General features: G+C 66.9%; 103 protein-coding genes, 2 tRNA genes and 3 pseudogenes (2 of these 108 cut by a window edge). 41 read left to right on the forward strand and 67 right to left on the reverse strand.

Features of this window, described 5'->3' with window-relative positions; translation table 11 throughout:
* From BN1313_RS13445 to BN1313_RS13455, 3 genes are all read left to right on the forward strand, one after another.
* Positions 1-24, forward strand: the 3' portion of a protein-coding gene (locus tag BN1313_RS13445; RefSeq protein WP_425415022.1) for a DUF924 family protein. 522 nt of this gene lie to the left of the window's left edge; only the last 24 of its 546 coding nucleotides appear in the window; its start codon lies off the left edge, out of view; its stop codon occupies positions 22-24.
* 73 nt (positions 25-97) lie between these two features.
* Positions 98-940 (forward strand): thymidylate synthase, encoded by an 843-nt coding sequence (locus tag BN1313_RS13450; protein ID WP_091741697.1) that lies wholly within the window; start codon positions 98-100, stop codon positions 938-940.
* A 3-nt stretch (positions 941-943) separates the two neighbouring features.
* A complete protein-coding gene (locus BN1313_RS13455) occupies positions 944-1,459 on the forward strand; it encodes a dihydrofolate reductase (protein ID WP_091741700.1) in 516 nt (171 codons plus the stop codon).
* On the opposite strand, the gene BN1313_RS13460 is transcribed toward BN1313_RS13455, so the two are convergent.
* On the reverse strand, positions 1,456-1,737 hold the full coding sequence (locus BN1313_RS13460; RefSeq protein ID WP_091742726.1) for a hypothetical protein: 282 nt from the start codon (positions 1,735-1,737) through the stop codon (positions 1,456-1,458). The two genes, BN1313_RS13455 and BN1313_RS13460, sit on opposite strands and share 4 nt — an antisense overlap.
* A 127-nt stretch (positions 1,738-1,864) precedes the next feature.
* Positions 1,865-2,560, reverse strand: a complete 696-nt coding sequence (locus BN1313_RS13465) for a J domain-containing protein (RefSeq protein ID WP_091741703.1) — start codon at positions 2,558-2,560, stop codon at positions 1,865-1,867.
* A 93-nt stretch (positions 2,561-2,653) separates the two neighbouring features.
* Between BN1313_RS13465 and BN1313_RS13470 the strand changes: the two genes are divergently transcribed.
* The 4 genes from BN1313_RS13470 to BN1313_RS13485 all read left to right on the forward strand — a co-directional run bounded on the left by BN1313_RS13470 (position 2,654) and on the right by BN1313_RS13485 (position 8,190).
* A complete protein-coding gene (locus tag BN1313_RS13470; RefSeq protein WP_091741706.1) occupies positions 2,654-6,235 on the forward strand; it encodes a hydantoinase B/oxoprolinase family protein in 3,582 nt (1,193 codons plus the stop codon).
* A gap of 8 nt (positions 6,236-6,243) precedes the next feature.
* Positions 6,244-7,026 (forward strand): hypothetical protein, encoded by a 783-nt coding sequence (locus tag BN1313_RS16630; RefSeq protein ID WP_091741708.1) that lies wholly within the window; start codon positions 6,244-6,246, stop codon positions 7,024-7,026.
* Between the two features lie 68 nt (positions 7,027-7,094).
* Positions 7,095-7,379 carry a hypothetical protein gene (locus BN1313_RS13480; RefSeq protein WP_091741711.1) on the forward strand — a complete coding sequence of 95 codons (285 nt, stop codon included), beginning with the start codon at positions 7,095-7,097 and terminating at the stop codon, positions 7,377-7,379.
* Between the two features lie 112 nt (positions 7,380-7,491).
* Positions 7,492-8,190 carry a pirin family protein gene (locus BN1313_RS13485; protein WP_091741714.1) on the forward strand — a complete coding sequence of 233 codons (699 nt, stop codon included), beginning with the start codon at positions 7,492-7,494 and terminating at the stop codon, positions 8,188-8,190.
* Here BN1313_RS13485 and BN1313_RS13490 read toward each other — a convergent pair.
* The gene (locus BN1313_RS13490; protein ID WP_091742728.1) at positions 8,187-8,432 is read right to left on the reverse strand and encodes a DUF3297 family protein; all 246 of its coding nucleotides are present in this window, start codon (positions 8,430-8,432) and stop codon (positions 8,187-8,189) included. The two genes, BN1313_RS13485 and BN1313_RS13490, sit on opposite strands and share 4 nt — an antisense overlap.
* Before the next feature lie 109 nt (positions 8,433-8,541).
* Positions 8,542-8,874: a UrcA family protein gene (locus BN1313_RS13495; protein WP_091741717.1), complete on the reverse strand. Its 333-nt coding sequence runs from the start codon at positions 8,872-8,874 to the stop codon at positions 8,542-8,544.
* Positions 8,875-9,115: 241 nt separating this feature from the next.
* On the opposite strand from BN1313_RS13495, the gene BN1313_RS13500 reads away from it, so the two are divergent.
* The 3 genes from BN1313_RS13500 to BN1313_RS13510 all read left to right on the forward strand — a co-directional run bounded on the left by BN1313_RS13500 (position 9,116) and on the right by BN1313_RS13510 (position 10,415).
* Positions 9,116-9,592 (forward strand): VOC family protein, encoded by a 477-nt coding sequence (locus BN1313_RS13500; RefSeq protein WP_091741721.1) that lies wholly within the window; start codon positions 9,116-9,118, stop codon positions 9,590-9,592.
* Positions 9,593-9,680: 88 nt separating this feature from the next.
* On the forward strand, positions 9,681-10,043 hold the full coding sequence (locus BN1313_RS13505) for a GFA family protein (RefSeq protein ID WP_141653147.1): 363 nt from the start codon (positions 9,681-9,683) through the stop codon (positions 10,041-10,043).
* A gap of 15 nt (positions 10,044-10,058) precedes the next feature.
* Complete coding sequence (locus tag BN1313_RS13510) at positions 10,059-10,415, forward strand: GIY-YIG nuclease family protein (RefSeq protein ID WP_091741727.1); 357 nt, start codon at positions 10,059-10,061, stop codon at positions 10,413-10,415.
* 55 nt (positions 10,416-10,470) lie between these two features.
* On the opposite strand, the gene ettA is transcribed toward BN1313_RS13510, so the two are convergent.
* Positions 10,471-12,138 carry an energy-dependent translational throttle protein EttA gene (gene ettA, locus BN1313_RS13515; protein WP_091741730.1) on the reverse strand — a complete coding sequence of 556 codons (1,668 nt, stop codon included), beginning with the start codon at positions 12,136-12,138 and terminating at the stop codon, positions 10,471-10,473.
* Between the two features lie 171 nt (positions 12,139-12,309).
* On the opposite strand from ettA, the gene BN1313_RS13520 reads away from it, so the two are divergent.
* Positions 12,310-12,492 carry a CsbD family protein gene (locus BN1313_RS13520; protein WP_091741732.1) on the forward strand — a complete coding sequence of 61 codons (183 nt, stop codon included), beginning with the start codon at positions 12,310-12,312 and terminating at the stop codon, positions 12,490-12,492.
* A 21-nt stretch (positions 12,493-12,513) separates the two neighbouring features.
* Here BN1313_RS13520 and BN1313_RS13525 read toward each other — a convergent pair whose 3' ends face one another.
* The 4 genes from BN1313_RS13525 to BN1313_RS13540 all read right to left on the reverse strand — a co-directional run bounded on the left by BN1313_RS13525 (position 12,514) and on the right by BN1313_RS13540 (position 17,560).
* Positions 12,514-13,899: an amino acid permease gene (locus BN1313_RS13525; RefSeq protein ID WP_091741735.1), complete on the reverse strand. Its 1,386-nt coding sequence runs from the start codon at positions 13,897-13,899 to the stop codon at positions 12,514-12,516.
* Between the two features lie 63 nt (positions 13,900-13,962).
* The gene (aptA, locus tag BN1313_RS13530) at positions 13,963-15,288 is read right to left on the reverse strand and encodes an omega-aminotransferase AptA (protein WP_091741738.1); all 1,326 of its coding nucleotides are present in this window, start codon (positions 15,286-15,288) and stop codon (positions 13,963-13,965) included.
* Positions 15,289-15,307: 19 nt separating this feature from the next.
* Positions 15,308-15,856, reverse strand: a complete 549-nt coding sequence (locus tag BN1313_RS13535) for a cupin domain-containing protein (RefSeq protein ID WP_091741741.1) — start codon at positions 15,854-15,856, stop codon at positions 15,308-15,310.
* Between the two features lie 3 nt (positions 15,857-15,859).
* Complete coding sequence (locus BN1313_RS13540; protein ID WP_091741745.1) at positions 15,860-17,560, reverse strand: amidohydrolase; 1,701 nt, start codon at positions 17,558-17,560, stop codon at positions 15,860-15,862.
* Between the two features lie 224 nt (positions 17,561-17,784).
* On the opposite strand from BN1313_RS13540, the gene BN1313_RS13545 reads away from it, so the two are divergent.
* The 4 genes and pseudogenes from BN1313_RS13545 to pepN all read left to right on the forward strand — a co-directional run bounded on the left by BN1313_RS13545 (position 17,785) and on the right by pepN (position 25,023).
* The gene (locus BN1313_RS13545) at positions 17,785-19,272 is read left to right on the forward strand and encodes a CoA-acylating methylmalonate-semialdehyde dehydrogenase (protein ID WP_091741748.1); all 1,488 of its coding nucleotides are present in this window, start codon (positions 17,785-17,787) and stop codon (positions 19,270-19,272) included.
* Positions 19,273-19,308: 36 nt separating this feature from the next.
* A pseudogene (locus BN1313_RS13550) lies at positions 19,309-20,859 on the forward strand (amidase).
* 186 nt (positions 20,860-21,045) lie between these two features.
* Positions 21,046-22,350 (forward strand): glycosyltransferase, encoded by a 1,305-nt coding sequence (locus BN1313_RS13555; RefSeq protein ID WP_245620199.1) that lies wholly within the window; start codon positions 21,046-21,048, stop codon positions 22,348-22,350.
* A gap of 54 nt (positions 22,351-22,404) precedes the next feature.
* A complete protein-coding gene (gene pepN / locus BN1313_RS13560) occupies positions 22,405-25,023 on the forward strand; it encodes an aminopeptidase N (protein WP_091741752.1) in 2,619 nt (872 codons plus the stop codon).
* 4 nt (positions 25,024-25,027) lie between these two features.
* On the opposite strand, the gene BN1313_RS13565 is transcribed toward pepN, so the two are convergent.
* A complete protein-coding gene (locus BN1313_RS13565; protein ID WP_176696024.1) occupies positions 25,028-25,432 on the reverse strand; it encodes an EF-hand domain-containing protein in 405 nt (134 codons plus the stop codon).
* A 131-nt stretch (positions 25,433-25,563) separates the two neighbouring features.
* On the opposite strand from BN1313_RS13565, the gene BN1313_RS13570 reads away from it, so the two are divergent.
* The 4 genes and pseudogenes from BN1313_RS13570 (at position 25,564) to metH (ending at position 31,237) form a co-directional block, all read left to right on the forward strand.
* Entirely contained in the window at positions 25,564-26,517 is a 954-nt protein-coding gene (locus tag BN1313_RS13570) for an ArsR/SmtB family transcription factor (protein ID WP_091741758.1), read from the forward strand.
* Entirely contained in the window at positions 26,514-27,449 is a 936-nt protein-coding gene (metF, locus tag BN1313_RS13575) for a methylenetetrahydrofolate reductase [NAD(P)H] (protein WP_091741761.1), read from the forward strand. Before BN1313_RS13570 ends, metF begins: the two co-directional genes overlap by 4 nt.
* Positions 27,446-28,510, forward strand: a complete 1,065-nt coding sequence (locus BN1313_RS13580) for a homocysteine S-methyltransferase family protein (RefSeq protein ID WP_091741764.1) — start codon at positions 27,446-27,448, stop codon at positions 28,508-28,510. The genes metF and BN1313_RS13580 overlap by 4 nt, the downstream gene beginning before the upstream one ends.
* Positions 28,507-31,237: pseudogene (metH, locus tag BN1313_RS13585) on the forward strand (methionine synthase). Before BN1313_RS13580 ends, metH begins: the two are co-directional and overlap by 4 nt.
* Here metH and BN1313_RS13590 read toward each other — a convergent pair.
* A complete protein-coding gene (locus BN1313_RS13590; RefSeq protein WP_091741769.1) occupies positions 31,164-31,601 on the reverse strand; it encodes a pyridoxamine 5'-phosphate oxidase family protein in 438 nt (145 codons plus the stop codon). The pseudogene metH and the gene BN1313_RS13590 overlap by 74 nt on opposite strands.
* 501 nt (positions 31,602-32,102) lie before the next feature.
* Here BN1313_RS13590 and BN1313_RS16900 point away from each other — a divergent pair.
* Positions 32,103-32,219 carry a hypothetical protein gene (locus BN1313_RS16900; RefSeq protein ID WP_091741795.1) on the forward strand — a complete coding sequence of 39 codons (117 nt, stop codon included), beginning with the start codon at positions 32,103-32,105 and terminating at the stop codon, positions 32,217-32,219.
* A 181-nt stretch (positions 32,220-32,400) separates the two neighbouring features.
* On the opposite strand, the gene BN1313_RS13605 is transcribed toward BN1313_RS16900, so the two are convergent.
* The 15 genes from BN1313_RS13605 to BN1313_RS13675 all read right to left on the reverse strand — a co-directional run bounded on the left by BN1313_RS13605 (position 32,401) and on the right by BN1313_RS13675 (position 48,733).
* Positions 32,401-32,766, reverse strand: coding sequence for a hypothetical protein (locus tag BN1313_RS13605; RefSeq protein ID WP_091741799.1), 366 nt, complete (start codon positions 32,764-32,766; stop codon positions 32,401-32,403).
* Between the two features lie 51 nt (positions 32,767-32,817).
* On the reverse strand, positions 32,818-35,691 hold the full coding sequence (locus BN1313_RS13610; protein WP_091741802.1) for a bifunctional [glutamine synthetase] adenylyltransferase/[glutamine synthetase]-adenylyl-L-tyrosine phosphorylase: 2,874 nt from the start codon (positions 35,689-35,691) through the stop codon (positions 32,818-32,820).
* Positions 35,692-35,861: 170 nt separating this feature from the next.
* Entirely contained in the window at positions 35,862-37,262 is a 1,401-nt protein-coding gene (locus tag BN1313_RS13615; RefSeq protein WP_091741805.1) for a sensor histidine kinase, read from the reverse strand.
* Between the two features lie 6 nt (positions 37,263-37,268).
* Entirely contained in the window at positions 37,269-37,940 is a 672-nt protein-coding gene (locus BN1313_RS13620) for a response regulator transcription factor (RefSeq protein WP_091741807.1), read from the reverse strand.
* 31 nt (positions 37,941-37,971) lie between these two features.
* Positions 37,972-39,546: a Do family serine endopeptidase gene (locus tag BN1313_RS13625; RefSeq protein ID WP_091741810.1), complete on the reverse strand. Its 1,575-nt coding sequence runs from the start codon at positions 39,544-39,546 to the stop codon at positions 37,972-37,974.
* A gap of 141 nt (positions 39,547-39,687) precedes the next feature.
* Positions 39,688-40,140 carry a cytochrome c-type biogenesis protein gene (locus BN1313_RS13630; protein WP_091741813.1) on the reverse strand — a complete coding sequence of 151 codons (453 nt, stop codon included), beginning with the start codon at positions 40,138-40,140 and terminating at the stop codon, positions 39,688-39,690.
* The gene (locus BN1313_RS13635; RefSeq protein ID WP_091741816.1) at positions 40,137-42,107 is read right to left on the reverse strand and encodes a heme lyase CcmF/NrfE family subunit; all 1,971 of its coding nucleotides are present in this window, start codon (positions 42,105-42,107) and stop codon (positions 40,137-40,139) included. Before BN1313_RS13635 ends, BN1313_RS13630 begins: the two co-directional genes overlap by 4 nt.
* On the reverse strand, positions 42,104-42,586 hold the full coding sequence (gene ccmE, locus BN1313_RS13640; RefSeq protein ID WP_091741819.1) for a cytochrome c maturation protein CcmE: 483 nt from the start codon (positions 42,584-42,586) through the stop codon (positions 42,104-42,106). Before ccmE ends, BN1313_RS13635 begins: the two co-directional genes overlap by 4 nt.
* Positions 42,583-43,650 carry a c-type cytochrome biogenesis protein CcmI gene (gene ccmI, locus BN1313_RS13645; RefSeq protein ID WP_091741822.1) on the reverse strand — a complete coding sequence of 356 codons (1,068 nt, stop codon included), beginning with the start codon at positions 43,648-43,650 and terminating at the stop codon, positions 42,583-42,585. The genes ccmE and ccmI overlap by 4 nt, the downstream gene beginning before the upstream one ends.
* A 50-nt stretch (positions 43,651-43,700) precedes the next feature.
* The gene (locus BN1313_RS13650) at positions 43,701-45,083 is read right to left on the reverse strand and encodes an ATP-binding protein (protein WP_245620200.1); all 1,383 of its coding nucleotides are present in this window, start codon (positions 45,081-45,083) and stop codon (positions 43,701-43,703) included.
* A gap of 2 nt (positions 45,084-45,085) precedes the next feature.
* Entirely contained in the window at positions 45,086-45,778 is a 693-nt protein-coding gene (locus BN1313_RS13655; RefSeq protein WP_091741825.1) for a response regulator transcription factor, read from the reverse strand.
* Complete coding sequence (locus tag BN1313_RS13660) at positions 45,739-46,677, reverse strand: IS481 family transposase (RefSeq protein WP_091736751.1); 939 nt, start codon at positions 46,675-46,677, stop codon at positions 45,739-45,741. Before BN1313_RS13660 ends, BN1313_RS13655 begins: the two co-directional genes overlap by 40 nt.
* Before the next feature lie 154 nt (positions 46,678-46,831).
* Positions 46,832-47,176: a PepSY domain-containing protein gene (locus tag BN1313_RS13665; protein WP_091742734.1), complete on the reverse strand. Its 345-nt coding sequence runs from the start codon at positions 47,174-47,176 to the stop codon at positions 46,832-46,834.
* Positions 47,177-47,241: 65 nt separating this feature from the next.
* Positions 47,242-48,180, reverse strand: a complete 939-nt coding sequence (locus BN1313_RS13670) for a DnaJ C-terminal domain-containing protein (RefSeq protein WP_091741828.1) — start codon at positions 48,178-48,180, stop codon at positions 47,242-47,244.
* An 88-nt stretch (positions 48,181-48,268) separates the two neighbouring features.
* On the reverse strand, positions 48,269-48,733 hold the full coding sequence (locus BN1313_RS13675) for a YcgN family cysteine cluster protein (protein WP_091741831.1): 465 nt from the start codon (positions 48,731-48,733) through the stop codon (positions 48,269-48,271).
* Positions 48,734-48,797: 64 nt separating this feature from the next.
* Between BN1313_RS13675 and BN1313_RS13680 the strand changes: the two genes are divergently transcribed.
* The 4 genes from BN1313_RS13680 (at position 48,798) to BN1313_RS13695 (ending at position 53,623) form a co-directional block, all read left to right on the forward strand.
* Complete coding sequence (locus tag BN1313_RS13680; protein WP_091741833.1) at positions 48,798-50,606, forward strand: ABC-F family ATP-binding cassette domain-containing protein; 1,809 nt, start codon at positions 48,798-48,800, stop codon at positions 50,604-50,606.
* 532 nt (positions 50,607-51,138) lie between these two features.
* Positions 51,139-52,137 carry an ABC transporter substrate-binding protein gene (locus BN1313_RS13685; protein ID WP_091741836.1) on the forward strand — a complete coding sequence of 333 codons (999 nt, stop codon included), beginning with the start codon at positions 51,139-51,141 and terminating at the stop codon, positions 52,135-52,137.
* Positions 52,134-52,859 (forward strand): ABC transporter ATP-binding protein, encoded by a 726-nt coding sequence (locus BN1313_RS13690; RefSeq protein ID WP_091741839.1) that lies wholly within the window; start codon positions 52,134-52,136, stop codon positions 52,857-52,859. The genes BN1313_RS13685 and BN1313_RS13690 overlap by 4 nt, the downstream gene beginning before the upstream one ends.
* Positions 52,856-53,623, forward strand: a complete 768-nt coding sequence (locus BN1313_RS13695; protein WP_091741842.1) for an ABC transporter permease — start codon at positions 52,856-52,858, stop codon at positions 53,621-53,623. Before BN1313_RS13690 ends, BN1313_RS13695 begins: the two co-directional genes overlap by 4 nt.
* Position 53,624: 1 nt before the next feature.
* On the opposite strand, the gene BN1313_RS13700 is transcribed toward BN1313_RS13695, so the two are convergent.
* The 7 genes and pseudogenes from BN1313_RS13700 to BN1313_RS13725 all read right to left on the reverse strand — a co-directional run bounded on the left by BN1313_RS13700 (position 53,625) and on the right by BN1313_RS13725 (position 59,285).
* Positions 53,625-54,617, reverse strand: coding sequence for an energy transducer TonB (locus tag BN1313_RS13700; RefSeq protein WP_091741845.1), 993 nt, complete (start codon positions 54,615-54,617; stop codon positions 53,625-53,627).
* Between the two features lie 44 nt (positions 54,618-54,661).
* Positions 54,662-55,324, reverse strand: coding sequence for a hypothetical protein (locus BN1313_RS16635; protein WP_091741847.1), 663 nt, complete (start codon positions 55,322-55,324; stop codon positions 54,662-54,664).
* Between the two features lie 139 nt (positions 55,325-55,463).
* Positions 55,464-55,883 carry a P-loop NTPase family protein gene (locus tag BN1313_RS13710; RefSeq protein ID WP_218054401.1) on the reverse strand — a complete coding sequence of 140 codons (420 nt, stop codon included), beginning with the start codon at positions 55,881-55,883 and terminating at the stop codon, positions 55,464-55,466.
* Between the two features lie 41 nt (positions 55,884-55,924).
* Positions 55,925-55,990: pseudogene (locus BN1313_RS17140) on the reverse strand (hypothetical protein); the annotation flags it as partial.
* 45 nt (positions 55,991-56,035) lie between these two features.
* The gene (locus BN1313_RS13715) at positions 56,036-56,758 is read right to left on the reverse strand and encodes a pseudouridine synthase (RefSeq protein ID WP_091742736.1); all 723 of its coding nucleotides are present in this window, start codon (positions 56,756-56,758) and stop codon (positions 56,036-56,038) included.
* Between the two features lie 23 nt (positions 56,759-56,781).
* Positions 56,782-57,693: a class I SAM-dependent methyltransferase gene (locus BN1313_RS13720; protein ID WP_091741849.1), complete on the reverse strand. Its 912-nt coding sequence runs from the start codon at positions 57,691-57,693 to the stop codon at positions 56,782-56,784.
* A complete protein-coding gene (locus BN1313_RS13725; protein WP_091741852.1) occupies positions 57,690-59,285 on the reverse strand; it encodes a peptide chain release factor 3 in 1,596 nt (531 codons plus the stop codon). The genes BN1313_RS13720 and BN1313_RS13725 overlap by 4 nt, the downstream gene beginning before the upstream one ends.
* Before the next feature lie 144 nt (positions 59,286-59,429).
* Between BN1313_RS13725 and BN1313_RS13730 the strand changes: the two genes are divergently transcribed.
* The 3 genes from BN1313_RS13730 to BN1313_RS13735 all read left to right on the forward strand — a co-directional run bounded on the left by BN1313_RS13730 (position 59,430) and on the right by BN1313_RS13735 (position 60,675).
* Entirely contained in the window at positions 59,430-59,843 is a 414-nt protein-coding gene (locus BN1313_RS13730) for a DUF427 domain-containing protein (RefSeq protein WP_091742738.1), read from the forward strand.
* Positions 59,843-59,968 (forward strand): GFA family protein, encoded by a 126-nt coding sequence (locus BN1313_RS17160; protein ID WP_483823943.1) that lies wholly within the window; start codon positions 59,843-59,845, stop codon positions 59,966-59,968. The genes BN1313_RS13730 and BN1313_RS17160 overlap by 1 nt, the downstream gene beginning before the upstream one ends.
* 170 nt (positions 59,969-60,138) lie before the next feature.
* Positions 60,139-60,675 (forward strand): DUF6886 family protein, encoded by a 537-nt coding sequence (locus BN1313_RS13735; RefSeq protein ID WP_091741854.1) that lies wholly within the window; start codon positions 60,139-60,141, stop codon positions 60,673-60,675.
* Positions 60,676-60,680: 5 nt separating this feature from the next.
* Here the strand turns inward: BN1313_RS13735 and BN1313_RS13740 are convergent, their stop codons facing one another.
* The 4 genes from BN1313_RS13740 to BN1313_RS13755 form a co-directional block, all read right to left on the reverse strand.
* A complete protein-coding gene (locus tag BN1313_RS13740; RefSeq protein WP_091741856.1) occupies positions 60,681-61,130 on the reverse strand; it encodes a globin domain-containing protein in 450 nt (149 codons plus the stop codon).
* A gap of 234 nt (positions 61,131-61,364) precedes the next feature.
* The gene (locus BN1313_RS13745; protein ID WP_176696025.1) at positions 61,365-62,210 is read right to left on the reverse strand and encodes an SDR family NAD(P)-dependent oxidoreductase; all 846 of its coding nucleotides are present in this window, start codon (positions 62,208-62,210) and stop codon (positions 61,365-61,367) included.
* 100 nt (positions 62,211-62,310) lie between these two features.
* Complete coding sequence (locus BN1313_RS13750; RefSeq protein ID WP_091741861.1) at positions 62,311-63,318, reverse strand: aldo/keto reductase; 1,008 nt, start codon at positions 63,316-63,318, stop codon at positions 62,311-62,313.
* A gap of 202 nt (positions 63,319-63,520) precedes the next feature.
* A complete protein-coding gene (locus BN1313_RS13755; protein WP_091741864.1) occupies positions 63,521-64,291 on the reverse strand; it encodes a glutaredoxin family protein in 771 nt (256 codons plus the stop codon).
* Positions 64,292-64,373: 82 nt separating this feature from the next.
* Here BN1313_RS13755 and BN1313_RS13760 point away from each other — a divergent pair, with 82 nt between their 5' ends.
* Positions 64,374-64,784 carry a MerR family transcriptional regulator gene (locus BN1313_RS13760; RefSeq protein ID WP_091741866.1) on the forward strand — a complete coding sequence of 137 codons (411 nt, stop codon included), beginning with the start codon at positions 64,374-64,376 and terminating at the stop codon, positions 64,782-64,784.
* Here BN1313_RS13760 and BN1313_RS13765 read toward each other — a convergent pair.
* The 3 genes from BN1313_RS13765 to BN1313_RS13775 all read right to left on the reverse strand — a co-directional run bounded on the left by BN1313_RS13765 (position 64,769) and on the right by BN1313_RS13775 (position 66,779).
* A complete protein-coding gene (locus BN1313_RS13765; protein ID WP_091742739.1) occupies positions 64,769-65,776 on the reverse strand; it encodes an ATP-dependent DNA ligase in 1,008 nt (335 codons plus the stop codon). The genes BN1313_RS13760 and BN1313_RS13765 overlap by 16 nt on opposite strands.
* Positions 65,777-65,895: 119 nt before the next feature.
* Positions 65,896-66,432: a hypothetical protein gene (locus BN1313_RS13770; protein WP_141653148.1), complete on the reverse strand. Its 537-nt coding sequence runs from the start codon at positions 66,430-66,432 to the stop codon at positions 65,896-65,898.
* An 11-nt stretch (positions 66,433-66,443) separates the two neighbouring features.
* The gene (locus tag BN1313_RS13775) at positions 66,444-66,779 is read right to left on the reverse strand and encodes a DUF1491 family protein (protein ID WP_091741871.1); all 336 of its coding nucleotides are present in this window, start codon (positions 66,777-66,779) and stop codon (positions 66,444-66,446) included.
* A 75-nt stretch (positions 66,780-66,854) separates the two neighbouring features.
* Here BN1313_RS13775 and BN1313_RS13780 point away from each other — a divergent pair, with 75 nt between their 5' ends.
* Entirely contained in the window at positions 66,855-67,274 is a 420-nt protein-coding gene (locus BN1313_RS13780) for a SufE family protein (protein ID WP_091741873.1), read from the forward strand.
* Between the two features lie 51 nt (positions 67,275-67,325).
* On the opposite strand, the gene BN1313_RS13785 is transcribed toward BN1313_RS13780, so the two are convergent.
* Together BN1313_RS13785 and BN1313_RS13790 are read right to left on the reverse strand one after the other, a co-directional pair.
* Positions 67,326-67,748, reverse strand: a complete 423-nt coding sequence (locus tag BN1313_RS13785) for a Ros/MucR family transcriptional regulator (RefSeq protein ID WP_091741875.1) — start codon at positions 67,746-67,748, stop codon at positions 67,326-67,328.
* A 214-nt stretch (positions 67,749-67,962) separates the two neighbouring features.
* Entirely contained in the window at positions 67,963-68,790 is an 828-nt protein-coding gene (locus tag BN1313_RS13790) for a trypsin-like serine peptidase (protein WP_091741877.1), read from the reverse strand.
* A 201-nt stretch (positions 68,791-68,991) separates the two neighbouring features.
* Here BN1313_RS13790 and BN1313_RS13795 point away from each other — a divergent pair, with 201 nt between their 5' ends.
* Together BN1313_RS13795 and BN1313_RS13800 are read left to right on the forward strand one after the other, a co-directional pair.
* Complete coding sequence (locus BN1313_RS13795; protein ID WP_091741879.1) at positions 68,992-71,091, forward strand: S9 family peptidase; 2,100 nt, start codon at positions 68,992-68,994, stop codon at positions 71,089-71,091.
* Entirely contained in the window at positions 71,076-71,627 is a 552-nt protein-coding gene (locus BN1313_RS13800) for a GNAT family N-acetyltransferase (protein ID WP_091741881.1), read from the forward strand. Before BN1313_RS13795 ends, BN1313_RS13800 begins: the two co-directional genes overlap by 16 nt.
* Before the next feature lie 59 nt (positions 71,628-71,686).
* On the opposite strand, the gene BN1313_RS13805 is transcribed toward BN1313_RS13800, so the two are convergent.
* Together BN1313_RS13805 and BN1313_RS13810 are read right to left on the reverse strand one after the other, a co-directional pair.
* Entirely contained in the window at positions 71,687-72,226 is a 540-nt protein-coding gene (locus tag BN1313_RS13805) for a porin family protein (RefSeq protein WP_091741884.1), read from the reverse strand.
* Between the two features lie 392 nt (positions 72,227-72,618).
* A tRNA-Gln gene (locus BN1313_RS13810) sits at positions 72,619-72,692 on the reverse strand.
* A gap of 122 nt (positions 72,693-72,814) precedes the next feature.
* Between BN1313_RS13810 and BN1313_RS13815 the strand changes: the two genes are divergently transcribed.
* Positions 72,815-72,891 (forward strand) — tRNA-Pro (locus BN1313_RS13815).
* Positions 72,892-73,167: 276 nt separating this feature from the next.
* On the opposite strand, the gene BN1313_RS13820 is transcribed toward BN1313_RS13815, so the two are convergent.
* The 3 genes from BN1313_RS13820 to BN1313_RS13830 are packed head-to-tail and all read right to left on the reverse strand — an operon-like array spanning position 73,168 to position 75,451.
* Positions 73,168-74,751 carry a recombinase family protein gene (locus tag BN1313_RS13820; RefSeq protein WP_091741887.1) on the reverse strand — a complete coding sequence of 528 codons (1,584 nt, stop codon included), beginning with the start codon at positions 74,749-74,751 and terminating at the stop codon, positions 73,168-73,170.
* Entirely contained in the window at positions 74,748-75,179 is a 432-nt protein-coding gene (locus tag BN1313_RS13825) for a DUF2924 domain-containing protein (RefSeq protein ID WP_091741889.1), read from the reverse strand. The genes BN1313_RS13820 and BN1313_RS13825 overlap by 4 nt, the downstream gene beginning before the upstream one ends.
* On the reverse strand, positions 75,176-75,451 hold the full coding sequence (locus tag BN1313_RS13830; protein ID WP_245620201.1) for a DUF3489 domain-containing protein: 276 nt from the start codon (positions 75,449-75,451) through the stop codon (positions 75,176-75,178). Before BN1313_RS13830 ends, BN1313_RS13825 begins: the two co-directional genes overlap by 4 nt.
* 374 nt (positions 75,452-75,825) lie before the next feature.
* Between BN1313_RS13830 and BN1313_RS13835 the strand changes: the two genes are divergently transcribed.
* Genes BN1313_RS13835 through terL form a run of 3 tightly spaced genes read left to right on the forward strand, consistent with a single transcriptional unit; the run spans position 75,826 to position 79,061 of the window.
* Positions 75,826-77,205, forward strand: coding sequence for a DNA modification methylase (locus BN1313_RS13835; protein ID WP_091741892.1), 1,380 nt, complete (start codon positions 75,826-75,828; stop codon positions 77,203-77,205).
* A gap of 10 nt (positions 77,206-77,215) precedes the next feature.
* Complete coding sequence (locus BN1313_RS16640; RefSeq protein WP_245620202.1) at positions 77,216-77,632, forward strand: DUF5681 domain-containing protein; 417 nt, start codon at positions 77,216-77,218, stop codon at positions 77,630-77,632.
* Complete coding sequence (terL, locus tag BN1313_RS13840) at positions 77,625-79,061, forward strand: phage terminase large subunit (protein ID WP_176696027.1); 1,437 nt, start codon at positions 77,625-77,627, stop codon at positions 79,059-79,061. The genes BN1313_RS16640 and terL overlap by 8 nt, the downstream gene beginning before the upstream one ends.
* Here the strand turns inward: terL and BN1313_RS13845 are convergent.
* Complete coding sequence (locus tag BN1313_RS13845; protein ID WP_176695841.1) at positions 79,058-79,603, reverse strand: hypothetical protein; 546 nt, start codon at positions 79,601-79,603, stop codon at positions 79,058-79,060. The two genes, terL and BN1313_RS13845, sit on opposite strands and share 4 nt — an antisense overlap.
* Before the next feature lie 19 nt (positions 79,604-79,622).
* On the opposite strand from BN1313_RS13845, the gene BN1313_RS13850 reads away from it, so the two are divergent.
* Positions 79,623-80,021 (forward strand): DUF2779 domain-containing protein, encoded by a 399-nt coding sequence (locus BN1313_RS13850; protein WP_218054377.1) that lies wholly within the window; start codon positions 79,623-79,625, stop codon positions 80,019-80,021.
* 19 nt (positions 80,022-80,040) lie between these two features.
* Here the strand turns inward: BN1313_RS13850 and BN1313_RS13855 are convergent, their stop codons facing one another.
* The 13 genes from BN1313_RS13855 to BN1313_RS13915 all read right to left on the reverse strand — a co-directional run bounded on the left by BN1313_RS13855 (position 80,041) and on the right by BN1313_RS13915 (position 100,024).
* Positions 80,041-82,503, reverse strand: coding sequence for an ABC-three component system protein (locus BN1313_RS13855; protein WP_091741902.1), 2,463 nt, complete (start codon positions 82,501-82,503; stop codon positions 80,041-80,043).
* 466 nt (positions 82,504-82,969) lie between these two features.
* The gene (locus BN1313_RS13860) at positions 82,970-85,933 is read right to left on the reverse strand and encodes a type I restriction endonuclease subunit R (RefSeq protein ID WP_091741905.1); all 2,964 of its coding nucleotides are present in this window, start codon (positions 85,931-85,933) and stop codon (positions 82,970-82,972) included.
* Entirely contained in the window at positions 85,930-87,144 is a 1,215-nt protein-coding gene (locus BN1313_RS13865; protein ID WP_091741908.1) for a restriction endonuclease subunit S, read from the reverse strand. Before BN1313_RS13865 ends, BN1313_RS13860 begins: the two co-directional genes overlap by 4 nt.
* A complete protein-coding gene (locus BN1313_RS13870) occupies positions 87,137-88,639 on the reverse strand; it encodes a type I restriction-modification system subunit M (RefSeq protein ID WP_091742743.1) in 1,503 nt (500 codons plus the stop codon). Before BN1313_RS13870 ends, BN1313_RS13865 begins: the two co-directional genes overlap by 8 nt.
* Positions 88,640-89,097: 458 nt before the next feature.
* Entirely contained in the window at positions 89,098-90,483 is a 1,386-nt protein-coding gene (locus tag BN1313_RS13875; RefSeq protein ID WP_091741911.1) for a Fic family protein, read from the reverse strand.
* Positions 90,484-90,663: 180 nt separating this feature from the next.
* On the reverse strand, positions 90,664-92,007 hold the full coding sequence (locus tag BN1313_RS13880; protein WP_141653152.1) for a hypothetical protein: 1,344 nt from the start codon (positions 92,005-92,007) through the stop codon (positions 90,664-90,666).
* A 307-nt stretch (positions 92,008-92,314) separates the two neighbouring features.
* The gene (locus BN1313_RS13885; protein WP_218054378.1) at positions 92,315-93,184 is read right to left on the reverse strand and encodes a plasmid partitioning protein RepB C-terminal domain-containing protein; all 870 of its coding nucleotides are present in this window, start codon (positions 93,182-93,184) and stop codon (positions 92,315-92,317) included.
* Positions 93,185-93,240: 56 nt separating this feature from the next.
* Complete coding sequence (locus BN1313_RS13890; RefSeq protein WP_091741920.1) at positions 93,241-94,134, reverse strand: plasmid partitioning protein RepB C-terminal domain-containing protein; 894 nt, start codon at positions 94,132-94,134, stop codon at positions 93,241-93,243.
* Positions 94,134-95,705 (reverse strand): recombinase family protein, encoded by a 1,572-nt coding sequence (locus tag BN1313_RS13895; RefSeq protein ID WP_245620203.1) that lies wholly within the window; start codon positions 95,703-95,705, stop codon positions 94,134-94,136. Before BN1313_RS13895 ends, BN1313_RS13890 begins: the two co-directional genes overlap by 1 nt.
* Positions 95,706-95,801: 96 nt before the next feature.
* A complete protein-coding gene (locus BN1313_RS13900; RefSeq protein ID WP_091741923.1) occupies positions 95,802-96,131 on the reverse strand; it encodes a helix-turn-helix domain-containing protein in 330 nt (109 codons plus the stop codon).
* 265 nt (positions 96,132-96,396) lie between these two features.
* Complete coding sequence (locus BN1313_RS13905; protein ID WP_091741926.1) at positions 96,397-97,980, reverse strand: alkaline phosphatase D family protein; 1,584 nt, start codon at positions 97,978-97,980, stop codon at positions 96,397-96,399.
* Between the two features lie 78 nt (positions 97,981-98,058).
* The gene (locus tag BN1313_RS13910; protein ID WP_091741929.1) at positions 98,059-98,658 is read right to left on the reverse strand and encodes a MarR family winged helix-turn-helix transcriptional regulator; all 600 of its coding nucleotides are present in this window, start codon (positions 98,656-98,658) and stop codon (positions 98,059-98,061) included.
* A 37-nt stretch (positions 98,659-98,695) separates the two neighbouring features.
* Entirely contained in the window at positions 98,696-100,024 is a 1,329-nt protein-coding gene (locus tag BN1313_RS13915) for an MFS transporter (RefSeq protein WP_245620204.1), read from the reverse strand.
* Positions 100,025-100,175: 151 nt separating this feature from the next.
* On the opposite strand from BN1313_RS13915, the gene BN1313_RS13920 reads away from it, so the two are divergent.
* On the forward strand, positions 100,176-101,543 hold the full coding sequence (locus BN1313_RS13920) for an aromatic ring-hydroxylating oxygenase subunit alpha (RefSeq protein WP_091741932.1): 1,368 nt from the start codon (positions 100,176-100,178) through the stop codon (positions 101,541-101,543).
* A gap of 88 nt (positions 101,544-101,631) precedes the next feature.
* Here the strand turns inward: BN1313_RS13920 and BN1313_RS13925 are convergent, their stop codons facing one another.
* The 3 genes from BN1313_RS13925 to BN1313_RS13935 all read right to left on the reverse strand — a co-directional run bounded on the left by BN1313_RS13925 (position 101,632) and on the right by BN1313_RS13935 (position 104,734).
* Complete coding sequence (locus BN1313_RS13925; RefSeq protein WP_091741935.1) at positions 101,632-101,964, reverse strand: tautomerase family protein; 333 nt, start codon at positions 101,962-101,964, stop codon at positions 101,632-101,634.
* A 60-nt stretch (positions 101,965-102,024) separates the two neighbouring features.
* Positions 102,025-104,280: a sensor domain-containing protein gene (locus tag BN1313_RS13930; RefSeq protein ID WP_091741938.1), complete on the reverse strand. Its 2,256-nt coding sequence runs from the start codon at positions 104,278-104,280 to the stop codon at positions 102,025-102,027.
* A 208-nt stretch (positions 104,281-104,488) separates the two neighbouring features.
* Positions 104,489-104,734 carry a hypothetical protein gene (locus BN1313_RS13935; protein ID WP_091742749.1) on the reverse strand — a complete coding sequence of 82 codons (246 nt, stop codon included), beginning with the start codon at positions 104,732-104,734 and terminating at the stop codon, positions 104,489-104,491.
* Between the two features lie 137 nt (positions 104,735-104,871).
* Between BN1313_RS13935 and BN1313_RS13940 the strand changes: the two genes are divergently transcribed.
* Entirely contained in the window at positions 104,872-105,597 is a 726-nt protein-coding gene (locus BN1313_RS13940) for a response regulator (RefSeq protein ID WP_091741941.1), read from the forward strand.
* Complete coding sequence (locus BN1313_RS13945) at positions 105,597-106,907, forward strand: sensor histidine kinase (RefSeq protein WP_091741944.1); 1,311 nt, start codon at positions 105,597-105,599, stop codon at positions 106,905-106,907. Before BN1313_RS13940 ends, BN1313_RS13945 begins: the two co-directional genes overlap by 1 nt.
* Positions 106,908-106,919: 12 nt before the next feature.
* Here BN1313_RS13945 and BN1313_RS13950 read toward each other — a convergent pair whose 3' ends face one another.
* Positions 106,920-107,168, reverse strand: a complete 249-nt coding sequence (locus BN1313_RS13950) for a GlsB/YeaQ/YmgE family stress response membrane protein (protein ID WP_091741946.1) — start codon at positions 107,166-107,168, stop codon at positions 106,920-106,922.
* Between the two features lie 429 nt (positions 107,169-107,597).
* On the opposite strand from BN1313_RS13950, the gene BN1313_RS13960 reads away from it, so the two are divergent.
* Both BN1313_RS13960 and sppA read left to right on the forward strand, forming a co-directional pair.
* Positions 107,598-108,335 (forward strand): Crp/Fnr family transcriptional regulator, encoded by a 738-nt coding sequence (locus BN1313_RS13960; RefSeq protein ID WP_091741949.1) that lies wholly within the window; start codon positions 107,598-107,600, stop codon positions 108,333-108,335.
* Between the two features lie 105 nt (positions 108,336-108,440).
* Complete coding sequence (gene sppA, locus BN1313_RS13965; RefSeq protein WP_091741952.1) at positions 108,441-110,222, forward strand: signal peptide peptidase SppA; 1,782 nt, start codon at positions 108,441-108,443, stop codon at positions 110,220-110,222.
* 4 nt (positions 110,223-110,226) lie between these two features.
* On the opposite strand, the gene BN1313_RS13970 is transcribed toward sppA, so the two are convergent.
* Both BN1313_RS13970 and BN1313_RS13975 read right to left on the reverse strand, forming a co-directional pair.
* Entirely contained in the window at positions 110,227-111,252 is a 1,026-nt protein-coding gene (locus BN1313_RS13970) for an aspartyl protease family protein (protein WP_091741955.1), read from the reverse strand.
* 106 nt (positions 111,253-111,358) lie between these two features.
* Positions 111,359-113,494, reverse strand: partial view of a TonB-dependent receptor domain-containing protein gene (locus BN1313_RS13975; RefSeq protein WP_141653153.1) — the 3' portion only. Its footprint extends 798 nt past the window's final position; 2,136 of the gene's 2,934 nt are visible here — the last part of the coding sequence; the start codon falls outside the window, past its right edge; the stop codon is at positions 111,359-111,361.

The raw sequence follows: 113,494 nt of genomic DNA on the forward strand, positions 1-113,494 counted from the left end.
GATGAGGGCGGCTTCGCCGGCTGAATTGTGGATGGGTTGGAGTTCAAACTCCGCCGCAAGCGCGAATCGGTTGAGCGTGCCGGTTGGAGACTTCGCGATGAACGCCCACGTTGAGATCAAGGTCGAAGCTGTCGATGCGCCTGCGCTCGAGCAGCCCTATCTCGACCTGCTTGCCGACATCCTGGTCAATGGCGTCGAACGCGGCGACCGCACGGGCGTTGGCACGCTCGGCGTCTTCGGCCGGCAGATGCGCTTTGATCTGGCCCGCGGCTTTCCGTTGCTGACCACCAAGAAAGTCCATCGCAAGTCGGTCGTCCTCGAGCTCCTCTGGTTCCTGCGGGGCGACACCAATGTCCGCTGGCTGCAGGAGCGAGGCGTCTCGATCTGGGATGAGTGGGCCGACGCCGAAGGCGAACTTGGCCCCGTCTACGGCCGCCAGTGGCGATCCTGGACCGCCCCGGACGGCAGGGTGATCGACCAGATCGCCAATGTCGTCGAGGCGATCCGCAAGAGCCCCTACAGCCGCCGGCATGTGGTCAGCGCCTGGAACCCGGCCGACGTGGACGACATGGCCCTTCCCCCCTGCCACTGCCTGTTCCAGTTCTTCGTGGCGGAAGGCAGACTGTCCTGCCAGCTCTACCAGCGTTCGGCCGATGTCTTCCTCGGCGTGCCCTTCAACATTGCCAGCTACGCCCTGCTGACGGCGATGATGGCCAAGGCGACGGGCCTTCTGCCTGGTGAGTTCATCCACACACTGGGCGACGCGCACCTCTATCTGAACCACGTCGAGCAAGCGAAGCTGCAACTGACCCGCGCGCCCATGGCCGCCCCGGTGCTGACCCTGGCCGACAAGACCGAGCTCTTCGACTTCACCTTTGAAGACGTGACGCTCAGCGGCTACCGCGCCCATCCGGCGATATCCGCGCCGATCGCCGTCTAGCGCATGCCCGTCATCCTCTCGGCGGGGCCGATCGCGCGCGACCGCAACGGCGTCATCGGCAAGGGCGGCGCCCTGCCCTGGCGACTGAAATCCGACATGGCGATCTTCCGCGCCGTCACCATGGGCAAGCCGGTCATCATGGGCCGCAAGACCTGGGACAGCCTGCCCAAGAAGCCGCTGGTGGGTCGCACCAACATCGTCCTTTCGCGCGACGGCTCATTCGAACCGCAGGGCGCGATTGTCTGCGAGACCTTTTCGGAGGCTTTCGGCATCGGCCGCGACCAGGCCGAGGATGACAGCCGCGACGAGGTCTGCGTGATCGGCGGCGCGTCGATCTTCGAACTGGCTCTGGCCCGCGCCCGGCGGCTTTACCTCACCGAGGTCGACGCCGAGGTCGAAGGCGACGTGCGCCTGTCACCGATCGACGAGACCGGATGGCGCGAGGTCCGCACGCAGCATTACCCAGCTTCGGACGACGACCAATACGCCTTCACGTTCAGAGTGCTTGAGCGGGGTTAGCGCCGTTCTTCCCAGCCGGTGGCCACCCAGTTGTGGCCGCCGATATGGCGCGCTTCGATCACGCCGTCGGTGCGGGCCTTGGAGGTTCGGCGCGCCCGCAGCGACAGGCTGGTGAGCGCGAGCAGCGCGCTGGAGATCACCGCGAGGACCGCCACGGTGGCGGCGAAGAAGACGGCCAGAAGGACGCCCACGACCACGAAGGCCGCCATGGCCAGCGCCGCGCCAGCAGCGGACAGGCTGCGCAGGGCCGAGCCCTGACCGACGATGAAACTCTTCATCATGCTCTTCGACGTCCCTGAAGCTCCGCGGCGTCGCCAACGGGCCTGTAAACAATCCATGACAGTATGTCGGCGCCGGACCGCCCTGCGTCAACTGCGACCAGGGCTGGCGGGTTCAATCGCCGCATTATGCAGCGCCAACCAGGCCCTGAGCCCGGCGTTCGCGCATCGCTGCGTCGAAGGCGGCGTTGATCGCGGCCGCCTTGGCCTCGGCCACCTGGATGAACTCGTCGGGCAGGCCCCGCGCCCGGGCTCGGTCAGGATGGGCCTCCGACAGCTGGGCCTTCCAGGCGGCGCGCAGTTCGGCGTCCGGCGCATCATGAGGTACGCCCAGAATGACATAGGGATCGTTGGCGTCCGCGCCGAGGTGCGTGGCGCGGATGCGCCGGAACGTCAGCTCCGACTGACCGAACAGTTCTGACACTCGCTGCAGATAGGTCATCTCCTCGGCGGTCACGGCGCCGTCGGAGGTGGCGACAAAGAACAGGCCGTCGAGGACATCCTCAAGGATTTGCGGGCAACCGCGATAGCGCTTGGCCAGGCGCCGCGCATAGCTTTCGAAGCCGCGGGTCGTCTGGCGGGCCAGCTGGTACAGCCGCCGCACGTTGCCCTCGCTCTCCGGCTCGGCCTGGAAGATCTCTGAGAAGGCCAGATACTCGCCCGCGTCGGCGCGCCCATCGGCCTTGGCGAGCTTCGCGCCGAGCGCCGTCACCGCCGTTGAAAAGGCGGGGTCCTGGCCGGGGAGACCAGCCGGGCATTCGGCGCATTCCGCCTCGTCAAGATTGCGGACGGCAAGACCGGCGATGTTGCGCCAGAAGCTCATAGATGTTCGAAGGCCTCAAGAGTGTGGCCGCGGCAAGGCGATCTGCGGCGATGTCGGATCATAGGCCCAAACGCGCGGGCGCGGGGTTAAGTTTTGGACAGGCGGTGGCGCTTCTTCATCGATCGTGGCGGAACCTTCACCGACGTGATCGGCGTGGGCCCGGACAACGTCGAGACGACGCTCAAACTGCCATCCGCCTCACCGGCCTATGCGGACGCCGCCGTTGAGGCCATGCGCCGGATCCTGGGCGTCGCGCCGGCCGCGCCCTTCCCGGCCGAGCGGGTCGCGGCGGTCAAGATGGCCACCACCGTGGCCACCAACGCCCTGCTGGAACGCACCGGCGCCAAGACCCTGTTCGTCACCACCGAAGGCTTCGGCGACGTCCTGGCCATCGGCGATCAGATGCGGCCGGATCTCTTCGCCATCGACATCCAGCGCCCCGCGCCGCTCTACGCCGGCGTCGTCGAGGCGCGCGAACGACTGACCGCTGACGGCTCGGTCCAGCTGGCCCTGGATGAAGCCGACCTGGCCGCTCAATTCACCGCCGCGATCAGTGAAGGCTACGAGGCCTGCGCGATCGCCTTCCTGCACGCTGACCTCAATCCCACCCACGAACGGCTCGCCGCATCCCTGGCCCGGGCCGCTGGCTTCGCCTTTGTGGTCACTGGCGCGGAGGTCTCACCCCTGCCGCGATTCATTCCCCGGGCCGAGACCGCCGTCGCCGACGGCTATCTGACGCCGGCGCTGCAGGCCTATGTCCGGCGCGTGGCCGAGGCGATCGGCGATGCGCCCCTCTATTTCATGACCTCGGCCGGCGGTCTGGTGTCGGCCGAGGGTTTCCGCGGCCGCGACGCGGTTGTGTCCGGCCCGGCCGGCGGGGTGGTCGGCGTCGGCCGCACGGCGCTGGCGGCGGGCGGGGCGGCCACCCTCGGCTTCGACATGGGCGGCACCTCCACTGACGTCAGCCGCTTCGCCGGAACACTGGAGCGTCGCGACCGGGCCAAGGTCGCCGGCGTGAGGCTTCGAAGCCCGATGCTCGACGTCGAGACGGTCGCAGCGGGCGGCGGCTCCATCCTGTTGTTCGACGGCCTGCGCGCCCGCGTCGGCCCCGCAAGCGCCGGGGCCCGCCCAGGCCCCGCCTGCTACGGGCTAGGGGGGCCGGCGACGGTCACCGACGCCAATCTGGTTCTTGGCCGGCTTGATCCCGCGGCCTTTCCGGCGGTGTTCGGCGCCGGCGGCGACCAACAGCTGGACGTCGAGGCGGCGCGCGAGGCGCTGACCGACCTGGCTCTCGCCATGGGCCTGTCCGTCGAAGCCGCCGCCGAGGGCTTCCTCGCGGTGGCTGTCGAACAGATGGCCCAGGCGGTCGGTCGCATCTCCACCGAGCGCGGCTTTGACCCCCGCGACCATACCCTCACCGCATTCGGCGGCGCGGCCGGCCAGGTCGCCTGCCAGATGGCCGAGGCGCTGGGCGTCCGCGAAGTCCTTTGCCCACGCTACGCGAGTGTCCTGTCGGCCTGGGGTGTCGGACAGGCGCAGGTCACAGCCTTGCGGCAGGCGGGCGTCGAGCAGCCGCTCAGTCCGGGCGGGCTCGCCGCCGCCGACGCCGCCTTCAAGGCGCTCGAGGGCGAAGCTCACGCCGATCTCGCCCGCCAAGGGGCGCGGGCCGGCGAAACGCGTCGGAGGCTGAGGCTGCGTTACGACGGGGCCGACGCGGAGCTATCGGTCCCGCCCGGGACCGAGGCGGAGGTTCGCGCAGCCTTCGAAACCGCGCACCGCCGGCTCTTCGGCTTCGCCGAGCCCGACCGAACGATCCTGATCGCCGCTGTAGAGGCCGAGGCCACCTCCCAGAGTGACGCCGTCGAAGTCACGACCGTCTCGACGCCGGCGCGCCCTGGAGAGCCGAAAGCCGACACGAGGCTCTATGTCGACGGCGCCTGGCGGGACGCGCCGATTGTCGACGCCGACGACCTTTCGACCCTCGACGGGCCCGCGCTGATCCTGCGCCACGACACCCAGATCGCGCTGCTGGCGGGTTGGCGAGCGACAGCGCGGGACGGAGGCCTGATCCGGCTCTCGCGCCTGGCTGATGCGCCGCGCGCCGCGCCAACTGACCAGGACGTCGCCGATCCGGTGACCCTGGAGCTGTTCAACCGCCGCTTCATGGGCGTCGCCGAAGCCATGGGCGCGGCCCTCGAGCGCACGGCCCAGTCCGTGAACATCAAGGAGCGCCTGGATTTCTCCTGCGCGCTTTTTGACCCGCAGGGCGGTCTGGTGGCCAATGCGCCGCACATGCCGGTCCACCTGGGCAGCATGGGGGCCTCTGTCCGCGCCGTGCGCGCGCGCCATCCGACCCTGCGGCCGGGCGAGGCCTTCGCACTGAACAATCCCTACGCCGGCGGCACCCACCTGCCGGACATCACCGTCGTAGCCCCGATATTCCTCGATCCCGCAGACGCTGAGCCCGCCTTCTATGTCGCCGCGCGCGGGCATCACGCCGACGTGGGCGGCGTTCAGCCGGGCTCAATGCCGCCCTTCTCGACAGATATCGGCCAGGAAGGGGTGATGCTGGACGCCCTGCCGATCATGCGCGACGGCGCCTTCCTGACCGACGCGGTGCGGGCGGCCCTGACAGCGGGGGCCTGGCCGGCGCGTCTGCCGGAGCGCAATATCGCAGACCTCAAGGCCCAGATCGCCGCCTGCGAGGCCGGCGCTGCGGCTGTCCTGGCGATGATCGCGGCCCACGGCGCGGCGACCGTCACGCGCTATATGGGCTTCGTACAGCGCAACGCCGCCCAGGCGGTCCGCCGCGCGCTCGGCCGCCTGCACGATGGCGAATCCCGCGTGCCCATGGACGGCGGCGGCGAAATCGCTGTCACCGTGCGCGTCGAAGGCGATCACGCCATCCTCGATTTCACGGCGAGCAGCGACCAGCTCGGCTCGAACTTCAATGCGCCCGCGGCGATCGTGGATGCAGCGGTCCTCTACGTGTTCCGCACGCTGGTGAATGACGACATCCCGCTGAACGCCGGCTGCCTGGAGCCACTGGAAGTGCGCACCCGGCCAGGCTCCCTGCTCGACCCCCGCCCGCCGGCCGCCGTCGTCGCCGGCAATGTCGAGACCAGCCAGCACGTGGTCGACGCCCTCTATGCGGCGCTGGGCGTGATGGCCAACGCCCAGGGCTCGATGAACAATTTCACGTTCGGCGACGCGACCCGGCAATATTACGAGACCCTGTGCGGCGGCGCCGGGGCAAGCGCCCGCGCCGATGGCGAGAGCGCCGTCCACACGCACATGACGAACTCGCGCCTCACCGATCCTGAGATCCTGGAGCGGCGGTTCCCCGTGCGCCTCGAGCGCTTCGCCATTCGCCGCGGGTCCGGCGGAACGGGCGTCCATCGCGGCGGCGACGGGGCGCTCCGTCGTCTGCGGTTCCTAAGTCCTATACAGGCGGCCCTCCTCTCCACCCGGCGCATCCACGCGCCGCAGGGCCTCGCAGGCGGCGGCGCGGGCGCGACCGGCGCTCAGCGTTTGCTCCGGGCCGATGGCGCCGTTACAGAACTCGGCGGCTGCTTCGCGCTGGAGTTGCACGCTGGCGACGCCATCGAGATCGAGACCCCGGGGGGCGGGGGTTTCGGGTCGGCGGCGAACGTTGAAAATCAAAACACCTCGTGAGGCGTCCGATGTCCGCTCTACTTTTCGCCCTCGCCCTGCTCGCTCAGGACGCAACCCTGACCACCGCCGCGTCAGAGACGCCCGCCGCCGCGCCCGGCCTGCCGCGTGGCGCGCCGCGGGACGATTATCAACTGGTCGCCTGGTGCTATGGGGCGTTGCGCGGCTACGTCGATCTCTATGACGAAGTGATGCCGGAGGTCACGCGGATCGAGACCACCTACCGCGCGCCAGGTTCCTCTCTCGCCGCCGACCTCAAGGTTTACGCCGACCAGCGCAGTCAGGGACGCAAGGACCTCGTGCGGTTCCAGGCGGCGCTGACCGCGGCCGAGAAGGCCTCCATGCGGCCGCTGAACGCCCAGGGCGGCGAGGCCGTCCGCCGCGGTCGCAATGTCTGGTCGTCCGGCCCCGATGTCAGCAAGGCGCGCAAGGCCCAGGAGTGGATGAGTTGGTCTCTGCCCGCGGTCTGCGGCACGACCGCGGATGCGCTGCAGACGCGTTCGGCGCTGATGGCGCCGGCGCTGCGGGCCAATACAGACGCCCCGCCGGCGACCGAGCCGCCGCCGGCCAACATCGAGACCGCCGCTGCGCCTGTCGAGCCAGTGCCCGCCTCCCCTGCGTCGGAAGCCGCGACGCCTTCAGCCGCGTCCGCGGAACCTGCGTCCGGGCCCGTCGTCATCGAGGACGCTCCGGCGGCGGGCGCGTCTGAAGCGCCGTCCGAAGGCCAAGAGCGGCCTTGGACGCGTCGGATGAAAAGGCGGCAGGAGGCGCTCGGCCGGCCAGCGGCGGAATAACCCCGTTGGCGGATCGAAAACCCGGCTTGGCCGTTAGGTAAGGCGACCCTCCATCTTAAGGATCGCCCATGGCCTACGCCCGCAAGAAGCTGCCTGTATTCCCCGGCGAAGGCCAAATCCGCTTTCGGGGATTCCAGGGGCCGACGGCCTATGAGATCACGGGCGATCCCTCGACTCTGCGCCTGGGCCCGCTACGCCTGCGCGGCTGGGCCAGCCTCGACGCGGAACTGGCTCAGGAAGCCTTCCGCGCCGGCGAAGCCGAGCTGACCCTGGAGAACGGGGCCCACTACCGCTTGACCGTGATTGGCCACACGACCGGCAGCGATGTCGTCTACTTCGAGATGCGCATCTAGCGTTTCCGTTTAGGAAGCAATCTGCTTCCTGCCCCGATCTTTATCTCTTCATCGGCGAGATTATGTTGTCCTCAACAGAGGCGCTGGCCGACGCCGGCGCGGAGGATGACCGATGATTGAACGCCGTAACTTCAGCGACCTGGGCGGCGCCGACCATGGCTGGCTCAAGGCCCGCCATCACTTCTCGTTCGCCGACTATCATGACGCCGACCGGATGAGCTGGGGGCCGATCCGCGTCTGGAACGACGACGAGATCGCGCCGAACTCAGGCTTCCCGCCGCACCCTCACGCCGACATGGAAATCATCACCTATGTCCGCGACGGGGCGATCACCCATCAGGACAGCCTGGGCAACAAGGGCCGCACTGAAGCCGGCGACGTTCAGGTGATGAGCGCGGGCTCCGGCATCCGCCATGCCGAATATAACCTTGAGCCCGACGTCACCCGCCTGTTTCAGATTTGGATCATTCCGACCCAGCGCGGCGGCGAGCCGACGTGGGGCGCCCGGCCCTTCCCCAAGGGCGTGCGCGCCGGCCAGTTCGTGGCGCTCGCCAGCGGCGTCGAGGGCGACGACGACGCCCTGCCGATCCGCACAGACGCTCGCGTCCTGGGCGCGACCCTGAAGGCCGGTGAAACCACGGAGTATCCGATCGGCGCGTCCCGCTTCGGCTACCTGGTCCCGGCGGTCGGGCGCATCAGCGTCAACGGGATCGAACTGGGCGCCCGCGACGGGGCCGCCATTCGTGATGAGGCGGTGCTCAAGGTCACGGCGCTCGAAGACGCCGAGATCGTCCTGGTGGACGCGGCCTAGCCTTCGCCCTTGATGTAGGGCTCGACCGATCCGTTGAGCTTCATCGTCAAGGGATTGCCCTTGCGGTCGCGCGCCGCAAGGGCGACGCGGATCCAGCCTTCGCTGACGCAATACTCGTCCACGTTGGTCTTTTCTTCGCCCTTGAAGCGAATGCCGACGCCCTGCTGCAACAGGGCCTCGTCGTAATAGGGGCTGCCGGGGTTAGTCGACAGACGGTCGGGCAAGGCCGGCAGGGCGGGCATGTCTTCGCTCATGGCCGGCGAGGTCGCACGAGCCGCGGTTTCGATCAAGCCCGCAGCAAAAAGCCCGCCTCCCGTTATCGGGGGCGGGCTTTCCGCATCCTGCCATGTCTCAGCGAGCGGCGAGGGTCACCGACCGGGCGGCCTTGGAAGCCAGTTGCTGGTCGCGGGCGAGGCTCGCCTGGTCGGCGATCTCTTCGCGGACGGCGCCTTCGCAGGCTGCCATTTGCGACATGCTGCGGTTGAAGCAGAGCTTACGGACGGCGCCGTCGGCGCGGGTCTTGAGGACCAGCTGGCCGTCGATGCTGTTCAGGTCGATGTCGGAGACGCGGATGCGAGCGGCGGGTTGCTCGGCGGCTGCGGCGTGGGTCGCGACGGCGGCGATCGGCACAAAGGCCAGGGCCAGGGCGGCGACGGTGGCGATGCGGGTGGTCAGCGTGTTCATGGTGTTCAGTCCCTCGTTTGAATGTCTTGGCGGGGCGTGTCCCGCCGCTGAGGAAATGAATACTTCCACGGCTTCTGAAAGTCCCGTGAATAGGTCGTAATGACTTCGATTTAAGAATATTACTCTGCATTCATTACATGCGATTTAGTTTGTTACTTGGCGTTCACTTTTGTGCGCCCCCGCGTCGGAACGCGGGACCGCCGACCGTCCTTGAAGGACGAACGACCCAAAGGAGCTCGCGATGCAGAAGATCCGCACCTGCCTGTGGTTCAACGGAAACGCCCCCGAGGCCATGGCCTTTTACCAGTCGGTATTTCCCGGCCCCGCCGGCAAGCTGACCTACTTCACCACCGACACCGACCATGGCGAGAAGGGCAAGGTGCTCACCGCCGAGTGGGAGATGGCCGGCGTCGAATTCATGGCGATCAACGGCGATATCGATTTCCCCTTCAGCGAGGCGGTCTCGCTGTCTGTGGACTGCGCCGACCAGGCCGAGGTCGACCGGCTGTGGGCGGCCCTGCTGGCTGACGGCGGGACGGAGTCGGTCTGCGGCTGGCTGAAGGACCGGTTCGGGATGTCCTGGCAGGTCGTGCCCCGGCGCCTGCCGGAACTGCTGGCCGACCCCGACCAGGCCAAGGCCGGGCGCGTCCTGCAGGCCATGATGCAGATGGTGAAGATCGACGTCGCCCAGCTGGAAGCGGCCGCAGCGGCCGGCTGATTGTCGAAGGCATGACAGGGGCGGACTGGACAAGTCCGCCCTTCCCGCGCTCTCCTGTCACAAACCAGAAACGCGAATGGGAGAGCGCGTGCCGGAAGTCAGCTGCCACTGCGGTCAGGCGAAGCTCACGGCGCCGCGCCCGCCGGCCGAGGTCGTGGAGTGCAACTGCTCCATCTGCCGAAGGTTGGGCGCACGCTGGGCCCATTACCAGCAGTCCGAGATCACTCTGCCTAAGCCTGGCACGACCCAGCCCTATGTCTGGGGCGACCGGATGCTGGCCTTCCACCGCTGCCGTAGCTGCGGCTGCGTCACCCACTGGCAGTCGCTCAGCGGCGCCCAGCAGCGCATGGCCGTCAACGCCCGCCTGATCGACGGCCTCGACTGGGACCACATCCGCATCCGCCAGTTCGACGGCGCCTCGACGTGGACCTTCCAGGACGACGAGACGTAGGAGCGTTTCCTGCCGGTGGAGCGTAGCTTCTACGTTTACGTCCTCGCCAGCCAGCCGAACGGCACGCTCTACACCCGGGTAACCGGGGACCTTTCGCACCGTGTGTGGACGCATAAGCAGCGCGAGAGTGGCGGATTCACCGCTCAATACGGCGTCACTCAGCTCGTCTGGTACAAAGCGTTTCCAACGGCCGACGGAGCCGTTACGGCGGAGAAGCGCATCAAACGCTGTCGACGCGCTTGGAAGCTACAACTCATCGAGAAGTCGAACCCGCAGGGGCGCGACCTCTATGAGACGTTCAACCAACAACCCCGTCAGCCCGGCCGCAGTGAAGCGGAGAGCCGGGACCCAGGGCCGGTGCACAGCCCATGACCCTGGGTCCCGGATCGACCTTGCAGGCCGTCCGGGATGACGGAATAGGGTAAAGTTAGCGGCCGAACTTCTGGAACTTGATCCGGTGGGGGATCAGACTGTCGACGCCCAGGCGACGCTTCTTGTCTTCCTCGTAGGCCTCGAAGTTGCCTTCGAACCATTCGACGTGGCTGTCGCCCTCGAAGGCCAGGATGTGGGTGGCCAGGCGGTCCAGGAACCAGCGATCGTGGCTGATGACCACGGCGCAGCCGGCGAACTCCTCCAGGGCCTCCTCGAGGTTCTGCAAGGTCTCGATGTCCAGGTCGTTGGTCGGTTCATCGAGCAGGATGACGTTGCCGCCAGTCGTGAGCGTCTTGGCCAGGTGGACGCGGTTGCGCTCACCGCCCGACAGCAGGCCGACCTTCTTCTGCTGGTCGCCGCCGCGGAAGTTGAACGAGCCCACATAGGAGCGCGTGTTGATCTCGCGCTTGCCCACCGCCATCACGTCCAGGCCGCTGGAAATTTCCTGCCAGACCGTCTTGGCGTCATCCAGCGCGTCACGGCTCTGGTCGACATAGGCCAGTTTCACCGTCTCGCCGACCTTGAAGGTCCCGCTGTCGGGCTGCTCCTGGCCGGTGATGATCTTGAACAGGGTCGACTTGCCGGCGCCGTTCGGGCCGATCACGCCGACGATGCCGTTGGGCGGCAGGCGGAACGACAGATTCTCGAACAGCACCTTGTCGCCATAGGACTTCGACAGGTTCTCGGCTTCAAGCACCAGGTTGCCGAGGCGCGGACCCGGCGGGATCTGAATGGTGGCGAAGCTCTGCGACTCGCGGCTGTTCTCCTGGTCGGTGACCATCTGGTCATAGGCCGCCAGGCGGGCCTTGGACTTGGACTGCCGGGCCTTGGCGCCGGAGCGCACCCATTCCAGTTCGCGGGTCATGGCCCGCTGGCGCGCCTCGCTCTCGGACTTCTCCTGCACGATGCGCTTGGTCTTCTGCTCCAGCCAGCCGGAGTAGTTGCCTTCGTAGGGGATGCCCTTGCCGCGATCGAGCTCCAGCGTCCACTTGGTCACCTGGTCCAGGAAGTAGCGATCGTGGGTCACCAGGATAACGCAGCCCGGGAACTCCTCCAGGTGGTGCTGCAGCCAGGCGACGCTCTCGGCGTCGAGGTGGTTGGTGGGTTCGTCGAGCAGCAGCATGTCCGGCTTCGACAGCAGGAGCCGCGCCAGGGCGATCCGGCGCTTCTCGCCGCCCGACAGCTTGTCCACCGGCCAGTCGTTGGGCGGGCAGCGCAGGGCGTCCATCGCCATCTCGATCTTGGAATCGATGTCCCACAGGTCGCCGGCGTCGATCTTTTCCTGGAGAGTGGTCATCTCCTCCATGAGCTCGTCGGTGTAGTTCTCGCCCAGCTCGGCGGCGATCTCGTTGTAGCGGTCGAAGATCTTCTTCTCTTCGCACCAGGAGATCACATTGCCCCAGACGTTCAGCGCTTCGTCGAGGTGCGGCTCCTGCTGCAGATAGCCCATCTTGACGCCGTCAGCAGCCTTGGCCTCGCCGTTGAACTCCTTGTCCACGCCCGCGATGATCTTCAGCAGGGTCGATTTACCCGAGCCGTTCACCCCGACGACGCCGATCTTGGCGTCCGAGTAGAACGACAGCCAGATGTTCTCGAACACCTTCTTGCCGCCGGGGTAGGCCTTGGTCAGGCCCTGCATCTGAAAGATATATTGCTGCGCCATGGGGCGTGAGCTCGCTCGCGATCGAGGAAAATGGGGGTCGCGCAGGCAGATAGCCCCCGCCCGGCCACTTCGCAACGGCGCGCCTATGTCGCGGGAACGATCCTCCCCGCTCAGCGCTTCCAAGAGCGATGGACCCGCCGGGTCCTAAGTCACTGACGAAGGAGAACTTCGATGCACAAGGACGAGATCAAGGGCGCCGCCAAGGACGCCGCGGGCTCCATCAAGGAAGCCGCCGGCAAGGCCACCGGCAATGAGCGTCTCGAAGCTGAAGGCGTGGCGGATCGCGCGTCGGGCAAGCTTCAAAAGGGCGTCGGCTCCATCAAGGACGCCGCCCGCGAAGCCCTGAAGAAGTAAGACGACAGGCCGCGGCGGTCGTCAGGCCGCCGCGCCTTTCTTCCCTTTCCGGAAGACGAAGAAGCAGCCTGCTACCAGGGCGGCCAGCAGTCCGCTCACCCAGAATTGGCTGGCCAGGCTCGGCGTCAGCGTCATCGCCGCCAAGACCCCCACGATCGCCGCGACTGTCACGTAGCTGAGCCAGGGGAACAGCCACACTTTGAACTGCAGCCGGCCCGGATCGGTCCGCTCGAATTCGCGCCTGAGCCGGATCTGCGCCAGCGCCGACAGCAGGTAGATCACCAGCATGGTCGCGCCTGAAGCATTCACCAGGAAGGCGAAGACTCCGTCCGGCGAGATCACCGCCGCCAGGATCGCCAGCCAACCGAAGCTCGACGCAATCAGGATCGAGCGCGCCGGCACCTTTCGCCTGTTGACCGCCACCGCCCACTGCGGCGCGTCGCCCCGGCTGGCCAGGGTGAACAGAATTCGCGACGCCACATAGAGCCCTGAGTTCAGGCACGAGAGCACCGCCGTCAGCACGATGACATTGGTGATGGCGCCGGCCGCCGGCACATTGATCCGCTCCATGGCGAGCACGAAGGGCGATTGGCCCGGCGTGATCTCGTTCCACGGCACGATGGCCAGGATCAGGAACAGCGCGCCCACATAGAACAGGATGATCCGAAGGATCACCGAGCTGGTCAGCTTGGCGATGGTTTGGGCCGGCTCCGGCGACTCCGCTGCGGCGATGGTCGATATCTCCGCGCCGCACAGCGAGAAGATCACCGTGGTCACGCCGGCCAGCACCGAAGCCGGTCCCATGGGCGCAAAACCGCCATGAGCGACGAGGTTGGAGATGTCTGGCCCGCGCCCCGAGGTCAGGCCCAGCACATAGGCGCCGGCGACAACGATGAAGGCGACGATCGCGCCCACCTTCAGCGAGGCGAACCAGAACTCCGTCTCGCCATAGGTCCGCGTCGAGGTGAGGTTCGAGCCCGTCAGCACCGCCAGAAGCGCCCAGCCGACCAGCCAGAGCGGCAGGTCGATCCAGTGCTGGATCAGGGTCGCCCCGGCGATGGCCTCGATCGCTACGACCACGACCCAGAAATACCAGTAGAGCCAGCCGGAGGTGAAACCCGCCCAGTTCCCCAGGCCCACACGGGCGAATTCGGTGAAGGCGGTGATCCCCGGCAGCGCCAGGGCCATCTCGCCCAGCATCCGCATGACCATCAGGACGATCAACCCGGCCAGGGCGTAGCTGACCAGGATCGCCGGCCCCACCGCATGGATCGAGGCGCTGGACCCGACGAACAGCCCCGCCCCGATGATGCCGCCGATGGAAATCATGGCCACGTGCCGCGACAACAGGGTCCGGCCCAGCGGCGAGTCCACCGCCTCTTCAGGCTCGAGCGCGGGAATTTTCATTGGAAGTCTCCTCAAGCTCGACCTTGGAGCCAGACAGCCCACCGGGAAAGCCGCGCTTCGGCCTCAGGCGGTGCGCTCCAGCACATCGGCGATCTTGTCGACCATCTCGTCGATCTGGGAGTCCGAGACAATCAGCGGCGGCGAAAGCGCGATAATGTCGCCCGTAACCCGGATCAGCAGGCCTTCATCAAAACAGGCATGGAACACCTCGGTCGCCCGCGCGCCGGGCGCGTCCACCCGTGGCTTAAGCTCGATACCCGCAACCAGCCCCAGGTTGCGCACGTCGATGACGTTCGGCGCTTCCGCCAGGCGATGCACCGCGGCCTGCCAGTAGGGCTCCAGGGCCGCGGCCCGTTCGAACAGCTGCTCCTCAGCGTAGACGTCGAGCGTCGCCAGCGCCGCGGCCACCGCTAGCGGATGGCCGGAATAGGTGTTGCCGTGGAAGAACTCGATGCCCGCCGGCGCGCCGTTCACGATGCGGTCGTAGATGAACTCCTGCGCCAGCACCGCGCCCATCGGCACGGCGGCGTTGGTGATGCCCTTGGCCAGCGTCATCAGGTCCGGCGTCACGCCCAGCCGCTGCGCCGCCGAGGCCGCGCCCAGGCGGCCGAAGCCTGAGATGACCTCGTCGAAGATCAACAGGATGCCGTGCTTGGCCGTGATCTCGCGCAGACGCTCCAGATAGCCCACGGGCGGAACCAGCACGCCGGTGGAGCCGGCCAGCGGCTCGACGATCACGGCGGCGATGGTCTCGGCCCCATGCAGGGCGACCAGGGCCTCCAGCTCATCGGCGAGATGCGCGCCCCAGGCGGGCTGGCCTTGGGTGAAGGCCGTCTCGGCCATGTTCAGGGTGTGGGTCAGGTGGTCGACGCCGGGCAGGGTCACGAAGGCGCGGCGGTTGTTGACCAGGCCGCCCACCGAAATCCCGCCGAACCCCACCCCATGGTAGCCGCGCTGGCGGCCGATCAGGCGGGTGCGCGTCCCTTCGCCGTTCGCCCGGTGATAGGCCAGCGCCATCTTCAGGGCCGTATCCACCGCTTCCGAACCGGAGTTGACGAAGAACACCCGCGTCAGCTCGGCCGGGAAGACTTGGGTCAGGCGCGACGCCAGCTCGAAGGCGCGCGGGTGGCCGAGGTTGAAGGTCGGCGCGAAATCGAGGTTCGCCGCCTCCGCCTGGATCGCCGCCACGATCGGCGCCCGGCAGTGGCCGGCGTTCGAGCACCAGAGTCCTGCCGTGCCGTCCAGCACCGCCCGGCCTTCCGGCGTGAAATAGTGCATGTCCTTGGCGCGCGAGAACAGCCGCGGCTCAGCCTTGAAGGCGCGGTTCGCGGTGAACGGCATCCAGAAGGCGTCGAGGTCGTTCGGCAGCGTCGGGGTCACGGCGTTCATCGAAAGGTCCGTTCAAGAACTAGAAGGTGGGGGGCGTGCAGGCGGTGATCAGCACGCAAGGCGCCTCAGCGATGTTGCGGAACCGGTGCGGCACCTCGCTGCGGAACAGGTAGGCGTCGCCCGGGCCCAGCAGGCGCTTCTCCTCGCCTACCGTCACCTCCAGCTGGCCGGAGATGACGACGCCGCCCTCCTCGCCCTCGTGGGAGAGGCGCACCCGGCCGCTGTCGGCGCCCGGCTGGTAGGTTTCGCACAGGATCTGCAGCAGCGAGCGCGACAGGTCGTGGCCCACCTGGCGATAGCTTACCGCGCCTTGCGCGATCGGCAGCAGTTCGTCGGCGCGGAAGAAGATCTGGTCGTGCTGCGGCGCCTCGAAGCTGAAGAACTCCGCCAGCGACATGCCCATGGCGTCGACCAGCCGCTTCAGCGAGCCGACCGAGGGGCTCACCTTGCCCCCCTCGATCAGCGACACCGAACTCGACGGCACCCCGGCCCGCTTGGCCAGCGCCCGCTGGCTGAGGCCGAAGTGCAGGCGAACGGCCCTCAGCCTCGATTTGACATCGTCTGACACCCGTCAGGCCGCGTAAACCACCCGGCCGCCGGTTACGGTCTGGACGATCTGGATGTCCTTGACCTTGTCGGGGTCGACCGTGTGCGGGTCGTCAGCCAGGACCACGAAGTCGGCGAGCTTGCCGGTGGTGATCGAGCCTTTGATCCCCTCTTCGTGGCTGTTGTAGGCGCTGTTCAGGGTGTGGACCTTGATGGCCTCATCCATGGTGATGCGCTGGGCCGGACCCCAGACCTCGTTGTTCCAGCCCCTGCGGGTCACCATGCCCTGCAACGCCATCAGGGGCGCACACGGGCCGGGGCCAAAGTCCGACCCCGCCGCCACATGGATGCCGGCGTCGATCATCGTCCTGTAGGCCATCATGTGGTTCATCATGTCCTGGCCGTAGAAGTGGAACTTGTCGCCGTTGTAGTAGGCGTAGGTGGTGAAGAGCGCCGGCACGGCGTTGATCGCCTTCATGCGGGCGATCAGGTCGTCGTTGATCAGGCTGCAGTGGGTGATCTTTGGTCGCGCGTCGGCGACGGGGAAGGCTTTCAGCGCCCGCTCATAGGCTGTCAGCGTCATGTCGATCGCGACGTCGCCATTGGCGTGGCAGTTCATTTGGATGCCGGCGCGGTGCACCTTCAGGCACCAGGCGTCCAGGGTCGCTTGAGTCTCGGTGACGTTACCCTTGTAAGGCGGCGTAACCCCCGGGTAAGGCGTCGAGAGCGCCATGGTCCGCTCAGAGAACGAGTCGTCCACCGTGTGCTCTGACGTTGCGCCCAGGCGGATCCATTCGTCGCCGAAACCGGTGCGCAGGCCCTGGGCGATCATGGCGTCGAGGAACTGGTCGGTCGCCTCATAGGAGACGCGGTGCAGCAGGTCGCCGTTCTCGCGCACCTGTTGCAGCGTGAAGAAGTCACCGGATGAGTGGTGCACGCCCGTCAGGCCATATTTCACGAACTGCTTGGACATGAAGGCCGCCGCGTCGCGCTCGCGCGTCTCGGTCTCGGCCGGGGTGTAGGTCACCATCTTGCCGACGCCGTTGAAGACATCGCGCGCCTTGTCCGTGACCCGGCCGTTCAGCTCGCCGCTGGAATCCTTGTCGAAGGTCCCGCCGAACCGGGTGGTCGCCTTGGTGACGCCGGCCATCTCCAGGGCCTTGGTGTTGTAGTAGGACGTGTGACCGCCGCGGTGGGTGACGATCACCGGATGGGTCGTCGAGACCTTGTCCAGATCGTGCCGATTGAGCTCGCGGCCGTCCTTCACCTTCACGTCGTCGTAGAAATAACCCTGGACCCAATAGTCCGGCGGCGTCTGGGCGGCGCGGGTCCGCAGCTTGCCGATAATCACGTCGATGGTGGTGAACTCCACCTCGAAGGGGTTCTGGATCACCACGTCATAGAGGATGCGCCCGCCGCGCGGGTGGTTGTGGGTGTCGATGAAGCCCGGGACGATGGTCATCCCCTTGGCGTCGTAAATCTGCGTCTTCTTGCCGGCCAGGCCGCGGATCTCGTCGCTGGCGCCCACGGCGTAGAACCGGCCCTGCTTGACCGCAAAGGCCTGGGCCCGCGGCTGGCTCTCGTCGACCGTGAAGACCTTGGCGTTCACGACGATCAGGTCGATGTCGTCCGGACCGGCGGCGAAAGCCGAGCCGGCGAAGGCGGCGCCCGCGGCGCCAAGACCCGCGGCCTTGATGAAGCCCCGGCGGTGTTGTCCCTGCATCATCGTGGCGCGCCTTGCTAGAGATTTGAGACCGGCATGGTCGGCCAAGCAGCGGGCGCGGCAAGTCTATTATTTTGCGTCCGCCCCGCCGTTGAATTCAAACGCAAAGCCGCGCGCATGATCAAGATAATGATCGTTTGTCGCGCCGGCGCATCACCACCCCGGCCACGGCGGTTGACGGCCCCCCCGCCGGATCGTGCAGATAGGCGCCAGAAGGACCCTCCTTAATGCGCATGATCGACCACTTCATGGACGGCCGCTCCCTCCATCTCGACGGGCGGCTGGGTGATGTCTTCGACCCCAACCTGGGACGCGTCCAGGCTCAGGTCGGGCTGGGCGACGCAGCCCTGGTCGATCGCATGGCAGCCAACGCCAAGGCCGCCCAGCCCGCGTGGGCCGCCCTCAATCCCCAGCGCCGCGCGCGGGTGATGTTCGAGTTCAAGCGACTGATCGAGGCGAACATGCAGTCCTTGGCCGAACTTCTGGCCAGCGAGCACGGCAAGGTGGTCGCCGACGCCAAGGGCGACATCCAGCGCGGCCTGGAGGTCGTCGAGTTCGTCTGCGGGATCCCCCACCTGCTGAAGGGCGGCTACACCCAGGGCGCGGGGACCGACATCGACGTTTACGACATCCACCAGCCGCTGGGCGTCACGGCTGGGATCACGCCCTTCAACTTCCCGGCGATGATCCCGCTCTGGATGGCGGCGCCGGCCATCGCGACGGGCAACGCCTTCATCCTCAAGCCCTCAGAGCGCGACCCCTCCGTGTCGGTCCGTCTGGCGGAGTTGGCCATGGAGGCCGGCCTGCCGGCGGGAATTTTCAACGTCCTGCACGGCGACAAGACCGTGGTCGACGCCCTGGTCGAGCACCCCGACGTCAAGGCGATCAGCTTCGTGGGCTCGTCTGATATCGCGCAAGCCGTCTACGCCCGCGGCGCGTCCGCCGGTAAGCGCATGCAATGCATGGGCGGCGCCAAGAACCATGGGATCGTCATGCCCGACGCCGACCTCGACCGCGTCGTCGCCGACGTCATGGGCGCAGCCTTCGGCTCGGCCGGCGAACGCTGCATGGCCATGCCGGTGATCGCCCCCGTCGGCGAGCGCACCGCCGAGCGCCTGCGTCAGAAGCTGATCCCGGCGATCGCCTCCTTGCGTGTCGGCGTCTCCACCGACCCCGACGCCGACTACGGCCCCGTGGTCAGCGCCCAGCACAAGGCGCGCATCGAAGGCTACATCCAGATGGGCGTCGACGAGGGCGCCGAGTTGGTCATCGACGGCCGCGGCTTCAGCCTGCAGGGCCATGAGGAAGGCTACTTCCTGGCGCCCACCCTATTCGACCATGTCACGCCCGCCATGAAGACCTATCAGGACGAGATCTTCGGCCCAGTCCTGCAGATGGTCCGGGCCGACAGTCTCGACGCGGCGATCAAGCTGGCGTCAGACCATCCCTATGGCAACGGCGTGGCCATCTTCACCCGCGACGGGGCTGCGGCCCGCGCCTTCGTCGATCAGGTCGAGGTTGGCATGGTCGGCATCAATGTGCCGATCCCGGTGCCGGTCGCCTACCATAGCTTCGGCGGCTGGAAGCGCTCGGCCTTCGGCGACCTCAACCAGTACGGCATGGACTCGATCCGCTTCTTCACGCGGACCAAGACCGTGACCCAGCGCTGGTCTGAGACGGCCGCCGGTCGTAACTTCTCGATCCCGACACTGTAGCTCGACAATCGGGCGGCGCGGGCGCCTGATGGCGCCATGCGCACCGCCCTCTTCGCCGCCGCTTTCGTCGTCCTTTCGGCGCCCGCCCTCGCCCAGCCCGCGCCAGGGCCGGTGGAGGCCAAGGTCCGGGCCGACCTGGACCGGATCGCCGCCCTCGACCGGGCAGGGCCGAGGCTGAACAGCGTGCTGTCGATCGACCCGAACGCTGCGCTGGCCGCCCGCGCCATCGACCGGCGCCGCAGCTTTGCGCCCGAACCCCTGCGCGGCTTCACCCTGCTGCTCAAGGACAGCATCGAGACCGCGGAACTGCCGACCACCGCCGGTTCGCTGGCGCTGAAGGACAACCGCACCGGCCGCACGGCGCCGGCCGTGCGCGGGCTGATCAACGCCGGCGCAGTGGTCCTGGGGAAGGCGAACCTTTCCGAATGGTCGAACTTTCGCTCCAGCAACTCGATCAGCGGGTGGAGCGCCATCGGCGGGCTCACCCGCAATCCCTACGCCCTCGACCGCACGCCCTGCGGGTCCAGCTCCGGCTCCGCCGTGGCGGTGGCCGCTGGCCTAGTCACCGCCGCCATCGGCGCGGAGACCGACGGCTCGATCACCTGTCCCGCCTCGATGAACGGCGTGGTCTGACTGAAGCCCACCGTGGGCCTGGTCTCGCGCACCCACGTCATCCCGATCTCACCCGAGCAGGACACCCTGGGCCCCATCGCCCGCACCGTGGCCGACGCCGCCGTCATTCTGACAGCGCTGGCGGGAAGCGACCAGGACGATCCGGCGACGGCCGAGGCGGATCGGCGCAAGAGCGACTACGCCCGGCTGCGCCCTGACGCCCTGAAAGGCGCGCGTCTGGGCGTGTGGCGGATCAACAAGGGCCGCTCGGCGGGGACGGACGCCGTCTTCGAGACGGCGCTGGCGACCCTGAAGGCGCAAGGCGCGATCCTGGTTGAGCTTACCGGGCCGGAGCGTCCCCAGCTTGTGGCGATCGGCACGGACGAGGAAGCCGCCCTGAAGGTCGAATTTCGCGCCGCCTTGAACGCCTATCTGGCGAACGCCGCGCCGGCGGTCCGCATCCGCAGCCTGGCCGACCTGATCGCCTTCAACGCCGCGACGCCGCGGGAGACGACCCTCTTCGGCCAGGACATTCTGGAAGGCGCCCTGAAGGCGGCCGCCCTCAATGATCCGACCTATCGGGCCCAGCGCAATCGCGCCCGGGCCGACGCGCGGGCCCTGCTGGATGCGCTGCTGGCGCAATCGGGGGGGATGGACGCGGTGATCGCACCCACCAATGGTCCGGCCGGCGTGATCGACCCGGTCAACGGCGAGGTCTGGCTGGGCTCGGTCTCCACCTTGCCGGCGGTCTCGGGCTATCCGCACCTCACCGTGCCCATGGGCGCGGTCAGCGGCCTGCCGGTCGGCCTGTCGTTCATAGGGCCGGCGTGGTCAGAGGCGCGTCTACTCGGCCTCGGAAACGGCTTCGAGCAGGCCTCACGCGCCCGGTTTGAGCCGACGTTCCCGGCCGCCGCCATGATGGCGACGACGGCCGCGGCCTACGATCGCGCGCGCGCCATGCAACTCGATCCGTAGTCGGCGGTTTTCCAGGGCTGTCAGTTCGGGGATCTCCATTGTCGACGCGCACCAGGGATATCTTGACCAAGCTCCGTGATCAGCGGCATCAAAAGCAGATCGCAATAGTGAAGCTGGCGGACACGCTTGGACAGCGGAGGAACCGGGCCACTGAGCAGGCTGTGGACCAATGGCGGCGGAGGCATCGTGTCTAGCGCCCGTTCCCGCCGTGATCGTACGAGCCGCGGCGGCCTTTTCCTGGCCGCGTCGGAGGCTGGGCTGGATCGACCGGTCCGGCGGACCTGGCGCGTCGCCGCCGATTTCGACAACCTGATCCGGCTGGAGCCCGCGGCGAAACGCTCTGAAGGCGGCTTCCATCTCGTCGACACCACCATGATGTACGCGCCGAAGTCCGGCGGCGTGAAACGCTACCTGAACGCCAAGCGCGCCTGGTTGCAGGCCCGCCGGCCGGAAGTGCGCCACACCTTGGTGGTGCCAGGCGCGCGCACGCGCAGCGAGGGCCGCGGGCTGGTCACGGTCGCCGCCGCCCGCCTGCCGTTCGGCGACGGCTACCGCCTCCCGGCCAGCCTGACCAAGTGGGAGACGGTGATCCGCCTGCTGCAGCCCGACGTGATCGAGGCCGGCGACGTGTTCGTGCCCGGCCACGCAGCGCTTGAGGCCGGCCAGGCGCTGGGCGCGCCGGTCGTCGGGTTCTGCCACACCGACGCCGCGGCGCTCGCGGCTTTGCATCTGGGCGAATGGGCTGAGGCCCCGGCTTTCAACTTCTGGGCCCAGACCTTCCAGCGCTTCGATCACGTGATCGCGCCCAGCCGGCACATGGCCCAGCGCCTGTCGGACGCCGGCATCTCGCGGGTCACGGTCAATGCGCTGGGCACGGACACCCAGCTGTTTGATCCCGTCCATGCCGACCGCGCGGGACTTCTGCGTCGTCTCGACCTGCCCGATAAGACAAGGCTGATGGTCTTCGCGGGTCGCCCCGCGCGCGAGAAGAACGTCGAGGCGATGATCACGGCGGTAGAGCGCTTGGGCGACCCCTACCACCTGCTGCTGATCGGCGCGGGCAAGGATGCGCGCTACGCGCCGAACCTGACCTGCCTCGACTATGAGCGCGACCCGCATGCCTTGGCCGCCACCCTGGCCAGCTGCGACGCCTTCTTGCACGCCAACGAGCACGAGATCTTCGGCCTGGTCTTGCTGGAGGCCATGGCCGCCGGCCTACCGGTCGTCGGCCCTCGCCAGGGCGGCGTCGGCGAACTGGTGGACGGTGAGGTCGGCCGCTTGGCCCAATCCTCCGACCCCTACCATTTGGCCGAGGCGATCGAGGCCCTGTTCGCGGCCGACCGCGACGCCCTGGCCCGCGCCGCGCGCCAGCGCGCCGTCGAGCGGCACTCCTGGGACGCGGTGTTCGAACGCCTGACCAGCATTTACGCCGGCCTTGCCCAGGGGCGGTCGGGCGGGGTGGTCGGCGAACCTCTGGCGCTCAGCGCCTAAAAGCCGCCGCGCTTAGGTCTTGGCGAGGCTCGCTTGGGCGACCAAGATAGGGCCATGCGCACAGACGTCCCCCAGCCGATCCGCCTCTCAGACTACGCCCCTCCGGCTTTCCTGATCGACGAAGTTCACCTGACCTTCCTCCTCGCGCCTAACGCGACCCGCGTGAAGGCCACGCTGTCGGTTCGCCGCAACGGCGATCATGGCGACCCCCTGAAGTTCAACGGCGAGCGCCTGACTTTTATTTCCGCCGCCATTGATGGCCAGACCCTGGGCGCCGACGCCTACGTGGTCGACGATGAGTGGCTGACGATCGCCAACGCGCCCGACGCCTTCACCCTGGAGACCGAGGTCGAGATCGACCCCGAGGGCAACAAGGCGCTCGAAGGCCTCTACATGTCCGGCGGCCGCTTCTGCACTCAGTGCGAGGCCGAAGGCTTCCGCAAGATCACCTACTGGCCCGACCGGCCCGACGTGCTGTCGCGCTACACGGTCCGCATCGAGGCGGACAGGGCCTTCCACCACCTGTTGTCCAACGGCAATCTGATGGAATCGGGCGAGCTCGCTGGTGGCCGCCACTATGCGGTTTGGAACGACCCCTTCCCCAAGCCATGCTACCTCTTCGCCCTCGTCGCCGGCGAGCTCGACGTGCTGGAGGACAGCCTTGTCACCATGAGCGGCCGCACGGTCGCTCTGAAGATCTATGTCGATCCCGGCATGGCCGACCGCGCCGCCTACGCCATGGACTCGCTGAAGCGCGCGATGAAGTGGGACGAGGAGGTGTTCAGCGCCGAATACGACCTCGACCTCTTCATGATCGTCGCGGTGCGCGACTTCAACTTCGGGGCGATGGAGAACAAGGGGTTGAACATCTTCAACTCCTCCCTCCTGTTGGCGGACCCGGCGACCGCCACGGACGCCGACTATGAGCGTATCGAAAGCGTCGTCGCCCACGAGTATTTCCACAATTGGACCGGCGACCGCATCACCTGCCGCGACTGGTTCCAGCTGTGCCTCAAGGAGGGCCTAACCGTCTTCCGTGACCAGAGCTTCTCTGCCGATATGCGCGGCGAGGCGGTCCAGCGGATCAAGGACGTGAAGGCTTTGCGCGCCCGGCAATTCGCCGAGGACCAGGGCCCGCTCGCCCATCCCGTGCGGCCGTCGAGCTATCTGAAGATCGACAATTTCTACACAGCGACCATTTACGAGAAGGGCGCGGAGGTCATCCGCATGCTGAAGACCCTCCTAGGCGCCGAGACCTTCCGTGCGGGCATGGAGCTCTATTTCGAGCGTTGGGACGGCCACGCGACGACGGTCGAGGAGTTCATCCGCTGCTTCGCCGACGCCTCAGCTCAGGATCTCTCCGCCTTCTTCGCCTGGTACGAACAAGCCGGCACGCCGACGGTGACGCTCGACAGCCATTATAATGGAACCGCTAAGACCCTGACCCTTGACCTGACCCAATCGACCCCGGCCACGCCAGGTCAGCCGAACAAGAAGCCCCTGCCCGTCCCGGTCACCGTCGGCCTCCTGGACCAGGATGGCCGCACCCTGGCGTTCGCCCGCGATGGCCAGGCGGCCGACGAGACCGTCGTCGTCCTCGACCAGGCGAAGACGCGGGTGACCCTGACCGGCGTCGACCGGCCGCCGGTGATCTCCGCGCTGCGCCGCTTCTCGGCGCCCGTGATGCTGAAGACCGACGCCGAGCCTAAGGACCTTTACGTCCTGCTCGCCGGCGATCCGGATCTCTTCAACCGCTGGGAGGCTGGCCAGACCCTGGCGCGCGCCCTGATCCTCAGCCGCGCCGCCGGCCATCCCGACGATGTCGGCGAAGAGCGCTACGCCGAGGCGATCGGCCGGGGTCTCGACGACCAGGCCGCCGAGCCCGCCTTCAAGGCCCTGATGCTGGCCGCGCCCTCAGAGGGCGACCTCGCGTTGGCCACCCCAGCGGCTGACCCCAAGGCCATACGGGCCGCCCGCGAGGCGCTTCGCCAGCGCCTGGCGCTTCACCTGGGCGACAACCTCAAGCGGTTGCACCTGGGTCTGCAGGAGCTGGGCGACTTCTCCGCCGACGCCCAGGCCGCAGGCCGCCGCGCGTTGCGCAACGCTTGCCTGGACCTGCTCGCCGCCAACCCCTCCAGCGAGGTCGCCGAACTGGCGCTCGGCCACTACCGCGCGGCAGGCAACATGACCGACTCCATGGGTGGCCTCTCGGCCCTCATGCAGATCGGCGGCCAGCCCTTCGAGGACGCGCTGGATGACTTCTACGCCCGCTGGAAAGACGAGCCGCTGGTGGTCGACAAGTGGTTCGCCATCCAGGCCCGCGATCCGTCGGAAGGCGCGTTGGGGCGTGTCTTGGGGCTGACCGCCCATCCCGCCTTCGACCTGAAAATCCCCAATCGCATGCGGGCGCTGATCTCGACCTTCGCCAATTTCAACCCCGCCCGCTTCCACGATGAAACCGGCGCGGGCTATCGCTTCCTGGCCGACCAGATCCTGGCGGTGGACGGATTCAATCCCATGACCGCGGCCAGGCTGGTCGACGCGCTGGGCAGCTGGCGGCGCTATAGGCCAGCGCTCGGCGACCTGATGCGAGCCGAACTCCAGCGCGTCCACGATACGCCCGGCATCTCCAAGAACGTCTTCGAGCTGGCGAGCCGGGCGCTGGCGAACTAGGCCCCTAGCGCGGGCCGCCCGGCCCGCGCATGCCCATCCGGACACTCTCGATCTCGTCACGCGATAGCGCGCCGTCGTCGTCGGTGTCGGCGCGGCCGAACATGGCGGCGGCGGCGGCATCGGCTTCGGCGCGGATGACGAAGCCGTCCTTGTCAGCGTCAAGCGCGGCGAAGGCCGCGTCCGCGCCTTGCGGCGCGCGATCCAGCATCATCTGCAGCTCGGCCTTGGAGAGCTTGCCGTCGCTGTCGACGTCCATGCGCTTGAACATGCGGTCGCCGCGGGAGGCCTGGAATTCCTGAAGGGTGATCTTGCCGTCGCCGTTGGCGTCGAGGCCTGGACCGCGTTGCTGAGCCTCGGCGGCGCCGGCCGCGGCGAGAAGCGCGAGCGCGCCGAGAATGATGGGTTTCATGCGAATATCCTGGAAGTCTGTCCCTGACACCCTGCATGCACGCGCGTCATGTCTGCCAAATGGCGCCAAGGTTTCAGCTCCGCCACATGGCGTCTCTTGACATAAAGGCATAAGGATTTCTTTATGTCCCTATGTCCCTCGCCTCAAAACAGGTCGTCGATGCTCTGCGCGCCGCGGGTGAGCCGACGCGCCTGCGAATCCTGGCGCTCCTGGCTCGTGAGGAACTGGCGGTCCTCGAACTCTGCCGCGTCCTCGATCAGAGCCAGCCGCGGGTGTCTCGGCATCTGAAGCTCCTGGCGGAAGCCGGGCTGGTCGAACGTTTTCCTGATGGAGCCTGGGTATTTTACCGGCTGGTCAGCATGGGGCAAGCCGCCGAACTGATCAGCGAGGTGCTTAGCCGGCTGGATGCGTCCGATGCTGTCCTCAGCCGCGATTCCGATCGATTGACCGCGGTCCGCGCGGAACGGGCCACCGAGGCCGGGGAGTATTTCGCCCGCAACGCCGCGCGTTGGGACGAGATCCGCTCGCTCTACGTCTCCGAGGCTGACGTCGAGGCCAAGATCCTCGACGCCGCGGGGCCCGGCCCGTTCCGCCGGCTGGTCGACCTGGGCTCGGGCACAGGGCGCATGCTGACCTTGCTTGGGCCGCGTTCGGAGACGGCGCTGGGGCTCGACCTGTCGCAGCAGATGCTTAATGTCGCGCGTAGCCATGTGGCCGATGCCGGTCTGGCGCGCTGCGAGCTGCGCCACGGCGACATCTTCGGCACGCGCCTGCCCGACGCCAGCGCCGACCTGGTGGTGATCCACCAGGTGCTGCATTACCTGTCCGACCCGGCCGCCGCCGTAGGCGAGGCCGCCCGCGTCGTGGCGCCCGGCGGACGGTTGATCATCGTCGACTTCGCGCCCCACCGGCTTGAGTTCCTGCGCGAACAGCACAACCACCGCCGCCTTGGTTTCACCGAGCTGGAAATGACCCGCTGGCTGGCCGACGCCGGCCTCGCGACCACCGCCGCCCAGGCCCTGCCGTCCGCCGACGGCCAGGGCCTGACGGTGAAGATCTGGACCGCCGAAAGGAGCGCGGCATGAGTACGCCGCTTGCGTTCGATTCATCCGCCAACTCCGCCTTGGGGCCCGTCGCCCGCGCAGGCGTTGGCGGGACACCACGCCCGAACGTCTCCTTCGAGTTCTCTCCGCCGAAGACGCCTGAGGCCGAGGAGGACCTTTGGGCGGCGATCGGCAAGCTGGCGCCGCTGAATCCATCCTTCGTCTCGGTGACCTATGGCGCCGGAGGGTCCACCCGCGACCGCACGCACCGCACGGTGCTGCGGATGCTGACGGATACCGACCTCAGACCCGCCGCGCACCTGACCTGCGTCGAGGCCTCCCGGGCTGAGGTCGATGAGGTGGTCCATGACTACTGGGACGCAGGCGTGCGCCACATCGTGGCTCTGCGCGGCGATCCGCCCGGCAAGATCGGCGGGGTCTATGAGCCCAGGGCCGACGGCTATCGCAACGCGACCGAGCTGACGGCCGGGATCAAGGCCATCGCCCCCTTCGAGGTGAGCGTCGGCTTCTATCCGCACATCCACCCGGAAAGTCCGTCCCTGGACCACGACATTGACGTGCTGAAGGCCAAGATCGACGCAGGCGCGACCCGGGCGATCACCCAGTTCTTCTTCGATCTCGACGGCTTCCTGCGGACCATGGACAAGGTCCGGGCGGCCGGGGTCACCATCCCGATCCTGCCGGGCATCATGCCGGTGACCAACTATCGCGGCCTGCAGAAGATGGCCGGGCCGATCGGCATTCCCTTGCCGCAATGGCTGGAGAACCTGTTCGTCGGCCTGGAGAAGGACGCCGAAACCCGGCGGCTGATCTCGGCGTCCCTGGCCACCGAGCTCTGCGCCCGGCTGGCCGAGGAAGGCTTCGAAGACTTCCACTTCTACACGCTCAACCGCGCCGAGCTGGTCTATGCGATCTGCCGCGTGCTGGGCGTTCGCGAGGAGACGCACGCATGACCCGAGCTGAACGCATCGCGGCCCTGAAGGCGGCCGCCAAGGAACGCCTCCTGATCCTCGACGGCTCCTGGGGGGTGATGATCCAGAAGCGCGGCCTGGTCGAAGCCGACTATCGCGGCGAGGTCTACAAGGACATCCGCGGAGAACTGCGCGGCGACAACGACGTCCTGTGCGTGACGCGGCCGGACATTATCAGCGACCTGCACGACGCCTATTTCGCCGCCGGCGCCGACATCAGCGAGACCAACACCTTCTCCGCCACCACCATCGGCCAGGCCGAGTACGGCATGGAGGCGGCGGTGCGCGAGATCAACCTGGCCGGCGCACGGCTGGCGAGGGAATCCGCCGACCGCTGGACCGCGAAAGAGCCGCACAAGCCGCGGTTCGCCGCCGGCTCGATCGGCCCCCTGCCGGTGATGCTGTCGATGAGCTCGGACGTGAACGATCCGGGCGCCCGCAAGGTGACCTTCGACCAGGTCTATGAGGCCTACAAGGAGCAGATCCGCGCCCTGCACGACGGCGGGGTCGACCTGTTCCTGATCGAGACGATCACCGACACGCTCAACTGCAAGGCCTGCATCAAGGCGATCCTCGACCTCGTCGACGACGGCTATGAGGAGCTGCCGATCTGGATTTCGGGCACCATCACCGATCGCTCGGGCCGGACGCTGTCGGGCCAGACGGTCGAGGCCTTCTGGAACTCGGTGCGCCACGCCAAGCCCTTCGCCATCGGCCTGAACTGCGCGTTGGGCGCCGACCTGATGCGGCCGCACATCGCCGAGCTGGCGCGGATCGCCGACACCCTGGTCAGCGCCTATCCCAACGCCGGCCTGCCCAACGCCATGGGCGAGTATGACGAGACGCCGGACCAGACGAGCCACGAGCTGCATGAGTGGGCGCAAAGCGGCCTGGTCAATATCCTGGGCGGCTGCTGCGGCACGACGCCGGACCACATCCGCCACGTGGCCGACGAGGTGCGGGGCATGACGCCGCGCGCGATCCCCGAGCGGCCGACCGCCATGCGCCTGGCCGGCCTCGAGCCCTTCGAGATCGCGCAGTGAGGAGCACCGCCGTCTTCATCAATGTCGGTGAGCGGACCAACGTCACCGGCTCAGCGAAATTCCGGAAGCTGATCGAGGACGCTCGCTATCCGGAGGCTCTGTCGGTCGCCCGCCAGCAGGTGGAGGCGGGCGCCCAGGTCATCGACGTCAATATGGATGCGGGCCTGCTGGATTCGGAGGCCGCCATGCGGACCTTCCTGAACCTGGTCGCCGCCGAGCCGGACATCGCCCGCGTGCCGGTGATGATCGACAGCTCCAAGTGGGAGGTGATCGAAGCGGGGCTGAAGTGCGTCCAGGGCAAGTCGATCGTCAACTCGATCTCCATGAAGGAGGGCGAGGCGAAGTTCATCGAACAAGCCAAGGCCTGCCTGCGCTACGGCGCGGCCGTCGTGGTCATGGCCTTCGACGAGGTCGGCCAGGCCGACACGCAGGCCCGCAAGGTCGAGATTTGCACGCGGGCCTACAAGATCCTGACCGAGCAGGTCGGCTTCCCCGCCGAAGACATCATCTTTGACCCCAACATCTTCGCCGTGGCGACGGGGATCGAGGAGCACGACAACTACGCCGTCGACTTCATCGAGGCGACGCGGACGATCAAACAGACCCTGCCGGGCGCGCGAGTGTCGGGCGGGGTTTCGAACGTTTCGTTCAGCTTCCGCGGCAATGAGCCCGTCCGCCGGGCGATCCACTCGGTGTTCCTCTACCATGCGATCGCCGCAGGAATGGACATGGGCATCGTCAACGCCGGCGACCTGCCGGTCTATGACGACATCGCGCCTGAACTGCGTGAGGCCGTTGAGGACGTGATCCTGAACCGGCCGCAGCGGCGAGCCGACAAGACCAACACCGAATGGCTGGTGGACATCGCGCCGACCTATAAGGGCGGCCCCTCTGAGGCCAAGGGACCGGATCTCGCCTGGCGCGACCTGCCGGTGGCCAAGCGGCTGGAGCACGCCCTGGTCAAGGGCGTCACCGACTTTATCGAGGTCGATACCGAAGAGGCCCGGCTGGCGGCCGCGCGGCCGTTGCACGTCATCGAAGGCCCGCTGATGGACGGGATGAACGTGGTCGGCGACCTGTTCGGCTCGGGCAAGATGTTCCTGCCGCAGGTGGTGAAGTCAGCCCGGGTCATGAAGCAGGCGGTGGCCTGGCTGATGCCGTTCATGGAGGCCGAGAAGGAAGGCCAGCCGCGCTCCAGCGCCGGCAAGATCCTGATGGCCACCGTGAAGGGCGACGTCCACGACATCGGCAAGAACATCGTGGGCGTGGTCCTGCAGTGTAACAACTACGAGGTCTTCGACCTGGGGGTCATGGTCCCAGCCGACCGGATCCTGGACGAGGCGATCAAGGTGAACGCCGACATCGTCGGTCTTTCCGGTCTGATCACGCCCAGTCTGGACGAGATGGCCTTCGTCGCCGCCGAAATGGAACGACGGGGCTTCAAGGTCCCCTTGCTGATCGGCGGGGCGACAACCTCGAAGACCCACACGGCGGAGAAAATCGCGCCACGCTATCAGGGGGGCTCGACCACCTATGTACTCGACGCCAGCCGCGCGGTGGGGGTGGTGTCGCAGCTGCTGTCGCCGACCGACAAGGCGAAGTTCGAGGCGGACACGGCGGCTGAGTATGCGCGGGTGCGCGAGCAGTTCGCGCGCGGCCAGGGAAATCGCGAGCGGCTGAGCCTGGAGACGGCGCGGGCCAACGCCTTCGCCATCGACTGGTCGGTCTATGAGGCCCCGAAGCCGAGCTTCCTGGGGACCCGGGCCTTCGTCGCCTATGACCTGGCCGAGCTGGTCGCCCACATCGACTGGAGCCCGTTCTTCGCCAGCTGGGAGCTGGTGGGCCGGTTCCCCGACATCCTGAGCGACGACGTCGTTGGCGAGGCGGCGACCAGCCTCTACGCCGACGCCCAGGCCATGCTGCAGCGGATCGTGGGCGAGAATTGGTTCGAGGCGCGCGGCGTCGTAGGCTTCTGGCCGGCCAACGCCGATGGCGACGACATCGTGGTCTACGCCGACGAGAGCCGGTCGCAGGAGATCGGCCGTCTGCACACCCTGCGCCAGCAGATGCCCAAGACCGGCGACGACCGCGGCAATGTCGCGCTCGCCGACTTCGTGGCGCCGGAAGGCGTGAGCCCCGACTACATCGGCGGCTTCGCGGTGACCGCCGGGCTGGGCGAACTGGACGTGGCCAAGCGCTTCAAGGACGCCGGCGACGACTATTCGGCGATCCTGGCGACATCCCTGGCCGACCGCCTGGCCGAGGCCTTCGCCGAGGCCATGCACCGCAAGGTGCGCACCGAGCTCTGGGGCTATGCGCCCGATGAGGTCTTCGACATCAACGCCCTGATCGCCGAGACCTATCGCGGCATCCGGCCGGCGCCCGGCTATCCGTCGCAGCCCGACCACACCGAGAAGGCGACGCTGTTCCGCCTGCTGGACGCGGAAGCCGCCACCAGCATGCAGCTGACCGAGAGCTTCGCGATGAACCCGCCGGCCTCGGTCAGCGGGCTCTACTTCGCCCACCCTGAGGCGCACTATTTCGGAGTGGGGCGCATCGAGAAGGACCAGGTGGCCGACTACGCCAGGCGCAAGGGCTGGGACCTGAGCGAGGCGGAACGCTGGCTGGCGCCGATCCTGAACTACGAGCCGCGCTAGAGCGAGATCCGGCGCGGCTTGCCCTCGGCGTCCATGCCCAGCATGCCGGCGAGCGCGTCGAGGTCGATGACGACGGCGACGCCCTTTTTCTCGGCGTCGGCCTTGCGTTCAGGTTCGGGCGCCTGGTCGTAGACCTTGTCGCGGTCAGCGCCAGTGACGATGTGGGCCTTGCCTTCGAACTGCAGGAACACCCGTTGGGCTGGACTGCGGTACATCAAGGCGACCTGCGGGTTGACCTTGATCGCCTCCATGGTCGCGCCTTCGGCGTTACGGGCCCAGAAGCCGAGTTGGTGCTCGGAGAACACCTGGACGGAGCCGCGGAAGGACAGGCGCGGCTTGCCGGTGGCGTCGGCGGTGGCCAGCAACAGCGGATTGCCCGCGGCGCCCGCGCCATTGACGTGCTCGATGATTTCGTCGGTCAGTTCTACGGCCACGGGGTTGCTCCTGGAGAGTCCGCTCTCGGCCTAACAAATATCGTGAGTCCCCAGGAGGCGACAGGCCACGCCGGCGCGGCCGCACGGCTGCTCCGCGGCGCGCCTGGGGCGCACACGGTTGATCGACAATCTGGCGGTGTAGCGGCGGTTCAGCTTGGGTCCTGACTTTCGTCGGTGATGAGCGGAAACCTAGGACGGCGTCGGTCTTCGCTCAGGGAAGTCCAGGCTCAGGTGTTCGGGGAGGCCGAACTTCCGGCGCAGCAGGCCGGCCCATTCGGCCACGGAGCGCTGCTTAAAGCTGTCTGTGATGGCGAATTCTTCGAGGGCGAGTTCGAGGGCGGCCTCGAAGCCCTCGGCATCCTCGCCTTCGCATTCCGAGGGGCGGACGACATGAGAACAAATATCGAACAGAGAGCGCTATGGGTCAAGCGCCTCGCTATCAGCGCCCATGGGGTCCAAGGATAGGCCAGAGGCGCGGGCGGCGCGCTCACAGGAGCCGACATGGCCAAGGGTCAGAAGAAGTCCAACAAGGAAGTCCGCAAGCCCAAGGCCGAAAAGCCCAAGACAGAAGTGGTGAAGGTGTCCTCCGTCCTGCATCCTGAGCACAAGAAGCGGTAGCCGGACGGCGCCAGGACGATGGCGCGGGCCGGATGAGAGCCTTTTCGCCGATCAGCGGCGCCGCTTTTGCGGCGGGGATCGGAGCAAGACCCTCCTCCGTCGACCTGCGGTCGCCACCTTCTCCCGCAAGGGGCGAAGCACGCGCCAGTTTGGGCTCCACCAGGAGAGTGACGTCCGAGATTTAGACCGGCGGTTCGGTTTCGCCGGGCGGGAACGAGTTCATCGGGCCAGCGGAGGCGCCGGTGGCGGAGCTGGCCGCGGCGCGGTCGCGGGAGAGGCGAGTGCGCCGGTTCACGCCGGAGCCCGCCGTGGGCTTTGGGTCGGCGGCCGTCGCGGCGGTGTCGGCGGCGACGCCGGTGCGGGCGCGACTTTCGGCGGCCTGCCAGTCGCGGCTGGCGCGCTGGGCGGGCGAGGCATTCGAATAGGCCTTCAACTGGCTGTAGGGGATAGGCTGCTTCGGGCCGACGGGTTCGGCCTTGGCGCTCTCGGCCAAGACCGGGGTGCCGATGACGGCGGCGGCCATGAAGGCCAGGGTGGCGGATCTCATGGGAGGAACTCCTCTTTGAGCCCTCTCAACTGACGAACAGCGAACATTGTTCTAGGCGGACACGACCTCCAGATAGGCCGCGCGCGCCGCGGCCTTGGCCTTGGCCAGGCGGGTCTGCAGGTTACGGAAGTCGCGGGCGCCGCCCGCTCGCGCCAAAAGGGCGCGGAAGGGCTTGGGCTCGTTCGCGGGGTCCGGATTATCCTCCAGAGCGACCTTGAGCATCTGCGTCAGAGCCTGCTGCAGGGCCCAGGCCTCTTCCAGAGCGCTGATCGCCTTCCCCGCGACGCCGGCCTCGCGGAAGGCGGCGAGCGCGCGGGCGGTGCTGGGCGACAAGGGGCCGCCCTCGCCGGCCTGGGCGAGCTGGAGAAACTGGGCGGCGAACTCGATGTCGACCAGGCCGCCCGGCGAGAGCTTGAGGTCCCAGGGACCCTCAGGCGGGCGCTCCTCCTCCATAAGGCGACGCATGTCGCGGACCTCCTTGACGAGGACAGCGCGGTCGCGGGGCTGGCGCAGGGCCGTCTCGATGGCGGCGGTCGCCTCGCGTGCGAAGGCGTCGGAGGTGGCCCAGACGATGCGGGCGCGGGTCAGGGCCTGATGCTCCCACGTCTCGGCCTCGCCGCGGTAGTAGTCCTCGAAGGCGGTCATGGAGACGGCGACAGGGCCGGCGGTGCCGGTGGGGCGCAGGCGCATGTCGACCTCGTAGAGGCCGCCCTCAGCGGTTGGCGTCGAGAGCGCCGCGATCAGCCGCTGAGTGAAGCGGCCGTAGAAGGTCTCCGCTCCCCATCCCTTGGTCTCGCTCATCTCGCCGGGCGCCGCGCGATAGAGGGTCATGAGGTCGAGATCGGAGGTCGCGCTCATCTCGCGCGAGCCGCACTTGCCGAGGGCCACCACGGCGGCCTCGCCGCTGAACGCGCCGCCGAGCCGCACAGCTTCGGCCAGGGCGGCGGGCGCGAGGGCTGCGATACAGAGGTCGGCGAGATCGGCGAAGGCCTTGCCGGCGGTCTCCGCGGTGGCCGAGCCGCTCATCACCTGGACGCCGATGCGGAAGGCCTGTTCGCGATGGGCGCGGCGGGCCTCGTCCATCGCGGTTTCGAAACTGCCGACGGCCTCGACGGCGGCCAGGAGGGCCTCCCGTTCGCCGGTGAGATCGATCTCGGCGAAGAAGCTCTGGTCCAGCATCGCGTCGATGGCCGCAGGACGCCGGGCCAGGATGGTGGCGAGACGCGGGGCGAAGGCCATGACCTCGACCACCAGCTCGAAGAGGCGCGGCTGGGCCAGGAACAGCGACTGCATCTGCACGCCCGACGACAGTCGTGAGAAGAACTCCGTGAAGCGGACGAAGGCGATATCCGGCGCGCCGGTGTCGGCCAGGGTTTCCAAAAGGCGTGGCGCAAGCTCAGTGAAGAGCTCACGGCCGCGTTCGGTCCGGGTGGCGGGGATCCGGCCATGGTGCCAGGCGCGGATCGTCTGGGCGACGCGAGGGCCCTGGGTGAAGCCCATGCGGGCCAGCGTCGCCAAGGTCTCCGGATCGTCGTCGACGCCGGTGAAAACCAGGCTGCCGAAGCGTGACGACAGCGGCTTGGCCTCGCGGAAAAGTTCGCCATAGCGGGCGTTGACGGTCTTGGCGGTGCGCGAGACGGCGGCGTCGAAGCTGGGCAGCCGGGTGTGGCCCATCAGGGCGGCGACGCGTTTGCGGTCGGCCTCGCTTTCGGGCAGCCGGTGGGTCTGCTCGTCGGCCAGCATCTGGATGCGGTGCTCAATGGCGCGCAGCGTCGTATAGGCGGCGGTGAGTTCGCCCGCCGTCTTGGGCTCGACGTGGCCGGCGCTGGCCAGCGCCGCCAGGGCCTCCAGGGTGCGATTGGAGCGGAGCGCGCGGTTGCGGCCGCCCAGGATCAGCTGCTGGGTCTGGACGTAGAACTCGATCTCGCGGATGCCGCCGCGCCCCAGTTTCACGTCGAAGCCGGCGGCGGAGATGCGCTCATCGACCTTGTGAGCGTGGATCTGGCGCTTGATGGAGTGGATGTCGGCGATGGCGGCGAAGTCGAGGTTGCGGCGCCAGACGAAGGCCTGGAGCTCGCCCAGGAAGTCGGCGGCGCAGACCAGGTCGCCGGCGCAGGCGCGGGCCTTGATGAAGGCGGCCCGCTCCCAGTTCTGACCAACGCTCTCATAGTATTCGAGGGCTGCGGCCACCGGCACGGCGTGGGGGGTCGACGACGGGTCGGGTCGCAGGCGCAGGTCGATGCGGAAGACGTAGCCGTCGGCGTCGCGCTTCTGCATCAGGTCGGCGACGGTCTGGGTGAGGCGCACGGCAAAGCCCTGCGGCTCGACGCCCTCGGCGAGGGGCAGTTTCTCGGGCTCATAGAAGACCGAGATGTCGATGTCGGAGGAGTAGTTCAGCTCGAAGGCGCCGTGCTTGCCCATGGCGATGCAGAACCAGCCGGGGACGGGGCCTTCCGTCCCCTCCCCCAGCCAGGTCAGGCGGCCGGCGGCAAGCTCGGCGCGGGCGGCGCAGGCGAGCGCTGCGCCCACCGCGGCGTCGGCGAAGCGGGCGAGCGCGCCGGTGACGGCGTCGAGGTCCCAGACCCCGCCCAAGTCGCACAGGGCGGTGAGCAGATGCAGTTCGGCCTTCAGCAGACGCAGGGCCTTGGCGACAGCGGGGGGGGCGCCGTCGGTCGCGGTGGTGCGAGCCAGGATGTCTTCGAGCTGGGCGGCAGGATCGGCGGCCAGCAGGCGGGCCAGCCTGCCGGCGTCGCGGACCGCCAGGCTGGTCAGGTAGGCCGAGGCGGCGAAGACCGGGGCCAGCGCCGGCCAGGCGGCCTCGATCGCCGGGTGGCCGCTCAGCCGGCCCTCCGCCCGTGCGGCGGCCTTGGCGTCGATCACGGGACCGGGCGGGGCGAGGCGCGGTCCGAGGGCGAGGTCAGTCATGCGGGCTCAGGGAAATGGCGAAGGCGGACGTGGGTTGATGCGTCATGCTGGATCATACCGGATTTGTCGTCACCGACCTCGCCAAGGCGCGCCGCTTCGACGACGCGGTCGCCGGCGCGCTGGCGGAAGGGCCGGCGCTGAACCCTTCCCGCCCCGCTTGCGGGGAGAGGCTAGGCTCGCGGAAGCACGAACGCGACGCGTAGGCCGGGGCCCATCTCGCCGACCTTGCCGGGGCCCTCGTCGAGTTCGAGGCGGCCGCCATGGGCCTGGGCCACGGCTTGGACGAGAGAGAGGCCCAGGCCTGCGCCAGGCTGGTTGCGGCTGTTCTCCAGGCGCACGAAACGGCCGACGACGCGGGCCCGGTCTTCCTCGGGGACGCCTGGGCCTGTGTCGGTGACGGAATATTCGACTTCGCCGGAGGATCTGCGGCGCACCCGCAGCATGACGGCGCCGCCGGTCGGCGTGTATTTCACCGCGTTGTCGAGGAGGTTCGCCAGCGCCTGCGCCAGGAATTCGCGGTTGCCGCGGATGGCCAGTCCCCGGGCGAATTCGGCGTCGAAGTCGAGCCCCTTGTCCTCGCAGACCGGTCCATAGAGCTCGGCGATATCCTCGGCGAGATCGGCCGGGTCGAAGGGAGCTGCTTCCAGGGCCGCGCCGGCGGCCTGCAGGCGGGCGATGGCGAGGACCGCGCCGAAGGTTTTCAGCACCCCGTCTGTGTCCTCCAAGGCCTGAGCCAGCGCCTGGGTGGGATCGCCGCGGCCGGCGTCTACTTCAAGGAAGGCCGCCTCCAAGCGGGCGCGGAGGCGCGTGAGCGGCGAGCGTAGGTCGTGGGCGATGGCGTCGCCGGCGTGCTTGTGGCCCTCCATCGATTTCTCGAGACGATCGAGCATCTCGTTGAGGCCGGCGGCCAGTTCGTCGAACTCATCGCGGGCGCCGCGCACCTTGGCCCGGGCGCCCAGGTCGCCGTTGCGCACGGCGTCGACCACCTCGGTGAGCGCGGCCATGGAGCGGTTGACGTTGCGGCTGACCAGGACCCCGCCGGCCAGCCCCAGGATCACCACCAGGCCGCCGGCGCCCCAGAGCGCGCGGACCACCTTGACCACGTAGGCCTCGTCCTCGCCGACGTCGGCGCCGACGAAGAGGATCTCGCCCCCGGCCAGACGCTGTTGCAGTCCACGGGCCGGGCGCTTGGCTTCGCGGCCCTGGGCGTCCGCCTCGGTGGTCGAGAAGCTCATCCAGACCGGGCGGCCGTTGAAGTTCTCGGCGGGCGAGGTCTCGATGGAGCCGGAGATGCGTTTGCCGCCGCCGTCGGTCAGCAGGTAGAGGAACGGGCGCTCGCTGGCGGCGCGCTCGATCAGGGACTGGTTGACGGCCGATAGACCGGCGCGATCGTAGGCCGCCGTAAGCGTCGCCATCTCGCGGGTGATCTCGCGGTCGGTGCGGCGCGTCGCCTCGCCGGCGGTGGCGACGTAGATGTAGGCCAGGAAGGCGCTGGCGGCGCTGGCGAAGAGCGCCAGGAACAGCAACGTCAGCCGGAACGGCGTCGTGCGGAAGATGCGCGGCAGGCGCATCCGGCGTCAGGCTTCGAGGCGGTAGCCCGCCCCGCGGACGGTCTGCAGCATGGCCCGGTCGAAGCCCTTGTCGATCTTCGAGCGCAGGCGCGAGATATGAACGTCGATGACGTTGGTCTGGGGGTCGAAGTGGTATTCCCAGACCTTCTCCAGCAGCATGGTGCGGGTCACCGACTGGCCGGCGTGACGCATCATGAACTCCAGCAGCTGGAACTCGCGGGGCTGCAGGTCGATCTCCCTGCCCTGGCGATGCACGGAGCGGCCGATCAGGTCCATCTCCAGGTCGCCGACCCGCAGCAGGGTCTGGACCGAGCCCGTCTCGCGGCGGCGGGCGAGCGCCTCGACGCGGGCGGAGAGCTCGGCCAAGGCATAGGGCTTGACCAGATAGTCGTCGCCGCCGGCCTGGAGGCCCGCGACGCGGTCGCCCACCTCCCCCAGCGCCGAGAGGAACAGGACCGGGGTTTGGTCGCCCTCGCGGCGCAGGGTCTGGACGAGGCTGACACCGTCCATCCTGGGCATCATGCGGTCGACGATCATCACATCGAACTGGCCGGCGCGGGCGGCGGTGAGGCCGTCCTCGCCGTCCGCGGCGCGGACGCAGGCGTGGCCGGCTTCGGAGAGGCTGCGCTCCATGGCCTCGGCCGCCTCCAGGTCGTCCTCGACGATCAGAATCTGCATGACGCCCCCGCGTGCTGAAGTTGGTCTGAGCTTACTCCGAAATCTTCAACGGCAACCACAGGGTCCGGCCGCCGCGATAGACGCCGATCAGGACGCTAGGCCGGCCGGCTTTCCTGGCGGCGTCGACGCCGGCCGCCAGATCCGCCGCCGAGGTTACGGCGCGGTCAGCGACCTTGACCACCACGTCGCCGCGGCGGAGGCCCTTGGTCGCCGCGTCCGAGCCGGTGTCGAGGCTGAGGATCGCCGCGCCCTTGAAGTCGGCCGGCAAGTTCAGCTGGCGACGCAGCTCCGGCGTCAACGGGCTGAGCTTCATGCCGAGCACGCTCGGCGCCTGCACGCCCGAGGAATCGCCGCCGGCGCCTGGACCACCGCGGCCATTGTCGTTGGCGGCCAGTTCGCGTTCCGAGGGGCGCGTGCCGGCGCGGACGTCGACGAAGCGCTTGCGGCCGTCGCGCAGGACTTCCAGGCGCAGGTTGTCGCCCGGACGTGAGCCGGCGACCTCGCGGGTCAGGCCCGAGGAGGTCTTGATGGGCTTGCCGTTGATCGAGATCACCACGTCGCCGGCTTGCAGGCCGGCCTTCTGCGAAGGGCCGCCCGGCGTCAGGTCGGCGACAATGGCGCCGCGCTGTTCCGGCGTGCCCTGGGCCTCGGCCATCTCAGCGGTGAAATTCTGGATGGTGGCGCCGATGTAGCCGCGGCTGATCTTGCCGCCATTGATCAGCTGCTTGGTCACCTGGTCGGCGACTTCCGCAGGGATGGCGAAGCCGATGCCGACCGAGCCGCCCGAGGGCGAGAAAATCGCCGTGTTCACGCCGATGACCCGACCATAGATGTCGAACGTCGGGCCGCCGGAGTTGCCGCGGTTGATGGGCGCGTCGATCTGAATGTAGTCGACGAAGGTCTCGCCGATGTCGCGGCCATAGGCCGAGATGATGCCTGCGGTGGCCGTGCCGCCAAGGCCGAAGGGATTGCCGACCGCGATCACCCAGTCACCGACACGCGGGCGCGCCGAGTTCTCGAAATTGACGAAGGGATAATTCCCTTCCTGCTTGACCTTGAGCACGGCGAGATCGGTGCCCTCGTCGCGACCGACGACGGTGGCGTCCAGCTCGCGTTCGTCCTTCAGCACGACCTTGATGGTCTCGGCGTTCTCGACGACGTGGTTGTTGGTGACGATGTAGCCATCGGCCGAGATGAAGAAGCCCGAGCCGGAGGATTGCTGGGTCGGCAGTTTCGGCTGGCCCTTCTCGGTCTTGCCGCCCTGGGAAGGCGCGCCTTCGCCATCGTCCTGCTCGTCATCGGGCTGGCCGGGGAATATGCCGAACGGCAGGGCGCCGAGGCCTGGGATCTGACGCAGCGCCGACTGGTCGACGCGGCTGGTGACGTTGATCGAAACGACGGCCGGCGAGACGCGGTCGAAGATGTCGGCGAAGGACAGCGGCGCGCCAGGCGGCGGCGCGAAGATCGGCGCGGTCGAAGCCCTGATGAGCTGGGGCTGCTGGTCGGCGCGCGCGTCCGGCAGTCGCATCCCAGCGCCCGCCACAGCCGCGGCCATCACGCCTGCGCCGGCGATGGCGCCCAACAGGTAGGTCTTCTTGGAGGTCATGCCTTGCTTTTTCCCTGTGCGCGCCGGCGACCGCGCCGCGCGCACCTAACTTAGGTTCGATGCCCGAGAGCGCCAACGCCCTCAAGTTACGTATTGGTCACCCTTGGACAGGCTTAGCGACCGATGTTTGTCGCAATCGTGTCAGGCTTTGCGTTCGACGCTAAGCGCTTTCAGACGCTGGAGTTCCTCTTCCGTCAGCGCCGCTTCCTCCGGCCGCGCGGCCACGCGCCGGCGCCACAGGAGAACGCCCAGGCCGACGACGAGGAACGGCCCGATCCACAGCGCGAGATTGGCGGGCCCGAAGGCCGGGCGCATCAGGACGAACTCGCCGTACCGGTCGGTGAGGAAGGCCTTGATCTCAGCGTCCGTGCGGCCCGCGGCCACCTGCTGGCGGACGATGCGGCGGAGATCGGCGGCGAGCTCGGCGTCGGAGTCGTCGATGGATTCGTTCTGGCAGACGAGGCAGCGGACGCCGGCGAAGAGCGCTCGGGCGCGCGCTTCCTGCACGGGGTCGGCCAGGCGTTCGGCCGGATCCGACGCGGCCGCCAGGCAGAGCGCGCCAAGGACGGCGGCGGCCAAGAGCTTCAACCTCATGCGGCGGCCTTGCGGCGCGCGCCGACGCCGAGCCGAAGCGAGCGGTCGCTGAGAGAGATCGCGCCGCCGATGGCCATGATCAGGGGGCCGATGAAGATCAGGCTGGCCCAGGGGTTCCAGTAGCCTCGCACGAGCCAGACGGGTTTGTTGGCCGCGCCGCGGCGTTCGCCCAGGACTAGGTAGAGGTGCGAGGCGCCGCGATAACAGATCGCCACTTCGGAGGTCGTCTGACCGCCGACGGTGAAGGTTCGGCGTTCCGGGGCGGCGTCGCAGATCTTAGCGCCGTTGCGGGTGATGGTGAGGATGGCGCGTTCGGCGTCGTAGTTGGGTCCGGTGACCTCGGCGATCGCGTCCAGGCGGGCCTCGTAGGCGCCGATGTGGAGTGTCCCGCCGACGGGCAAGGCCTCGGCGGCCTCGACCTTCCAGCTGATCTCGAAACAGGCGCCGAGGACGAAGACGCCGAGGCCGAGGTGCGCCAGGCTCATCCCCCAGGCGCCGCGCGGCAGACGGACCAGACGCCGCAGAGTCTCAAACGCAGGCGCGCGGAAGGCCCGTACGCGCTCGGCGAGCTCGACCAGGACGCCAGCGATCAGCCAGACTCCCAATGCCACGCCGACGGCGCCAAGGGCGTGGCGCGGCTGGGCGAGCGCAAAGACGGCGAGACCCAGGGCGGCGGCGATGAGGATGGCGGCCCACAGGCGCTGGACGACGCCCCTCAGGTCGCCGCGTTTCCAGGCCAACAGCGGGCCGGCGGGCACGAGGACCAGGAGCGCCGCCATCAGGGGCGCGAAGGTCAGGTTGAAGTAGGGCGGGCCGACCGAGATCGCCTCGCCCGTCGCCGCCTCGCGGATCAGAGGGTAGAGGGTCCCCAGCAGCACCGTCGCCGTAGCGGCGGCCAGCAGGATGTTGTTGAGAACGAGCGCGCTCTCGCGGCTGACGGGGGCGAAGACGCCGCCGGGCTCGAGGCTGGGCGCGCGCCAGGCGAAGAGGGCGAAGCCGGAGCCCGCCGCCGCGCCCAGGATCATCAGCAAAAGGACGCCGCGCGTCGGATCGACGGCGAAGGCGTGGACCGAGGTCAGGACGCCGGAGCGGACGAGGAAGGCGCCCAGCATCGAGAAGGTGAAGGCCGCCAGCGCCAGGAACACAGTCCAGCCGGCGAGCGCGCCGCGCTTTTCGGTGACGATGGCCGAGTGGATCAGGGCGGTGGCGGCGAGCCACGGCATGAAGCTGGCGTTCTCCACCGGGTCCCAGAACCACCAGCCGCCCCAGCCCAGCTCGTAGTAGGCCCAGAAGGCGCCGAGCGTGATCCCGATGGTGAGGAAGCTCCAGGCGGCGAGCGCCCAAGGCCGGACCCAGCGCGCCCAGGCGGCGTCGACGCGCCCCTCGATCAGCGCGGCGATGGCCAAAGAGAAGACCACCGACATGCCGACATAACCCAGGTAGAGGAATGGCGGGTGGGCGGCCAGCGCCGGGTCCTGCAGGAGCGGGTTGAGCGAGCGGCCCTCGACAGGCGCCGCCGTCAGCCGCGCCAGCGGGTTCGAGGCGAAGACGGTGTAGGCCAGGAAGACGACGCCCAGCGATCCCTGCGCGGCGACCGCCACGGCCTTCAGTGCGTGCGGCAGGCCGCGGCCGAGGGCGATGGCCGCGCCGAAGCCGGTGAGCGCCAGGCACCACAACAGCATGGAGCCCTCGTGGCTGCCCCAGGCGCCGGCCACACGATAGAGCAGCGGCTTTTCGCTGTGGGAGTTGGCCGCGACGTTGGCCACGGAGAAGTCCGAAGCGACGAAGGCGGTGATCAGAGCGGCGAAGGCGATGGCGACGCCAGCGAAGGCGGCGATGGCGGCGCCCTCCCCGGCCGCCGCCATGAGGGCTGAGCGCCGCATGCGCGCCGAAACGCTGAGGGCGACCTGGGCCAATGAGAGCAGGAAGGCCAGGATCAGGGCGAAGCTGCCGATCTCGACGATCATGGCTGGGTCTCGTAAGCGGGCTTGGCGCCGTCCCCGCGCCATTCGCCCTGTTCCTTCAAGGCCTTGGATATCTCGCGCGGCATGTAGCGCTCGTCGTGCTTGGCCAGGACCCGCTTCGCTTCGAAGGCGCCGTCGGCGGTGAAGGATCCCGTAGCGACGATGCCCTGACCCTCGCGGAAAAGGTCCGGCAGGTCTCCCTGGAAGACGACGCGGTCGCTGGCGGTCTGGTCGGAGACGACGAACTCCACACGGCCGTCGGGGTGCTTGGTCAGGCTGCCCGGCTGGACCAGGCCGCCCAGCTGGACGCTGCGGCCGACCGGCGGCTTGGCGGCGTCGGCCTGTGACGGCGTGTAGAAGAAGGAGATGGAGTCGTTGAGGCCCCAGAGCGTCAGGCCGACGGCAAGCGCCAAGACCGGGGCGATGGCCGCCAGCAGGGTCAACCGGCGGCGGGCCTTGGGGGATTTCGGCAGGAAACTCACTTCAAGGCCTCCGCCTTGGACGCGGCGACCAGGTCGGCTTCGACCTCGGGCTGGCCGGGGAAGAGCGCGCGAGCGCGCTTGAGGGCCGCGTCGCGCTTGGCGGTCTCGCCCAGGACCGCATAGGCGCGGACCAGTCGGACCCAGCCGTCAGCGTTGCGGGGCTCCGCCGCCAGACGGCCTTCCAGGCTGGCGACCATGCCGCGGACGAGGTCCAGAGTGGCGCCGTCCAGCGGCGCAGGCCCTGCCTCAACCTCGGCCAGGGCGGCCTGGACGGTGGCGCGGCGCGGATCGTCGGCGGGCAGGTCGCGGAGGAGGCCTTGGAAACCGGCCGTGGCGGCGGCCTTGTCGCCAGCCGCCGCGCGGCCACGAGCCAGGTGGAAGCGGGCCGCCGGCAAGGCAGGGTCGCGCTTGAGGGCCTGTTGGAAGACGACTTCGGTCGGCGGCGTCATCTCGCCGCCTGCCTGCATCAACATGGCCTCGCCCAGCATCTCCCAGAGGTCGGCGCGGGCGGGCGCGGCCTGGACAGCGCGGCGCATGGCGCGAACGGCGGCGGGCGCATCGCCTTGTGCGCCTTCGGCGATCGCCAGGATGCGCAGGGCCTCCGGGTCGTTCGGTCGGCCGCGCACGACCTGACGCATGACGGCGGCAAGCGCATCGGGGGCGAGGGTCTCCGGCGCGCTGGCCGCCCAGCCGGCGAGGCGCTTGGCGAAGGGTTGGTCGGAAACGCCAGGGGCGCCGACGAGGAGATAGAGACCGAGCGCCAAGGCCGGCGCCAGCGCCGCGACCACGACGACGCCCCCACGGCCCCCAGTGGTCCAGGCCGCCTCATGGCGATCGCTTTCACGCAGCAGGCGGCGGCCAGCTTCGGCCTGGGCGATGGTGCGTTCCGCCGGCGGGATCAGGCCGCGCTCTGCCAGATCGTCAATCTCAGCGATCTGGCGCTGGTAAAGACCCGTGGCCGGATCAGCGGCTTCGCCCACGGCGAGGACGCGTCCAGCCCGAAACAGGATGAGGCCGGCCGCGCCAGCGGCCAAAAGCCCCGCGACGGCCCAGAAGAGCAACATGGGCGCGCTTTAGCGGAAAGCGGGGAGCGGCGCGAGGGCCGCCTTGCGCCTCATCCTTCCGCGCGGGGCAGAGTGATCTCAACGCGCAGGCCGCCCAAGTTGGAGTCGGCGAGCTTGAAGGCGCCGCCGTAGGCGCGGCACAGTTCATCGATGATGGAGAGGCCGAGCCCGGAGCCCGGCGCGCTTTCGTCGAGCCGAACCCCGCGGCGGACCATATCGGCCTTCTGCGCCTCGGTGAGGCCTGGACCGTCGTCGTCGAAGGTCATGCGGAACTTGTCGGGGCCTAAATCGACGGCGCGCACGCGGACCCGCGCGCGACCAAACTTGCAGGCGTTCTCCAGCGCATTGCCGGCGATTTCGAGAAAATCCTGCCGCTCGCCCTGGAAGAACAGTTCCTCGTCGGCGTCCCAGTCGATCGCGACGCCCTTCTCGGCGAAAATCCGCCCCAGCGTACGCGACAACTCGTCCAGCACCTCGGCGACCGAGGTCCGCTCGCCCGTTCCCTGGGTGCGGGCCGCGGCGCGGGCGCGACGCAGGTGGTGATCGACCTGCCGGCGCATGGCTTCGGCCTGGGCCGAGACGACATCGGCGAGCGGCCCTGGCCGCTGGCCAGCTTCGGTGACCATGACCGAGATCGGGGTCTTCAAGGCGTGGGCGAGATTGCCGACATGGGTGCGCTGGCGCTCCACTACCTCTTGGTTGTGCGACACCAAGGCGTTCAACTCTTCCGCGAGAGGGTGCAGCTCCCGTGGGTACTGGCGCGCCAGGCGTTCGGCCTTGCCACGGCGGACCTCGGCGACCTCGCGGATCAAGTCGTGGACAGGCCTGAGGCCCAGCCGAACCTGCAGGATCACAGCCCCGATCAGGCCGGCGCCCAAAAGCGCGAAAGCCACGGCGGTGGCGGTGATGAAGGCGCGGACGTCGCGGTCGATGGGTGTGCGGTCCTCGGCGGCGATGAAGATCACCGGCCGTTCGCGTCCCGGCAACTCCGCCTGGGAGGCGAGCGCGCGCAGGGGCTCGCCAAGCGGGCCGGTGGTGTCATAGGCGACCGGCGCACCAGGCTTGGCGGCGAGTTTGGCGCGCATGTCCTCAGGACTGCGTAGTTCGAAGTCCCAGAGCGACCGCGAGCGCACGATAGCCCGCAAGCTCCCGTCCTGAGTGAGCTCGGCCACCTCCCAGTAGCGGCCGGAATAGGCCCGCAGCGCGCGCAGGTCGGTGAGCGCCGGGGCCACCACTTCACCCTTCTCCACCGTCGTGCCGGCCAGGAGGTTGTCGGTGAGTTCCGCCAGGGTCTGGTCGAACCGCCTGAGCGCCGCCTGCTGGAAGAGCAGCGCCAACACCACGGCGGCGACGCCAAGGGCCGTCAAGCTCCAGCCCAGGGCCAGCAGCACCAGCCGGCGCGCCAGCGACGCGCGGAAGCGCGGGAATTTCACGATCAGGCGGCGGGAGGCTCGGCCGCCCGCGCCTCGTCCTGGAGTTCTTCGGGCGGGCAGGTCAGACGGTAGCCGAGGCCGCGCACCGTCTCGATGCGGTCAGCGCCGATCTTCTTGCGGACCCGGCCGATGAACACTTCAATCGTATTGGAATCCCGGTCGAAATCCTGGTCGTAGAGGTGCTCGACCAGTTCGGTGCGGCTGATCACCCGGCCCTGGTGCATGATCATGTAGTGCAGCAGGCGGTACTCCAGCGAAGTGAGCCGCAGAGGCTCGCCATTGACGCTGGCCCGCGCCGCGCGCGGATCCAGCCGCAGGCCGCCGCAGGAGAGGTTCGGCGCCGAGTGGCCGGCCGAGCGGCGCAGCAGGGCGCGCAAGCGGGCGAGCAGTTCCTCGGTATGGAAGGGCTTGGTCAGATAGTCGTCGGCCCCGGCGTCGAAGCCCGCGACCTTCTCGCTCCAGGCGCCGCGAGCGGTGAGAATCAACACTGGCGCCGCCATGTTCCCACGCCGCCAGCGCTCCAGGACCGAGACTCCGTCGACCTTCGGCAGGCCCAGGTCCAGGACGACCGCGTCATAGGGCTCAGTCTCGCCGAGGAACTGGGCTTCCTCGCCGTCCGGCGCGTGGTCGACGGCGTAGCCGGCGTCGCCGAGGGCTAGCTGTCGTTTCCAAGAAGGTTGTTCACCCTTGTCCAGGGTGAGAGTCCGCCGATGCCGGCGTGAGGTCGGCTGAGGTTGTAGGCGTCGATCCAGGGTCCGATGGCTTGGGCGCGTTCAGCCGATGAGCTGTAGGGCTTGGCGTAGGCCCACTCCCTGAGGCTGGTCTGGATGAAGCGCTCGGCCTTGCCGTTGGTCCTGGGCGTGTACGGCCGGGTGCGGACGTGGCGGGCGCCGGCGGCCTGCAGGGCGTTGGCGAAGAGCTTGGAACGGTAGGCCGAGCCGTTGTCGGTCATCACCCGCTCGACGCGGACGCCGCAACGGCCGAGCCAGGCCAGGGCGCGTTCGAGGAAGCCGGTGGTGTCGAGTTGGCCTTCCGAAGACAGGATCTCGGTGTAGGCCAGGCGCGAAGCGTCATCGACGCAGACGTGCAGGAAGTCCCAGCCAGCGCGGCGCGAGCGGCCGAGCTGGCGGTCGCCGGTGACGCGGTGGCCGGCGACGTCGAAGCGGCCGAGCTTCTTGATATCCAGATGGATCATCGCGCCCGGTCGGCTGTGCTCGTAGCGGATCACCGGCGGCTTCGGATCGAGCGCGGCCAGCTTGCCCAGCCCCTGCCGGCGCAGGATAGCCCCCACCGTCGAGCGGGCCATGCCCAGCGTCCGGGCGATCGCCGGACCGGTCATCCGCTGACGCCGCAGTTGCTCGATCTCAGCCACACGAGCCGCAGCCACCTTGCGCGGACATCGTCGCGGCGCCGAGCTGCGGTCGTGATGCCTTCGCTCGCCGCCGCGACGATGCCGGGCGATCCATTTGCGCGCTGTCCGCAGCGACACCCCTGCCGCCTCCGCCGCCGCCTTCGCCGTCCAGCCTTGCGACACGCGCCGCGCCAGCAGCGCTCGACCCCCAGGCGTCAGACGGGCATTCTGGTGGACGTTCATCCGGGACCTTCCGGGTTAGGAGTTGGAGCTTTGCAACCCCAGCCTCTCAGCCCTGTCCCGGGTGAACAACCTTCATAGCTTCGACAGCTAGCTTCAGCTGACGCGACAGATCGGGATCGTCTTCCACGAGGAGAATGCGCATCGGGTCTCTCTCCTAGCCGCCTTGGCGGCCGATCATCTGACCGCTGCCCGCGTCGACGACGAACACCGTCACCCGGCCGTCAGGCATCTGCCATTGAATGAAGTAGGCGGGGCGGCCGCCGGCGTCGCCCAACGTCGTGTTGAGGTGACGACCGGGCGTGCGCTGGCCGATCATCTGCAATACGCGCGACAACGGCGCCTGGCGGCCCGCCTGGACGGCGGCGCGCGCCTGGTCCTGCTCGCCCATGCCGGCGCCCAGGGCCGGCCGCCCATAGTCCTGGGCGGCGGCCGCCAGCGGGCTTAACGCGCCCAGCATGAGCGGCGCGGCGAAGACGACCATGGTGAAAAGCGGCTTCATACGCATGATCCTGCGCAGGTTCGACTGAACCAACGCTGAACGGCGCGCAAGGCCCAGCAGTTTCCTCAAGATTTCCGGCGCGGCTGGTACGGATGCTCTTCGCGCCACCGCTGGGCGAAGGCTTCGATCTCTGGATCGGGCTTGTCGGGCATGGCGATCAACAGCCGCGCGAAGAGGTCGCCGCGATGGCCCTTGGCGTCGGAAAGGCCGCGGCCCTTCAGGCGCATCCGCATGCCGCTGGTGGCGCCCTTGGGAACGGTCAGTGTCACCGGGCCATCGGGGGTCGCCACCTCGACCTTGCCGCCCAGGACAGCGTCATAGACGGTGATCGGCGCCTCCATGACGAGAGACTCGCCCTCGCGCTTGAAGATAGGGTGCGGCGCAATGGCGATCTCGATCAGGGCGTCGCCTGGGCCGGCGCGCCCACCCTCGCCCTGGCCTTTCAGCCTGAGCGTCTGGCCTTCCTGGGCGCCCTTGGGGATCGTCACTTCGATGGTTCGGCCGTCGGAAAAGGCGATGCGCTTCTTGGCGCCGCGGATGGCGTCCTCGAGGTCGATCTCGACGCGGGCGCGCACGTCGGCGCCCTTCTGGGAGAAGCCGCCGAACCCGCCTCCGGGCCCGCCGCCCATTCCGCCGCCTGAACCGCCCCGGCGGCCGAACATGTCGCCCAGGATGTCGTTGAGATCGACGCCATCAAACTGCGCCTCGCGTCCGCCCCCACGCTGACCCCAGGGGCCTTGGCCGCCACCCGCGCCACCGCCGAAGCCTTGCGCGCGCTCGCGCCCATCGGCGTCGATCTCGCCGGCGTCAAACTTCTTACGCTTCTCGGCGTCGCCGACGATGTCGAAGGCCGCGCTGATCTGCTTGAAGCGTTCCTCCGAAGCCTTGTCGCCAGGATTGGCGTCGGGATGGAACTGCTTGGCGAGCTTGCGGAACGCCTTGCGCACCTCATCCGCGCTGGCGGTGCGGGAGACTCCGAGTTCCTGATAGGGATCGCGCGCCAAGAGTTTGAGACCTCACCGAAATTGCCGTCGCCGTCTAAGTGAGGGCGTTGTCGCCATCACGCAAGACCGACTGTTGCATAAAAGTCACTTAGTCGCGACCGCGTTCCTCGAGAAGATCGTAGGCGGCGAATTCGAAGGCGTCTTCAAGGTCGATCAAGACGTCCTCGCTGACGGTCTGACCGCGGACCGAGACGCCGGCGCGGTGCACGCTTTCCGGATCGCCGGAGACCAGCGGGTGCCAGTCGGCCAGGCCTCGGCCCTCGTGAATGCGGCGGTAAGCGCAACTGAGCGGCATCCAGGATAGCGTTCCGACATTGCCAGGCGTCAGCTTGATGCAATCCGGCACATGGCGGCGACGATTGGCGTAGTCGGTGCAGCTGCAGGCGTCGCTGTCGAACAGCTTGCAGTGAACGCGGGTCGGGATGATGTCGCCGGTGTCCTCATCCTCGAAGCGCACAAGGCAGCACAGGCCGCAGCCGTCGCACAGGCTCTCCCATTCCTTGGCGGTCATCTGCCAAAGTTGTTTGCGCCGCCAGAAGGGTTCTCCAGCCATCCGCACCCTCTAAACCCGTTGAGGCCTTTGCGCGAGGTCTCCCACCCTCTATCTGGGGCGGCATATGAAAGCCCCATCCAGAGCGCCGGTCCTCGCCCTCAAAGACGTTCGCCTGGCCGACGGGCCACGGATGCTGTTCGACGGCGTCGACCTGGCGCTCGATGCGCGGGTCCGCGCCTGCCTTGTCGGCCGCAATGGCGCGGGCAAATCCACCCTGCTGAGAATCCTCGCCGCTCAGATCGAACCGGACGCCGGTGAGCGGGTCGCGACCGGCGGGACGCGCATCGCCTTCGTGCCGCAGGAGCCGGAGATCGAGGGCGCGACCCTGCTCGACCACGCCACCGCCGGCGGCGCGGAAGCGCACCGCGCCGAGGCCCGGTTGGAAGCCTTCGGCCTGGATCCGCAGAAGTCGACCCAGGGCCTGTCGGGCGGTGAGATCCGCCGCGTGGCCCTGGCGCGGGCCTTCGCCGAGGACGCCGAGGTCCTGTTGATGGACGAGCCGACGAACCACCTCGACATCCTGGCCATTGAGACCCTGGAGTCCGAACTGGCGCAGTGCCGCTCGGCCGCCCTGATCGTCAGTCACGATCGGGCTTTCCTCGAGCGCGTCACCAACCGCTGCTTCTTCCTCGAAAACCGCCTGGTTCGCAGGCTCGACAAGGGGTTCGCCCACTTCGACGAGTGGGCCGAGCAGATCGCCGCCGCCGAGGCCGAGGAAGGCCGCCGCCTCGACAAGATGCTGAAGCGCGAGGAGCATTGGCTGCAGCGCGGCGTCACCGGCCGTCGCGCCCGCAACGAAGGCCGCCGCCGCCGCCTGATGGAGCTGCGCGGAGAGAAGCGCGAACGCCAGGGCGATGTCCGTGGCGAGCTGAACATGGGCATGGCCTCCGGCGGCCAGTCCGGCCAGCGCGTCGTCGAGGCCAAGAACGTCTCCAAGGCCTTCGGCGACAAGGTGTTGCTGAAGGACTTCTCCACCCGCATTCTGCGCGGCGACCGCGTCGCCGTGGTGGGTCCGAACGGCGCCGGCAAGACCACCCTGGTCCGCACCCTGCTGGGTGAGATCCCCACGGACACCGGGACGATCAAGCTCGGGACCAATCTCGAGATCAACTACGTCGACCAGGCCCGCGCGGCGCTGAACGCCGAGACGACCCTTCGCGAAGTGCTCCTGCCGCAGGGCGGCGACCAAGTGATGGTGCGGGGCTCGCCCCGCCACGTGATTTCCTACGCCAAGGACTTCCTGTTCACCGAGGCGCAGCTGCGACAGCCGGTCCGCAGCCTGTCGGGTGGAGAGCGCAACCGCCTGCTGCTGGCCCGCGCGCTCGCCAATCCGGCCAATGTCATGGTGCTGGACGAGCCGACCAACGACCTCGACATGGACACGCTGGACCTGCTGGAGGACCTGCTGGCCGACTATGAGGGCACGCTGATCCTGGTCAGCCACGACCGTGACTTCATCGACCGGCTCGCGACCTCGACGATCGGTCTCGACGGCCGCGGCGGGGCGGTGGAGACCCCAGGCGGATGGCAGGATTTCCTGAGCCAGAACCCCGGATTCTTCGGCGGCCGCGTCGCGCGGGAATCGACGCGCGGCGAAAGCAAGCCCATGCCGAAGCCGGCCTTCGTGAAGCCGGCGGCCAAGCTCAGCTACAAGGATCAGCGCCGTCTCGAGGAGCTGGAGAAAATGATCGCCGAGGCGCCAGCCAAGGCGGCCGCACTGGAAGCCAAGCTGGCCGATCCCGGCCTCTACGCGCGCGACCCGGTCGCCTTCGACAAGGTCAACCGCGAACTGGAAGCCGCCCGCGCAGCCCTGGCGGCCGGCGAAGATGAATGGTTAGAGCTGGAAGCCAAGCGCGAGGCCTTGAAGGCCTGATCCCTCCCCGCTCGTCCCGGCGAGGCCGGGATGTGCGGTGTTTGGAGTGTCGGATCGTCCGGACGCGGCTTTCCTGTGGAAAACCTAGAGCGCTGAATTTTCAGGCTTATTCCCGATAAAGTCACGGCCTGTCCACAGGCCTTCCACCGCGGGAATGGCGATTGCACACACCAGGGCGAGTTCGGGCGCTTGCCTAATAACGGGCGTGGGAGCAACGTCAAGTGGCCAAGAGGAACTGCGGCGCGAAACTTCCCAGACAAGGCCGGAAACGGCGGCGTCGAGGCGGCGAGCGAGGCAGAGGCCTTCGGAAGGCGGACGGACCAGGGAAACCCGGAACGGAGGCTTGAAGGAGGGTTCCGGTGCGCGATGGAAACCTGCGGGGACACCCGCTTATCGAAGTCGCAAACCGAGCTTCTCGGCTCAGATCCCCCAACGGATCTGGTCAGAGGGCGGCGTCACGGGAAACCGAGGCGCCGCCCTCTTGCTATTGGGGCCTTCCCTTCCCTACGGTTTCCCCGGAAGAGGGATGCCCATGAAGCTCAAGGTTCTGTTCGCCATTGGACTGGCGGCGCTCGTCGCGGCGTGTTCGCCGGCAAAGGAAAAGGCCCCCGAGGCTAGTGGTCGCACGACCATCCGGTTCGCAACCGACTGGCGCGCCCAGGCCGAACAGGGCGGCTTCTACCAGGCCCTGGCCAGCGGCGAGTACGCCAAGCGCGGACTGGACGTGCAGATCATCCAGGGCGGGCCCGGCGTGAACGTGCCCCAGTTGGTGGCCACGGGGGCCGTCGAGATGGGCACGGGCTCCAACAGCTTCATCGCCCTGAACCTCGCCCAGGAGGGCGCGCCCGTGAAGGCGGTCGCCGCCTTCATGCAGAAGGATCCGCAGGTCCTGATCGCCCACCCCGACCAAGGGATCGAGACCATCGCCGACCTGAAGGGCCACCCGATCCTCCTGTCCGACGCGTCGGTCACGGCCTTCTGGGTGTGGCTGAAGGCCAAGTACGGGTTCACCGACAGCCAGATCCGCAAGTACAACTTCAACTCCGCCCCGTTCCTGTCGGACAAGCGCGTGGCCCAGCAGGGCTACCTGACCAGCGAGCCCTATACGATCGAGAAGGAAGCGGGCCTGAAGCCCAAGGTCTTCCTGCTCGCCGACAACGGCTACCCGGGCTACGCGGCCATGGCGCTCGCGTCAGACAAGCTGATCGCGGCGAAGCCTGCGGCGGTGAAGGCCTTCGTCGAGGCGACCGCCAAGGGCTGGGACGACTACCTGAACGGCGATTCCGCGGCGGCCGACGCGATGATCCGCAAGGACAACCCGGAGATGACCCAGGAACTGCTCGACCAGGCCAAGGTCAAGCTGCGCGACAACGCCATCGTAGGCGGCTCGCCTGTGGTGGCCACGGGGATGATGACGGACGCCCGCTGGAAGGACTTCTTCGACATGGCGTCCAGCCAGGGGGTCTATCCGAAGACGCTGGACTACAAGCGCGCCTATACGCTGCAGTTTGTTGGCCCGCCCGCGCCGTGATCGCCGCACTTCAGGACGTCGACGTCGACTACGCCCGCGGTCGCGCCCTGGGCCCGTTCAGCCTGACGCTGGAGCCCGGCGCCATCACGGCCCTGGTCGGGCCGTCCGGTTGCGGCAAGTCGACGGCGTTGCGGCTGCTGGCCGGGCTGGAGCAGCCGACGCGCGGAACCGTCACCCGCGCGGCCGGGCGCGGCGAGACGGCGGTGGTCTTCCAGTCGGCGACCTTGGCGCCGTGGCTCTCAGCGCAGGCCAATGTGAGCTTGCCGCTGGAGCTCGCGGGCGCGCGGGACGCCGGGCCGCGCGCGGCCGCGGCCTTGGAGCGAGTCGGGCTCGCAGCGGCCACGGCGGCGAGGCCGGCGCAACTTTCGGGTGGCATGGCCATGCGCGTGTCCCTCGCGCGGGCGCTGGTGACCGACCCCAAGCTGCTGTTGCTGGACGAGCCGTTCGCGGCTCTCGACGAGATCACGCGGCGCCGGCTCGCGGACGATATCCTGGCGCTGTGGGCGACCTCCAAGCCGGCCATCGTCTTCGTCACCCACAATGTAGAGGAAGCGGTCTACCTGGCCTCCAAGGTGGTGGTGATGACGCCAGGTCCCGGCCGGATTGCGGGAACGTTTGAGACACCGCCCCTGCCCCGGCCGGCCGGCTTCCGTGTAACGCCGGAGTTCCGCGCCTGCGTCGAGCAGGTCAGCCACGCCCTGGAAGGCGCCGGCGCCCTATGAACCGCGCGATCTACATCCTGGCGCCCCTGGGCCTGATCGCCGTCCTGCTCGGCGGCTGGGAGATGGCCTGCCGGGCGCTGGAGGTTCCCGCCTATTTCCTCCCCGCGCCCTCGGCCATCGCCAAGGCGCTGGTCGCCGACTTCGCCTCGCTCCTGGTCTCGGCCTGGAACACCCTGGCCATGGCGCTGCTGGCCCTGGTGGTCGCCAGCGTGCTGGCCCAGACGCTCGCCCTCACCGTCGCCCTGTCGCCCACCCTGGAGCGCGCGGTCCGCCCACTGGCCGTCGTCCTGCAGGTCACGCCGGTGGTGGCGCTGGCCCCGTTGGTGCTGATCTGGGCCGGCCTTGACCACCCAGGCCGCGCGATCATCGCCCTGGCGGCGGTCGTCGCCTTCTTCCCGATCTTCTCGGGCGCGCTCACTGGGCTGAAGGCCGCGGACCCGGATCTAGAGCGGGTTTTCGACCTCTATGGCGCGACCCGCCTGCAGCGTCTGGTCCGCCTGCGCCTGCCCTCGGCCGTGCCGTTCCTGCTGGAGGGCCACAAGGTCGCCGCCGGCCTCGCGGTGATCGGCGCGGTGGTCGCCGAGTTCGTCGCCGGATCCGGCGGCGCCCAGGGCCTGGCCTGGCGGATCCTGGAAGCCGGCAACCGCCTGCAGACGGCGCGCATGTTCGCCGCGCTGGTGATGCTGGGACTCCTGGGCGCTGTGCTGCACGCTCTGCTCGAGCGGGCGGAGCAGGCCGGCCTGAAGTGGTGGCGGGGCCGCTAGACTACTTCGGTGGCGACGGAATTTCTGGCTCGAACCGAAAGGGGATAGTGACGTCGCCGCCGGCGGTTGGCAGGCCCTCATCGCTCCAAACCGACATGCGCGAAGTGTGCGCAAGCCGAACGGCCGCGGCGCCAAAGCCTTCGCCCTGGGGCGTCTCGCGGATCGGCTGACAGGCCTGCAGAACGCCATCAGCGATCACCCGGCATTTCACCAGCTCCGAGCCCCCGCGCCCGGCCTTTCGCGCCGCCTCAGGAAAGACTTCCGCGAGATCCGCTGCTGTCGGCAATTGGCGCCAAGTCGGCTTGCCGACCCGCCGCTCACCCTTCAGGGCGCCGGTTGGAAAGGTCACGTTGACCATCGCTTTGATTTCTCGGCGCTGAAGGTCAGGTGATAGAGCTGGCCCTTGGAAGAGCGGCGAGAGCTTGCGCGCCGCCGCGGCAAAGCCCATCCGCCGGGGCGTCTCTTCGTGCACCTCGCAGGCGCTCAGCGTCCCTGTCTTCGAGTAGCGGCACATCAGGGTCACGCGACCCGGCGCGCCTTCTTCTCGCGCCCGCCCCGGATAGCTGGCCACAAGTTGATCGAAGTCGGGGGCTTTCAACCATTGGGGGGCCCGCAGGACGCTCGCACCGGTCTGCGCCATGGGACCTTCAATCCGCCAGCGGATTGGCACGCGCACGATCCCATCGGGGAACGGCTTTCCGTCTCTCGTCAAAGGGCGCATGCGGAACACCGGAGTCATCGCCAGCGCGGCCTCGCCGAAACCCATCCCCAGAGGCGCCTCGTGGAACACCTTGCAGGCATGCAGGCCCCCTTCAACATTGACCCTGCATTCAACGAAGGCTTCGCCGGCGACGCCTTCGCGGGCCGCTTGGGTGGGCACGACGCGCCACATCTCCTCCTGGGTGGGTTTCTGGATCCAGTCGGGTTGACTAATCACCTCGGCGAACGCCGGTGACGTTAAGGCTAAGCTGGCCGCCACCAGTACTCGCTTCATCGCGTCCTCACGCCTTTGCGGAGGACTATAGCGCGTGCTTCTAGCTAGACCATGGCCGTCCGCCGCGTCAGCCGGGCGAAGGCGTCTTCGGCGATGACGGAGAGACCGTGGCAGCCTTCCTCGCTGAAGATCTCGATGGCGGCGTCGAGGGCGAAGAGAGCGCCGGGCAGGCGGGCGTCGCCTTCGCCGAGAACCTCGGCTCGCGCCTCGTAAAGCCGGGCGAGTTGGAGTTGCGCGAGCGCCCAGTCGAGCGGTTCGGCGGCGGCGTCGAGCGCCGCCAGCTCCATCTTGGCGGCGGCCTCGGCGGCGTCGGCCAGACCCAGATCGCCGGTCAGGGCCGCCGCGCGGGCGGCGCAGACGGCGCGGGCGTTGATCAGCAGGCCGCGCAGGGTGGTGTCGGCCGAGGCGGCGGGGACTTCGCGCAGGATCTGGTTGGCGCGGTCGAAGGCGGTGACGGCCTGTTCGAACAGGCGCTCATCGCCATCGAGTTCGGCCTTAGCCTTGAGCGTGAGCCCCAAGGCGAACTCGGTGCGCGCCCAGGCGACGGGCCGCTCGTTGCGGTCCAGTCCGTGCAGCGCCTCGGTCAATATCTCCAGCTCGCGATCCAGCACGCCGCCGTCGCCGGCCGCGGCGGCGTCGAACACACGCTTCAACTCGTCGCTGGCTTCAAACATGGCGCCGCCCCAGGTCCGCGGCCGTGAGCGCATGAAACGCTCTGCCTTGGTCTTCCAGGCGCTAAGAAAAGCGGGGGTGGTGGAAATTAACAAGAGATTAAAACCTTGGGTATGGTTAACGAGTCCTTCGTCATGACTGTAAAGCGTTGAGGAATCTCGTTGTTCCCGCGCTCTAGATTTTGTGACTTTCCGGCAGTGTCCGCAGGAACGCCGCGACCGCGCCCTTGGACTGCAGGCGGACGACGCGGCAGTGGGAGGGGGCGGCGGTCGCCAGGGCGGCGATCTTCTGACGTATCGAGGTCCGCGTCGTCCAAACGTAGCGCAGGAATTCCGGCAGCATATCGAGGCGTTCGGGACAGCCGTCCGGCAGATCCGGCCGCGACTTTCCGAGCATGGTCAGGCTGCGGCGGATCACTCGGCCGACCCGCAAGGCGAAAGGGAGGTCGAGCCAGATCAGCATGTCGGCGCGCGACAGACGATTGGGCCAGGTCACCGAGTGGCCGCCCTCGAAGATCCATTCGTCACGCGCCTCGACCTCGAGGCAGAGCCGCGTCTTTTCCTCGCGTGTCCGCTCGACCAGCCGTCCTGCCAATGGATGAGATCGATGTGAACGACCGCCAGGCCGGTGCGCTCGCCCAGCTGGCGGGCGAGCGTGCTCTTCCCTGAGCCCGGCTGGCCGACGATCATGATGCGTTGCATGGCGGCCACCCTCTCCTGGGGCCGGGGAAACCTAGCGTCGAACAGCTAGGCCGTGAAGATCGCGGCCAGCTCATCGGCGGTCGCGATTCGCCAATCGCCCGGCTCCAGATCCGCCGGCAGATCGAGGCCGCCGATGCGATCGCGATGGAGCGCTTCGACGTGGTTGCCGACGGCGGCGAACATCCGGCGGACCTGATGGTAGCGGCCTTCCGTGATGGTCAGGCGCGCCTGCGTCTCTGAGAGCGGCTCCAGCGCCGCCGGCGCCAGGGGATCGGCCTCATTCTCGAGCACGAGCGTCCCGGCCGCGAAGGTCGCGCCCTCGCCGCCGTTCAGCGGGCGCGCCAAGGTCGCTGCATAACGCTTGGCGATCATGGCCTTGGGCGAGATCACCCGATGCAGGAAGGGGCCGTCGTCGGTGATCAGGAGGAGGCCTGAGGTGTCCTTGTCGAGACGCCCGATCGTGGACAGGCCTGGCTCGCGCGCGCGCCAGCGCTGCGGCAGGAGTTCATAAACCGTTCGACCCGCCTCGCGGTGTGAACAAACCACCCCGAGAGGCTTGTGCATGACGAGCGTCAGGGGCGCCGGGGGATCGATCGGCTGGCCCGCGACGAGCAGGCGAGTGGGCAGGTCGGCGGTGACCGCGATCTTGGCGCCGGAGTCTTTCAGAGGCCGGCCGTCCAGCACAACCTGCCCACGGGCGACGAGGGCCGTGACCTCGCGGCGCGAGCCGTAGCCGAGGTTGGCGAGCAGGCGATCGAGCCTGGCCATCAAAGGCTTGGCGGGCTTTTCGCTCACCGCCGCGCCTCATAGAGCTTGTAGCCCTGAGCGTCGCCGATTGGCGTGACCGCGGCGAAGGCCTCGCGAAGGACCGCCTCATAGGGCAGGTGCCGATTGGCGACGAGGCGCAGTGTCCCGCCGGCACGAAGCATCGCTGCGGCGGCGCGAATAAAAGCCTGGCCGAGCGCCTTGTCCTCCGAGCCGCCATCGTGGAACGGCGGGTTCATCACAACGAAGTCGAGATCGCTCGGTGCGTCCGTCCAGCGCCGGACGTCGGCCCAGGCCAGGCGCATCCGCGGATCGCTCAGATTGCGCTGGGCGCAGGCGATGGCGCGCCCGTCCACGTCCACGCCATGCAGCGTCGTCACCGTCGGCGAACCGAGGAGCGCGGCCGACAGGGCGCCGATCCCGCAGCCCAGGTCCGCGCCGGCCCCCGCCAGCCCGTCGAGGGCCTGCATGAGCAGCGCGCTGCCAGGATCGATCCGGTCCCAGCTGAAGACGCCGGGCTGGGTCCACAGGCCAAGCTCGGCCGACAGCCGCGGCGCTCCGGCCGCGATCGCCGCATCCAGCCCGGTGATCTCCGCCGGACGCGAGGCGAAGCAGAAGCGGTGGTGCTTGCGCGCGTCCTCGGCGACCTCGCAGCCGAACCCCTGCAACAGGGCCTTCAGGCGCTGGCCGCCCTTGTCCTTGGGCGCGAACAGGACGAGCCGCCCGCCCGGCGCCAGAGCCCGAAAGGCCAGCGCCGTCACATAGGCCCGCTCCGCCACGCCAGGCGGCGCCAGCACATGGGCCGAGGCCAGCGACCCGGGCGCGATTTCGGCGAGGTCCGCTGATCCGGGGATCAGCGGCGAGGTCTGGACTGCGCCGGTTGGGACTTCGATCAGGCCGGGCGACGGCGCGCCGTAGACGATGGCGGAGGGGTTCAAGCGCGTTCCTTGGAGCGCTCGAAGCGGACCTTGGGATAGCGGTCGGCGGCGTAGTTAATGTCCCAGGACGACTTGGCGAGATAGACGGGTTGCTCGTCGATGTCGGTCCCGATCGCCGAGCGGTGCTTGGCGACGAAGTCTTCGACGTCGGCCTTGTCGCCGCCCAGCCAGCGGGCTTCCGCATAGGGGCTGGGTTCGAAGATGACCTGCAGTTGATACTCGTTGGCCAGGCGGTCGGCCATGACCTCGAACTGCAGCTGGCCCACGGCGCCGACGATGAAATCCGAGCCGAGCGCCGGCCGGAAGAGCTGGGTCACCCCTTCCTCGGCCAAGCCTTCCAGCGCCTTCTTCAGGTGCTTGGCCTTCAGCGGATCCTTGACCCGCACGCGCTGGAGGATCTCCGGCGCGAAGTTGGGCAAGCCGGCGAACCGCAAGGCGCCGCTCTCGGACAGGCTGTCGCCGACGCGCAGCACGCCGTGATTGGGGATGCCGATGACATCCCCGGCGAAGGCTTCTTCCGCCAGCTCGCGGTCGGAGGCGAAGAACATGATCGGCGCATTGACCGACAGCTGGCGGCCGGTGTTCTGCACCTTCAGTTTCATGCCGCGGGCGAACTGGCCGGAGGTGAGCCGCAGGAAGGCGATCCGGTCGCGGTGGTTTGGATCCATGTTGGCCTGGACCTTGAAGACGAAGCCTGAGACCTCGCGGTCGCCCGGGGCGACGTGGGTTTCCTCGCCGCCACGCAACGCCGGCACGGTCTTGGGCGCCGGCGCGTAGGCGCCCAGGCCCTCCAGCAGCTGATCGACGCCGAAGTGGCGCAGCGCCGAGCCGAAGAACACGGGCGTCATATGACCTTCGAGGAAGGCCTGCGGATCAAACGGCTTCAGTCCGCCCTGGGCCAGCTCGGCGTTGTCTGACAGCTCCTCGACTTCATCGGCGTCGAGATAGGAGGCGATGGCGGCGCCCTTGAAGGCGATGGCGTCGGGGTGCTTGTCATCTGCCTCGCGCTGCTTGGCGAAGGGCAGGAATTTCTGGCTGCGCAGATCCAACATGCCCTTGAACCGCCCGCCCGAGCCAGCCGGCCAATAGAGCGGCGAGGGGTCCAGCGCTAGTTTCGAGGCGATCTCGTCCAGGAGCTCGAACGGGTCCTGCGCCTCGCGGTCCATCTTGTTGATGAAGGTGACGATCGGGATGTCACGCAGGCGGCACACCTCGAACAGCTTCAGCGTCTGCGGCTCGATGCCCTTGGCGGCGTCCAGCACCATGACCGCGGCGTCGGCGGCGGTCAGGGTGCGGTAGGTGTCCTCCGAAAAGTCTTCGTGGCCCGGCGTGTCGAGCAGGTTGAACATCAGGCCTTGGTGGTCGAAGGTCATGACCGAGGCCGAGACCGAGATGCCTCGCTCGCGCTCGATCTTCATCCAGTCGGACCGGGTGCGGCGGTTCTCGCCGCGGGCCCGCACCGCGCCGGCCGCGCGGATCGCGCCGCCGGCCAGCAGCAGATTTTCCGTGAGCGTCGTCTTGCCGGCGTCAGGGTGGGAAATGATGGCGAAGGTCCGCCTGCGGGCGGCCTCGGCGGAAGGTGTGGCGCTCATGGGGGCTGCCTAGCACCCAAACGTTCAGCTTTCGAGCGGTCACCCGCCTGATACCGGATCAGGCTTGGGCGCCCTGATAGGAAAATTTGCTGGCCCGCGCGGCGCAGCCGGCGCTCTATTTGCCAAAATCCCAAGGAGATGGTCATGGCGGAAAAACCAGTCGGCCCCGTGCACGCGATCCGGCCGGACGGCAAGGAGATCAAGCTACCCTACGAGGGCCACCCGATTACGCTCACCCCCACCGAGGGCCGCGTCGTGGTCACCGCGGGCGGCAAGACCATCGCCGACAGCCGGGAGGCCATCACCTTGAAAGAGGCCGAGTATCCGGCCGTGCAGTACATCCCGCGCAAGGATGTGGACATGTCGCTGCTCACGCCCACCGACAACTACAGCTACTGCGTCTTCAAGGGCGACTGCAGCTACTACTCGATCCCCGCGGGCGGCGAAAAGTCCGTCAACGCCGTGTGGTCCTACGAAGCCGCCCATGGCGCCGTGACCGAGATCACCGGTCACGTCGCCTTCTATCCCAGCCGCGTGGACGCGATTACGATCGGCTGATGACACGTCCCATCAAGGGCGCCTGCCGGTGCGGCCGAACCACCTTCGCGGTGACGGGCGCACCGCTCATCCGGGCCGCCTGCCACTGCACCGGCCGCCAGCAGATAACGGGCTCGGGGGCTTGATGCCTCCGACACAAACCCTGCGCCGTAGGCGATTCACTGACGGCGGCGAGGCCGAAGGCTCTGGGTTAGCGAAGGCGCCTTCGTGACCTTTCTGTCCTTCGTGTCGAACAAGACGCCAACCGATCTCAAGCCGACCTTGATGGCGGCGCTTAGCAATCGAATGTGCCTCAATGCGCCTCTTGCACTTCAGCGATGACGGGACGATCGAGCGGTTCGAACCACAGCCGGTGAAAACGCCGTCGGAGCGGGGACCGGGTCGGGAATGGCTGAACGGACCGCTGGTCTGGGGGATCGCCGAAGACTATGCGGCCATGTACCTGTTCCCGCGCGAGTGCCCACGCATCCTCATCTGGGCGACGGCGCAGACGACGGAGGAAGATCGACACGGCCTCTGGGGCCGGTCCGAGGCGCGCATCATCGCCCACATCGAATGGGAGTGGTTCGAGGCCCTGACCACAGGCCGGCTCTGGCGCTACACCCTGCCCGTCGAGACCTTCGAAGACCTGTCAGACGCAGGCATGTGGGTCTCGCGCACGGCGGTGGAGCCACGCAGCGTCCACCTGCTGAAGGATCTGCCAGGCGCGCTCGCCGACGCGGGCGTGGAACTGCGGGTGCTGCCTAGCCTGGCGCCGCTAAAGGACCTCTGGGACACCAGCGTCCACGCCAGCGGCATACGCCTGCGCAATGCGCGCAGTTGGGTGGCCTAAACCTCCTAGCTCAAAGGGTGCTCGGCATAGAGCGCCCGTTCGCGCGCGATCAGGATATCGGCGAGAAACCAGTATGCCTCGCCCCAGGCCTCAAGCACCTTATCGCTAGCCGCCTCTCCCAGGACGTCGCGAATGGCGGGCAGCAGCGCTTCCGCGACCTTCGGATAATGCTCAGGCTTCACATACGTCTGAACATGGCGGGCAGCCATGCGCTCGACCGCGCCGGCGAGGGCGGGGAGGTTATCGACATTCTGGGCATAGGCGACGATCGCCGCCGCCAGGCGCTTGGGCTGTTCCCCGGACGTCTGGGCGGCCTCGTCGAAAAGGGCTTTGATTTCTGGGTCGACGAAGAGGCGTTCGTACATCCGGGTGGTGATCGCAACACCGTGCTGCACCAGCACCGGAGCCGTCGCCTTCACGATCTGAATGGATTCGGCGGAAAGCTCATTGGCCATTTGGACATCCTTCTCATCAGCCGGGCGCGGGAGAGAACATCGCCGCAGCGATGACAATCATGGGGCGGATCGAGGCTTCCGTCCGCTGAAATCATGATGCGGGCGCGAAACGCCCGCGGTTTCACAGGTCATAGGCGCGATCAGCCGAGCTGCGTCAGCCTCATCGATAGGCGCAATCGGACGAATCGGGCCTATCACCCCGCAAGCTTGGCGAAGGCCTCCGGGCGCGGGCGTTTAGGCCTTATCGAAGCTCGTATTGTCAGCGCGCGCTTCCAGCGCCTCCATGTTGGCGGTGACGCGGGCGGCCTTGTCCTTGATGCGCTGGGCCGCGCCAATGCCGAGCGGCAGGCGCAGGGGGGCGTTGTCATCATAGACCTGCTCGATGATCAGCTTGGCCGCCTTGACCGGATCGCCCGGCTCATTGCCGACCGCGCCGTCCATCCGCCGCCGAACCGCGCCCGAGGCGTGGTCGTATTCCGGCATGATGTTCTTGGGGTACCAGAGCGAACCGATGATCGCGGTGCGGAAGAGGCCGGGCTCGATGATCAGGGTGCGCACGCCGAAGGGGGCGAGCTCGCCCTGCATGCCTTCGTGGATCATCTCAACGGCCGACTTAGTCGCCGAATAGTGCGCCATGCCGGGCGACGCGATCTGGCCGCCGACCGAGGAGACAACGCCCAGCACGCCGGAGCCCCGCGCCCGCATCTGGGGCGTGAAGGCGCGGACCATGTTCAGCACGCCGAACAGGTTGGTCTCGTAGAGCGGCCGATACTCTTCCGGCTCCAGTTCCTCGATGGCGCCGACCACGGAGAATCCGGCGTTGTTGATCAGGACGTCGATCCCGCCGAAGGCCTCGTCGCCGGCGGCGACTGCGGCCGCGACGTCGTCAGGATTGGTGACATCGAGCTTAATGGCCCGCGCCGTGTCGGGATACTGGGCGGCGAGGTCAGCCAGGACCTCCGGCTTGCGGGCGGTCAGCAGGACCTGGTCGCCGCGGGCCAGCGCCGCCTCGGCCAGGAAGCGGCCGAAGCCGGTGGAGCAGCCGGTGATCAGCCAACGGCGGTGTTCGGTGTCGGACATGGACGTTTCCATCAGGCAGGAGGCGTCGGCCGCGGGGCGCGGGCGTCGTTAACAAGGTTCGGAGGGTGCGGCGGACCCGGGAGCCCGCCGCTACGCGCACTTAGGCGTTGGCGGGCGCAGGCTTGGCCGCAGCCGCCGCTGCACGGCCGGCGCCGACCACATTTCCGCTGTCGTCGCCCTCGCGCGGCGCCAGGGTGTCGAGCTCGGCCTTTTCTTCCGGCGAGAGAACCCAGCCGGCGGCCTTGACGTTCATGGCCACCTGCTCGGGGTTGCTGACGCCGGTGATGACCGAACCGACCTGCGGATTGGCGAGCAGCCAGGCTACCGCGAGCTCGGCCGTCGTGCGTTGCCGATCCGCCGCAAAGGGCTTCAGCTTATCGACGATGGCGAAGTTGCGGTCGTTGGTGTTGTTGGCGACCACGCCGGAGCCCTCGGCCCCGCGGGTGCCGGCCGGAGCGGCCTCGCCCTTGGTGTACTTGCCCGTGAGGAAGCCGCCGCCCAGAGGAAAGTATGGGATGATGCTGAGGCCGAATTCCTTAGTGAATGGCACGAGCTCGGCTTCGATCTGCCGGCGCAGCATGTTGTAGTGATCCTGCGCCGTGATGTAGCTCTTCACGCCCATGGCGCGAGCCGTGTACCAACTCTTCGCCAAATGCCAGGCGGAGTGGTTGGACGATCCGATCTCACGCACCTTGCCGGCCTTCACCAGACGATCGAGCGCGGCCAGGATTTCATGTTCCGGTGTCTTCAAGCTGGGCTGGTGGAGCTGGTAGAGGTCAATATGATCGACACCCAGCTTCTTCAGGCTCTCATCGCAGCGGTCGGTGATGTACTGGCCGACATTGGCGTCACCCAGGTTGCGCAGGTTGAACTTGGTTGCGATCACCCACTTATCACGGCGATCGGCGAGCGCCTTGCCGACGAAGATCTCCGATTGGCCGCCGCCATAGCCGTTGGCGGTGTCGACGAAATTGACGCCCAGGTCGTGGGCGGCGTGGATGGTGCGGATGCTGGCCGCCTCGTCCAGGCGCGGCGGGCCGAAGGTGTTGCCGCCTAGCGCAACGACCGAAACGCGCAAATCGCTATTGCCCAGATTGCGATATTCCATAGTCCGCCTCCCCAAAATTTCACCGGCGCCGGCCTAGGCTGGCGCAAGTCATTGTCGGCCGCCCTCGGCGGTCTGTTGCCGGCAGTTTGAGCCTGCGCGCGCGCATGGACAAGTCCTTGCCCCGGCAATTGTCCAAAGGCTTCTAGACGGTCTCCGGAGCGGCCGGAAATCGCATGTTGGGATGGCGAGGTATTCGCGCGAGTTATATGTGCGCGACCCCCAGGCCGAAGGACCCCATGGCGAGCATCCAAATCGCCATGGCGAGCATCATCAGGTTCTCGGTGAGGGACAGGAAGCCCAGGGGCACGTTGCTGTCCCCGCCGACGCAGGCGCACTTGAGTTCGCGCTTGTCGACATAGACCGCCTTGATCACCGAGACAGCGCCGATCCCGCCGATGAAGATAGCGATGGGCGCCGACAGCCAGGTGAGGACGCCAGCGGTCATCAGCATCCCCGCGCCCAGTTCGGCGAAGGGATAGATGCGGCCGTAGGGGATCCAGCGCTTGGCCAGCAGGTCGTAGTTCAGGAACATTGTCGAGAAGCTGTCGATGTCGCGCAGCTTCAGCATCGCAAGCGCCATCATCGACAGGCTGATGAACCACTCGCCCGTGCGCACCGTCAGGAGCTGGCCGAAGACGCCGTAGCTGAGGGCGAGCGCCATCAGCGCGGTGACGACGAAGACCACCAGGACCGGGGTATAGGTCTTGGCCTTGGGGTCGTGGACCTTGAGGCCAAGGAAGCGGCGCAGGTCGTCGTGGCCGCCAATGCGCTGGCCGTCGATCCAGATCTGCGGCGTGGTCTTGACCCCGTGCTCGGCCTTGAAGGCCTCGGTCTCGTCGCGGTTGTGGAGGTGGTGATCGTCGATCTGGAAGCCGCGGCGCTTCAGCAGGTCGCGGGCGCGCAGGCCCCAAGGGCACGTGTGGGTGTCGTACACCATCCGGTAGAGCTCGGCGTGGCGAATGGGCTTGGTCATTTGGCGCCTCCTTCAAGGCTTGTCTGTCTGTCTCGCCCGTCTATGTAAGGTCCGTACCATGGTACGGGGTCAAGAGGCGGCTATGACGACCATCGCAGGATTGGCCCGCGCCGGCGGGGTCGGCGTCGAGACGGTGCGGTATTATCAGCGGCGCGGCCTGCTGCCGACGCCCGAGCGGCCGGCCGGCGGATCGCGCGACGGCGGCGCGCGGCGCTATGATGGCGAGGCCGTGCGGCGCCTGCGGTTCATCCGCTCAGCCCAGGCGGCCGGGTTCACCCTGGAGCAGATCGCCGAACTGCTGGCGCTGGACGCCGGCTCTGATCACGCCCGCGCCCAGGCCCTGGCGCGCGAGCGGATCGCTGCGCTGGACGCGCGTATTGCCGAGCTGGAGACGGCGCGCAGCTCGCTGCGGCGCCTGGCCGACGCCTGCAGCGCCGGCGACCATGGCCCCTGCCCGATCCTGGCGTCGTTCGAGGCTCAGGGCGCGATCTGATCCTCGCGGCACTGGGCCGGCGCCTTGTCAGGCCGCCAGCGGACCAGGCGTGTTCCGTGGCGGAAGCGGCCCGCCGTGACCTGGTCGAACAAGACCTCGACAACCAGCTCCGGCTTGAGCGCCGTCCATTGGGCGGAGCGTTCATCTCTCCAGCGGCTGGGCCCGCCGGGCATATCGCCGGTGAAGCCCGGACCGCCAGTGACGGCCTCCAGTTGGCGAGTGAGATCGGGCCGCTCGGCGTCGCTGATCATCGAGGTGAAGCCGACGTGGTTCAGGCGTCCCTCGGCGTCGTAGAGACCAAGCAGCAGCGAGCCTACGAGCTGTTGATCCTTGAGATAACGGAAGCCGCCGACGACGCAGTCGGCTGTTCTCAGGCGCTTGATTTTCAGCATGGCGCGCTCGCCTGGCGCGTAGACGCCGTCGCAGCGCTTGGCGACCACGCCATCGGTCTCGGCGCCCGATCCCTCCAGCCAGCGTCGGGCCTGGACGATGTCCGCCGCGCTCGGCGACAGGCGCAGATGCTCGGGAAGGTCGAGCGCGTCCACAAGGTCTTCGAGCGCAGCACGCCGGCTCTGCAGCGGCGCCGCGAGCAAGGGCGCCCCTCTCGGCCCCAGCAGGCAGTCGAAAAGGATGAGATCGGCCGGCGTCTCTATGGAGAGCTTATCGATGCGGCTTTGGGCCGGATGCAGCCGCATCTGCAGGGCGTCGAAGGCGAGGCGTCCCTCCACCGGGATGACCAATTCGCCGTCGAGGACGAAGCGCTGCGGCGCGGTCTGGGCCAACCGCGCGGCGACCTCCGGAAAGAAGCGGGTCAGCGACTTGCCAGACTTGGCCTTGAGTTCAACCTCGCCGCCGGCGCGGTAGGCCAGGCAGCGGAAGCCGTCCCACTTGGGCTCGAACCACCAGCCCGGATCGGCCGGCAGCGCGGCGATGCGCTTGGCCTCCATGGGGGCCAGGTCGAGCGGGACGGGCAGGTCGGCGAGGCTGGGCATGACGATGCCCAACCCTCCGGGCGCCGCTGGCGTTCCGCCCTCGTTGACCCGCGATCACGGCCTATCTGACAGAGCGGTGCAGCGAGCGGACGAAGCCTGCGCCGCCATCCCTCGAGAAACTATGACGCGGGCGCGGCCATGATGACGATGTCGGGCTTCGGCGCGCCGGCGATCTCCACGACGTGGCGGCCGGCTTTCAGCGGGAAATCAACCATCTTGCGGACCGTGCCGCAGGGCGGGCCGTGGGCATGGGCGGCGGCCTCGATCAGCAGGCCGTTCTCGACCACATCGACCCACGCAGGCTCGCTGAGCGAAAGCCGGTAGGTTCCGGCGACGGGGACGTTCAGTTCGAAGAGCCCGGCGTAGGTCTCGCCGGCCGGGGTCTTCTGCGGCGCGACCGGGAAGACCACCTCGGCGCCGCTGGTCAGCCGCGCCTTGGCCGACTGGCCGAGGCCCAGCATGGCCGCGCTGGCCCCGCCGTCCTCGGTGGCGGCGGTGAGTTCGACCCGGCGACTCCAGCCGGCCGGCGCGGCGACATCCACAGCTGCGCAGGCCGGCGCCCCATGCGCGGCATGATCTTGCGCGCGATGCTCCTGAGCCAGGGCGGGGCCGACGAGCGCGAGGGCCGCAATCACAGGCAGACAGAGGCGCAGCATGGGAAAATCCTTCATGACGTCTGCTCAACGGGTTCGGTAAGGAAGTGACGGCCCTGGCGGTCGTCGATCTCGACCACCCAAAGGTCAGGGTCGCGGCTAACGGCTCGGGCGATATAGTCGTCGAGCTCACGTTCCTGGTCCGACGCGTGGGGCTGCATCCAGAACCGCTCGCCGTCCATGCGGGTCGCCTCCGCATAGAGGGTGGCGGTGCCCCGCGGCCGGTTCAGCACCTTGACCAGCACCGAGCCGGCGTTGGCGTCTCCCTTGCGCTCCACCATCGCGAACGCGCCGGAAACTTCGGCGCGACGGATGAGGGCGCCGACCCAGATGTCGGTGGAGAGCAACATGGCGCGAACCTACGCGCCCAGCGCCCGGCGCGTAACCCCTGGACCGGAGATGGCCCCTCCCCTAAGTGCGCCTGCATGAGCACGATCAACGAGGCCCTGGACGAGGTTGCGTCCGAATTCGACCTCCTCGGGGACTGGGAGGCGCAGTACGGCTATGTGATCGACCTTGGCCGGACGCTGGCGCCGCTGAGCGACGCCGAGCGGATCGACGCCAACAAGGTGCGTGGCTGCGCGAGCCAGGTGTGGCTGGTCACTGAGCCCCAAGCCGACGGGACCGTCGTGTTTCGTGGCGATTCCGACGCTCACATCGTCCGCGGGCTGGTGGCCGTGGTGCTGCGGCTACTGTCGGGGCGGACACCGGCGGAGATCCTGGCCTTCGACATCAAGGCCGCCTTCGAGCGCTTAGGCTTCTCGCAATCGCTGTCGTCGCAGCGGACCAACGGTCTGGCCTCGATGGTCGCCCGCATCCGTCGCGACGCGGAGGCCCTGGCCTAGACGCCAAAAGGCAGCGGGTCGCCCCGCCGCCTTCAGCCGACCGAATCGGTCTTATTTGCGAGCTTTGCGCGGCGCCTGACGGCCGCCTTGGCCGAGACCCATCTGTTTGGCCAGGTCTGAGCGGGCCTTGGCGTAGTTCGGGGCGACCATCGGATAGTCCTTCGGCAGGCCCCACTTGGCCCGATATTCCTCGGGGCTCATGTTGTACTTGGTGCGCAGGTGGCGCTTCAGCGACTTGAACTTTCGGCCGTCCTCCAGGCAGACCAAATGGTCGGCGGTGATGGAGCGACGCACCGGCACCGCCGGTTCCTTAGGCGCGACTTCTGCGGTTTCGACACCGGCGGAGACACTCGCCAGGGCGCGATGCACGCTTTGGATCAGGTTGGGCAGGTCCGCAGCCGCGACGGTATTGTTGCCAACATATGCGGAGACAATATCCGCCGTCATCTCGATGACGTCTGACTTATCATCCATGCGCTCAATTCCACCAAATGCCCGCGACGCACGCGGAGAAAGAAATCTAGACTGTTACAGGCTCATTATATGGAAGACCCTGGCCACACAAGCAGCCATCGCCTGCAGCAAATTGTTCGCAACAAGCAAGAAGAGAAAGCAAAGTCCGCAGCGGGCGGAGCTCAAAACCAGCGCAAGCCGAACTGCAAACTTGCCGTGGCCGGCGCCTTGCAGATCACCAGTCGGCGACAGCTTCCTCGGCCGAGGCGGCCTTAGCGCCGGCGAACACGGTGTCGCTGGCGATGATCGTCACCGGCGCGGCCGGGTCGTCGATTAGATTGAGCGTCTCACGGATATACTTGGCGTGGGTGACGATGCCGATCTCCAGGCGCTCGCTGTTCAGCTCGACCTGCTGGGTCAGAAGGCCGGCGATGAACTCCGACGCCGCGCCGCTAGCGCCGTTACGGCGGCGTGCGGTGTCGTTCATATAGACCGGGCCGCCAGAGTTGCCCGGGAAGACCGAGAAATCGAGCAGGAAGGTCGGGAAGGCCTTGGCCGGCGCCACCGGAAAGGAGGCGACGCGGCCGGCGCGCAGGATCGGGAAGCCCGCCTGGTTGGCGGCCAGGCCGCGCGGGAAGCCCAGCGCCATCATCTCGTCGCCGGCGGCGACATGGTGGCTGGTGAAGGTGTCGTCGCCCGCCAAGTAGTCCTTCGGGATCGCCGCCTTGGCGAATTCCGGCGGCGCCTGGACGCTGAGGGCGGCGACGTCGCGTTGCGGGTGGCGGGTCCACAGCTGATGGCCGCGGGCGTCGCGGATCGTCAATGAGGTGGGGGTGTAGCTCCAGGTGCCGTCGGGGTTTTCGACGCGGTAACCGATGCGGGCCACCTGTCCCGGCATCTTGTCGAGGACGTGGCTGGCGGTGACCAGCACGGTGCGCGGCGTACCGTCCGGCGCGGGGTCAGAAATCAGGAATCCCGTACCCACAGTACGCGTCCCGTCGCCGAGCGGCTGCTCCAGCTGGACGGTCACGTGAATCAGTTCGACGGAAAGGTCGAAGACCATGTCACGCCCCCAAACCCGAACTCAAAAACGAAAAACCACAACACCCTTCGCGTCTTAAGCGCGATCTCGATGTCCTTTCTCAAACCAGAGTCAGGCCGCGGCGCCAAGTGGCGGGGTGTTCACAATCGTGCGCCCATTCGACGCTTGACCATAAATGCGGCGACGCTTGAGCCCGCGTCGGGGGCGGGCCATGACTTGGGAATGAGCATTCCCCTCGCCCCCGTGGCCCCGAAGCGCCCGCAGACGATCCACCAGCTGGGTCGCACACGAGTGGATGACTACGCCTGGCTGAAGGATGCCGCGTGGCGCGACGTGCTGCGCGATCCCTCGAAGCTGGACCTGGCCATCCGCGCCCACCTCGAGGCTGAGAACGCCTACACGCAGGCCCTGCTGGCGCAGACCGAGACCCTGCAGGCGCAGCTGTTCGCCGAGATGAAGGGCCGGATCAAGGAAGATGACTCCTCCGTCCCCGCGTCGGACGGACCCTTCGAATACTACGCCCGCTTCGAGACTGGCGCTCAACACCCGATCCATGCGCGTCGCCCGCGCGGCGGCGGGCCAGAGCAGATCCTGCTGGATGAAGAGGCCCTGGCGTCAGGCAAGGCCTTCTTCCAGGTGGGCGCGGCGGGACATTCGCCGGACCACCGCCTCTACGCGTGGGCGAGCGACGAACAGGGCTCGGAGTATTTCACGATCCAGGTGAAGCGGCTGAACGACGGCGCGTCCGTCGGCGGCGCGGTGGAGAGCTCGGCCGGGGACTTCGCCTTTTCCGCGGACAGCGCCTGGCTGTTCTGGATCTGGCGCGATGAGAACGCGCGGCCCGCCAAAGTCTTCCGCCGGCCGCTGGGGGCCGATACGCCCGGCTTCGGCGAAGACGTGCTGGTCTATGAAGAGGCCGACGACGGCATGTTCCTGGGCGTCGGCCGCACCGCCGACGACCAGTGGATGCTGATCCATGTCGGTAATCAGGAGACCACTGAGGTGCTGGTTATTCCGCAGGCGACGCCGGATGCGGCGCCGGTGGTCGCCGCGCCGCGCCAGAAGGGGGTGAAGTACGATCTGGACCATTGGACCGATCGCTGGGTCATACGGACCAACGCGGGCGACGCCGTCGACTTCAAGCTGATGACCTCGCAGGCGGACATTCCCGTCCAGGCGACCTGGCGCGAATGGATCGCCCACCAGCCTGGCCGATACATCACCGGCTTCGCCGCCTATGCCGGCCATCTGGTGCGCGCCGAACGGACCGACGCCCTGGACCGCCTGGTCGTCACGGCGCGCGATGGATCCGAGCACATCGTCAGCTTCGACGAAGAGGCCTATGCGCTGAGTCTTGAGGGCGCGCTGGAATACGACACGACGGTTGTGCGCTTCGTCTACCAGTCCCCGACGACGCCCAGGCAGTGGTTCGACTATGATCTGGCGAGCCGGGCGCGGACCCTTCGCAAGACCCAGGAAATCCCATCGGGGCATGATCCGGACCGTTACGTGGCGCGTCGCTTGCAAGCGACGGCGGCCGACGGGGAGACCGTGCCGATCACCGTGCTGATGCTGAAGGACACGCCGCTCGACGGCTCGGCGCCGCTGATGGTCTATGGCTACGGCGCCTATGGCCACGCCATGGAGCCGAGCTTCTCGATCCGGAACCTGAGCCTGGTGGATCGGGGGTGGATCTGGGCGGTGGCTCATATCCGCGGCGGCTCGGACAAGGGCTGGGGCTGGTTCCTCGGCGGCCGGCGCGAGACCAAGCCCAACACCTTCACGGATTTCATCGCTTGCGCCGAGCATCTGTGCGCGGAAGGCTATGGAACCCCCGGACGGGTGGCGGCCTACGGCGGCTCGGCGGGCGGGATGCTGATGGGTGCGGTCGCCAATCTGCGGCCCGACCTCTGGGGCGCGGTGATCGCCGCCGTGCCCTTCGTCGATGTCCTGTCGACCATGAGCGACGCCGACTTGCCGCTGACGCCGCCGGAATGGCCTGAGTGGGGCAATCCCATCGAGGATCCTGCGGCCTACGACCTGATCGCCAGCTACAGCCCCTATGACCAGGTGGCGGCCAAGCCCTATCCGCCGATCCTGGCGACCGGCGGGCTGTCCGACCCGCGCGTCACCTATTGGGAGCCGGCCAAGTGGATCGCCCGGTTGCGGGCTGAAACGACGAGCGCGGCGCCGGTGATGCTGAAGCTGAACATGGACGCCGGCCACGGCGGCGCGTCAGGGCGGTTCGACTTCCTGAAGGAGATCGCCCTCGACTACGCCTTCGCCATCTGGGCGTTGGAGCGGGGATGGACCAAAGCGTGATCGTGCGGACGTCAACGCCTGCGGACGCCGACGCTATGGCGGCCATCTATGGCTGGCATGCGGTCCATGGGTTCGGCACCTTCGAAGAGGCCGCGCCAACCACAGCCGATATGGCGGCGCGGCGCGCGGCGATCGTCGCCAAGGGCCTGCCCCACTTCATTGCGGAAGATGACGGCGGTGTTCTCGGATTCGCCTACGCAGGACCGTTTCGCCCGCGCGCGGCCTACCGCTACACCGTGGAGGACAGTGTCTATGTGGCCCCGGACGCCGTCGGCCGCGGCGTCGGCCGGCTGCTTCTGGCGCAGGTGCTGAGGGCCTGCGAGAACCTGGGCGTACGTCAAGTGATGGCGGTGATCGGCGACAGCGGCAACGCCGCCTCGATCGGCCTGCATCGCTCCCTCGGGTTCGAGCCCGCCGGCGTCGGCCGCAACCTCGGCTTCAAGCACGGCCGATGGGTCGACATCGTCTGGATGCAGAAGGCGCTCAACGGCGGGGCGGAAACAGCGCCACAGGGACCGGGCGTGGATCTGAGCTGATACGAAAAAGGCGGGCGCCCTGCGGCGCCCGCCCTTCCGTTACGCTTGTACTAAACGAATTAGAACTTACGGACGTAGGACACGGCCCACACGTCGGCCTTGCCGCCGCCGTTGTTGAAGTCGTGGCGGGTGTAGTCGCCACGGATGCCGTTGACGCCGTCGAAGGCGTACTGGGCGCCGACGCCGTAGTTCCAGGACTCTTCGCTGTCGCTGACGCTGATCGCGCCGCTCTTGGCGCCGACCTTCGACGTGCCGTAGCCGACGCGGGCCAGCAGGTCGACGTTCGGCGCGACCGGCAGGAAGCCGACGCCATAACCGGCGAAGCTGTGCTTCAGCTTCGTCTTGACGGTGGTCGCGCCGACCGTCGTGCGGTCACCGTCGACGCCGAAGGCGGCTTCGGCTTCAACGCCGAAATAGGGGTGGACGCGCGCGCCCAGGCGGCCGGCGATTGCGCCGAAGTTGGCGTCGCTGCCACCGTCGACGAAGGCATAGCCCAGGTTACCGTACAGGCTGGGCTGAGAGATGCTCTGGGCGGCGGCGGGGACGGCGCAAAGCGCAACGAGAGAACCGGCGACGGCGGCGAGCATGGAGGTCTTCATGAATTTATCCCACTAACTGTGCTGCAGTTGTGCAGCGCGGCGTAAATGCGCCCACCGCTTAGGCATCTCAATAGCTGTAGCGCCGCAAAGACACGTACTGTGGCGATTTTGCCGCGGCGGCCGCGGGCAGCCCGAGAGCGCGGCAGAATGCGGTGGACGGTCAAATCGAAAATCGTCCTGGCAAGGACGTTTTCCGGCCACCGTGTCTTGAATCTTAACCCTAAGGCGACAGCGGGGGCTCATGCCAGCCTTCGTCACCGGCTAGTTCTGGTGATCCATCATCACATGGCGGCGGTACGGAACGTGGCCGCGCGCTGGCCGAGAGGGTCGATATTCAGGGTCAACGCGTCCGTCGCGAGGCCATCAAGGCGGCCGGATCTAGCGTGAGGAAGTGGCTGGGGAACTAGGACTCGAACCTAGAATGACGGTACCAAAAACCGCAGTGTTACCATTACACCATTCCCCAGCAGGAACGGCGGCGGCGAGCCGCGCGAGGGCGCTCAGATAGCCCAGACAATATCGCGATGCAACGCCTGCTTGGCCGCCTTGCAGGGGGCAATTCGCTCATCTATAAGCCGCCCTCCAAGTCGGAGTGTGGCTCAGTCTGGTAGAGCACCGCGTTCGGGACGCGGGGGTCGCAGGTTCGAATCCTGCCACTCCGACCATTCATTTCCCCGCTAACGCGGGGTGATTTTCCCGCGCCAAATTAGCCCCGAGAAGTCCGCCGGTTAGGCGGATGCAGGCCCGCCTGCCTGGCTCTCCGAGAGCCGCCAATCCGCCCTCATAGGCCCATTTCCCCCGCCACTCTCTGGGGCCATTCCAGAAGTGTGACTTTCGCCTTCTGCCCCTGAGAACAGGGGAAATAACAGGGGCAGCCCGAACGGCGGCGACCGCCGGCGGACGCCGACGGTCGTGATCGCATCTACAAAGTGTGGGAGGCGTCAGCCGATCGCGGCGAAGCGCCGACGCTGCTCGGACCAGTCCAGCGGTAGAGGCTGCGCGGTCAGAGCGGCCAGGGAGACGGATCGAGGTTGGGCGCCCAGCAAGACCGCTTCGGTGAGATCAGGCGCGAGATAAGCCAGGGGCAGCAGCCGAGCTGTATAATTGTGACAAAGGCCATTTTGGCGGGCGAGTTCTTTCACCGAACCCACCTCACCGCTCTCCAGCTGAGCCGCCCAGACCCGGGCGAGCGCCATCGCCCGGACGAGCGCGCGATCTACCTGGGCCGCAGGAGCGGCTGCGCTGTCGGCGGCCTCCAGGATCAACGCGCCCTGGCGCCGACGCATGTGGAAGGCCAATCGGATGCTGCAAACGCCATCCTCCAGGCGCGTAACGTCAGCCGCATCGAGCAGCTCCGGCGAGATCGCCGCCTCGGCGACATGCACGACGATCTGGTCCTGGCTCAGCGTGACCCGTCGAAGCGCAGACGTCACCCGCTCGACATCCTCGGGACCAGGGCGCCACGCCGGGGAGAACATCGGGACAAGGCGCTCGCCGAGGAACCGTTCCAGCGTGCCAGCCGAGATCCGATGCAGGCTGCCGGCCTCGCCCTTGCCGGTTAGCTTGGCCCGGGAGAGATAGTAGCGGTAGCGGGTCATCCCGCGCTTGGTGTGGACCGCGACCATGGGATTGTTGCGATCGTCGAAGACCAGGCCCTCAAGCCTTGCCCCCTCCCCGCGCATCTCCGTCTTGGGCTGACTGGCGTTGCCTTCTGCGAGCTTGGCCTGCACCGCGTCCCAGAGTTCCTGATCGACAATCGCCGGGTGGGTGTCGTCGTAGCGCTTGTCCTTGTGGCGGGTGATGCCGCGGTAGGCCGGATTGGTAAGAAGGTAGTAGATCGCCCCACGAGTCATGGTGCCGCCGCCGACCATGTCCCCTGCTTTGTTGATCCAACGCTTCCCCTGCACACCCTCACGCTCCAAGGCGTGCAGCGAGCCAAGCGCGAGGTAGCGCTCGAAGATACGTCGAGCGCCAGGCGCTTCATCCGCGTTGAGCGCCAACCGCCCTTCGACAATATCGTAGCCGAGCGGCGGTCGTCCGCCCATCCGCAAGCCCTTGGCCTTGGAGGCGGCAACCTTGTCGCGGATGCGCTCGCCGGTCACCTCGCGCTCGAACTGGGCGAATGAGAGCAGCACGTTCAGCGTCAGCCGGCCCATGCTGGAGGTCGTGTTGAAGGCCTGGGTGACGGACACGAACGACACGCCCTTAGCGTCGAACAGCTCGACGATCTTCGCGAAATCGGCAAGCGACCGGGTCAGCCGGTCGACCTTGTAGACCACGACGATGTCCACCAGGCCTTTAGCGATGTCGGTCATCAGCTGTTTCAACCCTGGCCGCTCCATGGAGCCGCCCGAGTAGCCGCCGTCGTCGTAGGCTGTCTTGATCGCCGTCCAGCCCTCCCCGGTCTGGGAGAGCACATAGGCCTCGCAGGCCTCCCGCTGCGCGTGCAGGCTGTTGAAATTCTGCTCCAGCCCCTCCTCGGAGGACTTTCGGGTGTAGATCGCGCAGCGCAGACGCGGGCTCATCGGCGACGCGCCTTCAGGCCGAAGAAGACATGGCCGTTCCACTTGGTCCCTGTGATCCGCTGAGCGGCCTCCGACAAGGAGCCCAGCCGCTCGCCCTGGTAGCTGAAGCCATCCTCCAGCACCCGAACCTCGTGGCGCACGCCGCGCCATTCCTTGATCAGGGAAGAGCCCGACTTCAGCGCTGGCCCAGGCGTCGGCGTGTAGCTCCGGTCCTCGGTGAACCGCCGCGCCAGTTCGGCCATCTTCCGCTTGGCCGGTCCCGGCAGATCGCCATGCGCCCTGACCTGCAGTCGATGAGCCAGGGCCAGCGCCAGAAGATCACGGGTGCGCAGCTTCGGCGGCTCGACACCGAGGCGCTCCGTCCATGTCGCGCGCAGTTCGGCGAGCGACATGGACTCCAGCCCAGCGAGGAAGTCGCCGGCGCTCACGCGCCGGCTCCCTTCACGATGCGGTAAACGCGGCCCGCTTCGGATTTCTCGGAGGTCACCGCGAAGCCCAGCTTCTTCTTGATGGAGCCGGCGATGGCGCCGCGCACTGAGTGAGCCTGCCAGCCGGTGGCCGCCTGCATCACATCCAAGCTGGCCCCCTCCGGCCGCAGTAACAGCGCCACCAGCGCACCGAGCTTGCCCCTCGGCGTCACGGCCTCGGGCGCCGCGGGCCCAACCTCTTCACGCTGAGTGTTCATCTTGGACTTGGTCATATTCGCCTCCGATACGCGGGTCCGCCCATCGCGGTCCCCGTACTGAGGCGAGCCCGGTTGGCCGGGCGCGGCGACACTACCGCTTCCGTACTGGGCGAAGTCCAGCGTGAAGAGCCGGAAGATATCGGTCGGCGAAGGATCAGCGAAAACAATGATTTATAGCGCTGAGGTTGCGAATCACTACGAACCCTTTCACTCTGATCACAGCCTCAAGGGCCGCCCGATCATGAGATCGGGATCATCAGAGCATCAGGCTGACGCCTGGCAGCATCTCGCGACGTCATCCGTCCGAGGAGCAGATCTGAAGCGCAATCTTCGCCTGCCTGCAGGCGCAAGCTCGCGTGGACGGCTGCTCCCTCGTCGGAAAGACGGAGATGCTTCAATCCACCCCGCCTCGCACCCGCGAACGCAGCCGCCCCCTGACCTCACCCTCGTGTGAAATCGTCCTGACGCCGCTCGCCGCGCTCGCCATGCCAGCGCGCAAACTCCGGCGTCGCAAGTCCGACCGCATCCGCAGCCACGCTGACCGCATCGAGGAACACCGCTTCGATCCACCGCTCCTGGCGCTGAGAAGCGGTGAGATCATCTTCGGCGAGGACACCGCCGAAGCCTACCGGCTCCTAGAACGGTCGGAGGTTCCGGTCATCTACGTGGACGACAGGCCGCCGGAGCAGATCGCCGCCCTGCGTCTATGGCTGGAACGCCATCATGCCGAGGGCGATTGGGACATGGACGCGGTGAAAGCCGAGTTCGAGCTGATCTGCGAGATCGATCCGCAGTGGCTCGACGCCACCCACTGGGACATGGCCGATATCGACTTGGCCCTGCAACTCGGCGCCACGGCCATTGAAGACCACGGTGATGGCGAAGCCCCCGCTAAGCCCGAGCACCCCATCGTCACCCGCGACGGTGACATCTGGGTCTGGGCGGCGGGGCACCGGCTGATCTGCGGCAATTCCCGCGACGCTGCGACCATCGCCCGGCTGATGGATGGCGCCACGGCTCATCTCCTGGCCGCCGACCCGCCGTTCGGGACCAAGGTGGCGGCCATCAGCCGCTCGCACCAGGAGTGGAAGGAAGGCTCGGGCATGAGCGAGGCCCAGTCGATCACCTTCTTCACGGAGTTCCTGCAGGCCGGCCTGACCGCAACACGCGATGGCGCGCTGGTCTATCTCTTCATCGACTGGAAGGGGCTCTTCCCACTGCTGACGGTCATCCGATCGGTCGGTCTGGAACAGAAGACGCTGTGCACCTGGGACAAGCAGTCCGCGGGCATGGGCGGTCTCTACCGGAACCAGGCCGAGCACATCGTTGTCGCCAAGCACGGCAAGGCCAGGTCGATCGACAACGTCCGGCTGGGCGCCAAACGCAAGGGGCGCAGCACCATCTGGTCGGTTCCTGGATATGCCGGGTTCCGGCCGGACCGGGCACAGGCGCTGCAGGACCATGCCTGCACCAAGCCTCAGGCCCTGCTGATGGACATTCTGCTCGACGCCTCCAATCCAGGCCACATCTGCCTCGATCCGTTCGTCGGCTCCGGGTCCATGATCCTGGCGGCACAGCGGACAAAGCGGATCTGCTACGGCTGCGAGATCGAGGAGCGCTTCTGTGACATCGCCGTGCGGCGGATGTTCGAATTGACCGGCCTCTTCCCTGTCCATGCAGAGCTGGGTGTTCCCTTCGACCAAGTTGCGGCCCAGCGTGGCGTGACGCTCGCCTCGTCCACCGGCGCCGCCGCCGACGATCAGCCGTGAGGGGGCGGTCATGGCGAAGAACTCCAAACGTCCCGGCGGAAGCCCGCCTAAGACGCATCAGTTCAAGCCCGGCCAAAGCGGCAATCCGGGCGGACGGCCGAAGAAAAAGAAGACCATGCGCGACGCCATCGACGTGGCGTTGGAGCGCATGGTCGAGGCCACGCTCGATGGGCAGCGGCAGTCGATGCCGCTCAAGGATGCCTTGGCCAACACGTTCCTGGCCAAGATCGGGAGTGATCCGGAGCTATTCATCAGGGCCATGCGCTGGCTGGAGGGCGAAAACCCTCCAGCCCAGCTTGTCGAAGCAGACCCGAGCATCCTCGCCGACTTCGAGGCCGACGAAGACGCCGCCATCTACGACGCCACGATCGCCCGTGAGCTTCGCCGGCGTGGTGATCGCGAGACGGAGGATGACAGCGATGTCTGACCGCCGCCGCGAACTGGAGGCCATGCTCCGCCAGGACTTCATGGCCTTCTTCATGAAGGTGTTCGCCACCCTGGAGCCCGGCATCGGCTTCGCGCCGAACTGGCACTACGAGCACCTCGCCTGGCAGCTGGAGCGTGTGCGGCTGGGCGAGGTCCGGCGGCTGATCATCAACGTGCCGCCGAGGTCCGGGAAATCCATCCTGGCCTCGGTCGCTTGGCCCATGTTCGTCATGGGTCAGGATCCGACCCGGCGGCTCATCTGCGTCAGCCACACAGAGGAACTGGCCCGCAAGTTCAACGTCGATCGGCGCACCATCGCCCAGCAGCCCTGGTACCAGTCGTTGTTTCGAGGCTTCGACCTGCAAAGCTCACGGGACCTGGAGTTCATCACCACCCGCCACGGCGTCTGCTTCTCCTCCGGCGTCGGCGGCGCGGTGCTCGGCAAGGGCGCCGACATCATCATCATCGACGATCCGATCAAGGCGCTCGCCGCCCTTTCCAAGGCCGAGCGCCGCCGGGTGGCGGAGTTCTATGACAACACCCTGGTCACCCGACTGAACGACAAGCAGGCGGGCGCCATCGTGCTGATCATGCAGCGGCTGCACGAGGACGATCTCGTCGGCCATGTGCTGGAGAAGGACGATTGGGAAGTCGTCACCCTGCCGGCTATCGCGACCGAAGGCGGCGCCTTCCGGCTGAGCGATGCATGCGGCGATTACTATCGCCGGGCCGTGGGCGAGGTGCTGCATGCCGAACGTGAGCCGCTGTGGGTTCTGGAGCAGATGCGCAGGGTCCAGGGCGGGATGCTGTTCCAGGCCCAGTACCAGCAGCAGCCGGTTCCCGCGGACGGCGTGGTCATCAAGCGCGAGTGGCTGCGGTTCTATGAGCAGCAGCCGTCCGTCTTCGAGCGGATCGTCGTCTCCTGGGACACCGCCTCCACCCTGCAGGAGACCAGCGACTATTCCGTTGGCACGGTCTGGGGATCCGTTGGCATGGACTTCTATCTCTTGGATGTGGTGCGCGGGCGGTTCGAAACCCCGGACCTGCGCCGCAGGATCATGGAACTCTCCAGCCACTGGAGGGCGGACGTCACTATCGTCGAGAACACCGAGCTCGGCCGAGCGCTGGTCCAGGACATTCGGGTGGCCGGGGAACTCCGCCCGATCCTGCAGACACCCACCTTCGACAAGGAGGCCCGATTGCTCGCCCAAGCCGCCCGCTTCGAAACTGGCCAGGTGCATCTGCCGGCGGAGGCGCCATGGCTCGCCGAATACGTCGGCGAACTCACCGCCTTCCCCAACGGCCGGCATGACGACCAGGTCGACGCCACCAGCCAGGCGCTGCGCTACCTCACGCGCGACGCCCACATCCGCAAGCCGCCCCAGCGGCGCTGGGTGGGCGAGCGGCGGCGTGTGCGGGAGCGCGGCTAAGCCAGCCGCGCCTTGAACCAGTCCATGGCCCGCAGGAAGGCTTCGGTGGAGGCCGGGGTGAAGTCGGCCAGGGCCAGCCTGGGCTGCTTGACGATGGCGTCGCTGGGAAGTGGATCCCGCAGAGCAAGATTGATCTGCTCGCGCCAGGCGTCGCGTTCGGTCGCAGCCTCGAACACCGGCCGCCTGGCCAGCCCGCCCATATAGAGCGTCAGCTGTCCGTCCGGGCCGATCAGGAACGGATAGAGATTGTCGCCGTGCACGCTGAACACTGGGCCGATGGCCCCGGCGGCGGTGATCTGCACCCGGTCGGCATTAGCATGACACCAGGCGATGATGTCGCGGGCCGCCTGGGCGGCGCCCGCCTCGCCCCGCGCGGCGATGGCCTCCAGCACCTTCGCCTCATCCCAGGCGGCTCTGACGCCGCCGACGCCCTTGCGATCCACGGCGCTCTGGCTGCGGCCGACCACCACCGGCGCCAGGGCCTTCATGCCCTCGCCGGCATATTGCCGAAGCTCCACCCCCAGCACCTCGGCCGGCTGCATCTGCAGGTTCAGGAACTCGATGATCCGCCGCAGCTCCTGCGGGATGCCCTACCACGACCGCGCCGCGTTCGCCGCTGCCGTCGGCGCATGGTCATTCCCGCGCCACTACCTCGATTTCGAGACGATCGCCCATGTGGTTCCTTCCTGGGCAGGCACCCGGCCGTACCAAGCCGTCCCGTTCCAATTCTCGTGTCAGGTTGAAAAGGCGGACGGCGCGCTCACGCATACCGGCTTCCTCGACCTGTCGGGCGATGATCCGAGCCGCGCCTGCGCCGAGGCGCTGATCGCCTGCATCGGCGATGAGGGAGGCCGCCCTGTGGAGAGGACTTCGGCGTTGAAAGCGACGCCCGTCCACGCCTCCGGCGCGGCCTCTACCTTGGCACCCAAGGACGCCGCCGCCGCCAGGATGAGGTCATGAAACTTCGGGGGTTCTCGCATCAGGCCTCTCCCTCGATGAGGTCACGGGCCGAGTCCGCGCGCCACGCAAGTACGCCAGTGAGAAAAATGTTCAGCGCCGGCAGGCCCTGTTCGAGCGCGTCGAGGAACTGATCATCTGCCCCCAGGACCAAGGGTCGTTCTGTGGCGGCGATTTCACCCACGCGTGGCCGGTCATCGATAAGCTCGTCCATCCGGGGTTCTCCGCGCAGGAACTCAAAGGCGGCCTTCAACTCCGCGAGCAATACGATCTGGGTCGACCAGGGGCGCTCCGCCACGCGGGCCCCGATGTCGCGGCCCTCGATCCAAGTCACGCCGCACGCGTGGCCGGCGCCGGCAGCGCCGCGCAGGTTTCCCGGATGGGCAGTCGCAGGCGACATGGGGCGCTCACTCCCCACAACGAAGGCGAGCGCGAACAAGGCCGCTTTGAGCAGGTGGCTTCGGATCGTCTTGGTTCCGACGCGCACCAATGTGGTCTCCCCGCCGTCCTCGTAGTCCCGATCGTCGGCGAGCAGGACGAGGAACCGCCGTAAGGCGTTGGCGTCGCCTTGAAGCGCTGGCCGCCAGTCTTCCCAGAGAGCCCAAAGCGCGGTGCGGAGCCCGGCTTCGATCGCCCAACCGCACTCAATCGGATCCGGTCGTCCAACCACGTCATAGATTTGTTCGTGAAGCGTCCGCAGGACCTCCACATCAAGCGCGCGGTGAACCGTTGCCACGAAGTCGGGAAGCGGAATCAATTGCGGATTGGCGGCCGCCGCCTGTTCCCGAGGTCCCTCGACCTGGAAGCGGATCTCGAGGTTGCCTGGCAAGGCCCGCCCCCGCACCGCGTAGCCCAGAGCTTCCGCCCACCGGCGGCGATCGTGGACAAAGAAGGCGGAGCTCAGGGCGTGACCGCACAGCCGCGCCAACAGCCCGACCAATGTGGGCGCATCGCGCGCAGCGAGGCTGCAGTCGACGACGACCGCGCGCTCGTCGCGCCAGGCCTCCGCCAACGCCGCTGGCTCCAGATTGCCGGTGACGACCAGGTCGCCGTCCGCGGCACGGTCGATCCGCAAGCGCACCGACGTGTCGGCGGCCGGGGCAGGTTCGGGTGGACCCAGGGGCTGCATGTCCGGCGAGTGGAAGGCTGCGAACCTCGCCGCCGCCTCGGGTGTCAGGGCCGGCGTCTGCGGCCTGAACCCCTCAAGCGGATTCGTCGCGGCGGCCGGCATCGCATCGACACACTCCTGGAAGTGGCCGAGGTTCGCGTGACCGTCGGGGCCAAGGCGCAGAAAGCGACGCCAGGGATGGAACGCATCCTCGCCCATCAGCTTGATGTCGCCGATCGCCGGCACCGGCCCGTCGAATTCGAGCCCCACCGTGGTGCTGAGGGCGTTGTTTCCGCGGTTTTCGTCGGCGACAAGCGCGAGGGTGCATCCGAGGCGGTTCAGGATCGCCGTATTGCGCTTGAACAGCTGCGGGTCACGCGTGTGAAGGCGTACGCGCACATTGGCGCGAAGATGATCGCCGATCTCCGTCAGCACGCCGTTCGGAAGGAGCGGGATCACGCGCGTCCGATAGGCCTCGTAGATGTCCACGGCCGCGCCCGGCAACCAGGCCTCCTCTTCGATCAGGTTCAGTTCGTCCCGCGCGGGGCCAAGGTTGAGGCCGGTGATGAGGTTGCAGATCTCCTGATGGGGCATGGGCCGAAACGCGGCCCCCATGAAATCCACCAAGCCGCCGTCCCCGTTGCCGGACACGAAAATGTCCATGGTGCCCGCTGGCAGGACTGGCCCCTCGAGCTGCGAAAGGGTCCAGTAGGATGGGGTGTCGCCGTCGATGAAGCGTTCGGTACCGAAGCCAACGCTGAGGATGACGGCATCATAGACATCGCTGCGATAGGCGCTGTCCCTGAGCACAACGCGAACGCCCTCCATGTTGAAGGGGCGCACGCCCGTGACCGTGGTGTCGGTGCGCAGCTGGATCTGCGTGCCGCGAGACTCGTCGTCGAACTGTTTGCGCAGGTGCTTCTGGACGTCGCGCGCTGGGCCGGCGCTCCAGTTCAGGATGGGCAGTCCAGCCGAAACCTCGGTCGCGGGTCCGGCCGGCCAGTCGTAGTTGTGGGGGTGCAAGTATCTGTTGCTGGCTTCCTGGAGTTCCAGGACCTCGGATCGCATTTCGTAGACGTGAATGGCCCGCAAACCGGACGCCGCTTTGGCCAAGGCGATGGCGGCCGTCAAGCCAGCGGCTCCGGCGCCGATGATCGCGACGCGGCCGTTGGCGCGCACCAGGTTCTGATCGAGGATCGCTGCGACTAGGTTGAGCGCCCTAATTTGCTGCGAGAAGACCGTGACCCGCTTTTCGAAACAGCCGAGGAAGAACACGCTCCGTGTGTTCGGAACGCGCATGTGTTCGATGATCTGAAGCGGTGTCATAACCACGTCTAGATTGGCCTTCAGCTCGCCAATGCGTCCGAGGTGGTCCACCCGTCGCGTCGCCGCGGCACATACATGTGCTGATCCCCCCGAGACCATTCCTATCGTCGCATCCTATGCGTGTGGCGGACGCTGGACACGACTCGACGGCGACGTTGACCTCATTCTAGCTTCAATGCCAATGCGATCATCGCTGAGCACACCAAGTTTGGGATCATCCCGTTACTCTGGGGCCACGGCTCGGCCCGTCCCCTCCGCTCTTTTCTCTGCGACCTGCTCCCGACACTCCGACCTTCGCCGCCCGCCAGCAGATCTTGCGAAGGTCGGCAACGAGTCAGGTCCGGTCTAACCAACGCCCGTAAGCGCGCGCCGATTTCTGATAACCCTGCATCTGCGAACTCGACGACTTACGTATTTGGCGGCGCGATAGCTTTGCGGTCCGCAGATCAAAAGGGCTTTTCCCAGCCGCCGGCCACCTTGGAGCCCCCTGCCTCACCCGGCACTTGGCTTCAAGGACCTAATAATACTCTCGGACGTAGCCGTAGGCCTTCTCAAACAGGTCCGCGTCCTGGTGCAACTTGTAGCGGAATAGTGTCTGACGCAGCGCCTTTTTGACCTCCCGCTCGCCGGCATGGGTTGCTTGCCACCCATCAAAACGAACGGCGCGCACGATCTCGTCGATATCATCGACGATACGCTTCACCATGACTGGCGTATCGCCGTTCTGCACTTCTTCGAACAACGCGGTAAGCGCCGCTTTTCCCCGATCTATTTCTTCTTCCTCGGGAGTCTCGCGCTCAGCCTGAACGACCTCTCTGGCCAGCGCCAGCAGTTCCTTCAAGAATTCGACGGAGAGCAAGAGACCTTGCTGGTGACGGTTCTTGAGGTCCTCGAGCCGCTCACTAAGGGCCTTAAATATCGGATTTCCAGCGTGCTTGCGCAGGCGGCCCGTCAATTTTATCGAGATCTCCTTAGCCTTCTTCTCGGGGTCAGGATTGCCGAGAACAGCCTCGAGAAGGTCGGCATCGAGGACTAGAGTATCGAGATCATCGCGCACGGTATCGACATGAACATTGGCGTGGATCAGCTCGATGGTCTTTGCGCCCAGCCGGTGCCACAGCAATCGGCCTGTTCCAGTCGATGGTTTCAAGGACTCGTACACCTGAGCCAGCCACCGATATTCGGTCTCATACTGGGTCAAGACGGGATCGGGCGATAACGCCTCCCAGATCCGGGCTAACACATTGAAGTCGGCCGCGAAGGCATCGCGCAGGTCGTTGTTTGGAACGCACTCCTGAGCGGCGATCAGTCCCTCATAGCCCCCCAGACTGCGGTCCACGCCGGCGAAATAGGCCAGACATTTTTGCAGCGCCGCTGGAAGTGCATCGATCAGTTCGGCAATGTTCGAGACGGCCTTGCGCACCCCCTCCTCATCAAACCGCAGCGCCTGCGCGACATCGTCGAAGATGCCGAGATAGTCGACGATCAGGCCGTGAGTTTTCTGCTCGCCATAAGGCCGGTTCGTGCGGCAGATCGCCTGCAAGAGGGTGTGATCGCGCAGCGGCTTATCGAGATACATTGTCTGCAAGATGGGCGCATCGAACCCCGTGAGGAGCTTCGACGTGACGATGATGATCTTGAGCGGATCCTTCGGGTCGCGGAAGCGGTCGAGTAGCTTTTCCTCGGCGTCCCGATCGCGCTTGTAGGGCGCGTATTCCGGCTCGCCGCTATTTACCGAGATCACAATGTCGGAGACCTCGGGCGGCAGATGCCGGTCGAGTTCCTGCTTGTAGAGCCGGCAGCTTTCGCGGTCGAAGGTCACCACCTGCGCGCCGAAGCCGTTTGGCGCCACCTTCTCTTGGAAGTGCGTGGCAACGTCGCCGCAGATCGCGCGGATACGCTCGGGCGCCTTCACCAGGATCGCCATCTTGGCCGCAGCCTTGCCCAGCCGGTCTTTGTCCTCGTCCGTCAGGCCGTGAGTCAGCTCAGCATAGGCTTCCTCGATGGCCTTCTGGTCGATGTGCAAGTCCACCAGCCGCGGCTCGAAATGCAGCTCCTTCGTCGCGCCGTCGCGGATCGAGTCATTCAGGCCGTAGCGGCTCATATAGCCGCCCTCGTCAGACTCGGCGCCGAAAGCGTAGAACGTGTTCTTGTCGGCGCGGTTGATCGGCGTACCCGTCAAACCGAACAGAAACGCATTCGGTAACGCCTCGCGCATCTTGCGCCCCAGATCGCCTTCCTGCGTGCGATGGGCTTCATCGACGAGGACGACGATGTTGTCGCGGTCGTTCAGCACACCGTCGGCCTCGGCGAACTTATGGATCGTGCTGATCACCACTTTGCGGACGTCTTTAGCCAGCAGGTCGGCCAGTTCTTTGCGGTTCTCGGTGCGGACCATATTGGCCATATCGGCGGCATAGAAGGTGCCCGAGATTTGGCTGTCGAGGTCGATCCGATCGACCACCACAAGCACCGTTGGGTTCTTCAACGCCGGGTGGAGCCGAAGCTTGCGCGCGGCGAACAGCATCAGAAGCGACTTGCCCGATCCCTGGAAATGCCAGATCAGGCCCTTGCGCGGTTGGCCCGCCACCACGCGCGCGATGATCTTGTTGACACCATCCACCTGCTGGTACCGGGCGATGATCTTGATCCGGTGCTTTCCTTTTTGGGTGGCGAACGCGGTGAAGCTCTCGAGCATGTCCAGCACCATCGCCGGACGCAGCATCGAGCAGGCGGCCTTTTCCACCTCGCCTAGTGATTGTGCGCCGTCGCCATCTCGCCAGGGGCCCCACATATCGACCGGCATCCGGACCGAGCCGTAACGGAACTCCTTGCCTTCAGTAGCGACCGAAAAGACGTTCGGCACGAAGAGCTCAGGCACATTCTGCTCATAATCGTCGTGCACCTGGATTGCGGCGTCCAGCCAGCTCTGGCTAGAGCGCACGGGTGTCTTGGCTTCGATCAACACCAGTGGCACGCCATTGACGAGTAGCACCAGATCGGCGCGCTTCTCGGTCTTGCCAGCGCGAATGATGAACTGCTGAGTGACGACGAAGCTGTTCTTCTCGATATTTTCGAAGTCCATCAGGCGAATGGTGACGTGTTCGCCGTTCTTGCCGAAGGGCATTGAGCGTTCACCCAGCAGCCAGGCGGAAAATTCCTCGTTCGCCTTCACCAACCCGTCCAACCGCGCGCCCATGACGATAGCGCGCAGGCGGTAGAGTACGTCATCGGCCCGGCCGGGGTTGGCGGCGATGGCGGGGTTCAGGCGGATCAGGGCGTCACGCAGATGGGGCTCGGCCAGCACCTCTTGCGGCTGGCGGGGAAGATCGGCGGGGGCGAAGTAATGCCAGCCCAGGCCCGCGATCTTGCCACCCGCGCGGGCGAGGCCGATGGAGAGCGGCGCCGGGCGGGGCGAGGGCGCGCCCGCGAGCAGGTCGCGCAGATGGGCCTCGACGGTGTTGGACTCCGTGAACTTCATTCGCTTGGTCCAAACAGAAACTCACGCGTTAGGCTATCCCTGACACTATCAGCATATACTGTGCGGGCTGAAACGTCGATTAGCGCCTGTTGCATCGCGGTAAGCCGTCGAACAACATCCATCTGAATCTCAATGTCTGGACACGGAATTTTCAAGGGTCGCAGCGTTTCAAGATTTATATTCTTCTGCGTGGTCGAAACGGTTGCAAGAGTACTGTTGAATCTCTTGTGAAGCCTTCGCAGGCAGAACTCCAGAAAGCGTGCATCAAGGAGTGGCCTCGGTTGTATGCCGACGATAGAGTCTGTCGTCCAAATTTCGCGATCGGTAATTGCGGTCTTCGCCAAAACAACACCCGTGATCGATATGAGCACAGTGCCCGCAGGAAAAGATCGGCTGTATTTGACACCCAATTCACTGAGAGATGATGCGCTCGGCGCTAACGTTCCAATTGAGTTTGCAATCTCAGTGACTTGTATAAAGGGGTAAGGACCGCCGAAGAACTCAGGAAGGTTCCTCGGACGGTGGCTGAACTTTCCTCTTTCAACCGACGCCAGCTCGCCAAGCGGCTTCAATGGCCAGCTCTTGGGATATTTCACTCCATCAGCGAACTGATAATCCTCACCCTCGAGGCCTCTTTTGAATATTTCCTCTATCAAACTCTGAAATAGTAAGTGCCCTGAGGCATGAAGCAATCTCAGTTCATCGGTTGCGGCCTGCGCGGGCTCGATCAATCGAAGAATACGCTGTTGCTCTCGGATCGGCGGCAGTAGGAACTCGAAGTTGGCCAGGCTGGTCCAGTTGGTGCGCGGCGACAGCGACCCGGCCGAGGTGCCCACGGCATGCTCGAAAAAGGCGTCTGTCTGGCACAGGAACGGCAGCAGTTCGGGAATCAGGCGGTCGTTCGCAGGCTCAAGCACATAGATGTCGCCGGAACAGACCCCTTCGAAATCAGCCACCGCCACCTTGCGCTGATAGGCCCGGCGCTTGCCAAACAGAACCTGACCCGGCTTGAACAGCGTTGTGAAGGTCGTGCCATCGACCACATCGCCCCAGCGCCGGACACGCAGATCGCCGGGTTCGATATGCTCCAGCCCCACGACACGTTCGATCCCGGCCGCCTCGGGATCGACCACCCGCGCTTTTGACAGGCGCACCACGTCGCCAAATGCCACGCGTGTCCACCCCACCTTGGAAATCGGACGCTCAAGCACCGGCTTCTTCCGCAGGCGTCAGGCCATCAAGCATGTCGACCAGCGCGTCCATGCCCGACCAAAATCCGCGCCCTTCCTCGTCGAACGCCGCCCATGTCGCAGCCAGCGTAGCGCCACCGGGCGCGGCAGCCCCATTGGACCGCTTCACATAGCGGGCAATCGACAGGTTGCCGTCGGCCGCCAGCACATCGGCCACATCCGCCACAGCGGCAAAGCCAGGATCATCGCCAAACGCGTGATAGGCCGACAGGATACGCGCCTGATGTTCGGGGCGGAGGAAGCTTTGCGCCCGCTCCCGGGCAATCTCGGCCACCGCGTCGATGAACAGGATCCGCCCCTGACGCTCTGCCGGCTTCCGCGACCGGCAGATCACCACACAGGCCTCCATCGGCGAGTTGTAGAAAAGCCCGGGGCCCAGCCCCAGCACGCATTCGACCCGGTCGGACGCGACCAGTCTGCGCCGCATCTCGGCCTCCTCGTTGCGGAACAGCACACCATGGGGAAACAGGATCGCGCAGCGCCCAGAATTCGGGTCCATCGATGACAGGATGTGCTGGAAGAAGGCGTAATCGGCCCGCCCCTGCGGTGGTGTGCCCAGGAAGTTGCGGCCCCACGCATCCTGCTCCCACGCGCCGCGGTTCCATTTCTTGATGGAATAGGGCGGATTGGCCAGAACCACATCGAAGATCCGCAAGCGATCCCCCTGCACGAAGGCCGGGGTGGCTAGGGTGTTGCCGCTGGCGATGTGGAAATCGTCCACGCCGTGGATGACTAGGTTCATCCGCGCGATGGCTGCAGTGATGGTGATCAGCTCCTGGCCATAGAGGCCCGTGGTGCGAATGTCGCCGCCGCGCCGCTTCACCTCTGCCAGGCAGGAGATGAGCATCCCGCCGGTGCCGCAGGTCGGGTCATAGATGCTCTCGCCAGGCTGGGGCTCCAGCATCTGCGCCATCAGATGGACGAGTGTGCGGTTGGTGTAGAATTCCTGCGCGGTGTGACCGCTGTCGTCAGCGAATTTCTTGATTAGGTATTCGTAGCCGTTGCCGAGTTCGTCCTCCGGAACGGCGGCGAGCGTCAGGTCGTGCTTGGAGAAATGCTCGATCAGGTTCTTCAGCGTGCTGTCGGGCATCTGGGCCTTGTCGGTCCAGTTCGCATTGCCGAAGACGCCCTGTAGACGTTCGGGGTTCGCCGCCTCGATGGCGAGAAAAGCCGACAGAAGAGCCCGACCCACGTCTCGGGGCGCGGCGCGCACGTCGTCCCAATGCGCCCCTTCAGGGATCACGAAGCGGTCGTTGGCGGTGTCGGTGGCATAGCCCTTGTCGCCGGTTTCATCGAGCGCCTGCTGGTAATCCTCGTCCCAGACGTCGGAGAGGCGCTTAAAGAACATCAGGGGGAATATGTACTGCTTGTAGTCGCTGGCATCGATGAGCCCGCGCAGCAGGGTGGCGGCGCCCCAGAGATAGCTTTCAAGTTCGCGTTGGGTCAGCTGGCTCACTTCAGCCACCCCCCTTCGACCAGCACCTTGCGCAGGTGATCCTCTGCGGTACGCGCTGCGCATTGCGCGCGAAAGCCAAGCCGTGCTGCTCACGGGCGACGCTGGCTATCACGCCGTTCCCCCGGATCTTCAGTCCGATCTCACGGCCGTCATGATCCCGCATCACGGTGGGAAGGGCGCAACCCCACCGCCGAGAGCCCACGCCAAGCACTCTGTGGCGGTAGCCTCCTACGGGTCGCCGAACAAGTATCGGCACCCATGCGAGGATCAGCTCGATCTCCACGAAAAAGGCGGGTGGCGAATCCGGAGAACGGCTCGTCACGGCAAGTCTCCAGCCGTGCCTCGGGGCAACAGGAAGCTGTTTCCCCTGCCCTAGACTTGGCTGGATCCTAGCGCGGCATGAGCTGGTGACCGAGCCCAAGGAAGCCGATCTGAGCGCTGGTCCCCTAGCCCGTCCCTCAGGCCACCCGGCTTAGAGCGTGGGCCACGGCCGAAACCAAGTGTGCGTCAGGGTGGAAGCCCAGCTGATGGAGCGCCTCAAGACAAGCCTCGAATTCCCCATAAGTCACGGCCGCTTGCTCGCTGCGCTGCGCCAGGGCCCCAATCTGACCAGCGACATCTTCAATCTGGCGCTGGCGCGCCGTCGTCTCCGCCGGGCTCGGCATACGCGGTCCGTCCCAGACGGAGATGGCCGCATGCGCGCGCGTATAGGCGGCGACGGCGCGCAGAGCGTCCGCGGGCGTCGCGATCAACGAGTAGCTGGTGCTGCGTCCGCCCGCCGGGTCTTTGACCAGGATCCTGCGACGCAGCAGATCGTCGATGTCACGAAGCGCCGTATCCGGCGAGGTCTTGGTTATGGCGGCCCACTTCGAGCTGGTCAGTTTCCCCTCGAAACCCTCGAGGAGGAGGTCGAGGACGTGCTGCTGGCGCTCATTGAGCGCTTGACCGGCCATCGCCTCCCAGAAGCGCGCCTTGCGCAGCACATTCGCCAAGGTGGTCTCGGCTCCGTCGAACGCACGATCGAGACAACCCAGGAACCATTGCAGCCAGGCAGTGATGTCGAGCCCGTCCTTCTGGGTGCGCTCCAGGACGGCGTAATAGGCGTTTCGCTCAAGGCGAATTTGCGCGGACATACTGTAGAAGCGTTGCGTACTACCTTCGGAGCGGGCCAGCGCGAGATCGGCGATGGCGCGCGCGACGCGACCGTTTCCATCAGAGAAGGGATGAATTGTAACGAACCAGAAGTGAGCGAGCGCCGCCTTTAGGATCGGATCTAGAGTGTCATCGCCGTTGAACCAGGTGAGGAAGGCGGTCATCTCAGCCTCCATCCGCTCTGCGGGCGGCGCTTCGAAATGAACGTGCTCACGCCCGATTGGGCCGGAGACGACCTGCATGGGCCCAGAGGCTGCGTCGCGCCACGCGCCGACCAAAATACGGCTCATCCCGCTCCGACCCGTCGGAAAGAGCGCGGCGTGCCAGGCGAACAGGCGCTCGTCGGTGAGCGGCGCGCCGTAATTTTGGGTGGCGTCCAGCATCATCTCGACCACGCCCTCGACATGGCGGTCGGCTGGCGTGAGCGCGCCGATATCCATGCCCAGACGCCGCGCGATGGATGAGCGGACCTGGCTCTTGTCGAGTTGCTCGCCCTCAATCTCGCTTGATTTGAGGACATCTGCGGTGAGGGTCTCAAGGACGGCTTCCGCGCGACGCTGAAATCCTAGCGTCTCCATCCGGCCAATGAGCTTGCCCTGCCGGAGGCGGACCGCAGCAAGCTGCGCCTCAAGTCGCTTGTGGTCCCAGCTCAGATGGGGCCAATCGCCCAGCGCGTGGATGTAGGTCGTCATTTTCTCCGCACCTCTTGCGGCGAAAATGACGACTAATCCCCGCACACGCAAGCATTTTCACCGCATATTATGCGGTGATTATCCACCACAATCCCCGCATCCTTGCCCAGACGCCCCTGCGGGCCGAGCCAAGGCACGGCTCAATTGGCGCGCGCTCGAGGATGAGGCGGCTCGTGAAAATCAGTCGTCGTCCTCGAAGCCCTCTATTTCCCAGCGGATTTTCTTCTCATCCAGCGCCCGTCGAACATCGTCGGAAAGCGGCGAGGCGACGAATTTCAAGGCGCCGAGATCGACGAACTCGGATACCTGCCCCGGAGTCGCCACCAGCTCAAGGCGCTCAACCTTAGAACACTCCCCGTGAAGATTGGCGGCTGTCACGCGCACGCTCAGCTCCGCGGGTCCCGGATGGTCGACATCCAACGCCATGACCCCATCGAAGGTCCAAGTCTGACCATGTCGGAAGTCAGCGCAATTGGCAGTCATGCGTCGACCTCGCGCGGACGGATCCGAGAAGGCGAACTCATGCCGACCCACATGGGGTGAAATCAGGTCGCGGATTGTGGTCATTCCCGCAAGAGGACCGCGAGGCTGAGGAGCCTGCGGCCCGCTCGGGGAAATGAAAACGAACTTGTCGTGCAGCCAGCCGCCTGAAGCCCGAAGTTCCACCACCACATGATCGGCCCTGATCGCACCGACATTAATCACACGCACGCTGAACGATAGCTGATTGAATGCGCCTTGGAGCCTGTCAGCGTAGTTGGCGAAGAACTCCGGAATGGTCTTGTTGACGTACTCGTCAAAGCGCTCATCGAACGAACTGTCGTGGTTGAAATAGTCGACGCCGAGCCCCCACTGACTTTGCCTCGATGGACGTTTTGTTTCCCGACGGACCAGTGCAATGGCGGCGGCCGTCGCTTCCGGCGACAGCGGTTCCAGCCGATGGAGGCGAACAGGCCGCTCGCTATCGACCTCAATATCGATCGAGATTTCTGGCTCGGTGCTTTTCAATTCCCGAACCTGTTGCTTGAGCCGCTGAATCTCCTTGTCGGCGGGGCTAGGTTCGGGTGGCCGAAGCCAGTCGTCTGATATGTGATGCGTCATCAGTCCGCGGCCGGCCGCGAATGCGAGCGGCTTGATGTCATGACTCACGAGACGCTTTTCAGCGTGCGCTACCCCACGCGCATGCAACGTCTCCGCAACAATGCGCGCATCCCCATCGTCGGGATCCAGTTCATCGTAGTCGTCCCAAGGGATGCGATCGCAAACCGCAAGGCAGAGCTCCACACGAGGGGAAGCTTCGCGCACAACGATGGTCAGTCCCGACGAGATTGAGGACGCAATCAGCCGATTGAATGTGCGGGCATGTTTGCCCAACCGGCCATCCCGCTTCTTTGCATCAATCTCGTCCATCGCCTTCGGTGTGATGAGAGCGAGGATCGGCCCGTCGGCATGTAGCTCCGCCCACGGCAGTTCGTGGAGATCTCGTCCCTCCAGCACGACATTGGCGTCGAGAAACGCCTTCAAGGCATAGGCGCCGCACTGGGCCAACGAGCCCCGTGCGCTCGTAGCCCTACCGCCAGATGATTCGTTCCCATCAGACATCACGCCTCAGCATATGAAGCCGTGGACCGTATCGCCATGAACACCGCACAGCAGGTCCCGGTTGAACGCGCCGGGCGACCAACTCGCCCGGCGCGTTGACCTCGGCCGATCTGATAGCGACCGGCCTGGCGGGCTCCGCACGGGTTCGCCGGCATCCCCGCCACCGCCCTTGATCCGTCCCACACGACGGCGTCTCCGACGGTCCCGGCGCTTGAAGGGTCCCGGTCCCCTATTCCGCCGCCGCGCTGAAGTCGGTCGGCAGACTTGTCAGCTCGGCGATGGACTGAAATTCGCTCAGATATTCCGGCTTGCTCTGCGCCAGCCATCGGACGACGCGCACATTGGCGAGCAGCTTAGCGAGATAGGCCTTGGCGACGGTGAGGTGCAGGTTGTCGAGGCCGTAGGTCTCCTCGAACCCCTTGGTTTGCATCTGCAGACTGGCCAATTCTCGCTCCAGGCGGCTGACCTGTTCGCGGGTCACCGCGCTGGTTGTCGTCTTCGGCTTGCGCTTGCTCTTCGCCATTTGGGATTCGGGCGTGGCGGCCAGCAGCGCCATCACAAACGGTCGCGTGAAGTTGTTGTGGCCGATCATCAACTCGGCCGCCTCGATCTGGCGCAGCGGTGACATCTTCCGCAGGCTGTCGAAGACGGTGAGCGGGCAAGGCGCGTCCTTCAGCATCTCGCTGGCCTCATCACCGATACCGTCCATCAACCGCGCCCGCCGCTGGATGGACGGCACGTTTATACCCAGCGCCGCGGCCAGCCGCTCTTCGGACACGCCTCGCTCAATAGCCCTGACGATCATGCGGTGCTCCTGGGGTGCGGAGAGCCGGTTGATGCGCTTGTTGTATGTGAAGGCCTCGTCGTCTGTGGAGACCAGGCACTCCACCTTCGCGTGGCCAAGGTCCTTCAGCGCCTCGATCCGAAGCTGGCCATCGAGCAGGAAATAGGTCCCCGGATTCTCCTTGTCGGCCGTCACCACCGGCGGCTCGACCAATCCCACGGCGCGGATCGAGGTGACGATCTGCCGGTACTTGGCGCTCAGTTTCACGTCCGCGCGAAGCGACTTCATCGGCAATATTGCGTCGATGGAAAGCACGACGCTCTTGTCCAGGAACCCCCAAACAACGCCCGCATCGGTAGACCTGTCGCCGGTCACAACGAACCACCGGCCAGCCGCGCATCGAGCGCGCGCGGCATGGTGTCGAGTTGCTCGGCGCGTAGCAGCGTGGAAAAGGCGCCGTCGCCGCGCAGCTCCTTGAGAGCCTGGACTACAAACAGCAGCCGGCTCTGAACGAAATCCGCCTTCTTGGCGATCAGGCGCTGCCGGTCGGCCTCTTTGCGGAACACCTGCACCAACTCGTCCGCGGTGGGTCTACGGGCGCTGGCTGTTCGCCCAAACCGGCCGCGAGGCGTGTCGGAGTGGCGGCGATGCCGACGTTCCAACAACCGGCGCACGACCTCGATGTTCTTGCCCCGGATCTTTCCGTCAGCGTAGGCGTCCGCCAGCGCCTGCTGGACTCCCCCGTCATCACTGCGGGCGATGATCACCGCCAGGCTGAGGGGAATGACGCCGCTGTCGACCGCGGTGATCAGCTGCTCCTCACCCTTCTCCAACAGCATAACGATCATGCCGACCCACGATGGCGTCACGCCGATCTTCTCGGCGATATCGGCATCGCTGTAGCCCCGCTGACGCATGGCCTGGACTTCCCGCATCAAATCGACGCCGCGATGGAACGGCCTAGCGACGTTCTCCACGATGCTGTGCACCAGGCAGTCCTCTTCGCTGAGCTCCAGAACGATCGCCGGGATCTGAGTCTGGCCGAGTGCCTGGAAGGCCTCGATGCGCCCCTCGCCGCAGACCAGGTCGTAGTGCACGGCGCCGTCGGGCGACTTGCGGCGGCTCACCGTGATTGGCCGTTTCAGCCCGATGGATTCCACACTGTCGATGATGTCGCGGTGGGTCCTCCGATTTCGCGCACGTGGATTGAGAAGCGTGATGCGATCAATCGGGATGAGCTCGATGAGGATTTCCGGCTCGTCCATCACGCGGCCTCCGCAAAGGGTATGCGCGCGGCGAGATCGAACAACTCGCCCAGGTCCTCGAAACGATAGGCGTCGATGGAGAGGCCGTTCTCCTCGGCGAGCCGCAGCCGGCCGCCGACCAGATCGATGGACGGAAAGAGGTAGTAGTCGAGGGCGCGCACGTTGGCGGCGTCCATCCGCACCGCGATGGTGATGTCCGGCGCCAGGCCCGTGTCGAAATGCAGCCGCCAACGATAGGCGCCGCCGGGTGTCTCTTTGCAGCGGGCAATGACGATCGAAAGCTTCAGCTCGCCGTTGACCAACAAGAGCCCGGAGCTGTCCGCAGCCGCCGTGGTTCCTCCGGCCGCCGCCACGCCCGCGACCACGTCGGCGACGATCTGCGGAAAGAGATCGCGCAGGCGCCGGTTGATCTGGATGTAGCGGAAATCCCGGTCCGGCCGGTAGCCGACCAAGGCGTAGGCCCTAAGCAGACTGCCAAACCGCGACCGGTAGACCGTGCTGGACGGCATGCCTTCCTGCTCATCGATGATGAGTCCTGACAGAGCGCCGGACTGATTGAGCAGCGCACGCAGAACGGCGAGCATCTCGCTGTTGTCCATGCGCGTGGAGCGCTGTGCGATCAGCGCCTGTGCGCTGGCGAAAATGCCTGGATCAACGATGGCGTCGTACACGCCGTTCGCGCGGATCCACATGTCCGGCGTGTTGCGCACCCGCTTCTTCTTCAGCTTGAAGGAGACGTGGTTGTAGACGTTGTTGCCGACGTATTTTTCGCTGATGAGGATCTGGTGGACAGTCCCGCGCGTCCACTCGCGGCCCAGGTCGGTGCGCCGGCCGTCCTCGTTCAGTTGGTCGGCGATCTCGCGCTCGGACTGATGCTGATCGACGAAGAGCCGGTAGATGTGGCGCACCGTGTCCACCTCTTCCGGCGGACCCGGCACCAAGATAACTCGGTCGGTCTGAAGGCTCTTCTGTTCGCCGCGATTTAGCTGGCCCTTGGGTTCGCCTCGCTCGTCGACGAGCAACCGCCGCAGGCCGTAGCCTGGGGCGCCGCCCTGGCGGAATCCCAGCTCCACCAGCCGACACTGGCCGATGAAAACCTTGGTGGAAAGCTCACGGCTGTACTCGCCGGCCATCGCGCGCTTGACGCTTTTGACGATGGTGGCGATCGGCGTGCCGTCGTTGTCGAACGGCTCCGCGCAATAGACGACCTGCAGGCCCGCGCGTCGGCACAGGTACTCGTAGAACGCGGCCTCATCGGAATCCTGGAACCGGCCCCACCGGCTGACGTCATAGACGAGCAGCACCGCGAAGTCGGTGCGGTGCTCTTCCACATCGCTGATCAGCTGCTTGAGGCCGATACGGCCCGCGATGTTCAGCCCGCTCTTACCCTCGTCGGCATAGGTATGGACGATCTCCATCCCATGGGCGTCGGCGTATTGCTGGATCGCCTCGGCCTGGTTCTCGGTGGAGTAACGCTGGTGATCGGTGGACATGCGCACGTACTGCGCGGCGCGGACCAGGGTTGGTGGCTCGCCTAGTTGGTCTGCGTCGGTGTGCACGACATCCGCCACTTGGCAGATTCCTCACAAGAGCGATCCCCAGGTAGATTGCAACCATATTGGTTGCAGGCCGGCAAGGTGCTAATGTTGCAATCGCGCAGGTTTTGTTCAGCCAGCGCGACGGTTGCCAACGCCGGAAGGGCGCGCTCGCGCGGTCGTTTCGGCGAGGAGGGAGTCTTGCTGTTCGTCGGACAGGCGCCGGAAGGCCATCAGAAGGTTCTGCTCACGCTCGCTGAGGCCGGGAGGACCGGCCACTTCCACGATCTCCCAGGGATGGCAATCCAGGGCTGCGGAGAGCCGCAGCAGCCAATCTGTGGTCAGTTGTCGCTTGCCGAGTTCAAGCTTGTTGAGCTGCTGATTGGACGTGCCAACCAGCGATGCGAGCGCCCTCAACGTGAGGCCACGAGCCTCTCGCAATTCTTGAAGCCGATTAGCCAAAAGCGTCTGTTCGGCGTTCTGCGCCGCTCATAGCGGCTACGCACGCTTCGGCATCGCCTCGCGATCGCGCCGGCGAGGAAGATATATTCCCTATTTTTTCAGCCATTTAGACAGCTTTCAGCCTGAGCTTGGCTGCCCCCAGCCGGTTAGATTCATAGCGAAATGGGCACATTTTTGTAGGATTTTTTGGAGAGAAATTGCCTGCTGACTGCGCTCACGACCATTTCCCTTCAGTTCAAGACTCCAGGTGTCGCGGCGACCGGCCTCAGGCCGGCTCAACCGTATGACGACCGTTCTCGACGACATAGGACGCGAGCGTCGAGATCGGTGAGTCTTCGCGACGCGCGTCGGCCAGGGCGCGGAAGTCGACCCGCGCCTCCTTGGCGCCGAACTCGACCCGTCCATAACCGCGAACATCGCCGTTGTAGAGCTTCAGGTCAGGGTTGGCGTCGCGGAAGCGCATGTAGCCGGATGTCTGGGCCGCGAGCGAAGTGATCGAGCCGCCGACGAAGCTCGGCGCCGCTACGGGACCGCCCTCACCTTCCCGCACATCGGCGGCGGCGAAGGTGTGGATGTCTCCGCCCAGCACCATGGGGTTGGCGACCTTGGCCTCGCGCCAGTGCGTGACGATGCGGTCCCGGCTGGCCGGGGCGCCGTCCCAGCCATCGGTGTTCCATAGGGCCGGCTCGTGGGTCTTGACGTCCTCGAGCTTCAGGGGGGCGAACAGGGTCTGCTGGGCCAGCACATTCCATTGGGCGCGGCTTTCGGACAGCGCCTTCAGGAGCCAGCGCTCCTGCTTCATGCCCAGCATGCTGCGCTCAAGGTCGAGCCGCTCGCGGCAGCTGTCGAGCGCTTCCTTGCCCATGTTCGCCGGCGTAAGGCACGGCCGGTCGGCGCGGTGCTGCCGGTCATCGAGGAACTGGAACTGCGCCCGACGCCCCCAGTCGAGGGTGCGGTAGAGCAGCATGTCCGGGCCCACCGGCTTGGAGCGGCGGCGCAGCGGCATGTGCTCGTAATAGGCCTGATAGGCGGCCGCACGGCGGCGCAGGAAGCCTTTGACGCCGTCGGAGTAATCGAGGCTCAGCAACTCGCCCTTGTCGTTCCCGTAGTCGTTCTCGACCTCATGGTCGTCCCAGATGACCATCCAGGGCGCAGCCGCATGCGCCGCCTGCAGAAGGGGGTCGGTCTTGTAGGTGGCGTAGCGGACCCTGTAGCCGCCGATATCGTACGGCTCGAGGTTCTTGTGCAGGCGCACCGCGTTTGTCGGGTTCGGCCTCTTCTCGTAAATGTAGTCGCCGAGAAACAGAATCAGATCCGGGTTGTCCTCCACCATGTGGCGGTAGGCGGCGTAGAAGCCGGCCTCGTACTTCTGGCATGAGCAGAAGGCGATCCTCAGCTTCTCGACGTCAGCCCCGGCCTCCGGCGCGGTGCGGGTCCGACCAACGGCGCTGGTCCCGGCTTCGGTCATGAAGCGGTAGAAATAGTCCCGACCAGCGCGCAGGCCGTGCGTCTCCACGTGGACCGAGTGCCCCGCCTGCGGGCTGGCAAGCACCCGACCGGCGGCGGCGACGGTCCGGAAGCCTTGGTCTTCCGCCACCTCCCAGCGCACGGAGACGCCGCGCGGCGGCATCCCGCCGTTCGCCTCGAGGGGGCGCGGCGCCAGACGGGTCCAGAGCACCATGCCGTCGGGCTCCGGGTCGCCCGACGCCACGCCGAGCGTGAAGGGGTCGTCAGATCCCGCCAGTCCGCCGGCGCGCTGGGCGAAAGCGCTGGGCGCCAGCGCGGCGCCCGCGAAAGCCGAGGCGCGGACCAGCAGTCGGCGCCGGCTCAGGAAATCCAGTCGGTCCATGGTCGGATCATTCCCCTAGGGCGTGTGTCTCGCCTTTAGGAGAGGTTTGCGTCGTTTGCGCGAAGGCGGAATACGCGGCTAGGCGCTCGTGCGCGTGCGGCGCGCCTTGGTCTTGGCGGGCCGCTTGGCCTCCGCCTCTTCCATCCGTCCACGACCTTTCGCGGCGATGTCGCCGATCAGGGCGGCGAAATCGTCGAGCTTGTCGGCGGGGATGAAGGACAGGAAGTTATCTTCCAGGGCTGTGAGCAGGGCGGCGTGAGAGGCCTCAAAGTCGGCGCGGCCCTTGTCCGTCATCACGGCGAAGGTCGCCCGGCCGTCATCTTCGGCGCGCCTGCGGACCACTTGACCGCGACCTTCAAGCCCGTCGATCCGACGACTTATACGGCTCTCGCTCAGCAGGGTGCGGCGGGCCAGGTCGACGAAGCGCAGTTCGCCGCCCGCGTTGTCGATGTAGAGCATCAGCTCATAGTCGGCGAGAGACAGGGGGCCGGCGGCGACCATCTGCCGGTTTATGCTCTCAGAAACGGCGCGATAGGCCTTCAGAAACCCACCCCAGGCGCGCTGAGCGGGCTGCGGCAGGTCACGGAAATGCCGAGGCGCGGCCGTAGCCTCAGTGGGCGTTGCGGCCGAGCCGGCGTCGTTGGCCGATTCGGTGGCGACGGACGGGTTGGACTCCATGCTTTCGCCCTTACCATCCAAAGCTGCGGACGGCGACCTATTCCGCCGCCTTCGGAATGACGAGGGTCGAACGCGGATCCGGCACGCGGGCCAGCATCAGGACCAGCCCGAGGCTGAGCACACCGGCGGAGGTCCAGAACAGCGCCGGATAGCCCAGGTGGCTGCCGATCACGCCGCCCAACAAGGGCGCCAGGGCGGCAAAGAACCCTTGCGCGGTCGATGACAGCGCCATGCGCATGGGCAGCTCGTGGCGCGAGCCGAACTCCAGGATCATGGTCTGGGCGCTCATCTGCCAGCCCGACTGCGAGCCGCCGAGGCCGCAGAAGGCGATGAAGATCAGCGGCAGGGAATGAACTTGCAGGAGCATGACCGTCGCCGCCGCCCAGAGCGCCAGGGCGCCGACGGTCACGATGCGGAACCCCTTCTTATCGCCGAGGTAGCCCCAGACCAGGTTCGCCACGGTGTCTGCGCCCAGATAGGCGATCGACAGGATGCCAATGTTAGCGCCGGTCATCTTGATCGTTTCGCCGGCGTACAGAATGTAGAAGGGCACGGCCATCCGGCCGATCGCCGCCAGGGCCTGGACGATCACGAAGAACATGTAGGGCCGATTGGCGGTCAGCAGCCTCGGGAATTCGCGCAGACGCTCGGTGATGCGGCTCTTCTCGCGGATCGTCACGGTCTCCGGCTCGCGCATGACGAACTGGAGGATCGTCAGACCCGCCGTCGTCAGGGCCGCCGACAGCAGGAAGGTCGTCGCATAGCCATTGCCCAGCACGTTGTGGCCGATGAGATAGCGGCCGGCGAGAAACGAGATGACCGCCGCGATCAGGCCTCCGGTCATGTTGCGCCAAGCTTGCAGCCGACCGCGACGGGCCAGCGGAATGACTTTCGAGATGAGCAGTTGGAAGACCACCTGCTGCGCGCCCATGAACAGGCCGAACAGGGTGATGAACAACAGCAGAGAGGCGGTGAGCGCCGTCTTGTCGTGGATGAAGAAGCCACAGAGCGCCAGAGCGAGGATCTGCAGGCGCGCGATGCCGCCGATCCAGGCTGCGAACCGCATCACCTTGCGCTGGTTCTCGACGAGGCCGGCGGCGACCACCGGAGAGACGATCTGTCCGACCTGTTGCAAGGCCAGACCCAAGCCGACGATCGTCGTCGAGCCCGAGACGGAGAACAGATAGGCGGGCAGGAAGGTCGGCGCATTCAGGATGCGCATGCCCGTCATGCCCAGCATGCCGTGCATGAAATTGGCGAAGTAGTTCCGCGGCAGATTCTTCCACACGAAGGCTTCGTAGTCGGCCTCGCGCTCAGCCAAGCTCTTCTGCGGCGTGACCTGCGGGTCTGTCTCCGTACTGGTCACTTCAGACTCCCCAGTTGGCGCCGTTACGATCTGGCGCCTGTCCGCAAGAAATTGTAGCGCGCTCGGCCAGAGCTTGCGCGGCGGCGATATCGCACTAACATGCGCCTTGCAAACGCAAGAATTCTATCGGCCGCCCGAGGAGACACCCCCGATGCTGTATGACAGCACAAAGCCGTTCCACACCTATGTCGACGCCAAGGCCGGCACCGTGGACCGGGCGATCTTTGCAGACCAAGCCATCTACGAGATGGAGTTGGAGCGCATCTTCGCCCGCGCATGGAATTTCATGTGCCACGAGAGCCAGATCCCGAAGGCGGGCGACTTCTTCCTCAGCTTCATCGGCGAAGAATCGGTGATCGCGACTCGCGACAAGAAGGGCGAGCTCCAGGTCCTGCTGAACTCGTGCCGCCACCGCGGCAACGCGGTATGCCGCGCCGAAATGGGCAATGCGCGCTCGTTCCTGTGCACCTATCACGGCTGGACCTACGGCCTGGACGGTCAGCTAATCGGCGTGCCCGGCTACAAGGATTTCTACCACGAGCAACTGGACAAGTCGCAGTGGGGCCTGGTGAAGGCTGGCAAGGTGGCCTCCTACAAGGGCTTCGTCTTCGCGACGATGGACCCGGAAGCGCCGGACCTCGACGAATACCTCGGCCCGGTTGGCCGACTTGGCCTCGACCTGATGGCTGAGAAGGGCGACGTCGTCGCCGTCGAGGGCGTCCAGAAGAACCTGATCGGCTGCAACTGGAAGCTGGCCGTCGACAACCTCTACGACTGGTACCACGTCCAGATCAGCCATGCCTCGTCGACGATGTCGGGCTATTCGCGCCCGCTCGTGCCGGCAGTGGTCGACGAAGGCGCACCGAAGCCGCCGCAACAGAACCAGCAAATGCTGCACCGCGTCCTGCTGGGCGACTACGGCCACGGCATCAGCGGCCCGCGCCGTTCGCCAGAGATGCGCGAGTATCAGCAGCTGGTCGGCGACAAGATCGAACCACTGAACGACGATCGTTGGCGCGACGAACCCGCGGCGAAGGCGGCCCTGGGCGAAGCCGGCGCCGACACCCGCGGCCACCCGAACATCTTCCCGAACCTGTGGGTCGCCTCCGGCGGCACCCAGCTGTCTCTGCGTCTGCCGCGCGGACCGGGCCAGTGCGAGATCTGGTGGTTCACACTGGTGCCGCGCGACATGCCTAAGGAAACCCGCGACCTGCGGATCATGCGCGCCAACCACACCTTCGGCCCGGCCGGCATGCTGGAGCAGGACGACGGCGAGAACTGGGACCAGTCAACGCGGGCCACCCGCGGCCCAATCGCCCAGCGCTATCCGCTGAACTTCGCCATGAACCTTGGCCTGGGCGAACCGACTGTCACCGCCGACGGCGTTCGCTACATCGACACCCACATCAACGAGCACGCCCAACTGTGGACCTACCGCGCCTGGGCCGAATGGATGGACGCCGACAATTGGGCCGATCTTAAGAAGAGCCGGACCCCGACGCCGGTCGGCGCCGTCTGATCACCGCACTCTGGACACGAAGAGGCCGGCCGCGGGACACCGCGGCCGGCCTTTTCATATGGGCCAAGGCTGTCGACCCCGTAGGCCGCTAGCTCCAGTTTTCGCGAGCGGCCTCAAGCAGGGTGATCTTGATGTCGGCCTCCGGCGCGCCCCGCGCGACGAGCGGGGCCTTCACGGCCGCAAACAGCGCCTGCTTCAATTCCGGCGTCCGGCCGGCCATCATGGCGATCTGGACCTCGACGAAGCGATCGCCCATGCCTGCGCGCGGTCGCAGATTGGCGGCCGGCAGCTCGGCGAGCTTGAAGGCCGTCGCCTCCGGCGGCGCGCCGATGCTCGCGGTGAGCGCGGCCTGGACGTCGTCGAACAGCGGCGCGGCGTCGCCGATCCAGCCTTCGCGCGTGGTGATAAGAACTGAGGGCATGACAAACTCCTTCTGGTCTCAGATGTCATCTGAGACGGCTGTTTCAAGGGCCGGGCGGGTCTAGACCTCGCCGGCCGCGAGAAGCTGACGGAAGCGCTCGCTCTCGACAGGTCGGGAGAAGTAGTAGCCCTGCATCTCCGTACAGCCCCAGCCCCGCAGCAACTCCATCTGCTCGACCGTCTCGACGCCCTCAGCGACGATTCGCAGGTCCAGCTCGCGCGCCAGACTGATCGCCGCCTTGACGATGGCGACATCGCCCGGATTGTCGACAATGCCGTCAACAAAGACCTGGGCGATCTTGATCTGGTCGACCGGATAGCGGTGCAGATAGTCCAGGGATGAGTAGCCGGTGCCGAAATCGTCGAGGCTGATCTTCAACCCTTGATGATGGAACCGCTGCAGCAGGTCGCCCTGGGTGCGATTGGCCTCCATGAGCGTGGTCTCGGTCAGCTCCAGCTGCAGGTGGTTGGCGGGCAGGCCGCTCTCAAGAAGGATCTGGGCGACTTCAGCCTGCAACTCGACGGGCCGACGGAACTGCACCGCTGACATGTTCACCGACACGGAGATGGGCTTGAGCCCCTGGTCGATCCACGAGCGGGCCTCGCGACAGGCCGTCTTCAAGATCCAGTCGCCCATCTGGATGATCAGGCCGTTGGATTCGGCCTCCGGAATGAAGTCCACAGGCGAGACAATGCCCCGGGTGGGGTGACGCCAGCGGACCAGAGCCTCGACCCCGGTGATCGCCCGCGTCCGCGCGTCCACCTGCGGCTGGTACAGCAGCGCCAACTGGTTGTGGGCGATGGCGTGGCGCAGCTCCTCGGCCAGCAGGATGCGCCGGCGCGCGTCGGCGTCCATGCCCGGCGTAAAGAACCGATAGGTCTCGCGGCCCTCCGCCTTGGCGCGATAGAGCGCAAGCTCCGCCTGGGCGAGCAGCGTCTCGGCGTCGGCTTCGCCGTCATGCATGGCGATGCCGATGCTGACGCCGGAGTGCACCTGCCGGCCCTGGATGATGTAGGGCGCCTTCATGGTGTCGATAATCTTGCGGGCGAGGTCGCCGGCCTGCTCGGGCGAGTCGACGCCCCGTTCCAGGATGGCGAATTCATCCGCCCCGAAGCGGGCGATGACGTCGCTGCGCCGGGCCACATCGCCGAGGCGGCGCGCAACCTGCTGCAACAGCAGGTCGCCCGCCAAGCGCCCCATGGCGTCATTGACGTCCTTGAACCGGTCGAGATCGAGGTAGTGGACGGCGAAACCGCCGTCGCGGCGATCGGCGATGGCGCGGTTGAGCGTATCGCCGAACAGGGCTCGGTTCGACAGCCGCGTGAGGTTGTCGAGCTGGTGGCTGAGCGCCAAGGCTTCCTCGGCGCGGCGGCGTTCATTCAGGTGCCGGTTGCGCAGCAGGATCGCACCGACCAGTTCGGCGAAGACGTTGATCACGTCCTTCTCGACCTTGGTCCAGACCCGCGACTTGCGGCAGTCGTGCATGGTCACCGACCCCCACAACCGGCCTTCCATGAGGACCGGCATGATGAGGATCGTGCATGCTTCTGAGCGGGCGGTGAACGCGCGGGCGACGGCGTTGCCGTCCTCATGGTCGAGGACCACGGGACGGCCGGCCTCCATTTCGCGGAACCAGCCCAGATCGTCCGACGCGATCTGCGGCGCTTCGACCCGTTCGCGGATGGCCGGCGGGGCGGCCTGGCCCGGCGCCTCCCAGCGGAACAGCAGGTTGGCGGTGCCCCGCCGCTCGCCGGAGTCTTCGAAGACCAGAACACGATCCGAACGGAAGGCCGTGCCGAGGAGCTCCAGGGCGCGGGGCAGCGCCTCCTCGGGCGACGGCGCCGACACCAGCATGCCGATGCCCTCGACCAGCGCCGTCCGCAAACGACCGCGATACTCCATCTCCCGCAGGTGGCTGGGGGTTTGGGAAATGTCTCGCGCCAAGCCCGAAAAACCGGTCAGAACGCCCTCATCGTCCAGAACCGGCATGCCGTCGATCTGAAGGGGCATGACCTCGCCGTCGCGCTCCAGCGGCAACAGCAGGCTGTGGAAGGATTGGGGGTCGGTCCGCAGCTCGTTCAGGCGATGCGACAGCGCCTCACGGTCCTCCTCGCGGACCAGATCTTCAACCCGACGCCCGGCGACGCGGGCTGCGGCCCAACTGGAGATCGGCTGCTTGCCAGGCATGACCCGACGGATGACGAAATCGGGATCCGCCTCCCAGACGTAGTCGGCCACCGACGCAACTAGGCGGCGATAGTCGAACTCCTCGGCCGGAGGCAGAGCTTTTGAGGCGGATTTCGCTCTTCTCACCATCCCTGCGTCCTGCCCGCCATCCCAGATCGGCCAGCGAAGGGCAAACCTACCATAAGTGCGATCAGCCGAGAGTCCGGTGAATTTTTCCGGTGCGGCCGCGCCGTCGATTCACAGTTACGTCAGTTCTCCGAAATGTCGACCATGCGACATGAAAAAGCCCCTGCGGGTACAACCGCAGGGGCGTATTTTCGACCGATCGGCCAAGCGCCTACTTCGAGGGCGAGGTGTCCGGGGTATTCCCAGTGGTCATGCCGCCGTCAGCATTGCCGGCCTGTTGTTCAACAGCGTCGGCCTGGGCGTTCAAGGCCTTTTCCTGGGCTTCGTTCGGCGTCGCCGCCGCTTGGGCTTCCATGGCGTCGGCTTGCTTTTCAGCCGTCTTGTCGGCAGCGCTCTCACCGCAGGCGGCGAGGCTGAGGGCGGCGCAAGCGCCAATAAGTCCGAGATAGATACGCATCGTTTCCTCTCCAAGGTTGGAATCGCCAAGCTTCAGCGCATAACGCGGCCTAAGGTTGCGTCCTTTCATGCGTTCGCTAAGACCATAAGGGCGTAAAAGCGCTGGAGACGCCGTCGCTTCGATACGTCTGCGAGCCTATGAACACCGAGCCGTTGCACCATATCGCCGTCGTGGATGACGACGCAGGCATCCGCACCCTGCTGGTGCGCATACTGCGGGAGTCCGGCTACGAGGCGACGGGCGCCGAGGACGGTCGGTCCCTGCGGCGGCTGATGGCTGAACGCCCCATCGACCTAATTTTGCTCGACATCATGTTGCCCGGCGAAACCGGACTGGAGCTTTGCCAGGAGGTCCGGGCGGAGAGCGGCGCGGCGGTCATCATGGTGAGCGCCCGCGGCAAGGAAGCCGATCGCGTCGCCGGCCTGGACGTCGGCGCCGACGACTATATCGCCAAGCCCTTTGGCCGTTCGGAGGTGTTGGCGCGGATCCGCGCCGTGCTGCGTCGCTCCACCGCCCAAACCGCGCCCACGACGCGCCGAGCGCCGGAAACCCTAAGCTTCGCCGGCTGGCGCTACAGGCCCAGGCAGTGCGAGTTGATCGCGCCCTCCGGCGCCGAGGTCACCTTGACGGGCGCCGAGCACGAACTTCTGCTGGCCCTGTTGCGCAATCCCCAGCGGACGATCGGCCGGGAAAGGCTGCTGGAGCTGGCGCGCGGGCGCCTGGGCCACGCCTCCGACCGCAGCGTGGACGTGCTGATCAGCCGCCTGCGGCGCAAGATGGGCGACGGGGAAGCCTCACGGCCGATGATCCACACGGTCCGCGGCATCGGCTACATGCTGGCGGTCGAGGTCGACGCGGCCTGATGGCGCGCTTCTTCGGAAGTTTGCTGACGCGCATCGCCCTGCTGCTCCTGGCCGCGCTCGTCGTCGAGTTCGTCGGCGCCTCGGCGATCAACGCCTGGCAACGACGGCAGCTGATTTCGCGCGAACAGATCAGCCTGATCGTCGGCCATCTCGCCATGGCCCAGCACCTGGCCAACAATAGCCCGCCGCAGGCGCGCGCGCGCATCATGGCTGATCTGGGCAGCCCGCAGTTGCAGCTCAGCTGGTCGCCGACGACCGCTTTGCCCGCCCAGCCGACGGCGGAGCTTGGCTACACGCGGCGCGCCATCATCGCGGCGACCAAGCAGCCCGGGCCTGCCGATGTGCGCCTGCGGCCACGCGACCGTGAAAGCCGCAGCGGGATGATGGGCGCCCTGCGGCTCACGGACGGCAGCTTCCTGACCTTTCGGGCGCAGCCGCTCTATGACACCGCGCCGCCGCGCATACCTCTGCTGGGGCTGCATCTGGCGCTAGTGGCGGCGGTGATGCTCGCCGCCCTGATCTCGGCCCGGGCCATCCTGCAGCCTTTACGCAATCTCGCCAGAACGGCGGACGCCACCGGCGGCCCGGCGGGCCCAGGCTTTCAGGAGGAAGGGCCGCTCGAGGTGCGGCAGCTGGCGGTGGCGCTATCGGCCATGCAAGGCCGTCTGCTGAAGGCGCTGGATGATCATACGGAGTCGCTCGTCGCGGTCTCCCACGATCTACGCACGCCGATCCAACGCCTGCGGCTGCGCGCGGCGCTCGCGCCGGATGGCGAATGGCGCGAGGCCTTCGCCGCCGACCTCATAGACATGGAGCGGTTCATTAATTCGGTGATCGGCTACATGAGCCGCGGCGAGATCGAGGAACCTCGGCTGGTGGACGTCGCCGCCCTGGCCATGACGGCCGCCGACGACGCCGCCGACGCCGGCTCCGGGGCGGCGGTGGACTATCGCGGGCCAGACGTGCTGGCGATCGAGACTCAGCCGCTCGCCTTGAAGCGCGCCCTGGGCAACCTGGTCGAGAATGCGTGCAAGCACGCCGGCGTCGTGCTGATCCGCCTGGAGCGCGAAGATGACTGGGTGGTGCTCACCGTCGAGGACGATGGGCCCGGCATCCCCGCGGCGCGGCGTGACGAGGCGTTCCTGCCTTTCCACCGACTTAACGCAGGCCGAAGCGGCGTCCATGCTGGCGCGGGGCTTGGCCTGACCATTGTTCAGAACATCGTCGCCGACATGGGCGGACGCGTCCGCCTTTCCGAAAGTTCGATGGGCGGCCTTGCGGCGGAGATTCGCATCCCCGCCGCGGCCTGACCCCCTTCGCCGTCAGCGTCGGCGAATGGCGCTGACGATGACCAGGAGCAGGATCGCGCCCAAGGTCGAGACGATCAGGCTGCCCACGAAGCCACCGAAGTTGATGCCCAGCATTCCGGCGAGAAAGCCGCCCAGCAAGGCGCCGGCGATGCCGACGATCAGGTTCATCACCAATCCGTGCTTACGCTTCAGCACCTGCTCCGCAATCCAACCGGCCAGAATGCCGATGATGATCGCGCCAATAATTCCAACGCCGCTCATAAGTGTGCTCCCACAGCTGTGAGCCGATGTAACGCGCGTGTACGCTCAAGGTTCTATGCAACCCTAGATTGCGAGGGACGCAAGATGCGTCCTTTCGTCGCATAAGCAGCGCTGCGTCGGCCCGGCGCATGCTGCTCTGCGTTCTTTCGCGCCGCCGTCGTCCTTGTTCACCGTGGCCCAAGCGCGGCGTTCGGCCTCGTCCTCCGAAACGCCCTCGCTTCATAACCGCCCGCGATATGCGCAGCCTCGCGCTCCTGTTTATCCGCATACCGAGACTTGTCCCCACGAGGCATAGGTCTATCCCTTCAGTTGCTAGGCGCTCTAGCGAATCAACCGGACGTCGTGCACCCGGTTCCGAGGGACCCGGAATTGGAACAGAGTTTAACCCAGTTAATTCCGAGTCGGGCCTAGACCGTGGTCTGCAAGATGATGCCCGGACGCCTCCTCGCAGTTCTCGAACGCTACGTAACCCTCACGCCCGAAGACCGCATCGTAGTCGAAGAGGTATTGTGTGAGGTTCGCCAAGCCCCGGCCGACGCCGAACTGGTGGTCGACGGCGACCCATCGACAGAGTGCCTCGTCCTACTTGAGGGCCAGGCCTTCCGGCATAAGACGTTGCCGGACGGCCGGCGTCAGATCCTGGGCTTTCTGGTTCCTGGCGACGTGCTCGACCTGCCCAGGCTGTTTATGGGCGTCGACTATGGCGTCACGGCGCTCACGGCCTGCCAGATCGCGCCGATCCCGCGAGGCCGCATCGAGGATATCCTCGCCGCCCATCCCCGGCTGGCGCGCGCCTTCTGGAGGATGCAGCTGGTCGAGGCCGCCATCCAGCGTGAATGGATGATCGGCATGGGCCGTCGATCGGCCTATGCGCGGGTCGCCCACCTGCTGTGCGAAGCCTTCCTGCGCCTGCGCAACGTCGGCATGACCCATGGCGCGCGTTGCCGGTTCCCGGTGACGCAGAACCACCTGGCCGACGCCGCAGGCCTCTCCGGCGTGCACACCAATCGCGTCCTGCAGAGCCTGCGGCAGAACGATCTGATCGCCTTTCGCGCCCGCGAACTGGTGGTGCTGGACTGGCCTGGCCTGTTCGCCGCCGCCGAGTTCGATCCCAACTACCTGCATCTGCCGGCTGAACCGCTCCAACGGACCAAGGTCACCGTCTGAGGCCGACTGGCGCCTGGACCTTTGAGACGCCTTCCTGCGCAGGGGTTTGTGTGCGAAGCCGAAGGTGGAAGCCTGATCGGCGTGTCTCGGCCTTAAGTCTTAGCGATGAAGCAGTTCCTCCTCACGGCGGCGGGCGTGTTCGCCGGCCTTCTCCTGTTTCTGGTGGGCGTGCCGTTCGTCCTGGTGTCGATGGCGTTGAACGCAACAGCGCCAGCGCCGCTGCCCGCCCGAGCGGTGCTGGAGCTGGACCTGCGCGCGCCGCTGAGCGACCAGTCGCCGCGTAGCCCGTTGGCGGGCCTGGGCGCCCAGGCCACGTCGGTGATGTCGGTCGTCGAGGCGTTGCGGCGGGCTGAGACCACCGACGAGGTGAAGGGGCTGTTGATCCGCCTGCCGGAGGGCGGCCTGGAGCCGGCCGCAGCGGACGAGATTCGCCTGGCGATCCTGCGGTTGCGGGCCGCCGGCAAGCCGGTGATCGCCCACAGTCAGGGGATCTATCCCTCGGGGGCCGTGACCTCGACCTACATGCTGGCCGCCGCCGCCGATCAGTTCTGGATCCAGCCCGGCGCCGCCTTCCAGGTCACCGGCCTCGCCAATGAAAGCCTGTTCCTGAAGCGCTTCTTCGACCGTTACGGCGTCGTCGCCGACTATGAGCAGCGCTACGAGTACAAGAACGCGGTCAACGGCTACCTCTACAGCGACTACACGCCGGCGCACCGCGAGGCGGAGCTGTCGTGGATGAGCGCGGTCTACGACTCCACCCTCACCACCGCCGCCAACGACCGCAAGCTGTCGCCAGTGGTCCTGCGGCGGAAGATCGAGGGCGGGCCCTATGGCGCCGCCGACGCCGTGCGCCTGAAGCTCGCCGACCGGCTCGGCCAGGTCGCCGAAGCGGAAAAGGCGTTGCTGGATCGCGCCGGCGCGGGCGCGGAGATGGTCGATTTCGAGGACTTCGCCGGCGGCCGGCAGGCGCGCAGTCGATCCGGCGGCGGCGCAATCGCCGTGATCGAGGGCGAAGGCCCGATCGTCACGGGTCGCGACAGGGGCGGCAACCCGTTCATGGGCGGCTCGAGCATCTACGCCGACGATATGGCCGAAGCCTTTGAGGCCGCCGTCAAGGACAAGGACATCAAGGCGATCGTTTTCCGGGTCAGTTCGCCCGGCGGTTCGGACACCGCCTCGGAACAGATCGGGGCGGCGATCCGGGCGGCCAAGGCTGCGGGCAAGCCGGTGGTCGTCTCGATGGGGACCTATGCCGCCTCGGGCGGTTACTGGGTGGCGACCGACGCTTCGTCGATCTTTGCTGAGCCTACGACCATCACCGGCTCCATTGGCGTCTTTGGCGGCAAGTTCGCCGTCGGACCGGCGCTGGCCAAATACGGTGTCGACATGCGCCAACTGGGCGTGGGCTCAAGCTACGCCGGCGCCTTCAGCGCGGGCCGCGGCTTCAGCCCGCAGGAGCGAGCGGCCTTCGCCGGCTGGATGGACGGCGTCTACGCCCGCTTCATTCAGCGGGTGTCGGAGGGCCGAAAGCTTTCGCCCGAGCGGGTGCGCGAGATCGCCAAGGGTCACGTCTGGACGGGAGCCCAGGCCAAGCAGCTGGGACTCGTCGATGAACTGGGCGGCTTCTACCAAGCGGTCGACAAGGCCAAGATCCTGGCGAAGCTGGACGGCGAACCGCGGCTGAAGCGGTTGACGCCCGGCGCTTCGCCGTTCCAGGCGATCGAGCGAATGCTGGGGGTCTCGGCCTCATCGGCCCGCACCCTGGCGGCGGCGGCCTGGCTGTTCGGCGACCCGCGGGCGCAAGGCGTCATGGATCAGCTGGCCGAGGCGCGTATGCGCGAAGGCGGCGCCATGGTGCTGTCGACCGAGCGGCTGCAGGCGCGCTGAGGCCTCAGCCGACCCGGCGTTCGCGTAAAGGATCGGGGTAAAAGACGATGCGGCGGCGGCCATAATCCAGCTCGATCGCGTCGAACTGGCTCATGACATCGACGCCGATCAGGATGCTGGGCTGCTTGGCTAGATCCCAGAGATCGAAGATGTGCAGGGGCGCGAACACGGCGCCCAGGCCTGCGATGTTCAGGCCCCCCAGCCGCAGCCGCGGCAAGACGGCGAAGCGCCCGGTCGCCCGCTGACCCGTGGCGCTGATCAGGGCCGTTTCAATAGGCGGCCCCCGCAGATCCTGCCCCGCGCCATTGACCCGATCGAACAGGGCCATGTTGCCGACAGTGCTCTGTGAGCCGGAATCGAGGAACGCCATGATCTTCTTGCCGGAGGCGTCGGCGCCCACGATGACAAGCTGGCCGAAGCGGTAGCGGCCCTGGGCCACGACCCCGGTTGAGCGCATGGCGGCCGTCGATAAGGCCCCCGTGTTGCGCTGGCGCATGCCCATGGCGGAGAGATCGGCGCCGGGCCCTGACGGCGCCATCCGCATTTCACGACGACGAAAGTCGAGGATCACCCGCCGTCCGGCCATGGCGTCGACGCCCAGCAAGCCCGCCGCGCCCAGGCGCGCAGTCGGCAGCAGGGGGGCCTGCTCGATCCTGGCGGCCATGGAATCGATCTGCAGGTCTACGCGCTGGACAGTGCCGACCTGCTCTGCGCCTGCGATCCCGTGCACCCGCGCCAGGCCACCATCGGAGAGGCCCAACTCCAGGGCGAGTTCGGTGGAAATCACGGTCCGGTTAGCGCCGGTGTCGACGACGAAGTCGAAGGGCCCGCGGCCCTGCACCATGACCTTGGCGGTGATCCGGCCGACATCGTCGAGGCCCGTGGCGATGGTCGCTTCGCCCGGCAGGGCTTCCGGCGGTCGCGCAAGGTCAGCCAGGTTGATGAGGAACGGCTGCGGCGCGGCGCAGGCGGCAAGGCTCGCGCCCGTCAGGGTCAGCGCTAGCGTCCGCCGATCGATCACCGTCGTCATATCGCGAAGCGGCGCCGATTTTGACGCCCGCGCAAGTGAATTCGCCGCAAAGAAAAGGGGCGGCGGATTGCTCCGCCGCCCCTCAACTTTTCCAGAGGTCCGCGATTTAGAAGGTCGCGGTGAAACCGATGAACATCTGGCGACCCAGCAGATCGTAGGTCGGATAGGTGTTCGGTTGGCCCGTGCCCGCGTAGGTCGAGTTGATCAGCGGCGGGTCTTGGTCGAAGAGGTTGTTCACGCCGAGGCGCAGGGCGACCATGTCGTTCACAGTCCACACGCCGGAAAGGTCGATGTAGGTGCGAGCGGGCAGGGTGTGGTTGAACTTGTCAACCGTGCCACGGCCAATCGTCGGTTCGTCAGTGTCACGTTCAAAGGTCGTGCCACCGATATAGCGCCACGCGACGGAGGCTTGGACGTCCCAGGGGCTCGTCCAGGTCGCGCGCAGGGTGTGACGCCATTTCGGGACAATGCCGTCGCAGTTCGGGCCGAAGAGGCCAGCGCAGTCGTAAGCGTCTTCACCGGGAAGCGGGGTCGTCGTGCTCTTCAGAACGCGCGTGCCGTAGAAGCTGAATGACAGGCGGCCAATGTTGTCCCAGCCCCAGTTTTCCAGCGGCAGGTTGTAGGTCGCCTGGAAGTCGATGCCCGAGGTCGTGCCGGCCGCCAGGTTGGCGTTGGTGCCGACGATGTAACCAGCGCCCTGAACGCTGGTGCCGAAGATGGTGCCGTTCGGCGCGCGCTTGATGTTGCCGCAGTAGATTGGCGAGCCGTCGTTCAGGCAGTTGGTCAGGGAAACGTCCAGCGGCACGTTGCTGATGCCGTTAGTGAGCTTGATGCGGTAGTAGTCGACGCTGGCGGTCAGGCCGCTCAGCATCGTCGGCGTCAGGGCGAAGCCGACCGAGATCGTCTTAGCCTTTTCCGGGGACAGCACGGGGTTGCCGCCCGTCAGAACCGCGCACTGGCCAGCCGGGCATTGCGGGATCAGGTTGGTCGATCCGCCGTTGCCGTATTGAAGGGCCGTGACGCCGGTCCGCTGGCATTCCGCAAGGCTCGCCGTCGCAGGAGCCGCCGCGGTGCCCGAGCAGGGGTCTTCAGGCACGTCGCTGGTGTTGGTCACCGATTGCGGCGTGTAGAGGTCGAGCAGGTTCGGCGCGCGGATGGCGCGGTTGTAAGCGCCGCGGAACTTGATGTCATCGATAGGCGCCCATTGGAAACCAACCTTGTAGGTCGTCGCCTTGATGCCCGTCGAATAGTCCGAGTAGCGGATGGCGCCCTCGGCGAGCAGTTCCTTGGCGAAGGCGACGTCCTGCGCGAGCGGGATGCGGGCTTCACCGTAGACTTCGTGGACGCTCATCGAGTTGTCGAGGATCACCGAAGCGCCGCCAGCGCCGGACAGGTCGCCGCTGAGTTGGGCGACGTCAGGCGTGTAGGTCAGGGTGTCACGACGGGTTTGGCCGCCGAAGGAGACGCCGACGCCATCACGAGCGTAGGGCGACTTGACGCCGTAATCACCGAGATCGCCGGTGATGTTGGCTTCGATGACTTCCTGCGTGGTGGTGCCGCGCGAGGTGCCGGTCACATCGAGGTAGTCGAGCGCGGCTTGCGTGACGCCGCCGTCCTTGAAGATGTTGAAGGGCACGCAGGAGCCGCCGCTGATGCAGACGGGGCCGTTCGGGCCGTTCACGACTTGGAGGCCATTGGCGATTTTGCTGATGGCCAGGTAGTTCTCCGAGGCCTGCGCCAGGGTCGTGCGGTAGTAGGAGCCGTAGAGGTCATACTTCCAAGGGCCGACCAGGTCGCCGCGCGTACCGATGACGCCACGGTAGTTGGTGTGCTCGTAGAAGCTGTTACGGCCGCCGCCTTCGATGTTCCGACGACCAATGTTCAGGTCGACGCTGTCGCCCGACGCGATCTGCGCCGGCGTACAGAAGGTGTTGGCTTGTTGGGCGCTCAGGAACGGGTTGTTACAGTTCACCAGGAAGCCGCCGTTCGGCGAGTTGCCCGAGCCCTGGAACAGGCCGGTCGGGGCGATCTGCACGTTCGTCCGGTCGTTCATGAAGCCGAATTCGGCGTAGGGCGTGAAGTGGTTGTTCACTTCATAACGCGCCAGGAAGCCAGCCGAATAGCGGGTCGATTGCTGCAGCAGGAACGAATAGGCGTTCGAGTTGAACAGCGCGGGCGGCGTCGTCGGGGCGGAGCCACGAACGATGAAGTTGTTGCCCAGGACCGAATAGGCCGTGCCGCC

Source organism: Phenylobacterium immobile (ATCC 35973), from assembly GCF_001375595.1.
Taxonomy (GTDB): Bacteria; Pseudomonadota; Alphaproteobacteria; order Caulobacterales; family Caulobacteraceae; genus Phenylobacterium; species Phenylobacterium immobile.

Bases quoted from the DNA above. Each gene is read 5' to 3' on its own strand.
- metF (WP_091741761.1), top strand. From the start codon at position 26,514: ATGAGTACGCCGCTTGCGTTCGATTCATCCGCCAACTCCGCCTTGGGG.
- BN1313_RS13945 (WP_091741944.1), top strand. From the start codon at position 105,597: ATGGCGCGCTTCTTCGGAAGTTTGCTGACGCGCATCGCCCTGCTGCTC.
- BN1313_RS13805 (WP_091741884.1), bottom strand. From the start codon at position 72,226: ATGAAGACCTCCATGCTCGCCGCCGTCGCCGGTTCTCTCGTTGCGCTT.
- BN1313_RS13755 (WP_091741864.1), bottom strand. From the start codon at position 64,291: ATGACCAAGCCCATTCGCCACGCCGAGCTCTACCGGATGGTGTACGAC.
- BN1313_RS13930 (WP_091741938.1), bottom strand. From the start codon at position 104,280: ATGGTGAGAAGAGCGAAATCCGCCTCAAAAGCTCTGCCTCCGGCCGAG.
- BN1313_RS13580 (WP_091741764.1), top strand. From the start codon at position 27,446: ATGACCCGAGCTGAACGCATCGCGGCCCTGAAGGCGGCCGCCAAGGAA.
- BN1313_RS13465 (WP_091741703.1), bottom strand. From the start codon at position 2,560: ATGAGCTTCTGGCGCAACATCGCCGGTCTTGCCGTCCGCAATCTTGAC.
- terL (WP_176696027.1), top strand. From the start codon at position 77,625: ATGTCTGACCGCCGCCGCGAACTGGAGGCCATGCTCCGCCAGGACTTC.
- BN1313_RS13950 (WP_091741946.1), bottom strand. From the start codon at position 107,168: ATGAGCGGCGTTGGAATTATTGGCGCGATCATCATCGGCATTCTGGCC.
- BN1313_RS13570 (WP_091741758.1), top strand. From the start codon at position 25,564: ATGTCCCTCGCCTCAAAACAGGTCGTCGATGCTCTGCGCGCCGCGGGT.
- BN1313_RS13845 (WP_176695841.1), bottom strand. From the start codon at position 79,603: ATGCAGCCGGCCGAGGTGCTGGGGGTGGAGCTTCGGCAATATGCCGGC.
- BN1313_RS13935 (WP_091742749.1), bottom strand. From the start codon at position 104,734: ATGCGTATCTATCTCGGACTTATTGGCGCTTGCGCCGCCCTCAGCCTC.
- BN1313_RS13910 (WP_091741929.1), bottom strand. From the start codon at position 98,658: ATGGAGTCCAACCCGTCCGTCGCCACCGAATCGGCCAACGACGCCGGC.
- BN1313_RS13455 (WP_091741700.1), top strand. From the start codon at position 944: ATGCCCGTCATCCTCTCGGCGGGGCCGATCGCGCGCGACCGCAACGGC.
- BN1313_RS13715 (WP_091742736.1), bottom strand. From the start codon at position 56,758: ATGGCCAGGCTCGATCGCCTGCTCGCCAACCTCGGCTACGGCTCGCGC.
- BN1313_RS13765 (WP_091742739.1), bottom strand. From the start codon at position 65,776: ATGCCCAGCCTCGCCGACCTGCCCGTCCCGCTCGACCTGGCCCCCATG.
- BN1313_RS13620 (WP_091741807.1), bottom strand. From the start codon at position 37,940: ATGCAGATTCTGATCGTCGAGGACGACCTGGAGGCGGCCGAGGCCATG.
- BN1313_RS13875 (WP_091741911.1), bottom strand. From the start codon at position 90,483: ATGACGACCTACATCCACGCGCTGGGCGATTGGCCCCATCTGAGCTGG.
- BN1313_RS13680 (WP_091741833.1), top strand. From the start codon at position 48,798: ATGAAAGCCCCATCCAGAGCGCCGGTCCTCGCCCTCAAAGACGTTCGC.
- BN1313_RS13970 (WP_091741955.1), bottom strand. From the start codon at position 111,252: ATGACGACGGTGATCGATCGGCGGACGCTAGCGCTGACCCTGACGGGC.
- BN1313_RS13660 (WP_091736751.1), bottom strand. From the start codon at position 46,677: ATGAACGTCCACCAGAATGCCCGTCTGACGCCTGGGGGTCGAGCGCTG.
- BN1313_RS13800 (WP_091741881.1), top strand. From the start codon at position 71,076: ATGGACCAAAGCGTGATCGTGCGGACGTCAACGCCTGCGGACGCCGAC.
- BN1313_RS13775 (WP_091741871.1), bottom strand. From the start codon at position 66,779: ATGTTGCTCTCCACCGACATCTGGGTCGGCGCCCTCATCCGTCGCGCC.
- sppA (WP_091741952.1), top strand. From the start codon at position 108,441: ATGAAGCAGTTCCTCCTCACGGCGGCGGGCGTGTTCGCCGGCCTTCTC.
- BN1313_RS13790 (WP_091741877.1), bottom strand. From the start codon at position 68,790: ATGGTCTTCGACCTTTCCGTCGAACTGATTCACGTGACCGTCCAGCTG.
- BN1313_RS13685 (WP_091741836.1), top strand. From the start codon at position 51,139: ATGAAGCTCAAGGTTCTGTTCGCCATTGGACTGGCGGCGCTCGTCGCG.
- BN1313_RS13525 (WP_091741735.1), bottom strand. From the start codon at position 13,899: ATGAAAATTCCCGCGCTCGAGCCTGAAGAGGCGGTGGACTCGCCGCTG.
- BN1313_RS13780 (WP_091741873.1), top strand. From the start codon at position 66,855: ATGAGCACGATCAACGAGGCCCTGGACGAGGTTGCGTCCGAATTCGAC.
- BN1313_RS16640 (WP_245620202.1), top strand. From the start codon at position 77,216: ATGGCGAAGAACTCCAAACGTCCCGGCGGAAGCCCGCCTAAGACGCAT.
- BN1313_RS13795 (WP_091741879.1), top strand. From the start codon at position 68,992: ATGAGCATTCCCCTCGCCCCCGTGGCCCCGAAGCGCCCGCAGACGATC.
- BN1313_RS13850 (WP_218054377.1), top strand. From the start codon at position 79,623: ATGATCCGCCGCAGCTCCTGCGGGATGCCCTACCACGACCGCGCCGCG.
- BN1313_RS13785 (WP_091741875.1), bottom strand. From the start codon at position 67,748: ATGGATGATAAGTCAGACGTCATCGAGATGACGGCGGATATTGTCTCC.
- ccmI (WP_091741822.1), bottom strand. From the start codon at position 43,650: ATGTTGCTCTTCTGGGCCGTCGCGGGGCTTTTGGCCGCTGGCGCGGCC.
- BN1313_RS13610 (WP_091741802.1), bottom strand. From the start codon at position 35,691: ATGACTGACCTCGCCCTCGGACCGCGCCTCGCCCCGCCCGGTCCCGTG.
- BN1313_RS13925 (WP_091741935.1), bottom strand. From the start codon at position 101,964: ATGCCCTCAGTTCTTATCACCACGCGCGAAGGCTGGATCGGCGACGCC.
- BN1313_RS13905 (WP_091741926.1), bottom strand. From the start codon at position 97,980: ATGGACCGACTGGATTTCCTGAGCCGGCGCCGACTGCTGGTCCGCGCC.
- BN1313_RS13635 (WP_091741816.1), bottom strand. From the start codon at position 42,107: ATGATCGTCGAGATCGGCAGCTTCGCCCTGATCCTGGCCTTCCTGCTC.
- BN1313_RS13490 (WP_091742728.1), bottom strand. From the start codon at position 8,432: ATGCCCGCCCTGCCGGCCTTGCCCGACCGTCTGTCGACTAACCCCGGC.
- aptA (WP_091741738.1), bottom strand. From the start codon at position 15,288: ATGAACGCCGTGACCCCGACGCTGCCGAACGACCTCGACGCCTTCTGG.
- BN1313_RS13700 (WP_091741845.1), bottom strand. From the start codon at position 54,617: ATGAAGCGAGTACTGGTGGCGGCCAGCTTAGCCTTAACGTCACCGGCG.
- BN1313_RS13630 (WP_091741813.1), bottom strand. From the start codon at position 40,140: ATGAGGTTGAAGCTCTTGGCCGCCGCCGTCCTTGGCGCGCTCTGCCTG.
- ettA (WP_091741730.1), bottom strand. From the start codon at position 12,138: ATGGCGCAGCAATATATCTTTCAGATGCAGGGCCTGACCAAGGCCTAC.
- BN1313_RS13480 (WP_091741711.1), top strand. From the start codon at position 7,095: ATGGCCTACGCCCGCAAGAAGCTGCCTGTATTCCCCGGCGAAGGCCAA.
- BN1313_RS13940 (WP_091741941.1), top strand. From the start codon at position 104,872: ATGAACACCGAGCCGTTGCACCATATCGCCGTCGTGGATGACGACGCA.
- BN1313_RS16900 (WP_091741795.1), top strand. From the start codon at position 32,103: ATGGCCAAGGGTCAGAAGAAGTCCAACAAGGAAGTCCGCAAGCCCAAG.
- BN1313_RS16630 (WP_091741708.1), top strand. From the start codon at position 6,244: ATGTCCGCTCTACTTTTCGCCCTCGCCCTGCTCGCTCAGGACGCAACC.
- BN1313_RS13540 (WP_091741745.1), bottom strand. From the start codon at position 17,560: ATGATGCAGGGACAACACCGCCGGGGCTTCATCAAGGCCGCGGGTCTT.
- BN1313_RS13565 (WP_176696024.1), bottom strand. From the start codon at position 25,432: ATGAAACCCATCATTCTCGGCGCGCTCGCGCTTCTCGCCGCGGCCGGC.
- BN1313_RS13625 (WP_091741810.1), bottom strand. From the start codon at position 39,546: ATGACCTCCAAGAAGACCTACCTGTTGGGCGCCATCGCCGGCGCAGGC.
- BN1313_RS13835 (WP_091741892.1), top strand. From the start codon at position 75,826: ATGCTTCAATCCACCCCGCCTCGCACCCGCGAACGCAGCCGCCCCCTG.
- BN1313_RS13605 (WP_091741799.1), bottom strand. From the start codon at position 32,766: ATGAGATCCGCCACCCTGGCCTTCATGGCCGCCGCCGTCATCGGCACC.
- BN1313_RS13770 (WP_141653148.1), bottom strand. From the start codon at position 66,432: ATGCTGCGCCTCTGTCTGCCTGTGATTGCGGCCCTCGCGCTCGTCGGC.
- BN1313_RS13520 (WP_091741732.1), top strand. From the start codon at position 12,310: ATGCACAAGGACGAGATCAAGGGCGCCGCCAAGGACGCCGCGGGCTCC.
- BN1313_RS13730 (WP_091742738.1), top strand. From the start codon at position 59,430: ATGGCGGAAAAACCAGTCGGCCCCGTGCACGCGATCCGGCCGGACGGC.
- BN1313_RS13675 (WP_091741831.1), bottom strand. From the start codon at position 48,733: ATGGCTGGAGAACCCTTCTGGCGGCGCAAACAACTTTGGCAGATGACC.
- BN1313_RS13545 (WP_091741748.1), top strand. From the start codon at position 17,785: ATGCGCATGATCGACCACTTCATGGACGGCCGCTCCCTCCATCTCGAC.
- BN1313_RS13615 (WP_091741805.1), bottom strand. From the start codon at position 37,262: ATGCGCCTGCCGCGCATCTTCCGCACGACGCCGTTCCGGCTGACGTTG.
- BN1313_RS13820 (WP_091741887.1), bottom strand. From the start codon at position 74,751: ATGAGCCCGCGTCTGCGCTGCGCGATCTACACCCGAAAGTCCTCCGAG.
- BN1313_RS13745 (WP_176696025.1), bottom strand. From the start codon at position 62,210: ATGTCCGACACCGAACACCGCCGTTGGCTGATCACCGGCTGCTCCACC.
- BN1313_RS13695 (WP_091741842.1), top strand. From the start codon at position 52,856: ATGAACCGCGCGATCTACATCCTGGCGCCCCTGGGCCTGATCGCCGTC.
- BN1313_RS13920 (WP_091741932.1), top strand. From the start codon at position 100,176: ATGCTGTATGACAGCACAAAGCCGTTCCACACCTATGTCGACGCCAAG.
- BN1313_RS13830 (WP_245620201.1), bottom strand. From the start codon at position 75,451: ATGACCAAGTCCAAGATGAACACTCAGCGTGAAGAGGTTGGGCCCGCG.
- BN1313_RS13460 (WP_091742726.1), bottom strand. From the start codon at position 1,737: ATGAAGAGTTTCATCGTCGGTCAGGGCTCGGCCCTGCGCAGCCTGTCC.
- BN1313_RS13450 (WP_091741697.1), top strand. From the start codon at position 98: ATGAACGCCCACGTTGAGATCAAGGTCGAAGCTGTCGATGCGCCTGCG.
- BN1313_RS13485 (WP_091741714.1), top strand. From the start codon at position 7,492: ATGATTGAACGCCGTAACTTCAGCGACCTGGGCGGCGCCGACCATGGC.
- BN1313_RS13665 (WP_091742734.1), bottom strand. From the start codon at position 47,176: ATGAAGCCGCTTTTCACCATGGTCGTCTTCGCCGCGCCGCTCATGCTG.
- BN1313_RS17160 (WP_483823943.1), top strand. From the start codon at position 59,843: ATGACACGTCCCATCAAGGGCGCCTGCCGGTGCGGCCGAACCACCTTC.
- BN1313_RS13500 (WP_091741721.1), top strand. From the start codon at position 9,116: ATGCAGAAGATCCGCACCTGCCTGTGGTTCAACGGAAACGCCCCCGAG.
- BN1313_RS13860 (WP_091741905.1), bottom strand. From the start codon at position 85,933: ATGAAGTTCACGGAGTCCAACACCGTCGAGGCCCATCTGCGCGACCTG.
- BN1313_RS13725 (WP_091741852.1), bottom strand. From the start codon at position 59,285: ATGAGCGCCACACCTTCCGCCGAGGCCGCCCGCAGGCGGACCTTCGCC.
- BN1313_RS13750 (WP_091741861.1), bottom strand. From the start codon at position 63,318: ATGGAATATCGCAATCTGGGCAATAGCGATTTGCGCGTTTCGGTCGTT.
- BN1313_RS16635 (WP_091741847.1), bottom strand. From the start codon at position 55,324: ATGCGCTCACGGCCGCGGACCTGGGGCGGCGCCATGTTTGAAGCCAGC.
- BN1313_RS13960 (WP_091741949.1), top strand. From the start codon at position 107,598: ATGCCCGGACGCCTCCTCGCAGTTCTCGAACGCTACGTAACCCTCACG.
- BN1313_RS13495 (WP_091741717.1), bottom strand. From the start codon at position 8,874: ATGAACACGCTGACCACCCGCATCGCCACCGTCGCCGCCCTGGCCCTG.
- pepN (WP_091741752.1), top strand. From the start codon at position 22,405: ATGCGCACAGACGTCCCCCAGCCGATCCGCCTCTCAGACTACGCCCCT.
- BN1313_RS13890 (WP_091741920.1), bottom strand. From the start codon at position 94,134: ATGGACGAGCCGGAAATCCTCATCGAGCTCATCCCGATTGATCGCATC.
- BN1313_RS13760 (WP_091741866.1), top strand. From the start codon at position 64,374: ATGACGACCATCGCAGGATTGGCCCGCGCCGGCGGGGTCGGCGTCGAG.
- BN1313_RS13735 (WP_091741854.1), top strand. From the start codon at position 60,139: ATGCGCCTCTTGCACTTCAGCGATGACGGGACGATCGAGCGGTTCGAA.
- BN1313_RS13740 (WP_091741856.1), bottom strand. From the start codon at position 61,130: ATGGCCAATGAGCTTTCCGCCGAATCCATTCAGATCGTGAAGGCGACG.